We start from the raw sequence: 115343 nt of genomic DNA on the forward strand, positions 1-115343 counted from the left end.
GTGAGATGATCGAGGACTATGTCGTCTTCCACGAAATACCAGCCATCGACCGTGTTGTAGCCTGTCAGATTGCCGTCCATGGTGGAGAAATAGCTCTGATTGATCCTTGTCACACTCGCGTGTGTTTGTAAGGTCCCGTCCACATCGACATAGTTCTCGCCGACCAGGCTCACGGCGGTCAGCTGACTGCCCGATACCAATATGCGATAGCTTTTGTTGCCGGGCGGGTCGCCGGTGAACATGTTGTTCGAAAGCGACATAGTCATTGAGCTTGCATCTATCAGAACTATGGTCTGATTAGTATGTCCGATTATGTCCCCGTCCTCAAAGCTCACCGCGGCATTGCCGGTGGCCGAGCCGGTGACGGTGGAATAGATAAACGGTGAAGCCAATGAACCGGAGAAGTGAAGCTTGCCTGTATACATCCCCATGGCAAAGTTGCCGGTTATCAGGCTGCCGGCTCCGAATTCGATGTCGTTGTTGTTGGCATTGGCGAGGGTGACGCTACCTGTGACCGCATTGAAGTTTTTGAAGGTCGTAGCGCCGCTGGTGACGGTTATGCCGTTGGTGACGCCGACGATGGTTCCCGTTATTTCATTGGTGATCGTGCCGCCATTACCGAAAGAAACAGCAGCGGAGCCGGCGCCGGATAAGAAGCTCTCTATCGTGCCGAAGTTGTTGATCGTGAGAGGCGTGCCGGAGCTGATACCGTAGCCCGTACCTTTGATCGTAGCACCGGCCCGGTTGATGATCGTGGTTGTGAGATTTTGGGTTCCGTCTGCCCAGAGTCCTATCGTGGATGTTGAAGTGCCGTCGTTTGCCTCGATCATGCCGAAGTTGTCGACTTTGAAGCCAAGGCTTCCCTGTGATAAACGGACGCCGCTCAGGGTTCCTGTTATGTAACCGCTGCTGTGATTGAAGAGTTCACCTGCGCCCTCCGCGCGGATACCGCTGCTGGCGGGGCCTGTGCCCTGGATCACATTGTAGTTATTGACCGTGCCGTTACCGTGAAGGATACCATACGTCACGGCTCTGATAATTCCTGTCATCCCGACTGTGATATCGCCTCCGGCGGTGGAGTTTACGGCGTAGTAACCGCCGTACGTAGATGCGATGAGGGCTGTGTTTATGAGTTCGCTGCCGGCATTTAGAGTAACACCGTTTCTGTTGGAGCTCAGCATGCCCATGCCATCCACTATCGGTTGCGAATAGAATGAAAGGCGGCTACCCGGCTGAACTACTATGCCGGTCGCTAAGCCGGATGAATATATTGTATATCCGTCACCAATGATGATCTTGACATCACCGTTGATCGTAATAGCTTGACTGAGGGAGAAAGTATCCTTTATGAAATACCAGCCGTCAACCCCTCCGCTGCCGGTCAGCACTCCGCCTTTGGAGTCGATATAGGCCTTATCGATCGGAAGCGCCTCCACAACTTGTGTGTTTCCGTTCACGTCAACGTAAGGTACCTCCACTGCATACAGGAAGTACACAACGTGGTTGCCGCTGATGTTCGAAAGGGTCGCCTGGTTTGAAGGGTTGATGAGAGGATCGTAACGATCCGTCGGCGGGTTATTCCAAATGTGACCTTTGTTGAGATAGCCTGCTATTGCCGGAGCGGTAACATTGTAGTTGCTCCCTGTGGCAAGAATACGGATGTTTTCTGTTTGGAACTCCACGCCGCTGTCAACGTAAATGTATTTCTCGGTGACGGATGCGAAAGATGTGGTACCCGTTCCCATTTTTACGGGCAAGACCGCATCGTTGTTGCCGGTCTTATTGGGCGGAACGGGAGTGGAATCATCCCAAGCGTAAATGTTGTAACTGCTCATCGGGCTTGCCGATGATGCGTTTATTGTGGGGATTTGAGGGCTGTTGTCGATAGCGCGAAGCACATCGAACACAGTTGTGCCGCCGGCCCCTATGAACTCTGCATAGACATTATAGAACGCTGCATTTGAGCCGGGGATCTGGAAAGCAAAGGATTTCCAATTTTGGTTATCGACGCGCATCGTTGCCAGTGCATTGGTCATGTCGCCGTCTGCAAAGACGCGCAGGTTATACGGTTGATTTTGGAAGGCTTGAGGGATGAAGTTGGTGAGCTGCACGGTCGCATTCACAAAGTAACCGTCGCCTGCAATACTTCTTGCATGGATGGCGGGAAGGTTAGCATTTCCGGTTCCGCCGTGATAATACATACACCAAGATGATGCATTGACAGTCGCCGTACTGTAAATGGTGAGTGCTGTCCCCTGTCCGTTGGCGTAGTTGCTGCTGCTGCTGCTGCCGCCGCCGATGGCTGCGCCGTTTCCTGATGTTGCGGTCACAACTGCGTTGCCGCCGATCGTAATGCTGCCGCCGCCGCCGCCGACCGCGTTATTGCCGCCGCCGCCGCCGATGGCTGCGCCATAGCTGCCCGGTCCTATATTGGTAGCGGTCACTGTACCGCCCATGATGTTTATGTTACCGGTAGCCTGACCGACATTGCCTCCGATGGCTGCCGCGTTGCTCAAGTTCGGGACGGTCACATTGAGCGACCCGTCGCTACCGCCGTTATTGTCTGAATTGTTAATTGTAAGAGTGGCTGTGCTGGGCACTACGACGCTTCCTGTGATCGTGCTTGATCCGTGCAGGAGAATAGTTGCGTTGGCCCCGTTACCTAGTGTTATGCCTATCGGCGGTCCGGTTCCGATCGAGTTTCCGGTTATATTGATGCCGTCAATGACGACAGTGGTTGTTACATTGAGCCCAAAAGCAATATTCGCATTTTTGTGCGGGCCCGACTGTATGATAGTATATTTGAAATTATTTGCATCTGATGAGAAGGTTAGCGCTCCTGTGCTTGCGTTGAAGCCATAGCCTGTTCCCATTAGATTGTCAGTGGATGACAGATCAATAGTAAAATCTGTCGTTATGGTTGCAGACGTATCCTCATAGGAATCCGATGGTATGAGCTGCACGGCCGCAAAAGCGGCCACCATCACTGCCATCGCCAGCACCCCGTACATGTACTTGGGATGCTTTCCTAGCTTTCTCAGTCCTGTCTTATGTTTTGCTTTCATAGGTTTACACCATCTTTTCTTATTTCTTTTAAAATAGCCCCCGCTAAACGCGGCGAGGTACGCGTAACCCGTTTGGTAAATACTTTTACGCCGAAGCCGCGGCTTACGCCAGCGGCTCTATCCTCGGCCATGACTGTTCCGCCCTCTTTGGGGATAACGGCGGATGTATCTGTATGAGCGAACGTATAATGGCCAGATGCCTTCGGCCCGGAGACATTACGGTATGTGCACAACAATGCGAGGATCAGAAATGCCTTTATTAATAGGGAAATGACATCTCTGGATGCGGCTGGACCATACATAAAAACATTATTGCGGTATGGGGCCGACTGCCTTCTTTTTCCGTATCTTATACTCCTTTCGGACGCGGACGCTATTCTTTTTGTCATTAACGTTCACTTTCAAGCAATACTTCGGCGAGAATGTTTCCCCCAACCCGCCTCTGCAAGCGTATGGAGAGTAAGAACGCATATCGAGAATATATATTCTTCTGCTCGGAATTACAAACAACTATTTTGGTTAAACAGAAATTCTTATAAAGATATTTCCGCCGAACAGACAATAGTATTGCCACTTAAGGCACATTGAACGCGGCCGTCTCCGCCGCGCCGTCTCCTAAAACCAGACCATACCGGCGGCTTATTCGGCGCGTGCTCCGCCTTGAACGCAGGCCTTTATGACATCTTTCTTTGTCTTTTTATGAGAAAATGTTCAGCCTTTTTACGCCATCGGCGGATACGTTTCCGAGAGCTCAAAGAACAATATTTGGGGGCTAGGCGCCATAAAAAAAGCATCCGATCACTCCGGCGCGGACAGTCCGGACTTCACAGTTTTTCGCAGATTCCGACCGAATTTACGCGGCTTTCCCGCGGAGACCGGCGACCTATATTTGCAGATCGACCGCCGTCAACGGACGAATTAACTGCCGCGAAGAGGACGGGACCTGAGAAAAAAGAGGGTGATCCCGATGCGCCGCCGAAGAATATAGACGGCTTTGCGGGGCGGAGTTTCGATCGCGCGGTCCGCTAAATGCCGTTTTCGCCCGCCGTTCGGAGACGCCGGAAACGTCAAACCCGACCCGCGGTCTGCGGTTTTTTTACCGAATTGACATCAAATGACCCCCGCCGGTCAAGCGGCCGATATGATGATTTTCCATAAAAACACCCGGAAACACCTTCCGAACGGCAGGTCCCGCTGCGTGAAGCGAGCAGAAAATTCCTCGAAAAATAAGGTCCGCGGCGGCGGAAAAACTTGATAAAAGGAGCCTTTTCGCCAAAAAATAATGAGGCCCTCGGCGCAACAGGGAGATGTATATCTATTTTTTGCACGGTCGCGGCGCCGCTATGAAGAAGTACCGATAATGGATATATAGTATATAAAGTGTTCATTTGCTATACAAAGATAATAATATATAAAGTATTCTTGTGGTATGCAAATACGATACAATAAAGCTTAATTCTCTGACACAATCAAAAGGGCGTGGAAAGAAAAAACAGAACAACCGTGGTGACCCTGCGGGTTCCAGAAGGCCTGATAGAAAAGGTAGATCAGGACGTTGAAAGATTCAACGACTTCTCCAGCAGGGCGGATTTCATCATTGTTGCGATAAGGAGCTACCTTGAAGAAAGAACCGAAGCCATATCCGAACGGAACAAGGCTTTTTCAGACGAAAGAACAAGGGCCAAGGAGGAAAGCAAGATCGCCGCCCGCCGGACGGATGCCGAGGATGGCGACTGAACGATCATTTGCAAAATGTACATTCATGTCTCGATTCTTTGTTTTTTCCGAATATAGATGCGCTTTGCGAGGGCGTCCCTACGTATGAGCCTCGGTTATCCGCCGAGGCCGCCCCGCACTATCTCAAACAACCCCTCCCCGCTTATACGGTCCGCCCGCTGACATCCATATAACAAGCATATGATATGCAATTGAGATTCAGATGAGTATTGCATGGTGACCGAGGGAACTCATCGGACCCTAAGATGGTCCGATTTTTTAGCAGTCGCCTCTCTTTCGGGAAGGAAACTCTGACGGTTCTCCGACATTTTCGAGGTTGTTTTGCAGGCCGAGACGCCGACGAACCGGAGAAAATTCCGTAGCGGTGCGGTTCTTCTCCTTGCACATTTTAATGCCGAGACATCATTCTTATCGGAAAATTTCCTAAAAAGAGGCCTGCGAGCTGCGTGCTCGCAACCCGTATCTCCCCGTACTGCGCCCGTTGCAAACTCTATTTTACCTCTGCTATTAAGTTCATATTCGTTCTTCCAAAGGGCCTTATCTCTGTTTCTTTAGCGGGTTCGACCATATCCCTATGCATTAAATTTTCGGAGATAACTCCCCCTGCCGCATGTGTGCGGTCAGCTTTCAGCGCCGCCCGGCAGAGAAGCAAAGCAGAACCGGAAGGTATCTGCCCGATATGATCCCCCGTCGGCCGCAGGCATACATCTGACGTATAATCCCCATGCGACCGCGAAAAGATATTAAATGCAGTCATCCATTGAACGGCGATGAGAAACAAGCTCCTGCTGGCATCGGTCGCGGTCTCACTGCTGGTGCTGACGCTGATGCCGCTAGCACCCGCCGACGGCGACGATACCGTCACGAACTACTACATAGAAGGTTACGTCGCGGATACCGAGAAGAACGCCATGGGAGGGGTTACCGTCTCCGTGAACGACGGACGCGACCCCGTACCTTCCGGCCAGACCAGGGCCGACGGCTTCTTCAGCGTGGGCGTCGCCGTGAACACCGGCCTCACAATATCCTTCACCGTTTCGGGATATACCGTCCTGACCTGTCCGAACACGTCCTTCCTGCAGGGGTCTGATTATAGGGCCCTCGATCTTTCAAAGGCGTCATATAACAGCATGACGCGCACATATACCATCACCACAGGCCCGGTCGAGGATATGCAGTGCGCGATAATGATGATCGCGCCGAGCGGCGATTTCGAAGGCGTGGTCTCATTCAACGGAGGCGCCATAAAGAACGCGACCGTTTCCCTCACCTCCACATACGGCGGCGGAGTTTATACGGCGCACACGGACGACCGCGGGAGATATAAGATAACGTGTCCGGCCGGAACATACAGTCTGACGGTCAGCAGCCAGGGCTTCAATAGCTATTACGGCGACGAAGTGAAGGTGCCTTCGAGCAAAGAGGAGATCACCATATTGGAAAAGACCGAACTGAGGAAATACCTCGGAATGGATGCGGCCCACGTGCTTGTGCTTGTAGGCGCGATAGTAGGTATCCTGCTGGCGTTCGCCGTGTGGTTCATGAGCAAGCGCATGAACGAACCCCGTTACCGGGAGATGTTCGACGACAGCACAGAGGAAGAAGACGTCAATACCTGACGAGCTTTGACCTTATATCCTCATAAAGACAGCCGCCTTCGGAGTCCATCGCGACCACCAGCGGCCCCATCCTATCCATTCTGAAACTCCAAACCGCCTCGGCCATGCCGAGGTCCTCCCATTCGACGCCGCAGACCTCGGCCACGGACTCGGCGATGGATACCGCCGTCCCGCCCACCGCCGCAAGGTATACGCATCCGACCTCCCGCATAGCATCCCCGATCTCTTTAGACATCCCTCCTTTCCCGATGACCGCGCGGATCCCGAACCTTCTGATCATTTCCGGCCCCAAAGCATCCATCCTGGCGCTGGTGGTGGGGCCCGCTGCGATGACCTTCCATCCGTTCCCCTCTTTCTCCACGATGGGGCCGCAGTGGAACAGGACGGAGCCCTTGATCCCCTCTGGGACCGGCTTCCCGGAACGGGAATGCTCTATCGCCCGGATGTGCATCCCGTCCCTCCCCGTTATCACGCCGCCGGACAGGTACACGATCTCTCCGATCTTCAGCCTCCTGACGGCTGTTTCATCAAGCGGAGACCTCAATTCCTTCAAAGGACCGCCTCCTGACTGTACTCCACGTCCGTATCGGTAATACGCGCGGCGGCCCTCCTCGTGGCCCAGCATCCTATGCTTACCGCGACCGGAAGGCTTGCCGTATGGCAGCAGGCGGTCCTGATCCTCACTCCGAGGACGGTGGTAGAACCCCCCAACCCCATCGGGCCGAGCCCGCTGCCGTTCAGTTTGACAAAGAGCTCCTCCTCCAGCTCTCTGAGGGCAGGATCGCTGTTCTCCCGGCCTAGGGGGGACATCAATGCCTCCTTCGCCATCGCTGCGCATCCGTCCGCCGTGCCTCCGATCCCGATCCCGACCACGCCGGGGGGACAGGGCCTCCCTCCCGCATCCAGGACCGAGTCTGTGACGAACTTTTTGATACCTTCGATCCCGTCCGAAGGGTTCAGCATGGCCAGCCGGGTCATGTTCTCCGAGCCGGCGCCCTTTATCAGGACCGATATCTCGGTGAAATCGTCTTCGGTCGGGATGTAATGTATCTCGGGCATGCCTTTCCCCAGATTGTCCCCGGTGTTCTTCCTTGTCAGCGGGTCCACGGTGTTGGGCCTGAGGGGTATCGTTTCCGTCGCTCTTCTCAGCCCCTTGATTATTTCCCCGCGGATGGAGGCGTCGAACCTTCCTTTCACATAGAACGCCGGTATGCCAGTATCCTGGCACATCGGACGGCCCAGGGCCTCCGCTTTCTTCACGTTGTCCATTATCGTCCCGAGCTGCATCCTCGCCGTCGGGTCCGCTTCCCATCCGGCGGCGGCCTCCAGCGCCCAGCCGATGTCCGGCGGAAGCTTGGTGTTCGCCGCCTTCAGAAGATTGACCACGACCTGGTCTACGGGTTCAGGCAGTTTTATCATAGTACCTTTATTGCTGTTCCGATAAAAAGATGCACTAGATGCTGACCGCCGCATAAAGAGTGGGTGTGAGGAGTAAGCATTCCTTCGTAACGCCGCCTGCCGCTTTTGCATATTATATTACCTAATTATTTAGAAGAATTCAAGGCCAAGTTCCATCAGCTTTTCCCAAAGAATACGGCGAGGATGCCCCCGGCCATGCCTAACTGCCTAACTGTAGCATGATGTCTTTTTCTGCTCAGCACCAAGTCTACAGGCGGAGTTGAGTCAATGGACGATGACAAAAAAGTATGGCTTTTTGAGAAAAAGCGCATCCGAACAGTATGGGACGAAGAAAAAGAAGAGTGGCTTTTTTCAATAGTTGACGCGGTCTCAGTGCTGACCGACCAGCCCACCCAACGCAATGCGAGCACATATTGGGCTGTCATGAAGAATCGTCTGAAGAACGAAGGCGCCGATGAACTGCTTACAAACTGTAAGCAGTTGAAGCTTACCGCAGACGACGGCAAGAAACGTTCTACTGACGTCGTTAACACAGAGCAGCTTTTACGGATAATACAATCCATACCGTCACCAAAAGCGGAGCCGTTCAAATTATGGCTGGCGGTCGTAGGGAGCGAGAGGATCGATGAAACCATCGACCCTGAGCTGACCATCGGCCGCGTTGTCCTCACGGCACGTAGTAAAGAGCGTCGTCTATCTCGACCACCCTTACCGTATCCCCTATCTCGGCGTCGTCCGGAACATTAACGTCGACGGTGGAATAATCCGACGGGTCAAGGACCTGTATCTCTCCCTTCCCCCTGTTCACCACCACCGCCTCTCCCATGTCCTCCGACCTCTTGTGCACTTTGAAAGACGGCATGTCCGATCTTTTGACCGTCCTTTCCCGGAAATTCATCAGATCCGTTACTTTGGCGCCGCTGCCGGACACCCTGGTCAGTTTGAAGTACCGCCCTTCGAACAGTATCACGTCGCCGGCATGGAAGTCGGGAAGCCGCACCAGATATGTTATTCTGTACATGTTCCGGCCGTCGTCCGTCATTCCGACAAGTTTGAAGGTCTCCTTTGTTTCCGCGCAATACGTGTCGGCGAGGTCCTTCGTTACGGCTTTTCCGAGCGACATGGAGGAAAGATAGACGTCGATCCCTCCCTGCACCTCCTCCGTCTTGGTTATGAAGAGATGTCTGCTGTTAACAGCCTGCGTGTCTACGAAATTCTCCACTCTGCAGAGCGCTTCCCGCATGATCTTCCGCGATGCGTCCTTGGAGCCGGCCCTTATCTGCAGTATCGCCTCGTAATAGTTCCCGAGCTGTTTTGAGCACCTTTTACAAACGGTGTTCTTCAGTCTTACTATTGTGGAGGAGGAATCCTCCGCGGTGTGTCCGCCGACGTCGAGCACGGCGTCCACCGTGACGGCGTGCGCGTAAGGATCCTGCTCCTCCGACGACGCCCTGGCACTGACGATCTTCGCTTCTTTTATCGTGGCGAGGGAATTAACTGCCGCATCTGTTATGGCGTCCCCGATGTCCTTCGTCACCCACCTTTCCCCAATCCCGACGTCCCCGCAGTTGGTGCACACGTTCACGTCGACATGGTGCGGAAGGGAGGTCAGCTTCCTGCCGTCGAGGAAGCATTCCGCGCAGAGGCCGTTGATCGTATCGCCGGTCTCTTTCCCGCATTTCACACAGAAACTCACATTATCACCACTTGAGCGTGCTTCACCTCTCCGATGACCATCACGCTCTGTTCGGAGACCAGCCCCTCTTTTACGGCTATTTCGACGGCGCGGTTGCCGACGATGTTCATTATCGTAACGGATCTTGTCCTTTCGACGAACGCCTCTTCGGACACGGCCTCTCCGCCGTAGAAGATCTCGGACACTTTTATTTTGACGCCGTCCCCTCTGAATGTCATCCCCAGGATCTCCAGGTCGCATGCGGCCAGTATCCTTTCGTTCTCATGGACGTGAATTTTACAGCTTATCATCTTATGCCCTCTTGTATCTGCCGCCGGGAGGACAATACAAAGTTCCGTCGTCCTTCATCGCCCTCAGTCTTTTCCTGGTCTTTTCCTCTGACAACCCCTCGCTGAGGGCTTGGTTGACTATCTCTTCCTCGGACGCCCCGTCGGCCGACTCCAAGCCGTCGATTATGCCCAGTATCACGGTCAGTTCGTTGCGGTCCTTCTTTGTGAAATTCGACGATAAGTTGTCGATATCCCACTGCCCTCCGTCCGGAGCCAGTAACTTTCCGAGATAGTATTCCACAAGGTTAACCGCCCTTACGGCGTCCTCTTCTTCGACCGTACGGCTGAGCCTCATCTTTGCCGACGCCTCGGACAGCCTCACGTATGCCTCGAGCTGTCTTGCCGTAATGGGAACAGAATCGTTCTCCCCCGCCCCCATAGCCCTTATTTCAAGGTATTTTTCTTCAATTATCCCCATGGCCTTGTCGGTCATCACCGGTACGATGCGCTTCGAATAGGCCACATACTTCCTGAGTATCTCCTGCCCGTAGACCGGCCTTACGTTCTGCGTCTCATCCTTTATCTTCTTGACATCCACTCCCACGACAAGCGGCGCATCATCCGTTATCTGCCTTGCCTGTCCCCTTCTGTGAACGTTCAGGATGTGGGCGGTCAGCTCCCTGTCCATCTTTGCGTTAGGCTTGTCGGTAAGCACGAATATAAGATCAAAACGTGACATCAGCGCGGGCGGGAGATCTATCTGCTTGGTTATCGACATCCCGTCCGTCTCGAATCTCCCGAACTTCGGGTTGGCCGCGGCCAGCAACGAGCATCTGCACTGAAGGGTGGCGGTTATGCCTGCCTTTGCCACCGAGATCCTCTGGGATTCCATAGCCTCATGGAGGGATGAACGGTCCTGAGAGGTCATCTTATCCAGTTCATCAATGCATGCCAGCCCCTTGTCGGCCAGGACCAGCGCTCCCGCCTCCAGCGTCCACCTTCCGTCGCCGAATTCGTCCTTGACCGCAGCGGCGGTCAGTCCCGCCGCCGACGCCGATTTGCCAGAGGCGTATATTCCCCTGGGAGCAAGCGAGCTCATATATCTGAGAATTTGAGACTTCGCGACACCCGGATCTCCGACAAGGAGCACGTGCATGTCCCCTCTGATCACCGTCCCATCGTCCATCTCTTTGTTGCAGCCGCCGAACAGCTGCAGCGCGATCGCGCTCTTGACCTCGGCCATCCCGTGGATGGTCGGGGATATGGAAGCGATGATGTTGTCAAAGAGCATCGGATCCGCGGACATGTCCATGATCGCGAGCTCATCCTCTTCCGTTATCTGTATCTCGTCGTACTCGTGCTCCTCGAATTCTACAGACAAAACATCCATGAATATCTCGAACACCGTTGATTTATCCCTGTCGTGTTTTTCGGAGGACCTTATTATCCCGTTTATGGTCACCCTGTTGCCGGCAGTTATTATCCCGGCGATGTCGTCCTCGACGAATCCGGCTATCCTCTCCGGCTGGGCCCCGCCTCTCAGCCCCTCGGGGCTTTCCTGTATCTCTATTTTCTGAGTGTCCACGAACACCGACGCCTTTGAATCGAGGTCGAAATGCGTGGCCTGCTTATTGCAGCTGCCGTCGGGATTCGAACACATAAGTGGCTCTCTCATGATGACGCTTCTTTGGGCCTCCCATATCTCCGCCCCGCATCTGGCACACCTGAAGAGAGCGTGCGTCATCTTCGGTTTTACCGTGGTCGCTTTCCTTACGAGCCCTTCCACCGCTACCAGTTTCCCAAGGTGTTTGGCCCTTATCTTCCTCACTTCCACCTTGGCGTCGCGGGGAAGGTCGATTATCCTCAGGTTCACGGCGTCCTTGTTGTCCCATGCGGGGGGGAGCGAAGCTTTCACGACCTCTCTGCCTTTGCTCAGGCACTTGTCCGGATTATCCAAAAAATACATGGCGAGATCCGTGTTGTATGCGTCAATATCCTCATAGGGGACATAGACGCTCCTCTTCTCCGGATAGCTGGCCGCTATGTCGGCGAACATAAGGCGGTACTTGTCCTTACCCAGTATGTCCTCCCACCCGGCAATTATCTCGCTGTCCTGAAAATTCATAGCCATTCCGTCACCCGCCTTCGCATGCTTTGTTCTTCCGGCGTTCCCCATCCGCCGCGGGCACCCTCTCCGAGGGCCCCGGACCAAGCGCCGCAATGCCGTCGTGTATTATGATATTCTATATTATAGAGTAGGATAAAAAACGCACACTGTAAATGAGGGGGTCCGGGCACAGCCTTGAAGTTCTGAGCGCGGGTGCCGTGTCTCCGCAGTTTGACGGCCGGACCGCCTGTGGCGCGGCCGTGATGGTTTTGACATAATGGTCCGCAGAGTACGAAGATCATCAGAGGATATTTTCTCTCCGGCTCCGGCCGCTTGGTCTCGATCGAGCGCAGGACCTTCTCCTTCAATCCCGCTATATCATTCCTTGTCTCTGAGTAGTATGTGCATTTAATTATCCCACCGGGGCCGCAGACTGTCCGGGTCCGATCCTCCATGAACCTTAAGCCCACATCTTATTCTTTTAGTTATATTATAATATTATAATGATTAGTTTATCTTTAATATCAATAATAGAGTTTGAATTTACTTTGGTTTATGTCTTGAGGGAACCTTTGCCGAGTATCTCTTCCAGGTACTCGTTCTGTATGCGGATGACCTCCGCGCTGTCCTTCGCTTTGGAATAATCTTCAAGCAGCGGTCCGTTAAGCCGGATGAATTCCGGCGCCCAATTGAACCTTTCCATGAACGTTCCGGCCTGCTCATTCTCGCCGAGTATTATCAGGGCCGCCATGACGGCCTCCGCGCTGTTGAGCTCCATCGGCCTTCCCCAATTCACCGGATTCGACGCAAGCAGGTAGGGGAGGGCCCTCTCGCTGACCCCCTTCAATCTCGGGAATTCGTCTATATTCGTCCAGGTGAGGTCCATAACTACCAATCCCTTCTTTGCTCGGACGGCGTCGGCCGGGGACAGCGCAATATCCGAGAAGGGAGAAAGTACGACCGATCCGGAAGGTACCGCGGACAGCGTTTTCGCCTCCTTGCCCAACCCGAATTTGAGCATCCTCCTGGCAGTGCATTTCTTCGGGTCGCACTGGCATTTGTCATAGATTATTACGGGGATCATGCGCTTATCATCGACCTCAGTTTCTCAACATCGTCCATGTTCTCTCTGACCCATTTGCTCACTTTTTCAATGATGCCGGAATAACATTCCGCAAGCTCAAGGTCGTCGGTCGCGGCGAAGTCGTCGGCGGACCCCAGGTCGCAGAGCACCTGTTTTCCCTGCCACGGGGTCCTCTTCGCCCATTCGTCGAACACGTTCTTCCTCAAGAAAACAACGATGTCATAATCCTCATCGTCCCTGAGCCGGTCCCTGTCCCTGAAATCCTTCGAGACCTGCCGCCTCATGTCCTCACCTCTTTGATACATCACAGATATCAGCTCGCAGTCGATAAGGTCGCGCTGCGGGCCCGCGCTGTACGCCTCATACTTACTGCCGAAGTATTCTTTTGTGAAGTACTCCGCAAGCTGCGACGTCAGATCGTTCTTCTCGTCAATGAACAGCACGCGGACCTTTCTATCCTTCTTCCCGAACATAAGACCACTCTTGGAACATTCTCTCGTATAGATTGAAGAGATTTAGCACTTCCTTGAAATATATCCTTTCTGACAGTCTGCCTCCGGCGGGTTATAGGCCGTCCAGAATGTTCCGGCATGCTTTTTCCAGAACGGGGATCTCGTCCAACACAGTGAACCTTATCCATGAAAGATCTATATTCTCATATTGATGTGCGATCCTGTCTCTAAGGCCGGATGCACCTTTCCAATCAACCTCAGGATGAGCATCTCTCAATTCAGAAGAAAGGCGTTTGATGTGCTCGCCTATCTGCTCCAGTGCGAAAACGCTGCTGTACTGCAGAGAGATATTCTCCTGAAAGTCTGTCTCATCTGAACCATGGAGCATAACAAGATGTCCTATGTCTTCACAGTATTTGATAATGGACCGAATGCTTTCGATGTCATGCTTCGAACACGATCTTTCTCTCACGTAGCAATTCCTCCTTGAAAGACTCATTCCGAACACCTTCTTCGCTGATGATGTCCACCCCAGTCCCGAGCGCATCCTTTAGGTCATAAAGGAACGATCCGATCTTGATGAGACCATATCCCTTTGGCGCAAGAACACAGAAATCGTAGTCGCTGTCCATCGTATTGTCACCGCGTGCCCTGGACCCGAACAGATAAACACGGATAATTCCATGCTTTGCGGCGATAGGTGCGACTATTTCACATAGCTCTTCGAAGGTGAATTCGTGCGCCGCTTCTGCCTGTTCCATGATAGTCATATCAAAAAGATAGCCTATAATTGTTGCGCAAAGTGCTGAAATTGATTTGAAAGATAACCTTGTCTAAAAGACGGCCTTGCCGGGTCTGAACAGACAACCATTTATCCTCATCATGTGATTGAACCCTGCCACGATGATGAACATTTTCGAGCTGATGTCTGATGATAGACGGGCGAGCTGAGTGGCCTCCTTCTCTTTATGGGCCGCTTTCGGCTTTCGTCGAACCGCTTTTCAATAACTGTAAATAAAACCCTGCCGATAACAACGGTATGAAACCTGTCTTGCAGGTAGCACTGGACCTTATGCAGCTTAACCGCGCGGTGGCGATAGCCCATGAAGCTGTCGACGGCGGCGCGGACTGGGTGGAAGTGGGGACCCCTCTGATAAAGAGCGACGGCGCCGAAGCCGTGAGGACGATCCGCAGAGAGTTTCCGGACAGGAAGATCATCGCCGACACAAAAACTATGGACGTAGGCGGGCTGGAGGTCGAGATGATGGCCAAGGCCGGCGCGGATATCGTGACGGTGCTGGGCCTTGCGGACGACTCCACCATTGCCGAGGCGGTATCTTCCGGAAGGAAGTACGGCGCGGATGTGATGATAGATATGATCAACGTTCAGGACTGCGTCTCGAGGGCAAAAACGGCGGAGAAACTGGGAGCATCGTACATCTGCCTCCACATGGGGATCGATTCTCAAATGAGGGGGGAAGGGAACCCCGTCGAAACACTCAGAAAGGTCGTTCAGGAAGTTTCCGTACCGGTAGCCGCCGCAGGCGGCATCACTGTGGAGACCGCCCCTAAGTATGTCGAAGCGGGAGCGTCGATAATAATAGTCGGCGGCGCAGTGATCAAAGCGGCCGATATCAGAAGATCGGCGGCGGATATCATTGCCTCGATGGAGGGAAAAAAGATAGCCGCCGTTCTGTCCAAAAAGTATGGAGAGGAAGAATTATTCGAAGCGTTCTCCAAAGCATCCACCTGCAACATATCCGACGCATTCCACAAAAGAGGAGTGATCATGGGTCTGCAGCCCTTCATTAAAGAAGGGGTCAGGATGGTCGGAAGGGCGCTGACCGTGCAGACCGCCAACGGCGATTGGGCGAAGCCCGTCGAAGCAATAGACCGCGCTAAGCCCGGCGATGTGATCGTGATCGACGTCGGGAACGCGCCCGTTGCGGTCTGGGGGGAGCTTGCTTCCCATTCGGCAATGGTAATGGGCGTGGTCGGAGTCGTCATAGACGGCGCGATACGGGACATAGATGACATAAAGAAAATAGGATTCCCCGCTTTCGCAAGGTCGGTGGTCCCCTGCGCGGGAGAACCGAAAGGCTACGGCGGTATCGGCATGGAAGTGACGATCGGCGGACAGATCGTCCGTAACGGGGACTGGATAGTCGGCGACGAATGCGGGCTCATGGTCATTCCGAAGGAGGTTGCGGTGGAGGTGGCCAACAGGACCGTCGATGTCAACGAAAGAGAGAACCGTACCAGAGAAGAGATAAAGAGAGGCTCCACGCTTTCCAAGGTTAACGAGCTTGCGAAGTGGGAGCCGGTAAAGTAAGATCAGTATGTGCCTGCCTTTCCTCTTTTGAAAGGATCCGACTGTCTCGGCGTCTTTTCGATCTCCATCTTAACTGCGAGATCATTGAGCCTTGCTATCCTGTCGTCCATCGGCGGGTGGGTGCTGAACATCCTCTTGAACAGACTCTTCTTCCTGACAGGATCGGAGATCCACATGTCGGCATAGCTTGTGTTGCTGTATTCGTTGCGGGAGGAACTCACTCCTGTTTCTATGCTCCTGAGAGCGCGGGCGAGCGCGCGGGGATTGCCTGTTATCTTCGCGCCTGTCTCATCCGCCAGATACTCTCGGCTTCTTGAGACACCCAGCTGAACAAGAATTGCAGCTATTGGCACCGTTATACTGAGGGCTATCGCTATGGCATAATTGGCGAGACTCCTGTTGTTGCCGCTCAGCATGACCCCCCATATTGCATATCTTGAAAGGTATGAGAGCACCGCTGCCATCGTCGATGCGACGGACATCACCAGGATGTCCCTGTTTTTAACATGGGCCATCTCGTGTGCGATCACTCCTTCCAGCTCATCGTCCGGAAGCAGGTTCAGAAGGCCCCTCGTGGCGACCACCGCCGCATTCTTAGGATTTCTTCCCGTTGCAAACGCATTCGGCATGGGGAGCTCCGACACGCCTACTTCCGGCACGGGCACGCCGGCTTTGCCGGCGACATTCCTGACGATGCCATACAGCCGGGGCTCCTCCGCTTCGGTAACGATGCGCGCCTTGTTCGCCCTGAGTGCGCTGCGCTTAGAAAAGAAATACGCATAGAGATTGAATGCCACAGCCAAGATCAGCATGAGGATCAAACCGATCCACACATTGTCAACCAGCCACCCGAACAATAGCCCTACGGTCAGCAGTATCAGAGTCATCACTACAAACAATGATGCTGTCCTAATGCGCCATTTCATTTTATCACTCAAACATAGGTACAATTGCGGTTGTATTTGAATATATCTTTGAAAAAGGCCATGATCTCCTTTCCGAGCTGAATGCTGGGGCGAACATAGTCTGCAAGTCTGCATATTTATCATGCCAGGTGGCAACATTAGTGCGAAAGTATCCGGTGCGATGCAACGAAGATCTGTGCAGGCGCAGCTGCGTACAAATTTGCTGGTCGGCGGCGGACTGCGGATCAGCCGCGTATGGGCTCAGAAAAATGTGAAACGGTTGCTTATCCGGTCACGCTGGCTATCTCTTCAGACATCCACGGATAGGACGGAACCGGCATAGAAATCGCTGACGCCCTTGAGACCCAGTTCCACTCTGAGATACATCATGCCCCTGACGCCGGTGCAATGGTTGAGGTGCAGGTCCGTGCAGTTCTTCTCCGAGAACGAGGCCGCGATGCCGACCGCCTTCTCTTTCTCCCTCTTGCGTATGTGCACCCCTCCGACGTAAGCATGGGGATACGACCCGAACCTTTTCTTCACGGCCTCCATCACCGGATCCACACCCGCATGGGAACATGCGGAGACGACGACCGGCCCCTTCCTTGATAAAATGACCATGAACACTTCGGTGAGACCATCGCCTATGTCCATAGGGCAGGAGACGAACACCTTATCGGCCAACTCCATCCAGTTCATCACCTCGAATACGCTGGTCCTGTGCGACAGCTCTTCCGGGACGCGGACGCCTTTCGGGCCCGACAGCTTTCCGGCGCCGATCGCCGAGCGCGGGGCGTATATGTCCAGGGGAGATTCCCTGTTCCTAAGAATGTCCTCCACTCCCCCGGTGTGGCTGGCGTGCCCGTGGGATATCACCACCTTGTCCACATCCCCGGGTTTTATGTCCAGGAACATCATGTTGTTCAGAAGGTACCTTCCCCTTCTGCCGGTGTCGAAAAGTATCCTCTTGCCGCCGGATTCGATCAGGACGGCGAACCCTTTCGCTCCGATCAGATGAGTGCCCATCTGCGCACCTTCATCGTAGACGCTGGTTATTTTCACCTGCATATTCTCATCCCCGTATCTCTTTTGGATTGAATAATGTTTCAGCGGTGGTAGAGACTGTTCGGGATGTCCCCGCATATCCTGCTGATATCTTCCGGCTCAAGCCTTCCGTTCGCAAGCAGCGTCCTTACTTTGTTGGGGACTGTGGTGACGGGCATCATCATTCCCGGACGTTCCGGATCATCGATGTAATCCGTTTCCAGCATCAGCCTCGTCGACCTCTTTCCCAGCGCTTCGGAGATGTTCTTCTTAGACGCGGGTATCGACGGCATGACGCCGAATGTCTCCTCCTCGGTCACGAACGGGGGCGACGAGTGTTTCACCACCAGCCCGGGATCCAGGCCGACGCTCCTCGCCATCTCCGACAGGGACCGGTTGGTGTCCGTGGTCCCTGACTCGCTGTGTATGATGACTGGGCAGTCCAGCTCCTTTGCGTACTCCATGCCTCTTGACAGGATCCTGTTGGAGACGTCCCAGATATCCGCCATAACATCAAAATGCGGCCTTCCGATCTCTCCTATCGCGCATGCCTTGCCTTCGCCCACTATCTTCGCCGCGATCTCCATCCCTTTCATCATGATCTCTTCGGCCTTCTCTATTCCGTAGTGTTCCGAGAGCGGCAGGATCAGCACCGGATACGGGCCGACGGCGATGTTTATCTCCAGGTCCGCCGCCTCTCTCGCTTTTTCCGCAAGAGAGAGCGTGATCCCGTACGAACGTTCGAAATCCTCTCCTTTGGTTATCTGAACCTGTTTGTACGGCAGAGTGACCAGGGTCAAGCCTGTCCCGCCTGCCGCCTCGAACTCTTTGACTGCGTCCACATTCCTGCCTGACGGGTCCATGTGGATATGGTTGTCGTAAACGGGGATCCTTTCGGCCATATTGGTGAAGCGTCGGACAATATAATTATACATTACCCGATTCAAGTACGATATGGACAGCAACTCCCGTTTCCTGCTGAAATCCTTCAGGAAATATTACAAAGAAAATCGTCCGATAATGCCGGACCGTTTCACTAAGAGGGAGTTCGGCTTCATGTTCTTTGACAGGCAGATGGTCCAGAGGCATATGGGTTTCCCAGCCCCCGATGAGCTGACCAGATTCATGATTGCGCAGGTGCCGAGCCACAGCTACTACTCGACCGCATACTACCGGAAGCCGAGCGCCCCCACTATGGAAGAGAAAGAATGGCTCGGCGCGGATCTTATATTCGACCTCGACGCGGACCATCTGGAGGGCGCCGACAGGATGTCGTACTCGGAGATGCTCGACAGGATCAGGGATGAGATGATCAACCTGGCCGATTCTTTTTTGTTCGCGGACCTCGGTTTCAGCGATAAGACCGTCCACATAACGTTCTCAGGTGGGCGGGGATACCACGCGCACATCCCGTCCAAGGACGTTCTTACTCTGGGCACCCATGAGAGGAGGGAGCTCGTCGACTACATAACATGTTCGGGTCTGAACATAGACTGGGTGTTCCCTTTCCAGAGGGTTGCGACGTCTCAGATGAAGACCGCCGCCGGCAGCCGGACGAACGTCGCGAAGGACCGACTCATACCTCCTCCTGAGGCCGGAGGGTGGAAAAGAAGAATGAGGGTCGGACTCATGGACCTTGTGAACGATGTGTGTGATCTTGACCCGAAGGTCCTTAAGAGGGCCTATCCCTCCATCTCTTCCTCCGGCACCGGCACAATCATCAAGATGCAGGAAGACGTCAGATCGGGAAGGAAGAAACTTTTCGAAAAGAACAATATGGCGACCCTCGACCGCAATACCCAGGAGATGCTCGTGAAGATCATGGAGGAGGATGTGGCGCCTTCCCTTTCGGCCGAGGTAGATAAGCCCGTCACCCCAGACATCAAAAGGATAATACGTCTGCCAGGATCCGTTCACGGGAAGACCGGCCTCAGAGTGACGCCCATCACAAGGGACGAGCTGACGGGATTCGATCCCCTCCGGGATGCCGTCCCGTCGTCATATTCGGACGACCCGGTGAGGATCACTATGAAAAAGGATTATGAATTCAATATGAAGGGGGAGCACTTCTCACTGTCAGGAGAGACCGAGGTTCCGGAGTTCGCCGCCGTATTCCTTGTGGGAAGGAGGGCCGCCGACCACGGCTACCTCTCTGAAAAAAAAGATTCTATCTTCTGAATAAAGCTCCTACTTATCCGCTCGCGGCTGTAACTCTTCCTGAGATATGCGGCGAGGGCACAGTTTGAAAGGCTCCGCTTTCGCCCGCCATCTCTACCTGGGGACAATTTGTCCCTATGTAGTTTCCCAGTATAACATCGCGTTTACGCAGTTCTTTCAGATAATCTGGGGATGGGGCTGTCCGTCAGCGAGCCAACCACATCCGCAAGAGAAAAATATCAATCCTGTTTCTCTTCGTCCCGTAGCATGCGTATGTGTTTATTTTCAAACAACTGTGTCTTATTGTCGTTCATTGACTCAACTCCGTCGGCAGACTCTGCATAGAGCGGAATAAGAGGTTGCAATACAGTTAGGTGCGGCGAGTAAATCCGGAGGCGCATATCTATCCGCCGCATTCTTTGGAGAAAGCTGATGGAGCTTGGTTTTGCATGGAAGACGATGAAACCGATCTTCTGAGACGTGATTATGGTCTCGAACACCTTCGCCGGCTTACGCCCTGATGACGGTGTCTCTACCAAAGTTTTATTAATTAAATATAAATCATGAACATCATGAAAGCATTCCGTATAGTGGGTTCATACGCTGACCCGAGGAAGAGGCAACCCTTCTCCATCGAGGCCTCCGCCGAGGATGAGGAAGCGGTCAAGGAGAAAGTTCTGTCCATTCTCGGCAGCAAACACAGGCTCAAAAGATGGGAGATCGACATAACGGAGATAACCGAGCTCTCCCCGGATCAGATCACGAACCAAGTTGTGAGATATGAAGTCGGGGCATGACGATGGATGAGAATGAGCTTCATCAGGCAATGGCGGTCCTCGACGCCTACACCGCCCAGCTGGAGGCTCTGAACAGACAGGTCAGGCTGCTCCAGGTCTCCCTTGAGGATACGAACAGAGCGCGGGATTCCTTCAAAGCGCTGGCAGACGCAAAAGAAGGGGACGAGATACTTATCCCCGTGGGCGCGTCCTCGTTCATACCGGCAAAGGTCACCGGCAAGAAGAAGGCGATCGTCGGTATCGGTAACAGGCTCTCCACCGAGAAGGACCTGACCGAGGCCGCGGAATTCATGGAAGCAAGCGGAAAGGACATCTCCAATGCTCTCAGGGAGGCCATAGGCGCTCTCGATGAGATAGAGAGAATGGCCAACGAACTCTCGGCAGCCATCGAGAACGAATATCAGAACAGACGGCGATCGACACAGTGAGCTGCATGTTCGATTCTCTGAAGTCCAAGCTCAAGAACGTTTTAAACAAATCATCATCCAAATTGGACTCCGAGAGCATATTCGAAGACAGGGAGGAAAAAAGCGCCGCCGATGAGATCAAGATCGAGGAGCCCGAAGAAAAGACCGTACCCTCCGAGCCTGAGATAGAAGATAAACCCGTTTCGAGAAAAGAACAGCTTAGGGCGGGTAAACAGAAAAAACCGGCCCCCAAAGAAACCGGCCCCTCCGCCGGCAAGATGGTCGGAGACTCCGGGAAGAAGATAAAGGAAGATCCGCTGGATGACCTCCTGGATGAGCTGGAGGTCGTCCTTTTGGAATCAGATGTGGCGTATCCTGTCGTGCAGGACATAATACTGGGCGTCAGGGACAACCTTGTTAACAAGAAATACGGAAGACAGTACACACTGGAGCAGGTCGTCGAGACCGCCGTCAGAGAATCGGTCAGAAACGTTCTGAAGGTCAACGAGTTCGACTTCGACAAATGGGTCGACGGGCAGGAGAGGCCGACAGTGATGATGTTCGTCGGCATCAACGGGACCGGCAAGACGACCACCATCGCAAAGATAGCGAAAAGGCTGAAAGACAACGAAAAAAGCGTGGTGATAGCCGCATGCGATACCTTCCGGGCGGGAGCGATCGAGCAGCTGAGCATCCATGCTGAGAGGGTCGGGGTCAAGATCGTCAAACAGGGGCAGGACGCGGACCCTTCGGCGGTGGCATTCGATGCGATCGAGCACGCCAGATCAAAAGGGAAGGATATAGTCCTCCTGGACACGGCCGGCCGCATGCAGACCAATAACAATCTGATCGCAGAGATGAAGAAGATAGCCAGGATCTCAAAGCCTTCTTTAAAGATATTCGTCGGGGATGCTCTGGCGGGGAACGACGCGATCGAGCAGGCAAAGGTATTCGACGCCGCAATAGGGATAGACGCGATAGTCCTTACAAAGATAGACACGGACGCCAAAGGCGGCGCCGCGCTTTCGATCGCGCACACCATCGGCAAGCCCATAGCTTTCGTATCTGACGGCCAGGGGTACGAGGACCTTCAGGTCTTTGATTCAGAATGGATGCTTGAGCGGCTTTTTGAAGGTTACGAAGAGTGATCGCTGCCCTGCTGGCAGTTTTTTATGCGATCACACGCATAACTTATAGAACAGCGAAGCGAAAACCTTCGCATCTATCACCAGATTGTCTATGACCGCATACTCGTTCGGGCCGTGAAGGGTGCCGCCGCCGTGCTGCCACACGTATGCATCGCATCCCTCCTTTCTGAAGAAGTTCGCACACGTGGCGCCGCCCACGCCTACCGGCCTCGGCCTTTTACCTATGACGGATTCTATCGACTCCATCAGCGATTCGAAGACCTCTCCCTCTGTTGAGGATATCCCGCCGGAAACATGCCTCTGTATCTCGCGGACCTCTATCTTCGCTCCGGTCGCTTCTTCATGGGCCTTCGCAACGCGCTCTGCTACGGCCAGGACCTCATCCTGATTATATTCCGGAACGACTCTGATGTCCATGGAGAATTCGAAGTTCCCCGGTATTGTATTCACATTCATCACCGTGCCGCCGCATTTTGTCGGTTCGAATGTCGATGTTTTGGGAATGAACATCTCGTTCTCATTGGGGAATTCTTTCTTGAACTCGGCCAGCAGGTCCGTCAGGAGCTTCGCGCCGACCTTGAATGCGTTAACGCCGCTGTCTGGGGTCGAACCGTGCGTAGATTTTCCGGTAACGCTGAACTGTAGCCAGATCAGATTCTTCTCCGCTACGTCGACGAGTTCTCCTCCGGGGGTCCCCCAGTCCGGCACGATGAACACGTCGTCCTTGGAAAAATGCCCTTCTCTGATGAGGTGCTCTATGCCCATCTTGCTTGACATTTCTTCGTCGGCGACATACGCCACCCCGATGGATCTCTTTGACAGCATCTCCTTCGGAATGAACTTGGAGGCGAACATCGAAGATATCACCGCCTGACCGTTATCCTCCGTCCCGCGGCCGTATATCCTGCCATCCCTGACTACGGGCTCGAAGGGATCCGTATCCCAATCTTGGAGGTCATCCGCCGGGACGGTGTCCGTATGGGCGACGATCCAGACCGTTCCTCTGCCTTTGCCGTTCTTTTTGGCAAGTATGTTGGATCTTACCGCGCTCGGATCGTGATCGTCCTGCACGTCGACACGGACAACGCTGTCATAACCCTCCAGGCATCCGATGAGCATGTCCGCCCTCTTCCCCTCGCCCGTCCCTCCGCATACGGGAGCGATCGCAGGAATGCGTATCATCTCTGACATCACGCGTACCATGTCCTCTCTGGATCCCTCTATCTTTTCGAGGATCTGCTCCAACTCCATGAACAGGGATGGTCGGGGATTCATAATATGTTTACTGTAAAAGTGAGAAGGGGTTTGAGTGAAGAGGTTTGCGCCGTCCCGCTTATTCGCTGCGGACGATCATTGTCACCGCATTCCCTCCGCCGAGGCAGAGGGTGCACAGGCCGGTTTCCTTTTTGCGGTCCTGCAGAGCATAGATAAGCGTGGTCAGAACACGCGCGCCGGAACAGCCTATCGGGTGTCCGAGTGCTATCGCTCCGCCGTTCACGTTGAATTTCTCATCTGGAACATTCAGAGCTTTCTTTACCGCGCACGAAGCAGTGGAGAAGGCTTCGTTGTGCTCGAACAGATCGATGTCGTCGATGGTCATCCCCGCTTTCTTCAGAACATGCTGGGTCGTCGGTACCGGCGCCTCCATGATGAGCTCCGGCGCCACTCCCCTCTCTCCGTATGCGATGATGCTCGCCATCGGTTTTATTCCGCGCTCTTCCGCCCAGGACCTGGACGCGATCACCAGTGCCGCGGCTCCGTCGCTCAACTGTGAGGAGTTGCCCGCCGTCACGACCCCGTCCTTCTCGAACGCCGGCCTGAGGGATCCCAGCGACTCCATCGTCGTGTCCCCCCTTACGCCCTCGTCCGTTTCGAATACCGTGTCTCCTTTTTTGGATTTTATGACGTACGGTACGATCTCCTTCTTCAGCCTGCCCGCCGCCTGCGCGGCGGCCGCTTTAACGTTGCTGTCCACCGCCAGCTGGTCCGCGTCCTGCCTTGTGACACCGAACCTCTGTGCGACGATCTCCCCGGTGGATCCCATGTGTTTATTGTTGAAGACATCCCAAAGGCCGTCGTGGACCATTGTGTCGGTCATGATCTGGTCGTTCATCTTGAATCCCCACCTGGCGCCGTCGACATAGTAGGGGATGTTGCTCATGCTCTCCATCCCTCCCGCAACTATCACATTATATTCTTTGGCCTTTATGGCGTCTGCCGCGTTCATGGCAGCCTTCAGACCGGAGCCGCACACGTCATTCACAGTATACGAACCGATCTCAAGAGGCAGGCCGGCTCCTACGGCAGACTGTCTTGCCGGGTTCTGACCGAGGCCCGTCGAGATGACGTTGCCCATTATGCATTCCTCGATGTCCGTCGTTGCGAGACCCGCCCTCTTGACGGCCTCGCCGACGGCCGCGGCGCCCAACTCCGTTACTTTTATGCCTTTGAGCGTGCCGCCGTATTTTCCTATCGCAGTCCTGGCTGCGCTGAGTATAACAATTTCTTCCATTACATCCCTCTTTGAAATAGTAAGCCTAAGTATAAGCCGGAGTATATATTGGTGTCGGTGTTCACGTACGTCTATTGACGAAATCAACGGGCTGCTCCGCCCCCATCCTCTTAAGCGGCTTCGACAGGTGCCTGCGGGCGGAGGTGGGCGGCTCGTACCAGCCCTCCCTCACCCATCTTACCGCTTTTTTGAGATCGGGTTGCTGGGCGGACGTATGGCATTTCCTGCAGCGGTACCCTTTGCCCCTGCCAAGGGATTCCATTGTCCTGCCGCAGCCGGCGCATATCGGATTTGAGATCTTCTCATACCTTTCGGCAACGGATATCACCCGCACCTTCTCCGCATTCAGGGTCCTCGGCTCCTCTCTGAGCTCCCCCATCACTCCAATTACATCCCCCTCCGAAAGATTATCGAAGAGATATCGGAACTCCTTTGAAGGCTCGTATGCCCCGACGGTCATCCTCCCGTTCACGGTATCGATCTCGGTAAGAACGTGCCCGCCTGCTATGTGCCCGCTTTTTACTACCTTCCCTTTGACATAGTATGAACGGTTCGGAATCAATTCCGCCTGGCCGCGCATTATGTGGTCGTCCGTTCCCTGATTAGTTAGGAAGATCATCCACCGTTCCGTCTCTTCGCTCCTGACCATATCTTTTCCGATCATAAGGTCCGAGACATTGTCCCCCCGAAGCCCGTACATCACCGGACAGGGAGTCGCCGGTACCATCGCGACCTTCCGCGCCCTTTCCTCCCAGCTGTTGAATGTGGAAGGAATTGAGAGATCTACATCCCTGATGGAAAGCGAATCGAAGACGCGCTCGGTCCCCCATCTCTCCCTGGGTCTGTATGTCAGGATCTCATAGGTGCTGTCCCGAGGCCTCCACGCCATCCCGCAGACCGCACCGATCGTGCCGCGGCCGCATCCTCTCTCATATTTGAACGCGCCGATCCTCCGGATCTCATCATCGGCGGCGCTCTTGTCCAATATAGACCTGACCCCTTTCCAATACATCGACTGGGACGGCTTCTTTCTGCTCACCGCGAGTCCCGGGTCCGAATCTGGCTCGCTGTTCCTTTCTATCAGGGGGATGAGCCTTTCCAGGATCCGGTTCTCATCCGGTTCATACGCCGCGGCGCTTTTGAAACAGAAGATGTCCTCCCCCGCGACGCTGCCGGCATGTATCTTCTCGCCCCTGCCTCTTCCGAACCTCATCACAAGGGAGCCATTACCCCTGGTCTTCCAGGGGACCGCCGGATTGAGTCTGACGATGCGGGGATATCCTATCATATCCAGGTCCCCGCAGAGCTCGGATATCATCTCTGTTGCAAGGAATGTGGTGCAATTGCCGCTGACCGAATCCGTATCGTCGACCGCAATGTACATGCTTGGTCATCCTTCAATTACGATATAATTCATTCTGAGACAATCCTCATTGAGTTGACGAAAAATATGCTTCCGTCATCCGAGGCCGTTCCTTTGATGGAATATACAAAATACTCTGTCGGTTCGGTGCGGGAGAAACATTTCATCTTACCGCCCCGGCTATCTTCCAGAAAGAAAGTGAAACCGTTCTGGGTCTCTTTTATTTCATAGGCTATGCCAACTATGCTATTGTCTTCCGGCTCCCCCCGGTCGACGAACACCGCGGCCAAGATAATAAAAGAGACTGAGATGCACAGCAATGAATACCTGTCAAATATTTTCATACTGTGATTATATTCCCTGTGGATTTTAAGATTGTAATTACAGTTATATTACATTCTCCGAACGCCCCCGCCCCCCTATTTCCAGTGGAACATCTTTTGAATGTCAAAGTTAGATCAGTATATCAAAATTAAGAAGAGGTTTGTTTTCTTTTCAGAAAAATGTACCTATTGCCCAGATAAGTAATATGAATGCGGCTATGCCGAGAATGCAAGCGCCTATGACCAACCATCCTTTCATCTGAATTCTCCTTTTTTAAGTTATATTTTCACCTAATACAATCTACCTATAAATTAACATATACTAAGGTTCCGGAAACTCTCAGAAGAAACTATTATAACAGCCTTCTTTGTATGTAGTAGGGCTTTGGGGGAGAGGATGTAAATGGGGATATTCGACGATTCAAAAAACAAAAGGAACGTTCTCATAAAGGACAGAAGCATCCTTCAGACAACGTACATACCTGATCAGCTTCCCCACAGAGAGAATGAGATAAGCAATATTGTCGATATAATAACCCCTTCACTCTATAAGAACAGACCATCCAACATATTCCTTACGGGGAAGACCGGGACAGGAAAAACGGCAGTTCTGCATTATATCGGAAAAGAATTGAAGAAAGCTGATCCTGAAGAAGAAAATTGCAGTTTTGTCTATGTGAATTGTGAGATCGTTGACAATTCATATGCAATCCTTTTCAATATTTCCAATCAGATAATCAAAGACCAGAATAATAGGATACCTTTCACAGGATGGAGTTTGGATAGGGTCTATGATACAATAATACAATACGTTGATGAACGTAATAAAGTGCTGATAATTGTTTTAGATGAGATAGACAGGGTCCTTCAGAAAAGCGGGGATGATATATTCTATTTCCTGACAACAATGAATGAAGTACTAAAGAATTCAAAGATATCAATAATCGGAGTTACTAACAATACAAAATTCATGGAACTTATATCTCCGAAGATAAAAAGCAGACTTGGGGAAGAGAAAATAGTATTCTCCCCATATAATGCAGAACAGTTACAAGATATTCTTAAAGGAAGGGCCAAACTCGCGTTTGAACCGGGAGTAATGGAGGATGGAGTGATCCCGTATTGCGCAGCGTTATCGGCTCAGGATTCCGGCGACGCAAGAAAAGCATTGGATCTTCTCAGAGTCTCGGCGGAGATCGCTGAAAGAAATGGGGATATATCCATTACGGAAGCTCATGTCAAATCCGCAAGGAACAGAATAGAGATGGATGCTGTGGTGGAAGTGATAAAGACACTCCCCGCTCAGTCAAAGATAGTATTGAGAAGTATAATAGAGAATCATGAAAGAAAGGATACGGCTGTGATAACAGGCGATGTCTATTCTGTCTATAAGGAAATATGTAATATATTGAGCTTCAACACCTTAAAAGAAAAAAGGGTTGCGGATCTTATATCTGAGTTGGATATGCTTGGAATAATACACGCAAGGGTCAAGTCTTTCGGAAGGAACGGAAGGACCAGGGAGATAGAGCTCAACATCAATAAAGAAATTATTGAATTCATAATGAAAGACGAGCTTTTCGAGCCATTGCTGAAACATAAACAGATCAAACAGACCAAGCTATTGTGATGTTATTCATCATCTTCATCTTCCACTGGAAATAGGGGGGCGGGGGCGTATAGTTCTTCGTTCATTTCTTTTCTGTATTTCCAGAAAAATCTGTAATCAAAAAGGAAACTTATACCGATAATAAGGAACAATACAAGCAGAGAGGCGGCGGTGAGGTTGGGTATCGTATTGGGAACCCATCTTTCCAGAGCATCTTTATTATCATTTAAGATCATTTTGAACGCCCCCACCCAAGGCACCTCTATCCATGCGACCGATCTTATCTGTTCGTATGATATCAGGCCGTTCACCCCGCTTACGCTGGCCGGCTGGTCGAATCCCGGGTTGTTGTCCCCCATAGTAATATATCCGCTGGCTGGTTTGACGCTCACAAGCGTGTTTAGATCCAAGGCAGCATATATCGTGTTGGTGTAACCCATATTCGTCAAAGAAAGCCACCCGGACAGTTTATTGTAATCATCACCGCTTGCGCAGGACCAGAGATCCGAGGGGTAGTCTTTCAGACTGGGGGCGCTCCAGGTGCCGTCGCCGTTATAATCGAGCCAGAGGATGGCCCTATGTATTATGGGATTGCCGGTATCCCGGCCGTAGATTATGACATCGCCGTAATTGCCGAACTTCTTGTATCCTGTTTTGTAACCGTCGACGAATGTCCGGATATCGACCTTATCTTTACTCTTAAGGATGACCACGTCCCCGGTGTCAATGATACCGATCTCCGACCCTATCCCGTGCTGCATGCTTCCGGATTCGATGACCGTCTGAAAAGGGCTGACGCCCGAGGCCGTGGAGACGCCGACGAAAGCGACGGCTACGATGATGACCGCGGCGATGACCACGATTACTGCATGCTTGACATCCTTGTCCACATCTGGAGTATGTGTCTTGATTATTATTATATATTGTCTGTCGGTCCTTCCATGACAGGATAAAGCGGTCCGCTGACATCATTCCAAAATTTGCCTAGTAAAAAAGTTTTGTGAGGAGGTCATCCGCCTCTTCGATCCGGATATCTATGCGGGTAATAGATAGTTCTTTCCCGAAAGTATGCAGATGATCTCCTCTTTGGGTTTATCCTCCGGTTGCGTATTTCACTATGATCGCTTCTAGTGAGCCATTTCCTGCAATACCTGTCCAATCGCCGCTGTCAAAGGACCCCGGACTTGAAAACCCCACAGCGACAATGCCGTCGGACACGGCAGTCACCGATAAAAATTCATCCCGACTGACACCGCCGAAGTTCTCCTTCCACACGACATCGCCGTTATCATCATATTTAACGATAATTGCATTATATATGCCTCCAATGCCCGCCCAGTCGCCATTGATTAATGTTTGTGAATACCCAACGGCGACAACGCCATCAGACACTGCCGTCACTTCGTAATAATAATCGGCACCGGACCCGCCGAAGTTCTTCGCCCAAACCACGTCGCCGTTGTTGTCATACTTCACGATGAATGCATCGTAACTACCCTTCCCCGCAACGTTCGTCCAATCTCCGTTACCGAAGGACCCTGGATACGAGGACCCTGTGGCGATAACGCCGTCGGATACCGTCGTCACTGAGTAATAATAGTCATTGTCCGACCCGCCGAAGCTCTTCGCCCACACCACGTCGCCGTTGTTGTCATACTTCACGATGATCGCATCAACGCCGCCTTTTCCCGCGACGCTGGTCCAATCGCCATTGCCGAAGGAACTGTTGTCTGAATACCCCACGGCGACAAATCCGCCGGATACCGCCGTTACAGATTCATAATAATCGTAGCCGGACCCGCCGAAGTTATTCTTCCATATCACATCGCCATTGTTGTCAAACTTCACGATGAACGCATCGTAGCCGCCCTTCCACGTGAGGCCGGTCCAATCTCCGTTGCCGAATCCGTAAGAATACCCCACGGCGACAAACCCGCCGGGAACCGTTATCACGGAATTACAGTAATCACTGTCCGATCCGCCGAAGTTCTTCGCCCAAACCACGTCGCCGTTGTTGTCATACTTCACGATGATTGCATCAGTGTGGCCTTTCCCCGCGACACCCGCCCAGTCGCCGCTGCCGAATGAACCAGGATCCGAATGCCCCACGGCGATAACGCCATCAGATACCGCAGTCACTGCATAATAGGAGTCATTTCCAGGCCCGCCGAAGTTATTCTTCCACACCACATCGCCGTTGTTGTCATACTTCACGATGATCGCATCGTAACTACCATTCCCCGTGGCATCTGCCCAGTCACCGCTGCCGAATGCGCTTGAACGCCCAACGGCGACGATGCCATCGGATACAGTAGTTACTGACTCATAATAGTCCATACCATGCCCGCCAAAGTTCCATTTGCCCTCGATGGGAATCGTAACAACGCCCGCCACGCTTATGGTGAAGTCCTTTGTGAAGTTTACTCCAAGCGCGGAGCCGTTTGCGATTGTCGCCGTCACGACAACTGTGCCTGATGCGGCTGCGGATAACACATTTCCGCTGATGGAGGCACCAGTCATTCCCGCATCCTTAACAGACCATACTATGGTCTGGTTCGTAGCGTTGGATGGAACAACTGTTCCCGCTAGGGTCAATGGTGTTCCGACCGTGGCTGTCGAAGGCACCCCGGTTATGTCCGTGACAGGAACCAGAATAGTTGCACTATACTTCACGACGATTGCATCCTGGACGCCATTTCCTGCAACACCTGCCCAATCGCCGTTGCCGAAGGACCCCGGACTTGAAAACCCAACAGCGACAACGCTGTCAGGCACCGCTGTCACAGAGAAATAATGGTCCTCTGAAGATCCGCCGAAGTTCTTCGCCCACACAACGTCGCCGTTGTTGTCATACTTCACGATGATCGCATCTTTGTCGCCTTTTCCCGTAACGCTGGCCAAGTCACCGCTACCGAATGATTCAGGTTGTGAATACCCCACGGCGACAATGCCGTCAGGCACTGCCGTCACAGATTCAAAGTAATCGATGCCAGATCCGCCGAAGTTCTTCGCCCAAACCACGTCGCCGTTGTTGTCATACTTCACGATGATCGCATCTTTGTCGCCTTTTCCCGTAACGCTGGCCAAGTCACCGCTACCGAATGAATCAGGATATGCTTGTCCCACGGCGACAAAGCCGCCAGGTACTGCCGTCACAGATTCAAAAGACTCTGCACTAGCTCCGCCGAAGTTCTTCTTCCACACAACGTCGCCGTTGTTGTCATACTTCACGACGATTGCATCATTGCTACCTTTTCCGGTCACACCTGACCAATCGCCGACGCCGAAGGACCCCTGACTTGAATACCCAACAGCAACAACGCCGCCAGGTACTGCCGTCACCGAGTAATACATGTTATTCTTCATGTCGCCGGAGTTCTTCGCCCACACAACGTCGCCGTTGTTGTCATACTTCACGATGATTCCGTCAACGTTGCCCTTGCTCGCGACGCCTGCCCAATCGCCGTTGCCGAACGAATTTCCACTCGAATATCCCACGGCGACAACGCCGTCAGACACCGCTACCACAGAGTAATAGCGATCATCATGAGATCCGCCGAAGTTCTTCGCCCACACCACGTCGCCGTTGTTGTCATACTTCACGACGATCGCGTCAACGTTGCCCTTGCCGGTCACGCCCGCCCAATCGCCGTTGCCGAATGAATTTCCACTTGAGTATCCCACGGCGACAAAGCCGTCGGATACCGCGGTCACAGATTCAAAGTAATCGGTGCCAGATCCGCCGAAGTTCTTCGCCCACACAACGTCGTCGTCGTTGTCATACTTCACGATGGTCGCGTCAATGTCACCCTTGCCGGTCACGCCCGCCCAATCGCCGTTGCCGAATGCATATGTGTGTCCCACAGCGACAAACCCATCAGATGCTGCTGTTACTGATTTATAAAAATCATAACTTGACCCGCCAAAATTTTGTGCGTTTATTTCGAGATCGTTACCATCTCCATCCGCTGAAAAAGCGATGGCAGGTATGGTAACAACCACTAATGCCAATAGCACTGTAAGTGCCAAAATACCCTTTTTGTTTTTCATTTTTAACCCCCTCCTTTAGGGTCACTTTAAATATGATTCTATATAGTATATATAGCGGCACGTTCCGCTCTCCGGACGCCTCCGCCAAGCGGGGGGGGGGCGAGAGAAAATGAAAAACGGAACCCTTCATCCGACCGGTGAAGCCCCTCGGAACAAGATCGCCGGGTTATAATTATAAAAAGGTAAAGCCATACTCCAAGGCATGGACAGGCCCTCCAATGATGAGTATTTCATGAGCATGGCCGAACTTGCCGCACAGAGGTCGACATGCGTAAGGAGGAGGGTCGGGGCGGTCATCGTGAAGGATAAGCATGTTCTTTCCACAGGATACAACGGATCGCCCAAGGGCACAAGGCACTGCGAGGACCTCGGGTGCATAAGGGAGCAGCTGAACATACCGTCTGGCACAAGGCATGAATTGTGCAGGGGGGTGCACGCCGAACAGAACGCCGTTGCGCAGGCGGCGTACTTCGGAGTAAGCGTTAAAGATGCCACCATTTACACAACAACGTTCCCATGTTCCATGTGCACAAAGATACTTATCAATTCCGGAATAGTCGAAGTAGTTTACAAGACTGGGTATGTGGATGATCTGTCAAAGGATCTTCTTTCCGAGACCAAGATAAAGGTCCGCTGTTTCCCGGAAACGGCCGGATGCTCCCCATTGGGGTAAAGCCTCCCCGATCGGACAATTACGCTTAAGTATAACCACTCAATACCAATGGACGACAAATGAGTCGGGGAGTGTAAATTGAGCCGAACTGACATACTTTCGGAAATAAAGAAGGCTGAAGCGGCGGCTGACGCCAAGGTCGAAAAGGCCGAGGCAGACAAAAAAGCAGCTATCGCAGAGGCCCGCAGAGATTCTGTGAAGAGAATTCAAGATGCTGAGGCAGAGATGCGCAGCAGCCACGAATCCGCAGTCGCGGATGAGCAGAGGTCGCTTAATGAAAAGAGGGAGGAACTTCTTGCCGCCGGTGAGAACGAGGCCAAATCCATTGAGAAATCTTCTGCCAAAAAGATCAAAGAAGTGAATGAATTTCTAATCGAAAAATTCGAGAGGACCATAAATGTCACTTCCTGAGTCGATGAGTAGGATCGTGGTAGTGGGCACCAAATCCCGCTTGGAGGAGGCCATTGAGGCCTTCTACAGCGTAAAGGCGCTCCACGTGATAGATCATACCAGCGGCGCGGACGGTATGTCCATCGGGACTCCCCTGCCAACGAACGCCAAAGCATCCGAGAGGTTGCTCAGGGTGAAGGCAATGGAAAAAGAGCTCGGAATAGGAGATACCACCGAGACGGCCCGGGTTTCTGTAGGAGAAATAAGGGGCCAGATATCATCCGGCAGCATCGAGGACGTCGAAGCCGAGGTCCTGAGGGTGCTTGACGTAAGGAATGGTCTCAATCAGAGGATCACTGAATTAAACATTAAGAAAAAAAGTTTAGAACTTCTCGCGGCGTTCCCCGTGGACCTTGAACTCTTTTCGGGGTACAGGAGTCTGGCGGTCATCGCCGGAACGGTGAAAGGAGATCCCTCCGAGGCGCTCAAAGCGCTTGAGGACTCCGAGGTCTTCGTCTCTTTCAAAAAGAAAGAAGGCGGGACGGTGGCAGTGTTCGTAAGGGCTGAGGACGAAAGCAAAGCGTCGTCGATACTCTCCGAGTACGGCTTCGCGGAGATAGCCGTGCCGGAAGGAGAAGGGCCGGTGTCTGAGGCGCTCGTTGTGACCAACGAGAACCTGACGGACCTCGCCGCAAAATTGGACTCAGTAGAGAAAGAGGTCGAAGCGCTTCAGATGAAACACAAAGCATTCCTGCGTGCGTCTGACGAGGAGCTCACGATCGAGATCGAGAAGGGAGAGGTCCCGCTCAGGATCGCTACTGGGGAATACACATACATAATGGACGCATGGGTGCCTACGAAGAAACTGCAGGCGGTGTCGGCCGAACTGGAATCAAGGTTGGGCAATGACATTCACGTAGAATTCGAGGAGACCCGCGGCAGAAACCTGCACGAAGAGGAAAAAGCGGAGGAGAGATTCAAGACCGCACCCTCTAAGGGCAACAACGGAATAATCGCAAAGGAGTTCGAGTATGCCACAAGTCTGGTCTCGACCCCGAAATATCAGGAGATCGATCCTTCGATCCTGATCATGTTCTTCCTTCCGTTGTTCTTCGGATTCATGATAGGGGACTGCGGTTACGCGATCCCGTTCATAATAATCGGAGCGTACGGCCTCAAGGTCACGCACCACAAGGACTGGCGCGCGATCGCCACGGTGCTGTTCTTCGGAGGCATATGGTCATTCGTCTTCGGGTTCTTCTTCTTCGGAGAAGCGCTCGGAATGCACTTTATCGGCGAACACGGCGCATGGGCTCCGCCTGTGGGTATTACGTGGGAAGGACTGCTCGGCATAAGCCTGCCGGACTGGTTCAGCGGGATAATGGTCAACGGTCACGGGGTTTCGAAGCTCGGGGACCAGGTAGTCATGCTGCTGAAGCTCACGATCTACGTGGGAATAATCCACATCATGATAGGATACATATGCGGCTACATGAACATAAGGAGACAGCACAGCAGCAAACACGCCTTCCTTGAAAAGGGCGGATGGATCATCCAGTTCATTGGAATGGTGGTGTTATGTTATGCGCTGACCCAGTGGCTGTTCAGCAGTGTAGATATGGAGGGACTGGTCCTGTATCTCCTCATAACAGGGGTCGCGCTGCTCGTAGTGGGGGTGGCACTGAATATCAAGATGGAAGGCGCCCAGGCGATACTTGAATTGCCGGGCATCCTCGGAATGATATTGTCATATGCACGTTTAGCGGCCATTGGAATGTCCAAGGCCGGCATGGCTATGGCTTTCAACTACATCGTGTTCGGATTGCTCATGGGAATGACCCACGCAGTAGTCTGGCCAAGTGCATACATACTCATACCGTGTTTGTTATTCTTAGGTTTCCTGCATTTCGTCGTATGGACATTGGGAATACTGTCGGCGGGACTGCACGCCTTAAGGCTGCAGTTCGTGGAGCTGATGACCAAGTTCTACGAAGGAGGCGGAACGGAATACGAACCGTTGAAGATCAAACGCATTAAAACATTCTTAACAAAAGCGGAAACAAATAGAGAGGTATAAAAATGGCATTGGAAGGAGATGCAGCAGGATACGCTGCAATAGGAGCGGGACTCGCCGTCGGGCTTTCCGGTATCGGGTCAGGAATGGGAGAGAAAGACGCGGCTGCGGCGGCAATAGGAGCCATAACCGAGGACAAGGGCATGTTCGGAAGGGCAATGATCTTCGTGATCATTCCCGAGACCATCGTCATCTTCGGTCTTGTCATAGCTATCATCGCACTCTTCGCATTGTAAGCATCTGAGGCCTTAATATGGCATTAGATAACGTCATGAAGGAGATCACGGCGTCCGCCGAGCTGCGGGCAGGCGAGATAGACTCGCAGGCCAGAGCGGAAGTGAAGGCCATCCTGGCCGAGGCGGAGGCAGTTATATCTGACATGAAAGAAAAAGAGGACAAGAAGCTCAAAGAGGAAATTGAGCGTCTCAAACGCCAGGAGCTTTCAAGCGCGGAGCTGGAAAGCAAGAAGATAGTCCTGTCTAAAAAGAAGGAGATCCTGGCCGAGGCTTTCGAGACGATGCTCGCCGACCTCGAGGCTGCTCCCAGGGACGTTAAGCTGGAGCAGTACAAGAGGATGGTGGACTCAGCAAAGACCGTCATCGACAAGCCAAGGGCGGTGATATCTCCGAAGGATGACTTCACAGCAAAGGATCTCGGTGTCAAATCGGTCAAGACGGACCCGAAGGTACGTGCGGGCATGATCCTCCAGAGCGAGGACGACACCGTAGAGGTGGACATGCAGTACGAGACGATCCTTCAGACGATCTGGGACAGTGAGATAAAGGCTTTGTCCGACATCCTGTTCGGGTGAGACACATGTTCGGGCGCAACAGAAGCAAAGGCAACTATGCGTACACCTCGGCCAGAGTAAAGGCCAAGAAATCCCTCTTGATGAAAGAGGAGGATTACGACAAGATGCTGATGATGACCGTGCCGGAGATATCCCGCTACATAAGCGAGACCGGATACAGCAAAGAGATGACGGACCTGGCGGGAAGAATGTCGGGGCTCGATCTTCTTGAGCATGCAACCCATCTGAACATGGCAAAGGTGTTCAGAAGCATCCTCTCGACGTCTACGGGAGAGCTTTACAGTATGGTATCCGCATATCTTGACAAATGGGACGTATGGAACCTGAAGGTCATACTCCGCGGGAAGTCATACGGTCTGGACGCGGACGGTATCCGAGAGGACCTCGTTCCCGCGGGCCGCGTCGGCGCCGAATCATTGGAAAAGCTGATCTCTATCGACAATGTCGACGACATCGTTTCAAACTTCGGGAAGATGGCTCACGTGAACATCCCCGCGGAGGTCCTGTCCGCCTATAAGGCGAGCGGCAACCTGGGGGAGATCGAGGACTTCTTGGATATAATACACTATGAGAGACTGATACGCAGCATCGACCCGCTGTCGAGACCCTCGTACATCTTCCTCACCTATATCAGGGAGCAGGTGGACATAAAGAACTTCGAGACCATCCTGAAGCTTAAGGCCGAAGGTATCTACGGAGAACAGGTGATGAAGTACATCATCCCCAGAGGGAGAAGGATAGACGAGAGGCTACTGGCGCTTCTGGCCAACGCGGAGACCATCGATTCGATGATGTCCGAGCTGTCTCAGCTCGAATTCGGCGAGGAGATAAGAGGCGCGCTGGAAGCCAGCAATATCAGGGATGCCGTGCTGACGCTTAAGAGATACGAGATGAAGAAAGCGAAGAAGTTCTCGCACCTGTATCCGCTGTCCGTGACCCCGGTGATCGACTATATGATTAACAAAGAGAACGAGGTCAGGAACATCAGGATAATAGCCAGGGGAACGCAGAGCGGTCTGAACAGAGAGACAATCAAAGGACTGTTGGTGATCTGATGGAGATAGCAGTAGTGGGCAGCGAGGAATTCGTGCTGGGGTTCAGATTGGCTGGGCTGAGGCGCGTGTTCGTGGCGGACGAAAGCAACTACCAGAACGTAATAGGGGCGGCCATGTCAGACGCCGACATAGGCATCCTGGCGGTCGATGCGGAGGATCTGAACTACCTCCCGCATAACGTGAGGTCGAAGGTCCTTGATTCAATCCGGCCCGTGGTCGTACCGGTGGGCGGAGACGAAAGCGACCTTCGCGAGAAGGTCAAAAGAGCAATTGGCGTTGATTTATACAAAACAGAGGATGAGTAAATGAGTACAAAAGGTGTAATCTACAGGGTCGCAGGTCCTGTGGTGACGGCAACCGGGATCACCCCCAAGATGTATGATGTGGTACAGGTAGGGAACGAAGGTCTCATGGGCGAGGTCATCAAGATCGTAGGCGACTACTCTATCATCCAGGTTTATGAGGATACTTCGGGCGTAAAACCCGGAGAGCCGGTCACTAATACCGGGCTCCCTCTTGTCGCGGAACTCGGTCCGGGACTTCTGACCTCCGTTTATGACGGGATTCAGAGGCCGCTTCCCGTTCTCAGGGACAAAATGGGGGATTACATCTTCCGCGGTGTTTCCGCACCTGGACTGGAAAGAGAGAAGAAGTGGGAATTCAAGCCCACCGTAAAGAACGGCGAAGAGGTCGAGGCGGGACAGGTGATAGGTACCGTCATGGAAGGTCCGATGCTCCACAAGATCATGGTCCCTCCGACATTCAGAAAAGGAAAGGTAAGCGACATATCCGCAGGCAAATACACTGTCGAGGATGTAGTGGCGAAGGTCGACGGACAGGACGTGTGCCTGATGCAGAAATGGCCGGTCCGTGTATCGAGACCGGTGAAAGAAAAGCTGCAGCCGGACATACCGCTGGTCACCGGACTCAGGGTTCTGGACACGATGTTCCCCCTTGCGAAGGGCGGAGCGGCGGCCATTCCCGGCGCGTTCGGCACCGGAAAGACGGTCACGCAGCAGTCCTTGGCCAAATATTCCAATGCAGAGATAGTGGTATACATAGGATGCGGCGAACGCGGCAACGAGATGACCGAGGTTTTGACAGAATTCCCGGAACTGGTCGACCCGACCACCGGAGAGTCCCTGATGAACAGGACGGTCCTGATCGCGAACACATCCAACATGCCGGTGGCGGCGAGAGAAGCGTCCGTTTACACAGGCATCACGATAGCAGAATACTTCAGAGACATGGGATACGACGTCTCGCTGATGGCGGACTCCACCTCAAGGTGGGCGGAGGCCATGCGTGAGATATCGTCAAGACTGGAAGAGATGCCCGGAGAGGAAGGATATCCCGCGTACCTTGCGGGCCGCCTCTCGGAATTCTACGAGCGCGCCTGCCGTGCAAAGGCACTTGGCGGCGAGACCGGATCGATCTCCGTCATCGGAGCGGTATCCCCTCCAGGAGGGGACCTGTCCGAGCCGGTCACGCAGAACACTCTGCGTATCGTCCGTGTGTTCTGGGCGCTTGACACCAAACTGAGAGAGAGGAGGCACTTCCCAACCATCAACTGGCTGACATCATACTCAATGTACGATAAACAGCTCAGCAGCTGGTACAAACAGAATGTGGCGGAGAACTTCCCGGACCTCAAGGCGTGGGCGATGCAGGTCCTTCAGAAAGAGTCGGAGCTGCAGGAGATCGTGCAGATGGTCGGATCAGACTCTCTGCCGGACGAGCAGAAGATGACGCTGGAGGTCGCAAGGATGATCCGCGAGATATACCTGCAGCAGAACGCCTACCACCCCGTGGACGCGTACTGCCCCATAAGCAGACAGTACACTATGATGACCCTCATCAAGAAATATTCGGATCTCGCGGCCAACGCGCTCGCGTCCGGAGTGCAGGTCGACAAGATAGCGTACCTGCCGGTGAGGCAGAGGTTCAACCAGGCCAAATATGAAGAGAACGTTGACGCTGAACTCGAGGCCGTGTCCAAGGACATGGAGGAGCAGTTCGAAGGACTGAGGGCGTGAGAACAATGTCAAAAGCAAAAGTATCCAAAGAGTACAAGACGGTCTCCCAGATAGCCGGACCGCTGGTCTTTGTCAAGAAGACGGAACCGGTCGGCTACCAAGAGATGGTCAGCGTAAGACTTTCCGACGGATCGATGAAAAGAGGCCAGGTCCTCGACACATCCGACGAGATCGTAGTCGTCCAGATATTCGAGGGCACCTCAGGCATAGACAGGCAGGCGTCCGTGAGGTTCCTCGGCGACACCATGAAGATGCCCGTCTCAAAGGAAATGCTCGGAAGGGTCCTGTCCGGAGCGGGAGAGCCTCTCGACGGAGGAGCAAGGATCGTTCCCGACAAGGAACTTGACATAGTCGGAGCGGCCATCAACCCCTGGGCAAGGGACAGTCCGGCCGATTTCATTCAGACCGGCATTTCGACGATCGACGGAATGAACACCCTCGTCAGGGGACAGAAGCTGCCTATATTCTCGGGAGCCGGACTTCCTCACAATGAGATCGCCCTGCAGATCGCGAGGCAGGCGAAGGTCCTCGGAGAGAACGAGGAGTTCGCGGTGGTGTTCATCGCGCTGGGTATAACGAACGAAGAGAAGCAGATGTTCATGAAGGAGTTCGAGAGGACCGGCGCTCTGAAGAGCGCGGTGGTCTTCCTGAACCTTGCCGACGACCCGGCGGTCGAGCGTATCGTCACGCCCCGTCTCGGTCTGACAACGGCGGAATACATGGCGTTCGAACTCGGAATGCAGGTTCTTGTCATAATGACGGACATAACCAACTACTGCGAAGCACTGCGTCAGGTCGGCGCGGCGAGAGAAGAGGTTCCCGGAAGACGCGGATACCCCGGCTACATGTACACCGACCTTGCTCAGCTGTACGAGCGCGCGGGAAGAATCAAAGAGAAGAAAGGTTCGATCACCCAGATCCCCATCCTCTCGATGCCGGGCGATGACATAACCCACCCGATCCCCGATCTTTCAGGGTACATCACCGAAGGGCAGATAGTTCTTTCAAGAGAACTGCACCGCAACGGTATCTACCCGCCGGTGAACGTTTCGTCATCCCTGAGCCGTCTGATGAACTCCGGTGTCGGAAAAGGCAAGACCCGCGATGACCACAAAGCGGTATCGGACCAGCTGTACGCTTCGTATGCGGAAGGCAAGGACCTCCGCGGCCTGGTGGCCATCGTCGGAAAGGACTCGCTATCTGCAAAGGACAGAAAGTTCCTGGACTTCGCGGACATATTCGAGGACCGCGTCGTCCGCCAGGGCCTTGATGAGGACCGTTCGATAGAAAGGACCCTTGAGATCGCCTGGGAGATCATGAGAGAGCTTGACGTGGATCAGCTGACGAGGATCGACCGTAAATACATCGAGCAGTATCTGAAGAAGTGAGCACATGGGAAGCCAAGATATCACCCCGACCCGTTCGGTCCTTCTGGACCTCAAGAAAAAGATCAAGCTGTCCGAGAGCGGATACAAGATCATGAAGATGAAGAGGGACGGCCTCATCATCGAGTTCTTCGAGGTTCTGGAAAAGGCCAAGAAGATGCGTAAGGGTGTTTCCTCTGATTATGAGGCGGCGATGGAGAAGATAACCATCGCGCGCGCTGTCGAAGGGGAGATCGCCGTTAAGAGCGCGGCATACGCCCTCAAAACGGAACCGCAGGTCAAACTTGGCAGTAAGAGCATAATGGGAATGATGGTCCCTAAGGTGGAGGCCACTTCGATCCGCACCAAGATGACCGAAAAGGGATACGGTGTGGTCGAGACGTCCGCCTATATCGAAGAGGCCGCGATGGCCTTTGAGAAGCTCCTCGACACCCTGGTCCGCGCGGCCGAGGTCGAGACCACCATGAAGAAGCTGCTGGATGAGATAGAGAAGACCAAGAGGAGGGTCAACGCCCTTGAGTTCAAGATCATACCCGAGCTCAAGGAGTCGGAGAGGTTCGTCAAGTTCCGTCTCGAAGAGATGGAAAGGGAGAACACGACCCGCCTCAAACACCTGAAGAAGAAAGGAGAGGCCGCAGAGTGAGATCTTTCAAGGAGCGCGTGAACGAGATAAACGAAGACCCGAAAAAACTGAGAAGGGTCTTCACATTCATCTGGGCCACGGCGTACCTCATGCTCATCCTCGGTTTCATCCTGATCGTCCTGGTCTTCGTTTACGCCCTTTAAACCATTTAAAACAAATTCTTTTTTCTGGAAGTTTATTAAAACACAGATCCGTTCATTTAGTGAAATCCATCATCTTCACGGCGCCCGTGCCCAAGTGGACGACCGGCATTATCGCCGGATTCGGGTTAAAATTATGCGCCCTTTGGTATTCGGTCTGGTCCTGCCACGCGGATGCGTTTATGATCTTGGTGCCGCGGTAATCCATCTTTCCAGCGCCGTGCACATGGCCGGAGACGAATATGTCCGGGGCCTTCTCTATGATCAGGTAATCCTTCTTCTCCGGCGCCATGGCCGTTTTCCCTCCGTACATGGGGGAGAGGTGGCGTCTGATCAGCATCTCCTTCATTACGCTGATGGGATCGTCGTAACTCAGCTTCTGCACGCTTGCCACCCAGTCGTCGATGCTCTTGCCGTGATAAGAAAGGATGGTCCTGCCCTCTATCTCCATGCCGACCGGATTTCCTGCCAGGATCACATTGGAATCAAAACCTTTGGTGAATATTCTGTTCAGTGCCGGCTGAGGCTCAGCCAGCCTCACGGCGTCATGGTTGCCTGGCTGGATGACCACTTTGATATGATCGGGGATATCCTTGACATACTCTCCGAGCACCTCATACTGCCCATATATATCAGCTATTTTGAGCTCCTCTTCCTGCCCCGGGAATATCCCTATCCCGTCGACCACATCTCCAGGGAGTATGAGGTAATCAAGGTCCATGTCATAGGAGTTGGCTTTCAGCCAATTCATCATCCTCTTCCATTCTTTCTCCAGGAAAGTGGAGCTTCCCACATGGATGTCCGAAAGGAACGCAACCGAGGCTACCGAATCTGACGGCACCCATGTCCGTCCGGCGGGAATGTCTGGTCTGAATATCTTGTCTGCGATGAAAAGGTCCCCTCTTGTCGAGGGTTTTCCGGATATGCCTATCACTTCGTCATTGACGAACATCTCTTCGGAACAGGGGGAATCCTTGGATATCAGCACGGTACATGTTCCGGAGTCATCCTCGAGCAGCAGGGTGGTGTGGCCGTTCTTCGTTTCCTTCTTTTCGTAGATCATTCCGATTATCTGCGTCTCCCTTCCGAGGGTCAGCGCCCGGGTTATTTGGACGGACGTTCCGAAATCCCTTCTTTTTTCGATCAGCTTTTTAAGAGCGAAGAACCTGCTTTTGAAATAAGCGGCAAAATCAGTGATCTTACCCTCGCAGGTGGAATCTCCCGTGACATCCGTTCCGGGAATGACGTTAATGTCGCTGTGCTTCTTGTTCCTGGGGGTCACGGGTTTCCTGTCGGGCTCGATAGCGACGTCTCCGGCAGCGAAACCCATAATGTCCTTCTTCTCGATGAACATGGAACTCTCGGAAAGCGTAGCCAGAATAGTGTTGGTAAAGGCCATGGGATCGGTGTTTGACAGCACCATCTCTAGTGCATCAGGGGAGAAGAAAAGGTTCCTCCTCGCCGCCGCATTCAGTACCTCCGACCTCATAACATACGCTATACGGTACATCGCTAAATACCCTTTTGACACATGGTTCCGGGGAAATTTTCTGAGCAGGCATCGGTCCCAAAATGACCAAGATCTTGAACAAGACATCAAAGCAGAAGGAATGGATCAGCCGCCCACAGGCCTGGGCTTTTGCGCCGAGTATGCCAGCTATATACGTGTAACTCCCTTCTTGGTTGTATCCAGTGAGGAGGATCTATGATGGAGTTTATGAAGGGAATGCGAAAGGACAGGGCCGGGATAAGCACGATTCTGGTGATCGCGGCAGTGGTCATTGTGGTCATCGCTGCCGCGGTGGCGTACATTGTATTGTCCGCTGATAATGAAAAAGAAGAAGTGGCACCTGGAACAACGATGAAATACGAGGTTTCTATGGGCGGAGAAACACTCGGAATGTTTGAAATACACTTCATCGGACAGAATGCCGATGAGTATTTGATCATGGAAAAAGAAGTAGAAGACGCGTCAACTACCACTGCCTATCGAATGTCCCCGAAAGGAGGAACACCAGTAAAGGTTACCGGTACAGAAGAGCTTGATACGATCGACGGCAAAAAGACCCTTCAGATACAGGAGTTTACCCAGCAAGTATCTGGAATGACGGCCCAGGTTAAAGCATATGTCGACCCTTCGAACGGACTGCCGTATAAGGAGGAAATATCCTTACTGGGAATGAGCATGACACAAATATTGGTGGGATATGAGCTCAAATGGCAAACATCATACAAAGAATCCAAGTCAGTCGGCATGACTTATGACTATGTTTGTAAAGTAGAAGGACTTACACTTGATGCAAAGATAGTGTGTGTGGCCGACTGCGTTGATGATCAGTATGGTGTGATGTATGACTTCACCGCATATGGCGGCGGCACGACGTACTTCATCAGCGATTTCCCCCAGGGGCTACCGGTCGATGCTGAGCACAAAGGAGGAACAACCGCCATAACCACTATTGATGGCGACATATCTGTTGAGTTGTGGGAATACGTCGACCCCATAGATGGAACGAAACTATACTTCTACATTGAATCCGATACGCACATAATTTACAGATTTGTCGTGGACTTTTCCGTCGCCGAGTTAGTTTTCGATTTAACAAAGAAATCTGCGTAATGCAGAAAAACAGTTTCCAAACAATTTATCAGGCGGAACAGCGGCAATAAGGAGCACGTCGGTGGCGTAATGCCCCGCTGGGCAAGGGCTCGCTGTTTCCGCCCACCTGTATTTTTATTCTTGGATGCTAAGGCCAGTTTTATATCCTGGCAGTTTCTGAACATTATTCAGAATCCATTATTTTCTGTTCATGCTTGGACTTAAAACAAAAGATAGTTCTTCTCAGAAACCGCTCCGCAAAGGCAGTTAAATACGCACAATGCCTGCCCGTATTATGGTCACGGTTTCGATATCATGTCCGGTATGTCCCAGCGAGGATCCGGAAAAGGTAAGGGGGGCGATCCTGAACATTTTCCCCGACGCCTTGCTCGAAGAGACCGGCAGCGGGTTCGAAGGGAAGGCAAGCGCGGGCAGGTTCCATGATCTGATACGTAAGCAAAAGATCCTGGACAGCACAAGGTCGATGATGTTCAAAGGGATCAGAGGCGGTTCCATCACGGTGCATCTGAATAAGCAGGTCGCTTTCGTCGGGAAGGTTTCGTTCACTGATCCAAATACGGTTCTGGGGACAATGCGGGTCACCATTGAGACCGATGATCCCGAGTTAACTATAGACAGCATAGCGCCGAGAACGGTGGACGGCGAAGAGGTGAGGGCATGATAGGGATGTCGTGCACACAATTCGGCACAGAGGACCCTGAAAAGGTCATGGAAATGGTATCAAAGGATTTTGAGCTGTGGGAAATATTCTCCGAAGCAGAGAACGATGTGGCCAAGTTCTCTTCCAGGTTCAATGAGATAAAAGGATCATACAGAATGCGATACTCCATACATGCTCCGATCTGCGACATCAACATCGCATCCCTGAACGAAAGGATCAGGGAGGCGTCGGTAGAGGAGATGCTAAAGACGATGGATCACGCCAGCCGCATGGACATAAAGACAATAACGATCCATCCGGGATTATACTCGATGGTGCTGCACGATGTGAGGGACCGTTCAATAGAACTTTCAAAATGCTCGCTGAAGACGATAGAGAAAGCATCCGAAGAGTACGGAGTGACCGCCGCGGTGGAGAACATGCCGTCGTTCGCTGTGATGATGGGACAGACCCCGGATGAGCTGCTGGATCTGATAGACGGCACAGACCTGGCGATATGCTTTGACATCGGCCACGCGAACACGATGGGCATGATCGATGAGTGCATTGACGCATTTGACGGAAGGATCGCGAACATCCATATACATGACAACGTCGGTAAGAATGACGATCATATGACGATCGGCGACGGAAACATCGACTTTGTGCGCGTCCTGTCAAGGCTGAAGGATTACAAAGGCAATTACATAATCGAATCCAGGAACATGGGGTCCGCTGTTGAATCAAAGAAGCGATTGGAAGAGATCATGCGCAGATTGTGATTGTCCTTCCAAAAATATCAACGGGAATCTGCAAAACCATCAACATAATTAATTTAAATACTAATACATATTTTAGTATGTTATATCTTAGTAAATCTAACATTAGTAAAAGTGAAAAACATGTTCGTCGGCCGTGAAAAGGAACTCAGCGAGCTGAATAAGCTATATCATTCAGATGAATTCCAATTTTCCGTGATATGCGGCCGGAGGCGCGTCGGGAAGACCGCATTGATAAACGAATTCGTCAAAGGCAAGGAAACAATATTCTTTACCGGCATGGAAACAAGCTGCAAACAGAACCTGGAGAGCTTCAGCAGAGCCACGTTCAGTTGTGTCTACGGGCGCGGCCCCGCGCCTATATTCAGGAGTTTCATGGACGCGCTGGAATATGTGTTCATGTTATCAAAGGACAAACGTCTGATATTGGTGATTGATGAATACCCTTCCTTAGCGAGGTCTTACGAAGGATTCGCGTCGTTCCTGCAGATCCTGATAGACAAACACAGGAGCACATCCAAGCTGTTCCTTATTTTGTGCGGATCAGACACGCCCTTCATGGAGTATCAGGTAATGGGACACAAAAGTCCTCTGAATGGGAGGCACACGGCGCTGTTTAGGATACTGCCGTTTGATTTCTTTGAGAGCAGACAGTGTTTCAGGTATTTTTCTGACACAGACATGGCATTGATCTACGGCATCGCAGGCGGCACGCCTCAATATCTTCTGCAGATGTATGATTTCATTTCAGTGGAAGAGAACATCAAGAACACTTTTCTGAGAACATCTTCATATCTATTCGAGGAACCGAACAACCTGCTGAAACATGAGGTGCGCGAACCGGCGATCTATAATGCTATCATCACGGCGGTCGCCGGCGGCAGCACCAGAGTCTCCGAGATATCTGACAGAGTGGGCGAGGAGACCAGCGTCTGTTCGGCCTATCTGAAAAACCTCATCTCGCTGGGCATCATAAAAAAAGAGACGCCCGTCACGGAAGGAACGCAAAGAAAGACCATCTACACGGTAGCCGATAATATGTTAAGGTTCTGGTACCGCTTCGTTCCGCCCAATCTTTCAGCCATCCAGAACGGAATGGCGGATGCGGTGTACAAGAACATATCGGAGCGGCTGCCGTCCTTCATGGAGGCCGTGTTCGAAGACATATGCATACAATACCTTCAGCGCCTTCACCATGACGGCGATGTGCCGGTAGCGTTCACAGAGATCGGGAGGTGGTGGGGAAACGACCCCAGGACAAAGAGCGAGGTCGAGATAGATATCTTAGCCGCGGACAGAGAGGATTCGGCGATATTCTGTGAATGCAGATGGACGGACGAGGACGTCGACGTTTCTGTGCTTGAAAAGCTCATCAGACGAAGCGAACTGTTCCAATTTGAAAAGAAATATTTCTATCTTTTTGCAAAGAACGGATTCACTCTGGAGTGCAGGGAACGCTCTGCCAAGCTGGGTAATGTGAAGCTTGTGGCTTTTGAGGACATACTGGCATAAAGTGAATGAAGCGGTTTCGGCCAATAGAGATCAGCACATCGGGGGCGACTGGAAGGCATGGTGGTCAGACATCATTCTTTTTTTGCGTATCCGTTCCAAAATATAGGGAGCGAATCAATCGATTCCCTGGAGCCGGCCAGCTTCATAATGATATAAAGTAAAGCGGCAAACCCCGCCACAACGATAAGCAGAACCATCACTCCGCCTATCCAGCTGACCCCCATCCAATCGAAGGACGAAAGATAATTGGTCGCAAAATGCATGAGTATCGACGCATACAGTCCAAAACGGACGAACACATATCCGAGGAATGCACCCGTTATGCCGGCAGTGAGGACCTTCCATGCCTGATCGTCCCAGCCGGAATAGTGTGCAAGACCGAAGATGGCGCCCGATACTATTATGAGGATAAAGGCCGTCATACTCATTCCGAAGCCGCCGAGGAGGCACTTCAAGGACTCTTTTTTCTTGGTAATGATGAGCGAGATGACAGCCATCGGCACTCCTATGAGCAGCAGGCGGGTAACGATCTCCTCCCAGACGGCGGCATCCGCCAAAAGGAACATCTGTTCTATCTTGCTCCCGAAATCAGGGGTGGTCGCGTCGCTGCCTATCATGAATTGTACGAGCAGAACAATGAAGCTGATGGCAAACATCGCGCAAAAGAGGACAGAGACCCATAAGGCAGCGGTCCCCTCAATGATGCCCGGCTTGGTGATGCCTCCGGGACTTCTTGCAGCCTCTATTAGTTTTTGCACAGTGGTTACTACGCACGAAAGGATTATGCTGACCACTGCTGCCCAATAGATCTGCAGAGCCAGACCTCCTAAGGAGAATATCACTTTCGGTAAAGGCACTAACACAAAGAAGGAGAGGCTCTTATCCGACAGAAAACTGAAAATGTCCGGACTATGTATAAACATAGTGATCGTTTCGAAGATGACAATGAACAGAAAGAATATGCACACCATGACGAGGAAGATTTCAACGGGGCCGGGCTGTATCCTTCCGGACCCGGCAGGTTGATAGCTGCGTGCTGGGCCGCCGCTCACCGGACCCTGGTGTGGCCTTTCTGTATTGATTCCTCCAAGAGGGCTTCCGCATGCTCCGCAGAATGATTTTCCGTCAGCGGCATATTCTCCGCACCTGGGACATCCGTTGCTCATTTTATACCGTCCCCAGTATGTTCAACAGCGTTATATATTCTTATTCCAACTCGTTCTGATAAGATCATTTTTCGCCGTATCCGTTCCGGAACAGGGGAAGCGACTCAATCGATTCTTTTGATATTAGCAGTTTCCATACAATGTAGCACAAGGCAACAAAGCCGACCCCGAAGATCAGCATAGTTACCAATGCATCGATCTCAGCGCCCCCGATCCATAAGAAGGACGAAAGATAGTCCATGATGAAATGCATGAGTATCGACGCATATAATCCAAAACGTACGAAGACATATCCGAGGAATATGCCCATCATGCCGGTTGTAATGACCTTCCAGGCCTGGTCATCCCAGCCTGAATAATGTGCCAGACCAAATATGGCACCGGAAATTATTATGAAAATGACCGCAGCCGTGCTCATTCCGAATCCGCCGAGGAGACACCTCAGAGACTCTTTTTTCTTTGTAATGATGAGAGAGATGACGGCCATCGGCACCCCTATGAACAACAGGCGCGTAATGATCTCCTCCCAGACAGAGGCGTTCGCAAAAAAGAACATCTGTGCGGTTTCATCTCCAAAGAAGGGACTCGTTACTCCGCTCCCGGCCGCCAGCAATAAGTACGTGATCGTGATGGTGACGAAAACATAGGCACAAAGAAGGATGGAGACCCAAAAGACAGCGGTCCCCTCAACAGCTCCGGGCCTGGTGACGCCGCCGGAATCTCTTATTGTTTTGATGAAATTCCATATTGCAACCGCCACGCACAGAAGGATGATAATGACCAAGATTACCCAATATGCCTGCATAGCAGACCCTTGCAGGCGGAATATGATCTCAGGGGAAGGCGTGAGAATATAGAAACCGACATTAAGGTTTGACAGGAAGCTGAAAACATCTCCGCTGTGTACCGCCAGGACGATCGCTTCAAAAACGGCAATGAAGATGAAGAATGCGCACAGGACCGGGAAGAAGATGTCTATGAAATCAGGATGCGTCCTTTCCGGACCGACATCATCCGTGTCGTATAGGGGATCGTCGTCCGCCGAGTCATAAAGCCCCTCGTCGGGCATGATGTCCTCGAAAGAACGACCACATGCTCCGCAGAAGGGTCTTCCGTCGGCGGCATAATCTCTGCATTCCGGACACTCGTCGTTCATTTTCCACCGTTTCTGATATGCTCGACTATACTATATATCCTTTCCACTTCGACGACTGCCAGCAAGGAGCGTCTGTACTTCGCGATATCGATTATCTGCGACGCAATGTGTTCTTCGCGCTTCTGGCTTACTTTCTCATACCCTTTGACCTTGTTCAGGTAGCTATCCCACGAAATGGCGAACGATTCCGCTGACGACATATCGAAACTGCGCTTCATGCCTTTCTTTGCGAGCCTGTGTTCTTTCACGAACTCCAGGGTCTTCACGGTGTTAATGTACATCTCGGTGAACTCCTCGTTGTTCATATCCAGCGGTATCACGTCAATGGAGTCCTTTAAGCAGAGGTCTATCAATTCGCAGAATGCGGGAGTAGGTGATTCTATGTCCCCGAAATTTGATAAATGATAGACATAGACCATATCGATCTCGCTCAGCTCCTGCACGTCCTCGATCTCATCCCGGTGCTTTATCGCAATTATCTCCTCGATACCCAGCGCGGCTGAGTATGCTTCATACCCTCCGTAAGCCTCTCTGACCTTTTCCGCTTCCGACACAAGGCCTTTGACGATCGGAAGGATGTCCACCCTGCACCTTCCGATATCGAGGGAGATCATTTTTTAGTGCTCCTTGAAAGTACCAGATCGGTAAGGGCATCCTGATCGTCTATCTTTTTGAGTTCCTCGCTCGTCACCACTGCAGTGGAGTCGATGTTCTCGGCTGAGCGTTCCCTCTCAACGATTATTAGGGAATGCTTGCCCGCTATCTTCGATATCTCCGAGGCGATCATGGCTTTCTGGATGAGTTTCTCCTCATCGACGCCGAGCCCCGTGAGGAATATCGTCTGTCTGCTTCTGCTTATGGCCTCAAAAGGACTCTTTGTGACAGGAGTTATCGCGAACCCTATCTCAATGAGGCGGTTCAGCGCGTTCGATTCGGTCCGCTTCCCCGTGGCCACTTCATATTCCTCAGGCTTCTTTTCGTTCTTGTATTCAAAAGGATTGATCGGCTCTATTATCGGTACTTGGAGGAATTCCTCCAGTCTCATCGCGGCGTCGATCATCGCCCCCATCCCCGATTCGTACATCTGGATCGTACGTCTGGAGACCCCCGCGCTCTCGGCCAGGGTGCCGAGACTGATCCCTCCGTTTTCCCTGGCCGCTTTGAGGATGCCGCTGTCTATCTTGACATAGAGGCCGCCCGGCGCCGCGAATATGAAGGGAGGGACCTCCTCCAGCAGATGTTCGCCGAGGGTCTCGTTGGAAATGATCGGGATCTTGAATCTTGAATATACTATGCCGGCCTCGAGAGGCCCGGAGCTGGATGTCTCGCCGATGAGCAGGGGTGTCGCCCTGAGTGCATCCGCGAGGACCTTCATATCCTCCGCATTCTCTCTGGAAAATGCGTCCACGTTGCTTAGGATCTTTATGATGAGCAGCGTTTCGTCCTTTCTTCCGACTATGTCAAAGCAAATGCTGCGGAGGCTGAGGGATGAGGAAATGTCGAATCCAGCCTTTGCTAATATAGCTCGGGTGGTGTTGATGAGATCCTCTCTGCTCATAATGTAAAAGAGGTTGTTCTTCTATATAAAACGACACTTTACAAAATATATGAAAATGGTTTAATGCCCGCTCTGGCGGTCACTGGACGCTGATCCTTTTCTTGGGATCCGAGGAGACGATGGGAGCGAGGGTGACCTCCAGTATCCCGTTGTTATACTCCGCTTTCGCGGAGTCCGGATCGACCTCGCAGGGAAGTGCCAGCGTCCTGGCGAATTTCTTACTGTCTGTGTCGACTCTTACGGAAAGGGTGCTCTTTGTCCCCTCAAGCATTATGTCCTCTTTGGAGACGCCGGGGATCTCGACCACCGCCCTGACCGCGCCGTCCTCCAGACTCACGTCCGTAAGCGGCTCCCCGATGCCGTACTGCATCCTGCGGTCATCCGCCGCGTTCCCGAACTCCTTCACATGTCTGTTGCCGTCGGAGTCCTGGTACATTGTGTATCCGTAGGTCTTGACACTCGTTCCCCGAAGGTTCTCCATGTCTGAGAACATATTCTCCAGCTTCCTCGCCATTGTTTCGAAGCTTCCTCCGAAGATGCCGTTCCACACATCATCTGTATCCATCTGTGTTCCCTCCTGTGCTGTGATATCCGTACTCTTTGAGTTTCTGCGATGCCTGCGGTCCGAACTTATCGACCGCCGAGACGAAATCCCTCATCTCGACCTTGCAGTTCTTGATCTCTTCGTCCGCAGGGGTCTTTCCGGGCTTCACTATGCGTCTGACCGCCGTCATCACGGCCTCGTTGCATATGGCCGATATGTCCGCGCCGGTGCATCCCTCCGTCTTATCAGCCAGGTCGTCGATGTTCACGTCGTCGGCCAAGGGCTTCTCTCTTGTGTGTATCCCGAAGATCAATATCCTCGACTCGCGGTCCGGCGGCCCTATGTAGATACTCTTATCGAACCTTCCCGGCCTCAGCAGGGCCGGGTCCATTATGTCCGGGCGGTTGGTCGCCGCTATGACCACAACATCGTTCAGCGATTCCAGCCCGTCGAGTTCGGTCAGCATCTGGGATATCACCCTCTCCGTGACATTGCTGTCGCCGCCCGTTCCTCTTTCCGGCGCTATGGAGTCTATCTCGTCCATGAAGATCACGCAGGGCGACGCTTGTCTCGCCTTTCTGAAAGTTTCCCTCACGGCCTTTTCGGACTCCCCGACCCATTTGTTCAGGAACTCCGGGCCTTTCACAGCAATGAAGTTCGCTTCGGATTCCGTCGCAACGGCCTTTGCGAGCATGGTCTTGCCGGTGCCGGGCGGACCGTACAGCAGTATCCCTTTCGGAGGCTTGGCGTTCATGTGTTCGAACACTTTTCCAAACTTCAGCGGCCATTCTACGGCTTCTTTCAGATCCTGCTTTGCGGATTCGAGCGCGCCGATATCCTCCCACTTTACGTTGGGCTTCTCTATCAGCACCTCTCTCATGGTCGAAGGCTGAAGATCCTTCAGCGCTTCTTTGAAGTCGTCCTTCGTCACCGAGATCTTATCCAATATGTCCACCGGTATCTCTTCCGTATCGAGATCGACCTGCGGGAGTATGCGCCTAAGGGCGGCCATCGCCGCCTCTTTGCACAAGGCTGAGATATCCGCTCCGGCATAACCGTGGGTGCGGTCTGCGAGTCTCTTCAGGTCGACATCGTCCGAAAGGGGCATTCCCCTTGTGTGGATCTGCAGGATCTCGAACCTTCCGTCCCTGTCCGGTATCCCTATCTCGATCTCCCTGTCGAACCTTCCGGGCCTTCTGAGGGCCTCGTCAATGGAATTGGGGCGGTTCGTTGCTCCTATGACAACGACCTTCCCTCTGGAGTTCAGGCCGTCCATCAGGGACAGGAGCTGCGCGACTATGCGCCGCTCGGCCTCTCCTGTGACCTCGTTCCTCTTTGGCGCTATCGAATCGATCTCGTCGATAAAGATGATGCTTGGCGCGTTCTCCTCGGCCTCTTTGAAGATCTCTCTGAGCTTGCCTTCGGATTCGCCGTAGAACTTGCTCATTATCTCCGGCCCGCCAATTGATATGAAATTGCTGCTTGTCTCTCCGGCTACGGCTTTGGCCAGCATGGTCTTGCCCGTTCCCGGGGGGCCGTGCAGGAGGACTCCCTTCGGGGCCTCCACGCCCAGTCTTTTGAACAGTTCCGGGTGCCTGAGGGGCAGTTCTATCATTTCCCTGATCTTCGCCACTTCGTTGCCGAGTCCGCCGAGATCGTCATACGAGACCTGCGGGACGTCCAGATTGGCCGCCGACGCCGGCTTATCGGATACCTTTACGTCGGTCCCAGACATCATGATCACGGCGTCGCCGGAAGGCGAGAATGAGGTCACGACCAGGTCTATCTTGTTACCCATCACGTTGAGCGTCAGCACGTCGCCTTTTGCGAATACTCTTCCCTCCATCACCTTACTGAGGTATTCCTCCCCGCCCTGAAGCCTCAGTTCCTCGGTCGGCGAGAATGTGATCTTCTCTGCGTTCTTTGCGGCTATCTTCTTTATTCCGACGCGCTCGTCTATCGAAGTGCCAGCGTTGCGCCTGGTGGAGCCGTCTATTCTTATTATCCCGCGGTTGGCGTCCTCGGGAGCGCCCCTCAGCACTTTGATGACCGTCTTCTTCGTACCGTCGATCTGTATTATGTCGCCGGCTTTGAGCTCGAATATGTCCATGAGCTCCGGGTCAAGCCTTGCGATGCCTTTCCCGGTCTCCCCCGGTTTCAATTCCGCGACCTTTATTGCTTTATCATTACTCATCTTTCATCCCTTCTCTAAAATCCCTGCATCTGCATTCAATGTCATTCATTATCTTCGTCATCCTGTCCTCCCTGACGCCCATGTCACGGGAGACCTCCATTATGTCGTGGCCGGGTGAGTTCAGCATTTCGTAGAGCATGCTTCTCTCCAGATAGTCGAGGCCGCCGGCGACGGGACCGCTCATGAATGAGCGGATCATCACGTTGCGTCTTTCGATCATCTCTTCCCTCAGTTTATCGAACTCGCTTATCCTCTTGTCTATTTCCGACAGGCTCTCTCTGATCTCTTCAAGCTCCATGTCGTCGTTCCTTTGGGCCGCCTCCACGCGATCCGGCTCAGAGAGCGTGGCCCTGAACATGCCGTTGCGCAGGTCAACAGTGAGCGTGAACTCTGATGTGGGGCGGTAGACGGTCTTGAACGGACCCTTATCGCTGCTTTCTCTCCGGCTCTCCACCAACCCGCTCCTTTCCATGATGTCCAGATTCTTCATTATCGCCTGCTGGCTCACTCCCAACTCCCTCGAAAGCTGTAAAGGATAATGGGGTTCCCTGACGAGCGCCGTAAGTATCCTCCGTCTTGTGGGGTTCTCTATGACCGACAGGATCGTATCGATGTTGTTCATATTATCACTTGGTTGTTAACTTATGGTTACTAACTAGTAGTTAATGTACATGTTGTATTTAAACAGTGCGTGACAATGGCTGCTTTTTTGAAACAACTGTAAATGAGACACTGTGTCCGCGAGTTGTTTTATTATTAGATATGATGTATAATAATATACATCAATGTACACATTATTAAATAGATGGATATAATCATCCGAACATGGCAATCCCAAAGGACATAAGGATAGATCTGCCGCCGGAAGGGATACCCAAAAAGTGGTATAATCTTGCAGCAGACATAGGGCAGTTGGAGCCTCCGCTCAACCCCGGAACAAAGAAACCCGCCTCGCCGGAGGATTTCGAAGCGATCTTCTGCAAAGAGATCATAAGACAGGAAGGCTCGACCGAACGCTATATCAACATCCCTGAGGAAGTGAGGGACAATCTGGTCTACCTCAACCGCCCGGCACCGCTCCAGAGGGCATACAGGCTTGAGAGACATCTCAAAACACCTGCAAAGATATACTTCAAAAGAGAGGATATGAGCCCCCTCGGAAGCCACAAGGGCAACACCGCCCTCGCGCAGGCATATTTCAACGCGGAGGCGGGGATACACACGCTCACCACGGAGACCGGCGCGGGCCAATGGGGAACCGCCTTGTCGATGGTGTCGAACCTGTTCGATATCGACTGCACAGTGTTCATGGTCAGGGGCAGCTACCAACAGAAACCGACGAGGAAGGCCCTCATGCGCACATACGGCGCGACGGTTCATGCTTCGCCGAGCCCACAGACCGAATTCGGGAAGAAGGTCCTGAAGGAGCATCCAGAGACGACCGGATCTTTGGGGATAGCGATATCCGAAGCCTGCGAGATGGCGGCGAAGGACCCGAATATCTGTTATTCGCTGGGAAGCGTGCTCAACCATGTTATGCTCCATCAGACCGTGATCGGTCAGGAGACGATCGAGCAGATGAAGATAGGCGAGATAGATCCGGACTACATGATAGCATGCGCCGGCGGAGGGTCCAACTTCGGAGGGTTTGCATTCCCTATGCTCGGAGAGAGGATCAAAGGCAAGACAGACTGTCAGTTCATTGCAGCGGAGTCGAAGGCCGCCCCGTCCCTTACGGAAGGGGAGTTCAAGTACGACTTCGGGGACACGGCGGGATTCACCCCTCTGCTGATGATGTACACCCTCGGACAGGAATTCATTCCCAAAGGGATACACGCCGGAGGGCTGAGGTACCATGGGATGGCCCCGCTTGTGTCCGCCGCTATGGACAAAGGGCTGATAACCGCCAGGGCCTATGAACAGCTGGAGACGTTCGAAGCTGGGATGACCTTCTCAAGGACGGAAGGTATGGTCCCGGCGCCGGAGTCATGCCATGCGGTGAAAGCGGCCATCGATATCGCCCTCGAGTGCAAGAAGACCAAAGAGGAGAAGACGATCGTGTTCTGCATGTCGGGACACGGGATGCTGGACCTATACGGATACGAGCAGTACCTGGATGGGACGATGCAGGATTCGTCTTTCTGATCAAAAGTGAACGAACAACAAAAACAAGGCGGAAACCGCCTGCCTTTATTTTTAATACCCAGACTGTTCGATTTTTATTACATTGTCATTATTTCTTTAAATTCCAATCATATTTTAAACACATTTAATAAAAAGGAAAGATGCGATGCGACCCACTGCAACACAGACTCAAAACGGCGGTGCGCAAAAGTCACTTTCGGAAGATTCGGAGACCCCCTATAAAGACATATATAACCGCGCAGGGGTTTGTTTCTTTGCCGTTGGATGGGAAGCCCGGTTCGGAGTCTTCCTAGAGACGGCGAACCGGGACCATCAGGCAGGAGGTGTTTTTATAACAACCGAAAAGCGCAATGGCTCCGTCATTGTTCGTATTCGGGTTGGCGAAGTGATCGTTACGGTCACTATCAAAGACCCTTAAACGGACCTTTTCGCCTGGTCCGCGTTAAGGACCCGGTCCCCTTGGGGATCGTTATTCCTCTGCCAATGGATTAATCGCCCTACGCAAATAAATATTCTTTGTATGCAATTTCAGGCGAAACCTACAAACAAAATGTGTTTCTTTTGATAAAAGATGCAGAACAATAAAATATGAACAGATTTCTGTTGATGCATATGCCCGGGGAACTGCGCGAAGACACAGTGGTCATTGAGGATCAGAAGGAGGGGACCCAACTTTACAACAAGGGAAACTTCGGTTATCCGATGAGAGGAGGCGGTCTGGAGCTGGATCTTATCGAAGCGACGTTCCTGGTGGAATGCGAAAGGCTCCAGGTGATGAAAGATGGCTCGCCGATGCCATTCGGGGAGATATTCAGGCATTCTTCGACACAGTTCGACAAGTTCGACATATCTTATCTGGTATACCGCGATATGAGGAACCGCGGTTTCGTCGTAAAGGCGGAAAGCGGCCTTTTCGACCTTTCGGTCTTCCCCAGGGGTTCCACGATGAGCAACTCCCGTCCGCTTTATCTCGTAAGGGCGGTCTCCGAAAGAGAGACCCTGGATCTGGAAACTTTCTCGGAAGAGGTGTCGCATACCGAAAGCAAGGGGAAGAAGCTTCTCTATGGGGTCGTGGACGAGGAAGGCGACATAACATACTATCACATGTCCACAAAGAATCTGAGCGGCAGCGCTTTCCACACATCGTCAAAGTATGCCGCAAAAGGCGTTCAGATGGGAGAAAGGGTGCTGGTGTTCGAAGAAGGTCAGATCGAGCATCTGAGGGGAAAAGGATTCTACGGGAAAATGATGGGCAGCGTTCTTCAGCTGTCGCTCATCGAATGCTGCTTCCTTATGGAGATGGGGGACATCGAGGTAACGTCCCAGTCAGGAGACAGGATGTCCGCGGAGGAGATAGCGGAACTCGGAGCAAGGACCCAGGAGGAGTTCGGGCTCAGGCTCGATGCGTTCGGGGACCTCAAGAGGAGAGGAATGGTCGTAAAGACCGGATTCAAGTACGGCGCGCATTTCAGAGTGTACGAGGGGTCGCCCGACGAGGGCCACGCAAAATACCTGGTGCATTCCGTTCCCAGAGACAAAGTTATGATGTGGCCGGAGATATCCAGGACCGTCAGACTGTCCGGTGGAGTGAAAAAAGAGATACTCTTTTGCCGGACAGGGGACCCGATGGAATATTTGGAATTCAAATGGTTCAGGCCGTGAAAGGAGGAACACCCTCTCCTAATGCGGGGACGGATTCCGTGTTTTCTGGAACGGGTAACGGATCAAATGATTCATTTGTTGTGTGGTTCATTCGAGGTGCTTAATGACAATACATGGGTATTGTCAGCGCGACATAGCATTCTGTCACAGGGAGGCTCTAAAGGAAATTATAAAGAGTGCGCGGCAGATATAATATCATGTCCCCGGCAACCAAAAAAAGACACTCCATCGATGAGCTGAGGTCCATAGTTACTCCAGTGGCAGAGAGGTACGGTGTGGGAAAAGTATATCTTTTCGGTTCGGTCGCCAGAGGGGACTATGGGGAAAGCAGCGATTATGATTTCTGTATCGAGCTTGGCAAGATAAGGGACCTATTTGTCTTATCTGAATTCTTCCTAGACCTCCAGGATGCAGTGGGGTCGGAAATAGACCTTGTGGACATTAAAGCAGCAAATCCCGATCTTCTCAGCAGCATACTATCCGAAGGCGTGGTTGTCTATGAAGAATGATGCGGCCTTGATAAAAATGATATTGGCCTACTGCAATAAAATAGATGACTGTGTCACCTTCTTTGGTGGAGATGAAGAGGACTTCCTCGCAAGCGACATATATCAAAGCAGTTGCGCTTTTTATATTCTGCAGATAGGGGAGTTAGTAAAGTCCATATCGCCGGAGACAAGGAGCAGCAATGACAACATACGCTGGAAAGGAATAATAGGATTCAGGAACGTCATCGTTCATAATTATGGCGGCGTGCGGCCAGACGCCCTATGGAACACAATAGTGGAGAAGATTCCCGAATTAAGAAGTGCCTGCGAGGAAATAATGGCCGAGATCGAATAAAAGCAGAGTCCTTTTAGATTGAATACATAATCAAAAAAGCAGAAAAGTGTTTTTCGAAGGTGTTTGGGTCAGAGTGCGATCTCGATGCCGAGCTTCTCCGTGAGTTCCTTGTACCTGTTGCGGATGGTTACCTCGGTGACCCCCGCGACGTCGGCGACCTCTCTCTGGGTCCTGCGCTCGTTGCAGAGGATGGATGAGATGTAGATGGCCGCAGCGGCGACACCCGTGGGCCCCCTTCCAGAGGTGAGCTCTTTTTCGGATGCGTCCTTCAGTATCTCGGCGGCTTTGCTCTGGACCTCTCCGCTCAGTTTCAGTTCGGAGCAGAACCTCTGGACGTAGTCCTGGGGTTTGGTGGGCATGAGCTTCAGCTTCAATTCGCGGGTCATGAACCTGTAGGTGCGGCCGATCTCCTTCCTTCCGACGCGGCTCGAACCGGCGACCTCGTCGAGTGTCCTCGGGACGCCGCACTGCCTGCACGCTGCATATAGAGATGCTGCGACCACTCCTTCGATGGACCTCCCTCTGATCAGGTTCTTGTTGACCGCTTTCCGGTATATCATGGCCGCCGTTTCCCTGACGTTCCTCGGAAGTCCCATTGCGGACGCCATCCTGTCAAGTTCGGAAAGCGCAAAAGCGAGGTTCCTTTCCGTGGCATTGGAAACGCGGATCCTCCTCTGCCATTTCCTGAGCCTGTACAGCTGGGCCCTGTTCCTGGTGGGGATGCTCTTACCGTAGCTGTCCTTGTTCTTCCAGGAGATCTCGGTCGATAGACCCTTATCATGAATGGTATACGTCATCGGGGCGCCGGTGCGCGCTCTCTTCTCTCCCTGCTCGACGTCAAAGGCTCTCCATTCCGGCCCTTGATCTATGAATTGGTCATCCAAAACCAATCCGCAGTCCTCGCACAGGAGCTCCCCTCTCTCATAGTCGCGAACAAGATGGTGGCTTCCGCATTCGGGGCAAGCCTCAATCTCTTCTGTTCCTTCTTTTGTCTTTGCCATTTCGAGCTCTCCTTGTTATGTACAGTTCCTTACCTTTCAGCCCGCTCAGGACAACGGCGTCGTCGGCCGCCACCGTGATGAACGGTTCTTCGATCGGTCCGAATATGCGTTTGACAGTCCCTATCTTATTTTTTTTGGAATCAAAAACAGGATTTCCTATATCGGGGATGTCTTTCGTGCCTATTACGATGACAATGCCATTGTCTGCGGCCCCATCAGCGATCCCTAAAAATTCCATTTATTATTCCTCTAAGAAAGGTCCTACCTTATATAGAAAGGTAGATACATATTATATTTAAATGTTAGGGTTTGATTTAATTAGGATAACTGTTTCATATATAACACATTATCTTATTTATCTGGCGTATGCCTCACATTGGGGGATATGCTGCCCTTCCGTGCCGGGATCAGGCCGGCAAAGCATACGGGCGGCGGGAACGGCACATCTGTGGCTGGGTTTCGGTGCGGGACCGCGCGGCCCGGGCCGACAGGGAATCAAGTCCGTTGTAATATATTTAAGTATACAAATGAAATACACATGTAGACGTGCTAACAGCCGGTGCTGAAACATATTATAGTGAAAATGAGGAGGGACCGTCGCAGTGAATGGGAACATGCTGAAATCGGGAATGCCCCGCAATCTGATGTTGGCGGTGTTGCTGGTCGCGGCAGTATTGGTCGTTGCAGGAGCGGTATTTTTGCAGCAGAGGGATAAATCGCCTCAGACGTTATCCGCAGAAGGCATCCCCTACATTAACACAGACGGTACAGTCGGATACCAGCTGAATGCGACGGATATCGATCAGGCCTATTTTGCACTCACGCCGTATTTGCTGGACAGTTCAGGCCCGAGCGAAGGCTGGTACTTCGTAAAGGGTAACATCACTCTTACAAATCCTCTCACAATATCCGGCGATGTCCATCTGATCATAGGGGACGGTTTCACGCTGACTGTCACAAGAGCGACCAACAACGTTATCGTCACGTCAGGCAGCCTGTCGTTCTATGCCCAATCAGAGAGAGCGATGGGTAGGATAGTGGTCACCGACGACAACGGCATATCCCTGGCCAGCGGTTGCGGCCTTGTCAACACAGCTTCGATCACATCCGCATCGCCGAACGGCCACGGCGTACATGCATCCGGCACCGCCGCAATAACAAACGGCGTCACCGGCATCATCAGGGGCGGCTCGGATACGATCATGCTTGAAGCCGGCGGCACCGTTAATAATCTCGGCTTGATCACCACCACGGGGGCCTTTGCCTACGGCATTCAGACCCTTGCATATGCCGATGTCACGAACTCCGGCAGGATCCAAAGCAACTATAGAGGCATACTCCTGGATGCCGGCGGTGTTATCGAAAACTCCGGCACGATCATCGGTACGGATCATGGCGTAGAGGTCGAAAACCATACTGCCGACATAACCAACAAAGCCGCGGGCACCATAGAGGGCGGCGGTGGCGGCATCTCTCTCGGCCGCGGAGGTACTGTCAACAACTCCGGCATGATCCGCTGTACGGACCTCTACAGCGACGGCATATATGCCAGCAACAATGTCATGATCATAAATTCCGGTATCATCCAAGGCACTTGGAGCGGCGTAGATCTCACCGGCGGCGGCACTGTTGAAAACTTTGGCACAATAAGAAGCGCGGACATCAATGGCAATGGTATCGCCGCCTCCGGCACCGCCGTCACCATTTTCAACACCGGCCTCATCCAAGGCGGAGCATGCAGCATCAGGCTGGACGCAGGCGGCGCTGTTGACAATTTCGGCAGGATCGTCTCCGCCGATGCAAACGGCAATGCCGTCGAGGCGGGACATGGCACGGCCCCGGTCACCCTCATAAACACCGGTACGATCACCGGCAGCGTATCCCTTCCCGACCTGGCGAACGACATAACTTTTATGGCCGGTAGCAAAATAGACGGTGACTTCCGCATGGGCACAAACGCGGGTTCCAAACTCACGTTCGCCGGCGTGTTGGACTCGTCGCTGCAATATTCGGTCATAGTCGGCAATGCGGACATCGGCAACGCTGTGATAGATATTGACGGCACAGGTCTGCCGTCTTCTTTGGTAGGAGGGGACACTGTCATTCTGATCAACGCCAGCGCAGGGTCGGTCACCGATCCGGCGAACATCAACATCAGCGTAGGCGTGTATGATTTCACATTGTCGGTGGAAGACAAACAACTGGTAGCAATGAGCCCCCCTAATAGGGTAACGCCCAGGTGATCGAACGCGCATATCCAAAGGCCCCGATCACTGAGGTCCATTATTTAAGCAGTTTCGGTCTCAATATAGAAATTGTTTCAGTTACATATTTATGTATACAAATGAAATACCATTATATAGAGCGGTTATGAAACAGCCGATACGGCTGACACATACGGATTGATGAAGGAGGAGATACCATCGTCATAAAGACAAAAATATCGGAACACGTGACGCCCGGCAAAGCGGCGTTCTCGGTGTTGGCGGTCGCGGCGGTACTCATCGTGGGGGCGATAGTGTTCTTACAGCCGGAAGAGAATTTACAGTCGGAAGAGAAAATACCTCAGACGCCGGCATTGGGGGACAGCGTGCCCTACCTGGATGTGAACGGCGCCGTGGAGTATCGGTCGAGTGCGGCGGAGATCGATCAGGCATATTTCGAGACCGCACCTTATGCGCTGGACGATACGGGCCCTAGCGAAGGATGGTACTTCATTAACGGCGATATCGCCCTTACCGGCCCCCTGGTAACATCAGGGAATATCAATCTGATCTTAGGGAACGGCATCACGCTGACCGTCACGGGAGAGGCCAACAGCATCACCGTCAAAAGCGGCGGCCTGTCGGTCTACGCTCAGTCAGCGGGCGCAGCCGGTAAGGTAGTGGTGATCAGCGGCAGCGGCATATCTCTTGCAGCAGGCTGCAGTTTCGTCAACACTGCCTCGATAACCTCCCTGTCGCCGGGCGGATACGGCGTATATGCATCCGGCAGCGCCGCGATAACCAATGGCGTTACTGGAATCATCAGGGGCGGCTCGGACGGTATCCTGCTAGCCGCCGGAGGAACAGTCGACAATTATGGCGCGATTATAGTCACGGGGCCCATTGCCTGCGGCATAAGCTCCGCAGCCTATGCTGAGATCACAAATGCCGGCAACATCCAAAGCAGCAGCATAGGCGTCAGCCTCCCGGCCGGCACTATCTACAACACCGGCACCATCGCCGCAGACATCGACAGCAGCGCCGTCGATGCGGGAAATGGTACGGGTGCCGTTGTCCTCTTCAACGGCGGCACGATCACCGGCAGCGTATTCCTGCCCAATGCGCCGAATGATGTCGTGCTTAGAGCAGGCAGTAAGATATACGGCGACTTCAGTATCGGCACAGACGTAAAGTCCACGATCGTTTTCTCCGGCGAATTGAGCCAGTCTATGCAGTATTCGATCATAACCGGCGACGTGGACATCGGCAATGCCTTTGTGTTCATCGACAGCGCCGGCATTCCATCCTCCTTCAGTCAGGGGGATTCTGTTATTCTGATCAACGCCGGCACAGGGTCGGTCACCAGCCCGGTGAACAATGCGGTCAACTCCACATGGTACGACTTCACATTATTGGTGGTGAACAAACAACTGATAGCGAAGACCTCCGCCTTCGTGATGCCTCCGGAAGGCTTCCATTACATAAACATGAGCGGCCTCATGAGACTCCAGGCGGATGCGGAGGAGATCAACCAGGCTTATTTCACAGCCGCGCCGTATACTCTGGACGATACGGGTCCGAGCGAAGGCTGGTACTTCATGAGCGAGGACATCACCCTTACAAGTTCCCTTGTCATATCGGGCGACGTCAATCTGGTCTTAGGCGACGGCCTTACACTGACCGTCACCGGAGCGGCCAACAGCATCACCGTCAAAACGGGCAGCCTGTCTGTCTTTGCTCTGTCGGAAGATGAGGCCGGCAAGATAGCGGTCACCGACAGCGCCGGCATATCACTCGCCGAAGGATGCGTCCTAGTAAACACGGCTTCGATAACAGCCGCATCCTCAAGCGGCATATATGCATCCGGCGCCGCAGTGATAACCAACGGCGTCACAGGCACGATCCAAGGCGGTTCGGACGGTATTCTGCTTGAAGCCGGCGGCATAATTGATAACTATGGCACTATAACCACCACCGGGGCCTACACATACGGCATCAACTCCTTTGCCTATGCCGAGATCACAAATGCAGGCATCATCCAGAGCGGCTACACGGGCATCAGCCTTTGCGCCGGAGGCGTCATCGATAACTCCGGCAGGATAATCGGCACGGACCGCGGCGTCGAAGCCGACGTCGTTGCCGCCAACATCACCAACCGCGCCACAGGCGTCATAGAGGGCGGCAGTTACGGCATCTATATCGGTTACGGCGGCACGATCGATAACTCCGGCATGATCCGCTGCATAGATGACTATTGCGACGGCATTTACGCCAGCATCGAGGTTGTGGTCATAAATTCCGGTACCATTCAAGGGACATGGAGCGGCGTAGACTTCAATAAAGGCGGTACGGTTACCAATACTGGTACAATAATCGGGACGGACCCCTTCGGCAACGGTATCGTTGCCTTTGGAGATGCTCCTGTAATTTCCAACGCAGGCACGATCGAAGGCGGATCCCGCGGCATCAGGCTGTATGCCGGCGGCGTTGTTGACAACTCCGGCATGATCGCCGCCGATATGAACGGCATAGCCATTGATGCGGGAAACGGTACGGAATCTGTCACGGTCATCAACGGCGGCATGATCTTCGGCAGTGTGCTCCTCTTTGATGTTCAGAACAGCATTATCTTTATGGCTGGCAGTATGATCAACGGCGACTTCAGCATCGGCACAAGCACGGAGTCCGTGATCGTTTTCTCCGGCACATTGGATCAGTCGATGCAGTATTCCGTCATAACCGGCAATGCGAACCTGGGCAATGCCACGGTACTCATTGACGGCGCCGACCTGCCTCCTCTGGAACCTGGGGACATCATCGTTCTGATCGACGCCGGCACGGGGTCGGTGACCCATCCGGTATACACGGCGGCCAGCGCCGGGGGATATGACTTCATACTGACGGTAGAAAACGAACAGCTGATCGCGACCGTCCTTTGAAACATCGGCCAGGCGGTCAAGATCGCACATCCTTCCCCGCAGACCCAGCCCCGCTTCCGGCGGCGGGCGCCACCGCCGAACCCGGCGGCTATCCGCTGACCGGACGGAAATCCAGCACACCTCTGGCGGCGCCGGCAGATGATGTAAAAAGTTTAATAATAACAACCGTCTATCACCGCCAGTAATGTTCGTGATCGCGAATCGAAACGGAGGTTTAGAAAATGGAATTTGAGATCTGGAATTTCCTGACGGTCATCATTCTTGTGTTTGCGTTGGTAATGGTGATAGCGGGTATTTTCTCGGCGTATTTCGGAGCCGGAAAGAACAGGGCCTACGGCGGGATAATATGCGCCGTTGGATTGATCGTCGGCGTCGTATGGGCATATCTGGTGGCGTTCAGCGACATAGAGCCGTTCTGCAGCGTCCCCGCATGGGATGTCTTGTACGATGCGCTCATCAACCTGATAGCCGTCCTGATCGGAGCCCTCATCGCCATAGGCATATTCCTGGTAGTAGTGCTCAAAAGCTGAGACGGCGGAAATCTCATCTAAACCCATTCCCCCGATATTCTTTTCGGTGGGTTTTTATTCTTTAATTGAGTGGTCCCTTCAATGCGAAAGGTTCTCATCATTATGGGCAGCAAAAGCGACCTGCCGGTGGCGGAGAAGGCTACGGCCCTTCTTAAGAGATTTGATATAGATCATGAGGTGGTGGTGGCGTCCGCGCACAGGACGCCGGGGAGGGTCCAGACCATTGTGGAATCATCCGACGCCGGCGTGTTCATCGCGATCGCCGGGTTATCCGCCGCCCTGCCGGGGGTAGTTGCGGCGCATACCTGCAGGCCGGTCATCGGTGTCCCGGTCAGCGGAAGCGTGAACCTCGACGCTCTGCTTTCGGTGGTACAGATGCCTCCGGGGATACCGGTTGCCGCAGTCGGTCTCGACAGAGGCGACAACGCGGCGATCCTTGCCGCAGAGATATTGGGCCTTTCTGACACGGAGCTTTCACAAAAAATGAAGGAATACAGGAAAGAGATGGCGGAGAAAGTAGAAGCAGATTCAGAGCAGGCGGTTTCAGATGTCAGGCGTTGATATTTTTATAGTAAGGGCGGTCGAAGGACTCAAAGAGAAGATACAAGGTAAAGCGATAATAGCATGCTCAGGCGGAGTTGACAGTACGGTATCCGCCGTACTGGCAAGCAGGGCCGTAGGCGACAGGCTGCTTGCGATCTATGTCGACACGGGGCTGATGAGGAAAGGAGAGACCGAAGAGGTCCGGATCATGCTTGAGGAGATGAAGATAAATTATAAGATAATCGATGCGTCGGAGGAGTTCTTCAGCGCTCTGAGCGGCATCAGAGATCCGGAAACTAAAAGGAAGACCATCGGCTGGCTGTTCATCAAGGTATTCGAGCGGGAAGCGAAGAAGTTCGGCGCAGAGTATCTCGTTCAGGGAACGATCGCGCCCGATGTAATAGAATCGGGGGAGGATGGGAAAGATACGATAAAATCCCATCACAACGTAGGCGGCCTTCCGAAAGATATGGGGATGACCGTCGTCGAACCGCTGAGGGAGCTGTTCAAAGAGGATGTCAGAGAGATCGCGAGAGAATTAGGAATAAGGTCCTCAGAAAGGCAGCCGTTCCCGGGCCCAGCCCTTTCCGTCAGGTGCCTGGACGAGGTCAACCCGAGGAACATCGCCATAGTAAGGGAAGCATGCTTCATCGTCGAGGATGAGATCAATAAGGCCGCGGCCGAAGGGAAGATGACGCTCCCCTGGCAGTATTTCGCGGTCCTCCTGCCGATAAGATCGGTTGGGGTACAAGGAGACAAAAGAGTATACGGCAGGACCATCGCGATCAGAGCTATCTCTTCCAGGGACGGCATGACCGCAACCCATTCAAAGATCCCTCTGGATGTGCTTGACACCATATCGACAAGGATCACAGACACCATGGAGGACCAGGTCAACCGTGTCGTATATGACATAACGAACAAGCCCCCGTCGACGATAGAGTGGGAGTGAATCCTGCTGCCTGCCGCATTGAGTAATCCGGGCGGGATATGTTCCTTATTGAGAAGTCCTTCCGCAGCCAGCAGTGCGGTCTGCACAGCAGAGTGTGAATGAGCCTCCCGCAAAGGAGACGAAATTTGGAAGGACCTTAAAAGTCCTCGAGATCATCTGAGATTATAACTTCAGCCTTGAGCGTTCAGGACCTCAAGCTGGCTTATGACGTTCCAGATGAGCGTCCTTCCGTGGAGCGGGATGTTCGGGTCGTTCGCAAGGTCGTCGAGTATGATTATGGCGCTTGTAGCGCGTACGTCCATCGCGTCCTTCGTGTCCATGAGCCTGATCTTAGCGTCGGCAGCGCCTTTCCTTATATTACGCGGGACCGAAGTATCTTCGGCCAGATTGTCCAAAATGTCTATTACTTGTTTGATATGGTCAGCCACTGCATCCACCTCTTTCAGAGCGACTCGAACTCTTCCTGCAGATCGATCATAAGCTGTTCCAGTACCTCTTCGAAACTTGATGACTTGTATTCTCTCATACCGCCGAGGTCGCTTTGTATCCTAGCTACGAAATCGTTGTTGTCCTTTACTAATTCAACGTTGCACAAAATCTCTTCCATCTTATATCACCTGTGCAAGAATTTGAGGAACCAACATATAAGGTGTATATAAGCGTTGGGCATGCCGATTCGTCGGCCGCACACGGATAGAGGGCCCGGCGGGCCCCACGGCACGGTTTTTACATAGTTTAATTAATACTTCCAAGGCTTAGTGGTACGTATGAGGACGGCGGACAACGGGGTCAGGAGATATCAGCTGATCCTCGGGTCACTCTTCGCGGCGGTTTCGGCCATATACCTTTTAGCGGTACACCAGACAGGGATGGAGACCGAGGTGATGAGTGTCTATTTCCCCTATGCGGATGAGCTGATGCACGGAGGCGTCCCGGAAACGGAGTATCCGCCGCTCACGCTGGTGTTCATCGCGGCGCCGAGGCTTTTCGCCGAGACCCCGTTTTGCTACAACATAGCATTCGTTGCGGAGGTTTGCATCTTCTTTATGGTAGGTCTCCTGATAATGGGGAAGCTTGCCAAAAGATACAACCAGAGCCAGCATAAGGCCATACTGGCATATACGGGGCTCATGCTGCTGCTGGTCGAATTTGCGGTCGACAGGTATGACATGTTCCCCGCGATATTGACTCTGCTGTCGTTCTATTGCCTGGTCACAAAGAGATATGCTCTCGCATTTGTGTTGCTTTCGATGGCCACCATGACCAAGCTGTATCCGGCAGTGCTGTTCCCGATATACCTTATCCCATTCTTAATGAATAAGGACTGGCGGAATGCGCTCAAAGGCACAGGCTTGTTCTTTGCCGTCGCCGTTCTTATCGCTTTGCCATTCGCATTGCTCGGGCCGGACTCGGCGCTTAATTTCTTCGATTATCAAATGGGCCGCCCGCTGCACATCGAGTCTGTGGCCGCGTCCTTTATCCACATCGTCTCCGTCTTGGGTATGACGGACGCATTTGTGCTGCCGGGGTACGGCTCAGAGTTCCTGGCCGGGCCGTGGCCGGATGCGGCCGCGCAATATCTGATGCCGATGATGTTCGCAGTGCTGATCGCGATATACGCGTTGTACGCGTACATGCTATTCGGGTTGCGGAAGGACAGACAGGACAACGAGAATGACAGGATGATACTTCTGGGAGGGTCGGTGCTTCTTTCGTTGCTCGCATTCATCCTGATCGGGAAGATATTCTCGCCTCAGTACATCATATGGATCGTTCCCTTCATCATTTTCATGCTGATGACGTCCATCGACCATGTTTCCAAGAAACGCATTCTGATGCTGTCGATAGCGGCCATCGCTCTGACGCAGCTGAAGTTTGTTATGAACACATTCGTCGACGGAGCGGACATCGCCGACATAAACATGCTGATAATATTGGCAAGGAACGTAGTGGTGCTGGTCCTGTTCGCATACGTTCTTTGGACCTGCAAAAAGAACATAGGAAGAAGATGGCGGCGCGCTCAACAGCCCGATGCCTGACACAAAGCTTTAAAATAGAGGTTTTTCTATGGGATGTTTATTCAATTGTTACCTTCAGTGGTAACGAAAGAGCATACAGGCTTATCCGGACCACGATCTGGGTATGTTAAGGATGTAGGAAAAATGAAAATAGAGGCAAAGGCAGAGGAGTTTCAGGACAGCTTCGAGTCCAAGATAAAGAATCTGGGAAGGGGCAAATACGGAAGGATTCTCAAAATGGCCCATACGCCGACCCGTGAGGAGTACAAAAGGACGTGTTACATCGCGGCGATCGGAATGATCCTTATAGGCGCGGTAGGCTTTGCCATATTGTGGATAATGACCTACCTCCCGAGCCATTTCTGATGAATGCAAGGTGTGATGATGTCTGATCTTGGAAAAGGGGACGCCCGCGCGGCCGGGGAAGAAACCATCAAGGATGTCCGCGCAGGAACGGTCGCGGAATGGAGGTTCAAGCTCGCTTCGAGCTCATCGTCGGCGCTCATGAAGTTCGACGTGTCCACGGGACCGGATGAGGACAACGCTCCGGAATGGAACGTCACGCTTTATGATGCGACCGGGAGCGAACTTTGGAACAACTACCGTTCAGTACAGGAAAAGAAGATCGATCTTCCGGACAACAAACCCAAGGAGTTCAAGCTGGAGGTCATCTGCCCCAAGGGCGCCAGGTACGGCGACGAAGTGAATGTCAGGATAACGGCCACCACTCAAGAGGGGGCGTCCGCGTTCAGATTCGGCGCTGTAGCAAAACAGTCCATAATGGTCCTCAAGACGCAGATGGACCAGGAAAAGAGCGTCGTCGACAGCTTGATGTCCAAAGCCCAGCTGGGAGAGAAGGACATATATGCGATATTCAGCCCCCCCGGACTCAGAGGATATGTGTTCGTGGAAGGCATGAACACCGACCGCCTGAGGGAAAAGACCAGAGATATAAAGAAAGCCCGTTCCTTTGTCGGAGGTGAGACCGATATAGACGAGATAAGCCATTATCTGGTCCCGGTCTCCGCGGTCATAGGGATAGTGGAAGGAGACCTGGTCGAACTTATAAACGGCCCGTTCAAGGGCGAAATAGCCAGAGTGCAGCAGATAGATCAAAGCAAGGAAGAGATAACTGTGGAACTCATAGAGGCTATGGTACCGATCCCCGTCACCGTCAAAGGAGACAGCGTCAGAGTTATTGAAAAGGAGAAATAAGCAATGGTAACCACTGTTGAGGCATTAATAGATGGAGGCAAGGCCACCGCCGGCCCGCCTCTCGGTCCGGCCCTCGGCCCCACCGGCGTGAACACCGGTCAGGTCATCGCCAAGATCAACGAGAAGACAAACGCATTCGCCGGGATGAAGGTTCCCGTAAAAGTAGTGATAAACGACGACAAGACCTTTGATATAAAGGTCGGAACGCCGCCGATGTCCGCACTTGTTAAGTCGGAGATGGGGCTTGCAAGCGGTTCAAGCAACACAAGGACCACCAAAGTGGCGGACATGACCGTCGAGCAGGCAAAGAAGATAGCCACTATGAAAGAGGACAGCCTTCTCGGAGCGACGCTCAAAGCCCGCGTCCTGGAGGTCGCAGGTAACTGCGTCTCGCTCGGCGTTACCATCGACGGAAAAGATCCGAAGGTCTTCCAGAAGGATGTCAAAGCCGGTCAGTACGACGATCAGTTCTGATACCCAGATCTTAAAACATTTTCAATCTCATTCCATTGCTTTTTTCATATTTCTTATATAATCGGCGATAACGCTTCCCGCGTCCCGTCCGTGTTCTTCCACAAGTCTGACGATCGCGCTGCCGACGATGATGCCGTCCGCCTGTTCGGAGAGCGACGCCGCCTGTTCGGGGCTGTGGATCCCGAATCCCACCGCTATAGGAACGTCCGTATGCCGCCTGATCTCTGCCACTATCTTTCCTATATCGGTCCGAATGCTGCTCCGCATGCCTGTAACGCCAAGGGAGGAGACCAGGTAGATGAAGCCCCCCGCCCCCTTTGCCGCCTGCTCAATCCGGACCTGAGAGGTGGGCGCGATGAGCGTTATGATATCGATCCGATGCTTTTCCGCGAACGGCAGCAGCTCACCCTGTTCCTCAAAAGGCATGTCCGGGACGATCACTCCGCTGATCCCGCACCGTCCGCATCTTTCGAAGAAACGGTCGTACCCGTATCTGAAGACAGGGTTCAGGTATGTCATGAACAGCAGCGGCACTTTGACGACGCCTTTCAGCGGCCGCAAAGTTTCAAAAAGTTTGTCGATGTCCGTGGCCGAGGCCAAAGCGCGCAGGTTGGCTCGCTGAATGACCTCTCCTTCGGCGATGGGATCGGAAAACGGTATGCCTATCTCGATGATATCTGCTCCGGCCTGCTCCATCGCAAGGATGTATTCTTTTGTCATATCCGGGTCAGGATCTCCGCCCATTATGTATGCGACGAATGCCTTTTTACCGGCGGACCTTTTGTCAGCGAATGCTTTGGATATGTTACTCGTACAGACTCCCCCCTTTGTATCTGGCAATGGACGCAACATCTTTGTCGCCGCGCCCCGAAAGGCAGATAATGATGTTTTCATCTTTGTCAAAGTCCCCTGCGATCTTTCTTGCGTATGCCACCGCATGAGCTGACTCTATTGCAGGGATGATACCCTCGGTGACCGACAGGTACTCGAATGCTTCCACGGCCTCTCTGTCGGTTATGCTCTCGTAAACGGCCCTGCCGGAATCAAAAAGATACGCGTGCTCCGGACCGATGCCGGGGTAATCCAGCCCAGCGGAGACAGAATGAACGGGCGCTATCTGCCCGCACTCATCCTGGCAGAAGTACGATTTCATTCCGTGGAATATTCCTACCTCTCCTTTGGCGATGGTGGCGGCATGCCGGCAGGTATCAAGCCCCTCGCCGGCCGCCTCGCAGCCGATAAGTCTGACATCTTTATCGCCGATAAAACGGTGGAACGTGCCCAATGCATTTGAGCCGCCGCCCACGCAGGCGATCACGGCGGCCGGGAGGCGCCCTTCTTTTTCCAATATTTGCTGTCTTGCCTCAATGCCGATGACGCTTTGGAAATCACGGACTATCATCGGGAACGGATGAGGCCCCATCACCGAACCGAGAACATAATGGGTATCATCCACTCTCGATGTCCATTCCCGCAGGGTCTCGTTGATCGCGTCCTTCAGGGTCTGGGTGCCGGACGTGACCTGATGCACCTTCGCGCCCAACAGCTCCATGCGATATACGTTGAGCGCCTGGCGTTCGGTATCCTCTTTTCCCATGAAGATCTCGCATTCCATTCCCAGCAGCGCCGCGCCTGTGGCGGTGGCGACGCCGTGCTGTCCCGCGCCCGTTTCCGCGATCACACGGGTCTTTCCCATCTTTTTTGCAAGGAGGACCTGTCCCAGAACGTTGTTGATCTTATGGGAGCCGGTGTGGTTCAGATCCTCGCGCTTCAGATACACCTTCGCGCCGCCCAGGTCGGCGGTCATGTTCTTCGCGTAGTAAAGCCTGGAGGGTCTCCCGGCGTATTCCTCCAGAAGGGAGTTCAGCTCCCCGCGGAAGAGTTCGTCGTTCTTATAGAGTTCATACGCCCGCTCCAACTCGTTAAGTGCATGCATCAGTGTTTCCGGCACATATTGGCCGCCGTAATCCCCGTACCGTCCTTTTTTATTATCGCCCATTACTTCACGCCCCTTACCCTTCGAACAATTTCCGACATTTTGTCAAGATCCTTTTTACCATCCGTCTCAACCCCGCTGCTCACATCCACGCAGAATGGATCCAGCATACGTATCGCAGCTTCCACATTGCCGCAGTTTATGCCTCCGGCCAGAAAATAGTCGCGGGGATACCCCTTCACCGCATCCCAGCGGAAGGTCTTTCCGCCACCGCCCCGCAAATCCTCTGAAAAAGCATCGAACATGAAATAATCAGGTTCGGAGTCAGGCAGGACCAGTTCCTCCCCCACCCGAACGGCTTTTATCACGGGGGCGTCGGCCATGCTCCGCAGCGTCCGGATATATTCCGCATCTTCGTCGCCGTGGAGCTGGACAATGTCTATTATCCCCGCCTTGAAAACTTCGGCAACTTTGTGAACATTCTCGTTCACGAACACGCCCACGCATTCGATCCCGGGGTCCAGCAGCCTTCTCAGTTCCGCGGCCCTCTCGATACCGATCCGGCGTTTGCTCGGCGCGAACACAAAGCCCGCATAGTCGGGGAGGCAGACGTTCGCATACATGATATCCTCTGCCCGTGACAATCCGCATATCTTAATTCTGGCCGCGGCAACCACCTCTCAAATGATCCAAGAAAGCTTTTTTGTCGGCGCTTCTCATAAGCGATTCTCCTATCAGCACGGCATCCACTCTGTTCTCGGCAAGAAGCCGTATTTCCTCAGGGGAGGAGATACCGCTCTCCGAAACGAACAGCACATCGTCCGGAACAAGTTTCCTGAGGCGTACGCTGTTCCGCAGGTCCACTTGAAAGGTCTTAAGGTCCCGGTTGTTAACTCCTATGATCCTCGCCCCCGCGCGAACGGCGGTTTCGATCTCTCTTTCATCGTGCGCTTCGACCAGACAGGATAGTCCCAGGCCGTCGGCCGTCTCCAAATATTTGCGGATCTTTGTCTGATCCAACAAGGCGCATATCAGGAGGATCGCATCCGCGCCCATCGCTCTCGCCTGGTATAGCTGGTACTCGTCAACGGTGAAGTCCTTGCGAAGTATCGGCACTGAGACCCGTTCCTTTATCCGGACCAAATGTTCGTCTCTTCCCAGGAAGCGGTCCGGTTCCGTCAGGACCGAGATGCAGGACGCGCCGGCGGCCTCGTATTCTTCCGCTATCTGTATGAAAGGGAAGTCCTCCGCGATGACCCCTTTCGAAGGAGACGCTTTTTTCACTTCGCATATGAAAGACATTCCTTCCGATCTCAGCGCATTCTCAAAGGCGAAAGGCACAGCTTCAGGAAAATGCTCAAAAACAGGCGTTCTTTGCCTGTCGGCCGTCACCCTCGCCGCAGCGGCCTCCGCCAGTTCATTCAGGATGTTCATTGTCTGCCTCATTTACAGAATACGCCGCCCGATACCTTCAGATTTTTCCTACTTCGTTCGTCACCCTGACGAATTCGTTCAGTTTGTCAAGGGCCTTGCCGCTGTCTATGAGATCCTCCGCCGCTTTGACGCATTGGCGCATGGTCATGTTGCCGTATGCCATGTAAAGGCATACAGCTGAATTCAGGACCACAGTGTCACGTTTCGGACCCCGGGTACCGTTCAGTATGTCCAGGGCGATACGCGCGTTCTCTTCCGGGTATCCGCCGGTCAGGTCCTCCATTCCGCACCGCTTGAAGCCGAACTGTTCAGGTGTGATGAAATAGCTGTTCAGCCGCCCCTCCGCGACCTCGCAAATGGTCGTAGTGTGGGTCATGGTGATCTCGTCCAGCCCGTCGCGCCCGTGCACGACCATCGCACGTTTCATGCCCAAGTTCAAAAGGACATTGGCGAGGGGTTCCACCAGGTTCTCGTCGTAAACACCCAGGAGCTGCATCGTCGCTCCCGCCGGATTGGCCAGCGGCCCCAGTATATTGAAGATCGTTCGAACGCCGAGCTCCTTCCGCACCGGGGCCACGTGCTTCACCGCCGAATGGTACAACTGTGCCAGCATGAAACACATACCCGTCCGTTCGAGTACGATCTCGTTCTCACGGGCGGAGAGGCCGATGTTCGCGCCGAGCGCCTCCAGAACATCCGCGCTGCCGCACTTGCTGGAAACGCTCCGGTTACCGTGCTTTGCCACCGGAACGCCGCCCGCCGCGGCCACGAAAGCGGATATGGTGGAGATATTGAAGGTGGAGAGTTCGTCCCCGCCTGTTCCCACGATGTCCAGCACGTCGGTCCCCGGCCTCAGCCTCTCGCACCTTTCCCGCATTACGGCCGCGCAGGCAGTAATCTCATCAATGGTCTCGCCTTTTTGACGTATCGCGGTAAGGAAAGCGCCCATCTGCGACTGTGTCGCCGTGCCGTCCATCATCTCCTGCATCACATCCCTGGTGACCTCAAGGGACAGGTCCCTCCCGTTAAGCATATCATAGATCGCTTCACGTATCATTTCACTCCGCCCCCTGTCCTTAAGAAATTCCGGATCACGATATCTCCGTTGTCTGTCAGTATGGATTCGGGGTGGAACTGCACGCCGTAGATATCCCGGCCCCGGTGCTTCACGCCCATGACCTCGCCGTCAGGGTCCTCTGCTATGATCAGCAGTTCGTCGGGCAGACTTTCTCTTTCTATAGCGAGGGAGTGGTATCTCGCCGCCCGCAATATCGGCGGCAGGCCCTTGAAAATGGGATTGCCGTTGGCGATGTGGACCGTCCCCTTCTTTCCGTGGATAAGCTCCTTGGCATATGTGACCCGCGCGCCGAAAGCCTCACATATCGCCTGATGTCCCAGACAGACGCCCAGAACAGGCACCTCGGAGGATCGGACCAATTCTTCGCATACGCCTGCGTCCGCAGGTCTGCCCGGCCCGGGCGAGATCACGATATGAGAAGGATTCAGCTCTTTTATTTTGGGGATATCCATCTCGTCGTTCCTGATGACCCTGACGTCGGGATCGGCGGCACCGATCAACTGATACAGGTTATATGTGAAACTGTCGTAATTGTCTATCAGCAGGATCATTCCGCTACCCCCCTGATCGCTTTTAGCATCGCTTCAGCTTTGTTCCGGCACTCTTTGTATTCGTTCAGAGGTATGCTGTCGGCTACGATCCCGGCGCCAGCCTGGACGTGGACGGAACCGTCCTTGAGCACCGCCATGCGGATGCCTATGCAGAGATCCATGTCCCCGGTGAAATCAATATATCCCACCGCCCCTCCGTACACTCCCCGTTTTTCACCCTCCAGCTCATCAATGAGCTCCATTGCCCTTTTCTTCGGGGCGCCCGAAAGGGTCCCGGCCGGCAGCACCGCCGCCATTGCATCAAAGGCGTCATATTCCGGCCTTATATCGCCGACAACCCTGGATTCGATATGGCAGACATGGGAGCATATTTTGATCCCTCTGTATTCGTTAACGTTCACGCTGCCGAACTCGCACACTTTGCCGAGATCGTTCCTGCTCAGGTCCACAAGCATATCGTGTTCGGAAAGTTCCTTTTCGTCGTCCAGAAGTTCGACTATAAGCCTCTGCGTCTCTCTGTCGTCGTCCGCCCGTTTGCATGTCCCGGCCAGGGGATATGTGCTTATCACACCGTCCTTGAGGGATACCAGCGTCTCCGGCGACGCCCCGGCGATCTGCATATCGTCAAACTCCATGTAGAACATGTATGACGAAGGATTTATCGTGCGCAATGCCCGATACGCCTGCAGAAGGTCACCTTCGTAATCTGCCGAGAGTTCTATGGACGGCACGCACTGGAAGATATCTCCCTCTCGGATATGGTGCTTAAGCCTCTCCACAATGCCGACGAATTCCGCCTCGGTGAAACGCGGCGTGAATTCAGACCTGATCCGTCCGATGGGAAAATCATCCTTCCTGTCGCCCGTCACAAGTTTTTCCATATCCTTGAGGTCGGTGACCCCTTTGATATATTCCTGTTCAAGATCCTGGGTCTTTATGTTCGTGATCAAAAATATCTTCTGCCTGAAGTGGTCTACCGCGATCACTCTGTTGAAAAGCATCAGGCAGAAATCGTTGTAGCTGCAGGGGTTCTTTGCTTTAAGCTCCAGGCCGTACTCTACGTATTTGGCATATTCGTATGAAAAGTACCCGACAAACCCTCCCGTGAAGGTGGGGAGATAAAGTATTCTCGGGCTTTTGTACGCGCTTATGATATCTTTCAGAATGATGTGCGAATTTCCTTTTTTCTCGGTCTCGCCTGCGGCGGTCTTGATGACCACGACCCCGTCGTTGCCCGTGATGGTCATCGACGGATCATAACCCAGGAAGGTGTACCTGCCCCAGCTTTCGCCGTTCTCCACGCTCTCCAGGATATAGGCGTTCTTCCCCTTTTTCCTGATCAGGTTCAAGATCTCCATCGGCGTGCGTATGTCGGAAAAAAGCTCTATGCTTATCGGGATGACTGAATTCTCTCCGTCTGTTTCGTTCCCCTTTGCGAGGCGCCGTGCCTCTTCCAGCGTCGGTCTGATCATAATACTCCCTCTTTTTGCGGACGGGCGCCGGCGGATCCGCCATCAGGCCCTGTGGCCAAGCAGTACTGCTCAATGAACAGCCCTTCTTGGGGCAGCCCGGCTGCGGTGTCCTCAGTTATCGTCACACATGGACTATTATATTCACTTATATAACTATATGTACATTAATGTATGTTATTATACATTATACTTTAGTGGATTAAAAAATGAATTACGGCGCCTTTTTTTGCACAGGCCTCAATGGCAGACGGCGGAGTCAGCAAGCCGTCTCCGACCTTGTGCGAGACCTTAAGAATTATGACGGCTTCCCAAAGATTGCGTTTGAAGAGGCGTTTAACACGACGGAGGCGGATCAATTTTGAAGCACGTATATGAAGGAAAGACAAAATCGGTTTATGAGCTGGACGACGGCAACTATCTGCTCAAATTCAAAGATGACGTAACGGGGGAGGACGGCAAATTCGACCCCGGCTCGAACACCATCGGGCTTTCCATCGAGGGTATGGGCAGAGGCGGGGTCCGCATGACGAAATTCTTTTTCGACAAGGTCAAAGATGCCGGGATCCCGACGCATTACATAAGCGCGGACGTCGAGAACGCCACGATGACGGTCAGGCCGGCAAAGGTCGTGGGCAAGGGGCTTGAGGTCATATGCCGGTTCAGGGCGGTCGGCAGCTTCAGGAAGAGGTACGGTGACTACTGCACCGAAGGCCAGCCCCTGGATGCTTTTGTCGAGGTCACCCTTAAGGATGATGACCGCGGAGATCCGCCGATCACAAAGGACGCGCTGGAGATGCTGGGTCTGCTGAGCGGCGAGGAATACGAGCACCTCAAAGACCTGACACAGAGGATCGCCAGGATCGTCAGGGATGAGATAGCAAAGAAAGGCATGGAACTGTACGACATCAAGTTCGAGTTCGGGAGATCGAAGGAAGGGGAAGTGATCCTGATAGACGAGATCTCCGGCGGGAACATGCGCGTCTATAAAGACGGCAAACCCGTCCAGCCTCTGGACCTGGTCTGTCTGATGCTGGATCAGGCATGAGACGTCAGAGGATCAGTGTCTCGCGCGGGACACGCCGCTCTGCTGGAACCCATGTGTTTTTAATCCCCGATATAGCTATATCAGGAACAGGGATCCGAACATGAAAAAGAGCATAGCGGCGGCCGCAGTGTTGGTATGTATCGTGGTTGCAGCAGCGGCAGCGGCGGCGATCTTTCTCAACAAGGGTGAGGGCGATGACGCCACCATAGACCTCGACAATATGCCCGAAGGTCTCAGAGAGATCGAAGTGAAGGTGAACGAAGGGGGCAAGTGGGAGCTTAACGGATTGATAACGACCAACGCAGTCGGTCGAAACGACACGGCGGCCGTCATAGTCCACGGTTCGGGGCCGGTTGATATGGATTGCAGCGTGTACGGACAGAAGCCGTACAGAGACCTGGCATGGGGGCTGGCCCTCTTTGATATCGATGTTCTAAGGTATGACAAGAGAACAAGTGTCTATGGAAATTCAAGTTTTGTTGATCGGGCAAGGGCCACCGTAATGGAAGAGACCGTCGACGACGCGGTAGCGGCCGCCGGATTGCTGAGAGGCCTGGGCTATGAGAGGATATTCCTGATCGGACACAGTCTGGGAGGAATGCTCGGGCCGATAATAGTTAGCGAAAGTAAAGGGCTGTTCGACGGATTCATCTCATTGGCGGGAAGCCCGAGGATATTGCCTGAGATATCGGCCGATCAGTGCCTTGCGCTTACCACCCCTCAGAACAGTGCTTCAATGGAAATATATGTGAAAGCAGAACAGGCCAAGCTGGACCGGTTGAGCTCAATGACGGAATCCGAACTCCAGAGCACAACGATATTCGGTTTGCGGGCATATTATATCAAAGACATGATCGGCAGGGATGCGGCAGGGACAGCAGTTTCATTGGATGTCCCGATGCTGTTCCTGCAGGGGAGCGCCGACTTCCAGGTGTATGCGGATAGGGACTTTGTCATGTGGAAGGAGATCCTGGACGGCAAGGAAGGGGTCGAGTTCAAGCTTTACAACGGGCTTAATCATTTTTTCATGGTGTCAAAGGGACCTAATGCCGGGACCATAGAGGAATATTATCTGAAAGGACATGTAAGTCTGGATGTGATCGGGGACATAGCCGAATTCATAAACAGATGACGTCGCCCGCCAAGCAAGGGGAGAGGGCGGTCTTTACGTCATACCTGAAGAATGTTTAAACAGTTCACAAGCCGCTTCCTCAGGTAATAATGACGGCAAACGGCGAGGGGCACCCTTAAACCTTATATAGGGTAATAGAATAGCAGGCCTGCTTGTAGGAGAGCCTTACGGCTCGCATGCACTACGAGGAGGAATTGAATTGGCAGAAAAACCAACCGTAATTGCTGTGCAGAAAGCACTGGAAAGTGCAAAGAAGCGCAATTTTGTTGAAACGGTTGAGTTGGCCATCAATCTCAAGGATGTTGACCTTGCAATACCGAAGAACCGTATCCAGGAAGATATAATCCTCCCGAACGGCCGCGGTAAGACGGTCAAGATCTGCGTGATTGGTGGTGGCGAACTAGCCTTGAAAGCCAAGGACGTAGCCGATCTTGTGATCACTCCCGAAGAGCTCGGGACGATCGCAGACGATAAGAAACAGGCAAAGAAGATCGCGAACAGCACCGATTACTTCATCGCCGAGGCCCCATTGATGGCGGTCGTCGGTAAAAGGCTCGGTATCGTTCTCGGTCCCCGCGGAAAGATGCCTAAACCCATACCTCCGGGAGCCGATCCCTCAGGAATGGTGGACAACCTCCGCAAGTCTGTGACCGTCAGAACGAAAGACAGGAAGACCTTCCATGTGCCCGTGGGGACAGTTAACATGTCTCCGGAGGATATCGCCGATAACATCGACATCGTCTTGAAACGTGTGTCGCTGAAGTTGGAGAAAGGCATGGCGAACGTAGCGTCCGCTTATGTCAAGACATCCATGGGGCCGGCGGAGAGGATATTGTAAGGAGGTCTAAGATGGCACACGTCGCAACTTGGAAGAAGGACATGGTGAGCGAGATCGTCAAGGACATCGTGGATAACCCTGTTGTCGCAGTGGTCGACATGCATGGTATCCCGGGGCAGCAGATCCAGGCCATGAGGGCCGGGCTCCGCGAGCACGCCAAACTCAAGATGACCAAGAACAACCTTATGCTCTTGGCCCTTGATGAGGCCGCAAAGCAGAGGCCGGGCGTCGAGGCGCTGAAGGACTCTGTGCACGGCCAGTGCGCCATAGTCGCGACGGACATGAATCCGTTCAAGCTTTACAAGAAGCTCGAAGCGACGATGACGCCCGCCCCCGCCAAACCGGGGCAGCTGGCGCCCATGGACATAGTTGTTCCTAAGGGACCGACCCCGTTCGGCCCCGGTCCGATCATCGGTGAACTTCAGAAGATAGGCCTACCGGCCGCCGTAGAGGCCGGAAAGATAGCGATTAGAAAGGAAACGACACTGGTTAAGAAGGGAGAACCCGTTCCAGCCGGCGTCGCCGCGATGCTTCCCAAGCTGAACATCCTTCCCATGGTAGTGGGAATGGATCTGAGGTCGGCCTTCGAGGCCGGCACCCTTTATGGGAAAGACGTACTCGCGATACCTGATGATTACTACTCGACAATGTTCGCTACGGCCGTATACAACGCTCGCGCGCTGGCGATAGAGATCGTATATACAACAAAGGAAACGATTGTACCGCTCGTCACGAAAGCGTTCAGAGAGGCAATGGGCCTTTCGATATCGGCCGCGATACCGACCAAAGAGAATATCGAGATACTTCTTGCGAAGGCAGACAGTCAGATGCTTGCCGTGGCTTCCGTGTCAGGATACAGCAACGACGCCATCGCCGCCAGGTTGAACACCGCGGCGGCAGCCGTTGCGGTCAAACCTGCGGCGGAACCCGCGAAACCGGAGCAGAAAGTTGAAGATGAAGAAGAAGAACAGGTCAGCGAAGAAGACGCAGCAGCTGGCCTGAGCGCATTATTCGGCTAAAAGGAGTTGAAATAAATGGAGTATATTTACAGTGCAATGGTGCTTTACTCTGCTGGCAAAAACATAACCGAGGACGGCATAACCGCGATCCTCAAGGCAGCCGGAGTAGAGTCGGACGCAGCAAAGGTCAAAGCACTGATCGCTTCACTCGAGGGAGTTGACATAAAGGGGGCCATCGCATCGGCCGCCGTCGCAGCAGCCGCGCCCGCGGCCGCAGCAGCAGCACCCGCAGCAGCCAAAGGAGCACCCGCAGCGGCACCCGCAGCGGCGGAGGAGCCTGAGGAAGAAGCAGTCAGCGAAGAGGACGCAGCAGCTGGTCTGAGCGCTCTGTTCGGATGAACGGGAAGTTTATCTTGACAAGATCAAAACCTCTTACACAACATCTTTATTTTTGTTCCTGTATGTTGCAGCGGTCATATGGATCCGACTGAAAAGGTCATTGTAAGGCTTCCGCAGGATACTGTGATAGTTCTCCAGGCGCTTGTAGACAGAGGAGAGTATGACAGTTTATCCGAGAGCGTGTCGGATGCGATAAGGAAGATGATCGAATCCAAATTCACTCCGAAGGAGATATCTAAGATCGTGAACGAGCATGCCAGAGAGAAACCCATTAACATGGAATCGCTGCTCACGGATGGTGAACAGGTCTCGACGGACGACGCCATCAGAAAAGCGGTCAGGGATTATATCAAGTCGATGATGGAGCCGGAGGAATGATTTGGCCGGAAGGACCCTGGTCATAGGCTCAGGAGGCGCAGGCCAGAACACGGTATCCAAGATACCGGAGGATCTGGGGACCCCCGTGGTCACCATCAACACCGGCGATCACGGCTCCACCATATCCATGGCCGACGGCAGCGTGGACGGGTGCAGAGGGGACCACGATCTCGGCTGGGCTCTTGCATATGATTATAAAGAGGACATACTCAAAGCCGTCTCAGGGTACAAGAACGTCATCGTGACCGCGGGGCTGGGAGGAGGGACCGGATCTGGCACGATCCCCGTCATCGAGGAATGCGTCAGAGAAACGAAAGGAAAGATGATCTCCGTCGTAAGCATACCGATGCCGTTCGAGGCCCGGCGCAGGGAGACCGCGCTGAAACAAATGAAGAAAGTGATCCAGATATCGGACAGAACGATCCTGTTCGATATCGGCAAGATGCCGTCCAGAGGCGGCGGGTCGCTGCCGATAAGCAAGGCGGTATCCCTGGCGGATGAGATGATGAAAGAGGCGGTCGTCAGGATCCATGATATGTTGGAGGGCCCGTTCTTCAGCACCCTGAGCGAGAAGGTGTATACGATCGCGTACAGATCGTCAAGCGACCCGGTGGATGCCGTCGTGTCAGCAATGGACGAATACCTCTTCGACGCGGACCCGCGTTACGGAAAGATCATCGCGACCTCCGACTCAGAGATAGGAAAAGCGGACAGCGAGGCGATAACCAAGGCGATAGGCAACGCGACCGGGATACTCCCGGAGATAGTACCTGGCAGGGGGAAGGAAGGTCACGGGATACTGTTGTTCATTCCCATTTCTTACCGTTCCTTATTATCTTCGAAGCATCGCCGAATATCCCCATGATCGTGTTGTACTCATATTTCGTGGGGATGGAGCGTCCCATCATGCGCCTGAACATCACCGAGGTATCCGCCCTTCTGTGTTCAGGGTAGTCGATGGCGTCCATCAGGTCGTCGAAGAAACCGAACATATAGTCCTTCTCCTTCCTTTCGGCGGGCTCCGGCCGTTTTATCACGTTCCCTATCTGGAACAGTTCGTACATCACCAATGCGGCGGCGTGCGACAGGTTGAGCACAGGATAAGCGTCACTCGCCGGGATATTGATCAGGAGGTCGCATTTGTTCAGCTCCTCCTGGAACAGGCCGATGTCCTCTCTTCCGAAAACGACGGCGACCCTTTCTTCATATCCGGAAAGGGCCTGAGCGAATTCCCTTACCGGAACCGGGACCCGGGTGTAGTTCCTGTCCCCTTTTGTGGTTATTCCGCTTGTGCCGACCACGAGGAAACAGTCCTCGACCGCTTCTTCCATCGTCCCTACTCTCACCGCCCCGTCCAGGATGTCCGAGCCGTGCTTCGCCCTGCGGTAAGCGTCCTCGCCTATCTCGCACGGTTCCACGAGATAAAGATCCCTGAGATCGAAATTTGCCATTGACCTGGCGACAGCGCCTACATTCCCCTCGAACTTAGGGCCTACTAGAACTATCCTTATTTCAGGCATGCTGCCGTTGCTAGAACATAAATCTATATCAACTGTACGCTTACACAGGAAGGTGAACATACCCACGGACCACCCCCGCTACAGATCCCTCATGGTACGGGAAAGATTGTCGGAGATGGTCGACAAAGGTCTCGTGACCCGGACTGGTCTGATCTCCCACGGCAGAGGAGAGGCCTTCGACTACCTGATGGGAGAAAGGAGTCCGGAACCTTCTTTGAGAGCAGAACGGGCCGCCGCAGCCTACCTTCTGAGGGCTAAGAATCCGGTCGTATGCGTAAACGGTAACGCGGCCGCTCTGGACCCGGGGAACCTGATAGCATTGGCGAGAGAGATCCCGGCAAAGATCGAGGTGAACATCTTCCACAGAACCGAGGAGAGGATGGAACTCCTAATATCACACCTTGAGAAGAACGGCGCCGGCGAGGTTCTCGGAAGGGACCCTGACACAAGGATACCAGGGCTGAGTTCGGACCGCGCCATGTGCACTAAAGAAGGGATATACGACTCGGACGTGATCCTCGTTCCGATAGAGGACGGCGACCGGGCAAAGGCGCTGGCGGATATGGGGAAGATCGTCATCTCGATAGATCTGAACCCTTTGTCGAGGACGTCGAGGACGGCCGCCGTCTCGATATCGGATGAGATGACCCGGGCGCTGGAGAACATCATAGGTGCGGTAAAGGAGATGAGGGGGAAACACGACGTGATCGAGGAAACGATAAGGACGTTCTCCAACGAACGCAACAGAAAAGAAATTGTAGAGGAGATATGTTCTTTTCTCAGATCGGAATTTGATAGGGGTGGTTGAGTGGATGAGCTTTTGAAAAAGGGCAGTTTGAGGCTTAAGTGGGCGTACGAGCACATGCCGGTGATGAAGGAGATAGACCAAAGGTTCCGCGAGGAGAGGCCGTTCGAGGGCGTGAAGATAGGAATGGCGCTGCACACGGAGGCTAAGACCGGCGTGCTGGCGGTAACGCTGGCGAACGGCGGCGCAAAGATAAGGCTGGCAAGCTGCAATCCGCTTTCGACGGATGACTCAGTGTCATTGGCATTAAAGGAAGAATACGGTCTTGAGGTACATGCGAAGAAAGGAGAGACCCAGGATGAATATTATTCCAATCTCAACAAGGTCCTGGACCTTAGACCGGATATGATCATAGACGACGGCGCGGATCTGATCGCGATGGTCCACACCGTCCGCAGGGACGCGATCGGCGGCGTAAAAGGAGCAAACGAGGAGACGACCACCGGCGCCGCAAGGCTGAGGTCCATGGCGGCGGAAGGAAAGCTTGAGTTCCCTGTGATATCGGTGAACGACGCGAAGATGAAGTTCCTTTTCGACAACAGATACGGGACCGGCCAGTCCGCATTCGACGGATGGATGAACGCCACGAATCTGGTGGTCGCCGGCAAGCGCCTTGTGGTGGCCGGTTACGGCTGGTGCGGAAAGGGAGTGGCCATGAGGGCGAAAGGCCTCGGAGCCTCCGTGACGGTATGCGAGGTGGATCCGGTCAAAGCGATAGAGGCCAGAATGGACGGTTATGAAGTGATGAGGATGACCGACGCCGTAAGTACAGCGGACATAGTCATGACAGTCACAGGCTGCAGGGACATCCTCAGAGAGGAACACTTCCGCGCCATGAAAGACGGCTGCGTCATGGGCAATGTCGGGCATTTCGATAATGAGATAAACAAAGGCGATCTGGAAAAATTATCCGCATCAGTCAACAAGGTAAGGGACTTCATCGACGAATACAGAACAAAGGACGGAAGGAAGCTGTACCTCATCGCGGACGGCAGACTGATGAATTTAGCGGCGGGACAGGGGCACCCCGTGGAGATAATGGACACGAGCTTTGCCGCTCAGGCATTGTGCATGGAACACATCCTCGGGAACAGCGCGGAAATGAAGAACATAGTACATGACGTTCCGGGGCCCATAGACACCGAGATAGCGAACATAAAACTGCGCTCGATGGGCATAACGATAGATTCGCTCACGGACGCTCAGAAAAAGTACATGTCTGGATGGGAAGAAGGAACGTGAGGGATAAAATGAGAATAGCAATAATGACAGACAGCTATCTTCCGACGAGGGACGGCGTCGTTACCGCTGTTATGACCCTAAGCAAGTCGCTGAGGGATCTGGGCCACACTGTTTTCATCATCGCTCCAGACCCGGGGAAGGATCAGAGGGAACCCGGGGTCTATTATTTCCCGGCTATGAGGTTCAACAAATATCCGGATTATTTCCTCCCGGTGTTCCCTTCCGGGAAAAAGGAGCTCATCGAATCCCTGAATGTGGACATAATCCACATACACGGAATAGCGTTCATGGCCCTCAAGGGGCTCATCGTCTCAAGGTCGACGGGCGTGCCGGCGGTCACCACATACTGCACGAACGTTGTCGACACGCTTGAATTCTATTCCCCCGTCCCGATACCTATGGACATCCTGTCCAAACTTGCCTGGATATACATAAGGAACTTCATGAAGAGGCCGAGCTGCATAATCGGGTCCACTCCCGCTACGCTGACGGAATTCGAGGAGAACGCGGTCCGTACGAAACGCACGGCGGTCATTCCCGTGGGCATAGACGTCAGCAGGTTCAGGACAGGACTGGACGGCTCCGAGATAAGGAAGAGACACGGGTTCACGGATGAGAGGGTGGTGATACACGTCGGAAGGGTATCCTATGAAAAGAACATAGGGGTGGCTGTAAAGGCATTCAAGCACCTTCCGGACGACGTCAAACTTATGATAGTGGGAAAAGGCCCGGCCCTCCAGGATATGAAGGATCTGGTGAAGAACGAGGGACTGGAGGACAGAGTGATATTCACGGGGTTCGTTCCGGATGACGAACTTGCCCTATATTATTCGGCATCGGACGTTGTTGTTTCCGCATCGAGGTTCGAAACCCAGGGGCTCACGATCACGGAGGCTATGGCATGCGGCCTTCCCGCCGCATGCTCCGACGGAAGGGCGTTCCTGGATGTCGTGGTGGACGGAGTGAACGGGTTCCTTTTCAAAGACACGCCCGAAGAGTGCGCCGAAGCGATAATGAAATGCCTGGAAAGCAAAGAAGGCATGTCCGCGAACGCGAGAAAGACCGCCGAGGAATATTCGATGGAAGCCACCGGGAAGAAGATGATATCTCTGTACGAAAGCGTGGTAAGCAGCAGGAAGTCCTCGTAAAATCATTATAACCGCAATCAATACTTGATGCATGGCCGGCGAAAGACCATTCCTGTCCGTTTACGGACATGTCACGATCGATCAGATAATCTCCATCGACAGATTCCCGGAGATAAACGAGACGGTCGACGTACTGTCAAAAAGCACCACCCTCGGAGGGACCGGAACGAACATCGCGATGGCCGCCGCAAAGCTCGGCGTCCCCACGGCAATATGTACGTTCGTAGGTGAGGACTTTCCAGGCAGATATGAGGATGAGATGAGAGCGTCCGGACTGATAATGGACGAGATGGTCCGGATAGAAGGTCACGAGTCGTCGCAGGCGATCGTCGTGAACGACTCGAAGATGAGACAGAAGGTCATTTTCAACCAGGGGCCGCAGGGAAGTGCCAGCAGCCTGAACAATCTGCTTACGAAGAACGCCTCGGCATCCCCGTATGTACACTTCTGCACCGGAGAGCCGGATTATTACATCTCAGTGATGAAAGCGATAAGAGGGGCCGGCCCCCGCATAGCGCTGGACCCCGCTCAGGAAACATATAAGATGTGGGACACAGAAAAGATGCGGAATGCCCTTTGCTTTTCGGACGCGCTCTTCTGCAATAACTACGAAGCGAGGGTGATCGAAAGATATCTCGGGATAGAGAATGTTCTGGACATAGAGAAGGGTCTCGTGGTCTGCACCGAAGGCGAGAAGGGAAGCGCCGCCAAGATAGACGGAGAGAGGATAAGGATCCCGGCGGTAAAGGGAAAGACTATCAGGGATGCGACCGGAGCAGGGGACGCTTACCGCGCTGGCTTCTACTGCGGACTGTATAACGGGTTTGATAAACGCGAATCCCTGATCCTCGCGTCGGCGACGGCGTCCTTTGTGATCGAGGAGGTCGGGGCGCTGACCAACATACCTGAGTGGGAAGAGGTGCTGGAACGCGCCGACGGATACCTGTGATAGAATGATGATAGCGATAACTGGAACGCCCGGCACCGGGAAGACGCATCTCGCCGAAGAGCTCAGACTCAGAGGATATGACGTACTGGATCTGAATGAGCACATCAAGAACAATGGGCTGCTTGAAGAGAAGGATGAAGCGAGGGACACATACTGCGTCGATACGGACGCTCTCGACCTTTCTCTCGAAGCATACAGGGCCGGAGGGATGATCATCGTCGAGGGGCACATCTCCCATTGCGTGGGTTGCGACATGGTGATCGTGATCAGGTGCCGCCCCGATACCCTCGCAAAAAGGCTGAGGGAACGCGGATATTCCGAGGACAAAGTGAGGGAGAACGTCCAGGCGGAGATACTGGACGTGATACTCTGCGAATCGGCCGAGACCGGCGTCCCGGTGTTCGAGCTGGATTCTTCCGACCACTCCACAGAGGAAATGGCGGACATGGCCGAAGGGATCATCAAAGGGAATACCGATAAATACGGACCTGGCAATATTGACTGGACAGGGGAGTTGGAGAAATGGTTCTAGACGGGCAGAGGGGAAAGGCGGACTTCGCTTTGGCCCCGGTCGCCAAAAAGCTGATAAACGTCAATCCGAACATCATATCCTGGATAGGCCTGATACTGGCGTTCGTCTCCGGACTGTTGCTGTTTCTCAGCTTTGAATACCATTATCTGCTCCTGCTCGGTGCGGCAGCGGTCCTGGCGTCCGGATACTTCGACGCTTTGGACGGAAAGGTCGCCAAACTTGCGGGGAAAGCCTGCGATAAGGGGGATTATCTCGATCACGTTTTTGACAGGTACGCGGATGTTTTCATGATAGGCGGAGTCGCGGTGAGCGCCTGGTGCAACCCATACATCGGGCTGCTGGCTCTCGTCGGCGTCCTGTTGACGTCATACATGGGAACGCAGGCCCAGGCGATAGGAGCTCCGAGGCTGTATGCGGGATTGCTCGGAAGGGCGGACAGGGTGGTGCTGAGCACGCTCTTCCCGATAATACAGTTCATAATGCTCTGCCTGGGATATCCCTCGATAGAGATCGCCGATTATTCAATAACGTGGCTGGAGATCATGATGATCTGGTTCGCGGTCGTCGGCAACCTGACCGCCGTTCAGAGAGGCATAATCACATGGAAGAATCTCTCTAAAAGAGACTGACTCAGGCATTCTCCTCTTTCTTCAGGGTATTGCCGGATTTTATTCTGTAATAGGAAAGAGGGTGGTTGATCTTCTCGCACAGGGGCTCGGGGTCGAAGCATATGCCATTGGTCTTCATCGTGGCGCATTCCGGCGGAGTATAGCCTTCCCTGCCCCTTTCCTCACCGGTTATGTGTTTTATCTGATAGCTGGATTTTGACTCGTCGAAATCGGGGGATTGCGCAAAGAGGCCTATTATCTGCTCATATGTGAGGCCGAGCGCGTTGAGAAAAGAGACAAGCGCAAACCTGGCGCTGTGAGGAAGGTTCACTCCGTTCTGCGCGCTTGCCAATATGGCCTTTATGCAGGGCGGGAGGAAATCGGGATTCATACCCTCGCCGCCGGTGGGACTCAGTTTCTTCTTTGTGTCGGCAAGCACGATGGCGACATGGTCTATGTTGCTTTTCATCGATTTCCTGAATTCGGCCGGGACGTTCAAAGGCAGTTCCGACTCGATCCGCTCCTGGAGCGCATTCTGCAGAAGCCTGTTGAATTTATCCGGCTCCAGATGCACGTATCCGTTCCTGAGGTCGGTGTTGATGAGTTTCCACTCCGTCGCTTTCATGATATGGGAGAATCTCAGATAGTCGCTGAAGTGCATGCTTATCTTTCCCTCCGTATCGACGGCGGAAACAACCTCGAGCTCTTCCGCAACGATTATCTCTGATATGTGGTCGTCCGAAAGAAGGTCGTTCATTCTCGACGCTTCTGCGAGAGCGTACCTTTTCGTAAGGAATCGGTCGTTGATACAGGAGACGAGCATCCTCGCGTATGGGTAAGAAAGGACCTCCATCAGCTGGTCGTATTCCTGAAGCAGGGGGACATCGCTCACTTTGTACTGAGATATGGCGCTGAGCACTCGCTCTAAACCTCTCTTCCTGGCACTTTCAAAAGAAGGCGAACTGATAAGCGACTCTATGTCGGCGGAGTTCTCTTCGGCAAACTGAGCCGCCCCTTTGAGAAAGGGATATCTCGAGACCTGAAGGGAGTCCATGCGCCTTCCTATGCGGTAGACAGTAATTTAGGTTTTGCATCCTCCCCGCAGTATGCGCTTCCGGCAAACATGGCAGTTCAATGTCCAATCACTACCAAGAGTGGTGTTTCCACTGTCGGCTATTTTTCCTAGGAATGCATTATAAATCTGCCTACGCGGTGGGAAGCTTTGGACGCTATGCTGACCACCGCCGCGGCACGGGACCTTCGTCGTGCTGTGCAACCCCCCCTTTCAAATGTCATGTACGGACAACGAGATCATTTTTCGAAGGTCCCCAAACACTGCCGGATCATCGATGACCTCTTTCAGATCGTCCATTGAATCGTATGGTCTTTTCAGGACTATCTTCGCGGCCCTCTTCTTACCGATCCCGGGAAGCCCCTCTATTGCGGACATAGGCATTGTGTTAATGTTGAAAGGAGTGGTTATTCCGGTTATTGACCTGAATCCCCAATCAGTGATGGTAACATCATGTGAGGTTCCCAACTCTACTTTGTAAGGGATGCCTATCAGAATGGGGTACGTGCCGATCTGTCTTCCGAAAGTAGTGTTCCCGTCATGGATCTCCATATAGACATCCTTCATGACCGTTCCTTTGGGCACAACCCGTTCCAGCATCTTCCGGTCTATTTCTTCTCTCACGGTCTCTTTGAACCTTTTGAATTTCTGTTTGTCTACTTTGGTGTGAAAATCCTTCCTGAGCGGCATCACCTGGCGTATATTGATGCGCCTGACCATGAGCCCCTCGCCGGCTATCCTTTTCAAGAGTTCCATATCGTGTACGTAGGTGGAGGCCGTCTCTCCGTCAAGGCCGCAGACCAGATTGATCCCGGGCAGCAGTTTCGGCAGACCGGTGGGCCCCGGTTCTGCGCCGATCTCGTTGATCATCCTGACGGCGCCCATAAGCTGCTCCGGCGTACAGTTCAGATTATTCTCCCTGAAGACCGCCGGATCCGCAGACTCCAGCCCAAGTGCCAGCACATTACCGGATGTGCAGCATTCCGTCAATATCCCAATGATCTTTTTCGACTCGTCCGGATAAGAGGATATGACGGCAGGGTTCGCGTTGTCCACATGCAGTACGTTAAGATCAAGGGCCTTCAGGCCCGTGAACAATTCCTTTACCGCGTCGGGGTTCGGTCTCGGAGGGTCGGAATCATCCTCCGTTCCATAGGATATGATGCAGGTCTGCCCTCCGATCCTGATGTTCCTTATCCCCAAAGAAACGAGCTTCTCCGCCTCGGCTATAACGTCTTTGGGGGAACGCATCAGGGGCTTTCCCTTTAGAGGCTCTATACAGTAGGAGCAGCCCCCGCTCCTGTATCTGTGACATCCTCTGTATGTTTCCATCTCGGCGATCAGAGGATGCGGGAAATCCTGATGCTGGGTCACTATCTCCGCGCCAAAGAGCATCCATCTGTTCCATTCGTCAAGGGTGCGGTACCGCTCGCCGACCTCCTTTCCGGTCATACCGTCATAAAGCGACGCCGCCGGATCGTTCCTCATCGAAAAATCGAACTTGTCGGCAACGGAAGAGAAAGCGGCTGAACCGCCTATGAGCTTCCATCCTTTGAGTTTCGGGACCAGCCCCTCCAGTTCTTTTACGGACAAAGGCATGGACCTCAGATACTTCCCGGGTACGGTATTTCCGGAAAGGACCACGCTGACGTCGGCGTCAGGCAGCTTCTTACCTCTCCTCAGCATGTCCGCGGAAATGTATTCGACATCCGCCCCGGCGTCGATCGATGCTCCGGCTATTGCCCTTATCATGGGGGAGATGTAAGGCGGAACGCCCAATGCGGCAGGGTCGTCGATGTATCCGTCGATCAAGACCACTCTGATATCCTTAGTCATTTATGAGTTTTGAAAGTGTGAATTAGATATAAATACGGACCGCGGCACCCCGGCGGGAACGCCGGGTGCACTCGGCCGTTTCAGGCTTTACGTCTGGGTCCTGCGGATAATTAGCCAGACCCGGCGTTTTCAGGAACAGCACCAATTGTCGAAGTCTGGCCGCAAATATATGCGGAATGTCGAACACAGTTAAATATTATAAGCGTAATCATGGTGTTTGTAATTCGAAGGGATATTACGAAATTCGTAAAAACAAGGAGGATAATACATGGGAAACGAGAAAGAGTTGACGATTGAGGAGCGTCTGGAAAGGGCGAAGAAACCCGGACAGGACGCAATGATACTCCACAAGTACTATGGTGGCAAAATAGAGATAACGCCCAAAGCATGCGTAAGGTCATTCAATGACTTTGCCATCTGGTATTCGCCGGGCGTCGCAGAACCATGCAGGGATATCCAGAAAAACCCGGAGATGGTATACGAACATACCTGCAAATGGAATACGGTAGCAGTGGTATCGGACGGCACCCGCGTGCTGGGTCTGGGAGACATCGGGCCGGAGGCCGCGATGCCGGTCATGGAGGGGAAATCCATGCTGTTCAAGTACCTCGGCGGCGTAGACAGCGTTCCGATATGCCTCGACACTAAAAATCCCGAGAAGATAATCGAGACGGTAAGGCTGATTGCGCCGTCATTCGGAGGTATAAACCTTGAGGACATCTCAAATCCGAAATGCTTTGACATCCTGGATGAGCTCAGAAGAGACTGCAAGGTACCGGTCTGGCACGATGACCAACAGGGGACGGCGTGCGTCACCGTCGCGGCCGCCATCAACGCTATGAAACTTGTCGGAAAGAAATTCTCCGATGCGAATCTGGCCGTCGTCGGCGCCGGTGCGGCATGCATCGCGATAGCGAGACTCCTGCTCGCGACGGGGTTCGACCCGAAGAAACTCTGCATGTGCGATTCGAAAGGAATATTGAACCTCAGCAGAGAGGAAGTGCAGGGTGAGTTCAGACAAAAATGGGAGATATGTAAGAAGACCAACGGCGCGGGAAAGACCGGCGGCATAAAGGAAGCGATGGAGGGCGCAGACATACTCATAGCGGCGTCCAAGCCTGGCCCCGGAACGATTCCTGCGGAATACTGCAAGAACATGGCGGACAACCCGGTCGTGTTCGCTACCGCGAACCCGATCCCGGAGATGTGGCCCTGGGAGGCTAAAGAGCACGGCGTCAAGATATTCGCGACAGGACGTTCGGACTTCCCGAATCAGGTTAACAACTCCATGGGATTCCCCGCGATATTCCGCGGCGTGCTTGACGTAAGGGCGAAGACGATCACCGACGAGATGTGCATAGCCGCGGCGGAAGAGCTTGCGAAATGCGCGGAGGAGAAAGGCATCCACGAAGAATACATTATCCCGACGATGAGCGAGATCGATCCGTTCCCGAGAGAAGCGGTGGCGGTCGGTCTCAAAGCGCAGGAACAGGGCATCGCCCGCCTGAAGCTCAGCCGTCAGGAACTCTTCGACAGAGCGGACTTCATAATAAGGAGGTCCAGAGCGGTGACCGACCAGATGATGAAGAGCGGATATATAGCGGACCCGCTCCCGGCATTTAAGTAAACAGAAGGGAAACCTTCTTTTTTCCATTTTTCATACCCGCGCGGCGGCGTTCCGCCGCGTGGTCTTTTATTCTCTCCCGCTTCTAAGGCGGATGAAGGATCAAAATCGTACTAAAAAACGTACGATTATATATGACAAACGTATCTTTATGTTATGACCACGGTAAACGCTTCGGAAGCAAGAGCCAACTTGTATAATCTGATCGAAAGCGCGATCGATGAGCCGGTAAGAATAACATCGAAGAGGGGTACCGTTGTAATGATCTCCGAAGAGGAATGGGAAGGGATCATGGAAACACTGTACCTTCTAGGGGTCCCCGGGCTACTGGAAGATGTCAAAAAGGGACGCGAAACACCAAGATCGAAAATGATAAGGGTGAAAAGCAGTGACCTATGAGGTGATCTTCACACGTAAGGCCGAAGAAGACCTAAAGGAATTGACGAAGCAGGGCTATGGGAAAAAGATAAAAGAATTGGTGGAGATTTTGGAGAACGACCCTTTTCAAACCCCTCCGAAATATAAGAGTTTAACAGGAGAGATGAAAGGAATGTTCTCCCGCCGCATAAACATAGAACATAGGCTGGTGTATGAGATCATACCTGCGGAAGACGATGCTTTTGAAGGAACGGTAAAAGTATACAGGCTGAGAACACACTATGAAGGAATAATTCCGCTGTTCTTTCTCATCAGCCCCTGATACAGTTGGTAAACACGATCCTCTTTTAACTGATCCCATTACCAGTTTTACATGGGTCCGCCGTCAGGAAACGACAGCATCCCGCCTCATAGAGCCATTTTTGTATAATGGGGGAGCCGGCATTACGCCGGCTCAGAAATAAGAAAATGACACTCTCTCAGAGGAGAGTGCTAGATACGCACTCGATGTTCTCTATACCGGAGATAGAGGACAACGCCTTCTCGAGGTCCCCGCCGACAGATTCATCCGTGTCGTCTATTGAGAAGCCCACGTTGATCTTCATGAGGCCGAAGGCCACAGGCATTATCTTTGATTCCAGCACCTGGACGCCTTTCGGAACTACGCCGGCGATGGTGCCGATTATTGACTCAAGGTCAACTTCCGTGCTCTCAGGCATAAGGTCATACACGGCCACTATCTGTCCCATCGTTATCCCTCAGGGTCCCGCGAAACCGCATTTTTTGCATTCGTACAATACGCTCTGATCGCGGCACCGGTCACACCTTCCGATATCGGAAATTCCGCACTTTGGGCATTTGAAAGTGGTGTTTCCATGACCGATAAGCCTCTTTCCGCATGAGGAACATATCTTGTCCTTTACCATACTTTCGGCGATGTGTTCCCCATATATAAAAGAAATGTCTGATTCTTTTTTAAGAAAGATCCTCTTGGGTTCCATGCCAAACCCGCGTTCAGAGCGTCACGGCCGAATCGCGTTCAAAACCGCCGCATATGCTTTTCAGTGGACGATCAAACAGGGCTAGGTTGGGAAAAGATTTATCTGTACAGGTGCTAACCGCGACCGATGAAAGAACATGCCGGCAACATACCCTATGTGAAGGGATACCTGAGCGAACTGACGTCGTCGCTCGAGAAGATAGACCTTTCCGCGGTGGACGCTGTGATAGAACTCCTTATCGAGGCTCATAAGAGAGGATCGAGGATATTCACGGCCGGGAACGGCGGAAGTTCCGCAACGGCCTCGCATATCGTATGCGATTTCAATAAAGGCATTTCAGCCAACACGAAAGAGAAGTTCGAGATGACATGTCTTAGCGACAGCATACCCACGATCACCGCCATAGCCAATGACTACGGTTACGAGCACGTGTTCGTCTTCCAGCTTGAGGGAAGGATGAAAAAAGGGGACATACTTATAGCCATATCGGGCAGCGGCAATTCAAAGAACATAATCCTGGCGGCGGAGTACGCGAAGAGCCTCGGCAACAAGGTCATCGCTCTCACGGGGTTCAAAGGCGGAGAGCTCTACAAGATCGCGGATGTCAACATACACTTCCCCCTTGAGGACATGCAGAAAGCGGAGGACGCACATATGATAATGCTGCACCTCATCGCAAGGGCGGTCGCGGATAGATATGGGGTTAAGATGTGCTGACCGACCGCCTCGAAACAGCAGACCTGTGCATTATTTATATCCAGAATCATCTGTGACAGGCAATGGCCAAGGGTAAAGCGGTTATTTCCGGTGGCGCAGGATTTATCGGAAGCCATCTTGCGGACTCCCTGCTGAGGAGAGGATGGGAGGTTCTGGCAATAGACAGGATCCGGCCGGAACAGGCATCCAACATAGGCCATCTGGCAGGAGATGATAGGTTCTCCTATGCCGCGAACGATCTGAAGGATCAGAGGTCCGTTGAGAGACTAACGGAAAGCTCGGACATGATATTCCATCTTGCCGCCAATTCGGACATCAGGAAAGGGCAGAAAGATCCGGGCATAGACCTGAAAGATACGTTCCTGACTACCGTGTCTATGCTGGAAGCGGCCAGAACGAATGAGGTAAAGAAGTTCTTCTTCGCCTCCACCTCAGCCGTGTACGGCGACCTAAGAGGCGTCAAGCTGAGAGAAGATACCGGATGCCTGGCACCGATATCCTACTATGGCGCATACAAGCTGGCCTCGGAGGCAGCGATCTCATCGTATTCATACATGAACGGCATGGGTTCGCTGGTGTTCAGGTTCCCGAATGTAGTAGGACCTAGGCTCACGCATGGAGTGATCTTCGACTTTATTGAAAAATTGAGGACAGACCCTAAAAGACTTGAGATCCTGGGCGACGGCAGGCAGTCCAAACAGTATGTGTATGTCAAGGATCTTACAGAAGCCATCGCCGATTTCTCCTCCGCAATGGAAAGCGGTCACGAAGTGTACAACATATCCACGGAGTCGTTCACCACAGTAAACGAGATCGCTGACATGGTGTGCGAAAAGCTGGGCCTGACCGATGTGGCATACGAGCACACAGGAGGGGACCGAGGATGGAAAGGGGACGTACCGTCTTTCGATTATGATGTAGAGAAGGCCAAAAGAATAGGCTGGAGATACAATTATGATTCGTCCGGGGCGGTAAAGAAGACCTTGGAGGATCTGGATATCAGCTTTGGTCGTTGAAAACGATCTTGGAACCTTCGTTCTCCATTTTGAAAGGTATCTCTCTGCATCCTCTGAGGGCCGTCTTCAGGCCCGCCTGGTCTTCTTCATGGGCATAGAAGAGCATGAACCCCGCTCCTCCCGCGCCGAGAAGTTTTCCTCCGACGGCGCCGTTGTCCATGCCGAGAGCATAGATATCATCGATCTCGTCGTTCGATATGCCCGATGTCAGCCCCCTCTTGAGTTTCCAGCTCTCGTCAAGGATCTTCCCGAGAGAATCGGCGTTCCCGGAGAGGAGATCGTCCTTCAATCTGACGGCGAGCGAACAGATCTTACTCTGGTCGGCATCCCGCTTTTTGCTGCTCCGATTCTGCTTTTTCAGTATGTCGGACGAATTTCTCTGTCCTCCAATGTAGAACAGAACGAGCCTCCTGCCCAGGGTATCCGTGACATATTTTGAAAGAGCCAGATGTTCCACTTCTACGCTTCCGTCTTTTTGGAACCGATAGTAGTTCAAACCGCCGTAGGCAGCCGCATACTGGTCCTGTTTGCCTATAGGTTCTTTCAGGACCTCCATCTCCATCTCGCAGGCCTTCTTCGCAAGCAGCTCTTTATCGGACGCTTTGCCCTGATACGCTCTAAGCAGGTTGACCAGACCCACAGTGAATGAGCTGGAGGAACCCATCCCTGTTCCGCTGGGTATGTCGGCCGTGCTGTTTATTTCCACTCCGTGCACATCATGCATCTTCAGGCATTCTCTGAAGATCGGATGCTCGATCTCGTCAAGGTCCTGTACCTTCTCCACTGTTGAATATTTGAGGGAGGTGACGTCAGCGTGGAACGACCGCTCCAGCGTAAGGTACACATATTTATCGATCGTGGTGCTGACGGCATGTCCTCCGTATCTTTCATAATAAGAAGGCAGGTCGCTCCCACCTCCGCAGAAACTGATCCTGAGGGGGGTCCTTGTGACTATCATTTATTTTCCGCCTTTGGCAGTTATCCATGGGGCTGTTAATATTTATCGTCAGCGCATTGCCGGCCGCATCTAAAGCTAAAATGACCGCATGGCTGCAGACAACCAAACAGTTATCTTCTATATCGTACTTGATAGAATCATGAAACACGCGCCGGAATGCATCCCGTGTCTGCTGGGAAGGGTGCTTTTTCAGTCCAGACTTCCCGACAACGGAAAGGAGTCGGAATCGATGCGGGCCGCATTGAGAACATGTGCCAGAGTGATCTCCGAAGAGCCAAACTCGGCAAGGATGGCGACGCATGTTCACCGGAGTTCCTATGATGCTTTGGGGGTCAGGGACCCTTATCACGACCTCAAACTGCGGGCGGACGAGACCGCCGCCCGGTATGCGGAGAGAGTAAGAGAGTTCATCGGCGCCTCCGACGATAAGTTCAGGGCGGCGGTTAAGATCGCCATATTAGGCAACATCATGGACTTCGGGGCCGGCCTGGCGATAGACAGCCCCGAGGAGTTCGACGGTGTGTTCGAATCCCTGCTTGAGATGGAATTGGCGATAGACGATACGGAAAGGATGACGGACATCCTGAGGTCAGGGTGTTCGGTGGTCTATTTCTTTGACAACTGCGGGGAATCCATACTCGACGTGCCGCTGATAGAGCAGATACGGAGCATGGGGAACAGGGTCGTGGGAGTGGTCAGAGGAGAACCGATACTCAACGATGTCACCATGGAGGACGCACTGCGGACAGGGTTGGACGAACATTTGGACCGCATCCTTACTACAGGCGGCTTTGCGATAGGGGTGGACATGAGGAACATTAGCAACGAACTCAAAGAGGAGATGGAGACGGCGGGGTTGATAATAGCGAAAGGCATGGCGAACTTCGAGTCTTTGGGCGAAGAGGACATCGGAACGCCGGTGGCATATCTCCTGAAAGCCAAATGCGCCCCGGTCGCGTCCGAGTTCGGCGTTAAGGCGGGGTCCAATATAGCGAAGGTCGTACCGTGAGATTTATTATATAAGGGGAAATACACAGACAACAAGGGATTACGAATGGCGGAGGTCAGACAGGCAGTCATAATGGTGGGGGGGCAGGGCACCAGGCTCATGCCGCTTACGAAATACCGTCCAAAGCCTATTCTCCCGGTATTGGATAAACCATGTCTCAAATATCTGATAGAATCAATGGCCGGTTCCGGGATAGAAGAGGTGATCCTGGCCTGCGGATACAGGTCCTCGCAGCTTGCGGAGGCCATCGGCGACGGCTCCGACATAGGGATTTCGATCGATTTTTCATATGAAGATGCTCCGCTCGGGACAGGCGGGGCGATGAAGAATGTGGAGCACAGGCTGGATGATGTTTTCGTAGCGGCAAACGGCGACGTCTTTGCGGATATATCGCTGGAAGAGCAGATACGCACGCACTTCTCACGCAACGCAGAGGCGACCATAGCGCTGACGGCGGTGGAAGACGTCACCCAATACGGGATCGCCGATCTTGACGAAGAGGACAGGATAATCAGTTTCGTTGAGAAACCGGAGAAACTGGAGTACGTGTCATCAAACCTTGCGAACGCTGGAGTTTATGTGATCAACAGAACGGCGCTTTCCCGTATTCCTGAAAACACATTCTTCGATTTTTCCAAGAACCTTCTGCCTATACTGATGAACGAGCAGAAAAGGATACAGGGATTCTTCCTCAAGGGTATGTGGAGGGACGTGGGCCGTCCCGCCGATCTTCTGGGCGCAAATCTTAACATGGCATCCAAGCTATACGATCAGATGAGTTGGGGAGGAAGCAGAGTGGAATCCACCGCCGTAAGGAAGCCGTTCTATTTGGGCAAAGATGCGAGCATCACCGGTTCGGAAGCGTCCGCCGCCGTCATCATGGAAGATGCGGAAGTAACCGACAGCAAGCTCATAAACACAGTAGTAATGAGAGGATGCAGAATAAGCTCCGCCAGGATCGAGAACAGCATAATAGGCGCCAACTGCAGGATCTGTCCCGGGGCGGAGATAATAAGCTCCGTCATCGAGGATGGCCTGACCATAGAGGCCGGCAGAAAGATAGAGGATGGGACGGTGTGACAATGACCGAATATTACAGAGCAAGAGCCCCTTTGAGGATAGGGATCGCCGGCGGCGGGACCGATGTGGACCCGTACGCATCGCAAAAAGGAGGATGCGTCCTGAATACGACCATAAACAAGTACGCATACTGCACAATAACTCCCAGATGCGACTGCACCATGCGCGTCCGTTCGTCGTATTACGGGATATACGAAGCGCCGCTGGACGGCGGGCCTCTCAAGCTGGACGGGAACAACGATCTCATCAAAGCCGTCACCAACTATTTTGAGGTCAGGGGCGGTTTCGACATCCTGATACAGTCGGACGCGCCGGCGGGATCCGGACTCGGCGGATCGTCAACAATGATGGTGGCCATGATCTCGGCCGTATCGAAATGGCTCGGGACCGATATGGGTCCCGGCGAGACCGCAGATCTGGCATATCGGCTGGAAAGGGAGGACATCGGCCTGAAAGGAGGGAAGCAGGACCAGTATGCGGCGGCATACGGGGGGTTCAATCTCATGGATATCGACGCGGACGGCGTTAAAGTGAGGAAGCTGGACATCGACGACGACGTAGCGAACGAGCTGCAGTACAGGTCGCTCCTCTGCTATACGGGGATGTCAAGGGAATCCGCCGAAATAATCTCCTCACAGATAGATTCCTTCAACAGAGGGGAGAACGAAAAGGCGCTGGACGAATCCAAGAGGCTTGCGAGGGAGATCGGAAAGGCTCTGACCGAGGGAGACATAGAAAAGGCCGGCGGTCTTCTACATGAGTCCTGGGGGTACAAGAAGCAGTTCTCCGAGAAGATATCCAATAAAACGATAAATAATCTGTACGACATTGCCATAGACAATGGGGCCATCGGAGGAAAGGTATCCGGGGCCGGAGGAGGGGGGTTCATGTATTTCATCTGCGAGTACGATAAGAGCGCGGATGTGGCGCAGGAACTCCAGAAGCACGGCGTGAAAGTGACGGATTTCATGTTCGACCCCAAAGGAGTGACCTCCTGGAGAAACAGAAATGAGTGACTTTATAGAAGCAGAGCTGAGAAGAAGCGCCAGAGCGATTTTGGGAATTGACACACAGCAGATCAGGGAGGTCGCGGACCTGATCATAAGATCGGTGAAGAACGGCGGTCAGGTGATATTCATGGGCAACGGCGGGTCGTCTGCCGACGCGCAGCACATAGCCGCCGAATTCTCCGGCAAATATATGTTCGACAGGCCCGCGATGGCGGGGGTATCGTTATCCAACATCGCTCCGGTCACGGCCATCGGCAACGACTACTCTTACGACCTTGTTTTCCAGAGGCAGATAGAGGCCATATGCAGAAAGGGGGATGTAGTAGTAGGATTAAGCACGTCCGGCAATTCGAGGAACGTGATACTTGCCATCGAAGCCGCGAAAAGGATCGGCGCTGACACGGTCTCATTCTCCGGCGAGGGAGGAGTGCTCAAGGACATGACCGACGTAGGCGTGATCATACCCACGAAAGAGACGCCCAGGATACAGGAGGGCTACTTCGTGGCGTGCCACACTATATGCGGGATCGTTGAGAGGGAGGTGTACGGCAGGAAGGCGGTCCTGGTGGACAGGGACGACACCCTTGCCAAGGATGTTCCTTACTGCGACGATCCGAACAAGTTCCACCTGCTGCCGGGAGTCCCGAAAGCGATATCGAAACTCAACGAGGCCGGATACATCGTGATCGTGGTGACCAACCAGTCGGGGGTCGCCAGAGGCAAACTCGACGAGGATACGCTGGAAGCAATCCACGATAAGATGATCAGGGAGATCGAGGCGGGAGGCGGTCGCATAGAGGACGTGTTCTACTGCCCCCACCATCCGGACGACCTCTGCAATTGCAGGAAGCCCGAGACCGGCATGGGGGTCGAGGCGATCGTCAGGCACAACATCAACCCGAAAACATCGTTCATGATAGGCGACAGCGAGGAGAGGGACATCGAATTCGGGAAAAGGCTCGGGCTGAGGACGTACCTGGTCACCGAGAAAAGGCGGTTCACGGATATTGTCGACGAAATAGTGAACAACTTCAGCTGAACATTGCCTTATAGATTCTGGCGAAGAACCTTCCGACAATGCCGCACTGGTGGAATGAAAGGTAAACTATCTTCGGATTCACTTTGGACTTTCCGCCGGTCCTCTTTCCGAACTCATAGGTTATCTCTCCCACTTTTACGTCAGACGGACCGTTCCGCAGGAAGTCGAAGAGCAGCTTGAACCCTCTCATCTCAAACTTGTCGCCCTGCTCCTCTATGACCTTTGAGAACAATCCCACGTCGCCGCCGAAGAGGCCGCTGGCGATATCCTTCGTCTTACCTTTTCCGTGGACGAACAGCACGGACAGGGCGAGGACATGGAACATCCAGGATCCCATGCTCCGCTTGAAGCCGAGCGCTCTCCTGTTGACCCTGACGCCCACCACCAGATCGTAATCCTTATTCATTTCGTCGTACAGCCTGCCGGCCGCTTCGAGGGGGTGCTGGAAATCGGAATCCATACACATGAAGAGGTCCGTTCCGGCGATCAGGATACCGTCGCAGACGCTGGCGGTCACACCGCGGACATCCGAATCCCTCACGACAAACCTCACGTTCTCAAAGTTCAGGGCATCAACGATCTCTTTCGTCCGGTCTGTGGAGCCGTCGTCCATTATCAGAATATGGAAATCAGGATACATGTCCCGGAGCGACACGACCATCTTTTCGATGTTCTCCTCCTCGTTGTATGTGGGCAATATTACCGTGAAAGTTTTTCCCCCGGCCATAATTTATGTTATCCAGAAACCACTATTTCATATATACGCAGAATAATCTGCGTCCGAGTGTGATAACAATGCACGTAATATCCTTGATCGTCAAGAATGAGTTCGGCGTTATGCAGAGAGTGATGGGTGAGTTCACCCGCAACAAGATAAACGTTGAGACTATCGTAGTAGGGAAATGCGAGATCCCCAAAAGGTCAAGAATGGTACTCTCTGTGATCGACAAAGAGGCCGCGGAGACCGCGATGGGAAGGCTTCAGAAATTACAGGATGTTTACGATGCAGAGATGATACCCTATGAAGGTCAGTCAGCCTATGCTTTGATATCTACATCCAGCGGAAACGTCGGTCTGGTCGGAGGAGCGGCTCAGGTCGAGGAGATAATAGAGCGCAGCCGATCCGAAAAATATGTGATGGCCCTAAATGCGCTCTGAACTACGCCCGGGAGGGACTGATATGGAAAAAGGGGAAAAGATATGGTTAGATGGTAAGCTGATCAACTGGGAGGACGCGAAGGTCCATGTGATGTCACACGCCATGAACTACGGTACGGGTGTGTTCGAAGGTATAAGGGTATACCAGACTCCGAAGGGGCCGGCGGTCTTCAGACTGAGGGAGCACGTTGTAAGGCTCTTCGACGGCTGCAAGGTCATGGGAATAGATCCCGTGTTCGGAGACAGGGCGTACACAGTCGAAGAGGTGATCGGCGCGATAAAAACGGCCATAAGAGCGAACAAGAAGGTCGATTACATCAAACCCTGCGTATTCCTGAACGGCGAAAGGGTCGGTCTTAATCCGATCGGCGTCCCGGCAAGCCTGGTCATATCGTGCATGTTCATGGGAGCGTATCTAGGGAGCGCGTCCGCCGAAGGTGCGAAAGTGATAACGTCATCCTGGCACAGGCCCGATAACCTGTGCGGGCCGGCCGGTGCGAAGGTCAACGGAACGTACGTAACGTCCTGTATGGCGAAAATGGAAGCGGTCCGCCAGGGCGCCACCGAAGCGATCATGCTCAACTCAACGGGGCATGTCGCCGAGTGCACGGGAGAGAACATCTTCATCTGCAAGAAGGGGAAGATATACACACCTCTGGTGTCAGAGTGCATACTGGACGGCATAACCAGGAATTCCGTTATCGAGATCGCACGGGACATGGGCTATGACGTCACCGAAACGCAGCTGACAAGGACGCAGGTCGTGACCGCGGATGAGGTCTGGATGACAGGGACGGCCGCAGAGTTCTCGCCGGTCACCATCATCGACGGAAGGGCCGTCGGTTCCGGGAAGATCGGCGAGATATCAAAGAAGCTGCAGGGAAAGTTCCTGGAGATCGTCACCGGAAAGGACCCGGCGTACGACAGATGGCTGGAATACGTCGACTGAAGCTAAGACAATATAAAACAATGCCTTTCAGGCATTTTCTTTATTTTTTCTGAACACCACGAACTTGCTTGCGAAATAATTCAGAAGGATCTCTATCATGCTGACGGTGATCTTCGCGACCAGGCCGTCGATATCGAAGAGCGACTGGTTCATACCAAGGTTGTACAGTATCGGGAACGCCACAATCGCGACCACCCCCGTCACTATCCGCAGGAAGAAGAAGGAACTGATCTCTTTAGCGAGCACAGATCTTTCGACGGAACGGCTCAGGAAGACGACCCATTTGTTCAGAACGAAGGCGAAGGACACGCCGCAGACCCACGAGAGGACGTTGCTGATGTTGATATCAATGCCGAGCCAGACAAAAAGGGCATATGTTCCCCAGCTTACAAACACAGTGCCGGCTCCGCAGATAAGATAGAGCAATCCTTCCCTGTGTTTTCCAAAAAGGTCTGCGGTGAGGCCCATGTGTTCCCAGGTCGCATAAGCGCTGCATTATAATATCTTTTGTCTCAGCCGCTTCCTTTAGGAAAAGTAAAGAAGGGTTTCATGAATGAGGATTGCGAGCAGACCACCATAGCGTTCAGCACGCTGATGGTCATCGGCAATACAAGGAAGGGGATCTGTGCCGAAAACCTTGTAAACAGAATCAACAATTGAGGTCAGGATGTGTGATTATATGATCATGTGCCGATCAGGCTTTTATTTTTGAGGCCAACTCATAGTATTCCAGTGCCTTGTCGTGGTCTCCTTTATCAGAGTACGTATAGCCTATGTTGTTGTATGTTCTAGCGGTGTCGGGGTGATCCGGCCCGAGGACTTTCTCTCTTATTTTTAATGCCAATTCATAGTATTCCAGTGCCTTGTCGTGGTCTCCTTTGCCAGAGTATGTACAGCCTATGTTGTTGTATATTCTAGCGGTGTTGGGGTGATCCGGCCCGAGGACTTTCTCTCTTATTTTTAATGCCAATTCATAGTATTCCCGCGCCTTGTCGTGGTCTCCTTTATCAGAGTACGTACAGCCTATGTTGTAGTATGTTCTAGCGATATCGGGGTGATCCGGCCCGAGGACTTTCTCTCGTATATCCAGTGCTTTGAGGTGGTATTCAAGCGCCTTGTCGTAGTCTCCTTTATCAGAGTATGCTTTGCCTATGTTGTTGTATGATGCAGCGACATCGGGGTGATTTGGCCCAAGGACTTTCTCCTTTATTCCCAGCGCCTTAAAGTAGTAATTAAATGCCGCATCGTAATCTTCCCTTTCATCGTAGACGCCTGCTATGTTGTTGTATGTTCTAGCGGTGTCGGGGTGATCCGGCCCAAGGACTTTCTCTGCTATTTCAAGGGCCAATTCATAATATTCCTGCGCCTTGTCACACTTTCCTATGTTTTCGTAGACGACTGCTATGTTGTTGTATGATGCTGCGGTGATGGGATGGTCTGGTCCGAGGACTTTCTCCCTTATCTTCAATGCCAACTCCTGGTATTCCAGTGCTTCATCGCACTTTCCTTTGACATAGTAAATCTTTCCTAATTCATCATATGATGCGGCTGTGTCGGGGTGATTCGGCCCAAGGACTTTCTCCCTTATCTTCAATGCCAACTCCTGGTATTCCAGTGCTTCATCATAATTTCCCTTGATAAAGTAAGCATGTCCTAATTCATCATATGATGCGGCTGTGTCGGGGTGATTCGGCCCAAGGACTTTCTCCCTTATCTTCAATGCCAACTCCTGGTATTCCAGTGCTTCTTCATACTTTCCTTGATGCCCAAAAGTTTCCGCAATGCCGTTATATGTAACTGCATTATTTAAGTGATTACGGCCATGTGCCCTCTTTTTTATTTTTAGAGCTTCATCATAGCGTTCCAGTGCCTTGTTATATTTTCCAAGTCGACAGTATATGTTTGCAATATTGTCATACGTAATTGCTACTGTGATATGATTGCTACCAAATACTTTCTCATAAACTTCCAACGCTTTTTTATGGTGCTCAACAGAACCAGAGTAGTCTCCCATTAACATACATAATGTTCCCAGATCGTTGTAGGTCTTGGCCGTATCGGCATGACCAGTTCCTAATATTTTCTCCCTTATGATCTTTGCATACGTGTGGAATTCTTTTGCGAGTTCATATTCCGCCATATCTGCATACAGCACCGCCATGTTGTTGTACGTCGCCGCAACACTTGGATGATAACTGCCAAATTTTTTTTGTCTTATTTCCAGCGATTTGCTATAATACTCGATAGCATGACTTAACATGATCATTTTCCCATATGCGATCGCAATCCCATCATACGCCTCTGCCACATATATGCTGCACACATCCACTTTGCAGAATTCATCCAGCTTTTTCATAAAATACTTTAAAACCAAGGAATATCTCCTTTTTTTAAGATATCTGTCAATTTTAAACTTTTGTACACGATTCTTTAAACGGGTTTTTTGCTTGGATTCAAGTTGAAACTCGCTGAAGGTATCGGTTCCCATTCTGTTTCCGTATCCAAGTTCATAGTGGACCAGATGAAGATGACGTAGCGTTTCATCTTGTTTACTGCTACTTTTTTTGTAAAAATAAACTGCGGCCGAAGCTGCAATAGCGGTAATGATAAACGAAATAATGGCTACGAATTGTAAATACTCCGGATCCATATTACTATCTTAATTAATCGAATATTTACTATATAGTAGTTATTTTGAAGCCAGCTTCAGGAGGCCAGGTTGGGAACCGATGCTTGAGCAAAATTGTCTCTCATGCCGACTCATTTCACCCCATCGAGGGGTTTGCCTGAATAAAAAAGCCCCATCTTTGATAAGGTGGTGTGGATGTTTAATGGAAGCATGGTCTCTTGAAAGCCATTAGTCGTGCGCGTCCTTTGCGGAATACTCTCCGGACATCACTCTCTCATATACGGATTCTATCTTCGGTATCAATCCGTCCCACTTGTAAGTCCGCGCCTGCCCGGCCGCATTCCTCCCGAGTTCCTCGGTACGGTCGCGGTCGCCGATAAGGGCGTTCATCGCTTTCGACAGTGCGCCGGGGTCCTTCGGAGGGACGGATATCCCCCCGTCGCCGATCGTGTCCGGAAGGCCGTTGACGTCGGTGTGAACAATAGGTCTGCCGTATGCCATCTGCTCTATCGCGGCAAGACCCAGCGATTCGAACAGCGACGGCATTACAAAGAATCTGCAGGAACCCATCAGCCTCTCTTTTTCGTCTTCCTCGACCCAGCCCTTCATCTCCACCTTGTCTTCCAGTCCGAACTTGACGATCAGCTTCGCCAGTCGCTTCTGGTCCGGTCCCTTTCCGCAGATGATCAGTTTGAAGTCAACGTCCTTCATTGCTTCCATGAGATAGTCGAGGCCTTTGGTCCTGACCAGTCTGCCTAAGGATAATATGAAATCACCGTCCCCTTTACCGGCTTCCGGAAATTTCGAGAGGCCGGTGGGAATCGTCGTAACATATCTCTGAGAGTATCCTCTTCTGATGAGGTCGTTCCTCACGTAATCGCTGACGGCGATGATGTGATCGAATGTCTCCAGGCAGTTTCTGAAACGGCCGTCGTTGATCTCGGACAGCTTTCTCTGGAAGCCGACGCCCTCTCCCCACATGTTGTGGTATGTGAAGACCTTCCTTCCGTCGTATTTTTTGAGGTCCCTGCTGTAGCTGGGAGCCCATCTGTAGTTGAAGTTCACTATGTCTGGGTCGATGCCGGCTATATTCTCAAGGACATCCTTGGATGAGATGAAAGGCGGGTTGTATATGTTGATGAACTTCGAATCCAGACGTACGATGCGGTATCCTTCGGGGGCGGTCTCTTCTTCCTCCGTGCCAGGGAGCCTTCCGGTGACGACCGTCACCTCGTGCCCCCTTTCGACCAGCAGTCTGCTGGTATCATGCATCCTGTGCTCTATTCCGCCTCTGAGGGGATAGAAGAATGGGTTAACGTCAACGATCCTCATCAAACGGCATATTGAAGATTACAGTTAATTGCGTTTCGCAGTATGTGCTCATTTCCATAGATCAACGAAAGGCCCCATGCGTTCAGCGGGAGGGTGGCTGTGCCCGCCGCTTTCCCATCAAACTCTGAACAAGAAAAATATAAAGTATCAATTGGGTATAGGCCGCTATGGAATTCTCATGCGGCGGGAATGAGAGGAACTGCGCTTTCAGCTCTGTATTGGCAATACTGAAAAGGCCGGTCGTGATCGTTCTCATCGTAGGGCTGCTTATCAGGTTCGCCCTAGCGCCGCTTTTGACATATACTTACGACATTGCCCACTGGGCCATGGTCATGGAGCACATGCAGGCTGGGTTCGGCCTCTATGAGGTGCCTGGCTATTATTACTCTCCCGTCTGGGGGTATATGCTGGGTTCGTTCTCCCTGATCAGCAGCTTTTTGGTCGATGTTCATCCCATGGTCTCATTCTTTGAGACACTGCTGCCAGTGGAGGATCTGTGGTGGTATTATTTCACGCCGGAAGTGACGACCATAGGGTTCAATGTGTTCATGAAGACTCCTTTTATTCTATGCGACGTCGTCGTCGGAGCACTTGTGTATTATCTGATAAAAGAGAAGACGAATGACGAGAAGAAGGCGACGTACGGTTTCGCTCTGTGGTTCCTGTGCCCCATCGTGATATACATGTCATCGATCCAGGCGATGTTCGATACCTTCGCGGTCCTGTTTCTGTTCCTTTCCGCGATTTTGGTGTACAAAGGAAAATACTTCACGGGAGGCGCGATGTTATCCATCGCCGTATTCGCGAAGTTCTTCCCCTTCTATGTGGTGTTCGCTATGATAGCGTACATAATTCTTAAGAACCGCGGGGATAAGGAGGCGACCAGGAAGAACATGCTGCTTGGGGCAGGGGGACTGATAATCATGACCGTGATACTCCACATCCCCATGATAATGGAAGGTTCGCTAACGGATTCCCTGTTCTTCATGCTGAGCCGCGCCGAAACTGCGGGGGTGTCCGGGAACGGGATAAAGGAGATCACAGCCTCGCTGGGTTATCTGGGATTACTCCTCCTGCAGCCACTGATATTCGCCTTCATAATCTATCTCGCATACAGGCTTACAAAGTCCAGCCAGGAGGATGCGGATAAGAACTTCTTCTACTGTCTTATGATAACAACAGCGGCGGTCTTCATATGGATACCGGCGCCGCAATACCTAATGATAATAATCCCGTTCCTTGTGTATTATGTAGCTGTACACGATAAACGGTATTTCTGGCCGTGGCTGATAATGACGGCGGGCGCGACCATCTTCGCGTTCGTGATGAACAATTTCTCTTTGTTCACATCGCTGGCGGCATATACGAACCTTCTTGATCTGGAATGGGTGCTGGGCATTATGCAGTGGATACAGCAGCCCATCTTCGGCACATCCGCGCTTTATCTGATCATATCTGTGACAGGATTCATCGAAGCGGCAGGCATATGGTACATTCTCTGGATATGGCTCCAGGATAAGCGGAAAGGGAGGGCGCCGTTATGAACGCCAAGTGGCTGATGGGATTATCCGTTTTCATAATAGCATTCGTGCTGGTAGGCCAGGTGGTCGCTTATTGGGTGAACCCTCACCATTACAGCGCCGATGCGGAGGTAACGGGCGGCGAGATAGTGTTCACAGTATCCGCGCCGTCATCCGACTACTCGGTCCTCGCATATGACAACAAAGGGTTCGAGTCGGTGACCGTCCTGTATGTGTTCATGGATGACGGCTATTCCGGCGGGCAGTCCATGTCCGACGTGAGGACCTTCCTCGGACAGCTCAAAAGAGAGCTGGATATACGCGGATTCTCCGATATAATCGAGGTCGATGCTGCCGAACTCAGCGATCTGATGTCCGAATCCGGAAGCGGAAAAGGGATCCTGATGCTGACGGGGGCGTTCCCCGATACCGTTTATTCAGGGAACGCGGCCGATCCGGTATTCACCTGGCTGGATAATATGGGATCCATATTCTGGCTCAATGGGAAGATAGGCCATTTCGTATCCCACGGGGATGGCACGAAGACAAAGCTGGAAGGAACGGATGTGTTATTCTTCGGAACGGACGGAGCAGTGAGGGCGTCGGACAGCGACCCCATAGGAAAAGAGAGGGGAGCTGACAGAACGATAGGAGAGATGCTGTACGTCAACACCGGCGTCAGGGCCGGGGATGTCACGAACGGTCTGAACCGCAGTATCGGGGGAAATACGCTCTCGATAGGCTTCTCCGACGGGGATGGGTACGGCAGCACGACGCTCACCGACCGCGGAGAGGGTAAAGGGATGATCGCCGTGTTCGGCGGAGGTCTGATCGCGGATGTGAGGGTAACGGCGGCGCAGGTGATCGCTTCAGGCATTTCTTACAATGTCGACGCGGACGAGATCGTGTTCCTGACCGGCGGGCTGAACGGTACGCATCACGGAACGATCGGCCCGGTTGATGATTTCACCGACGTCTACATATTCATAGGCAAGCTGAACACCGTGTACGGCAAACTTTCAAGGTTTGGGGCATGACGGAGATCGTATACTCCGCATGGTCCGGCAGCAATTTCACGGTACGGCTTTACATCGTTTCGGCGATGCTGATGGCGGCCTCCCTAGTTGTGTCCGCCATAGTTAATGATTGGATGTGGGTGATCATCTCCGCCGCCGGGATATTGGTTTTGTGCATCCCAAGTCTGGCAAAAAGAAAGGTCAGGACATACCACAGGTCGCTCCTTATCCTATCGCTGGTGCCGTTCTCGCTGTATCTGGCACTGTTTGCGGCCAATGTTCTTGCGGGAATAGACGTATACCGTTATCTTTCACTGATCATACAGCCTCTGGCATCCATGGCGTGCGCTTACATGCTGCTTGCGTCGGTGGATGCGAACTCCGATGCGGTCATTTCGAAAAGATGGCTGTTCGCGTTCTCAATAACCTTCGCCTGCGCTTTTGCGGTTCTGCATCTGTTCTTCCTCTTCTTTGCGATGGGTGATATGGGATATCCCCTTTACAATTTCGAGTTCGAAGGGCCCGGCGCTCTCGACAACACGGATTCCAATCGCTACATAATGCTGCCGATAAATCTGGCGGTCGTGTTCTCTCTGCTGTATGGGCTCCTGATAGATCGGTATCTTAGGAGCGTAGACGCAAAAGATCTGACCAGGTATTACGGAGGGGAGGAGGAATGAACGGCAGGACGGCGTCCGATCTGGTTTGCGTGATAGCATCCGGCATCCTCTTAGCGATGACCGCCGCCGCGATACTGCAGGCACAACGCGCGTCATACGAGGTCAACACAGGGTTCTTCTGCGCGTTCATGTGTCTTGTCCCTCTGATCTTCCGCAGGGCGAAGATACTCGAACTCCCACTCACGCTGGTCATTATGACGGAGATTGCGATATTCCTCCACGCTTACGGCGTGCTGCTGATGAGGTACGATGATGTCCAGGTCTGGGACACGGTCACCCACAGCATATCGTCGATAACGGTCTCCCTCTGTGCTTTCTACACTCTGATGGCGGTCAGCGTGATAGATCCCATGATAAAGATAACGAGGAAATGGATGCCTATGCTGATCGTCCTCGTGGTGATCGCGTTCGGCGCTTACTGGGAGTCATTCGAGTTCGCTGTGGATGAGTTGTTCGGAACGAACATGCAGTACAGCCCCTGGGACACGTTAAGGGATCTGCTCTGCGATGTCTTCGGCGGGACGGTCGTTGCGGTGTATTCCTTCTTCTATCTCAAGAACAGGAGCCAGAAGGATTTCATCGAGGCCCTCAAGATACATCCGAAACTGAGGAAGATAGCGAAGAGCAGAGGCTGACCACTCAGCTTTTCTGGCTCATTCCTTTTTTCTTCTTCACGATCACGGAAAGCACGAAGCTCACCGCGATCACCGCTATTATGAATATCAGCGTGAATGTCTGTGCATCCCCGCTGCTGTAGTAGCTTTGGAAGAAATTGCTCATCATAAGGATGGCGCCGTATTTCAGCACGCAGCCTACGAACACGTAAAAAACGGACTTTTTGATATCCCATCCAGCGATCCTGACGAAAGCGCCGCTGAAAGGTATCATCGGCGCTATGCGGTTGAGCAGCAGCAGACGCTCGTCGCCGAGTATCAGGAATCCTATGTACTTATTCACCACAGTGTCAATGCGTTTCGGCACTCTCACCCTTCCGACGATGAGGTATAATATCACAAGGCCCAGGGTCTCCGCCGCAATGGCCACGGCCAACAGGCAGAGGCCGAAGGACAGGCTCGGGTCGTAGAAGAATGCCGAGACGTAGAAGAACTCCGGGATGGTGGGGAAGAACACGGCGTCCACCAGGAATATGAGGAATATGCAGAGGACCAGCGCAGGTCCGCCGCTTTCTCCGAAAAATCCGTAGAGCCATTCCCCGATGTTGATCATGCCGTTCCCCTGTGTCCGCGTTGCAAAAAGATAGGACGGCATCTATTAATGATTTTGCTAAACCTCTCCGGCAGGCGGCGGCGCGGAGAAGGCAGCAGTTCTGTATTATGCTGTGGATCAGATCTTGCGGGATATCTTATGTCCGGATTCCGCCGGCGCCCGTAAAGGCGCGCCTGTTTAAGGGAACCGTGCCAATATTGTTCCAAAGGTCTGAAAATGTGCCTGAGACACTGTTCATTAGGTCCAAAAACATGCATAATTTTTTTATTCTATACGTTGTCGCAGACGGCGGGACTGTTTCATCAGATGTCTGAACACTTCCGCATGGGATCCGCACACCTCAGAATAAGCAGAAAGACGGTTAATATTTATACTATAAAAGGATAGCGCGGATGCTCTTAGGAGCCGATGAATGATGACGGTGCTTGCACCGGAAAGAGGTATCTAAATGTCCGTATTTGTAAAGTTTGAGACGCCAAGGGAGCTTTCTGACAAAGCTTACTCTCTCGCCGAGATCGTAAGGGAGAGCGGAAAGATAAAGAAAGGAACGAATGAAGTCACAAAAGCAGTTGAGCGCGGGAGCACGGCCCTGGTCATAATGGCGACCGACGTCAGCCCCCCGGAGATACTCGCGCACATCCCCGCACTATGCGACGAAAGGAATGTTGCCTATGTGTATGTTCCCAGCAAGGCGGAGCTCGGTAACGCGATCGGTCTCGAGAAGCCCACCGCGTCCATAGCGATCGTCGATGTGGGAAAGGGAAAGCCGATCTGCGATGAGATAATCCAGGCGTTCAAATCGCTGAAGAAATGAAGGTGAACTGAATGGTAGACACAGACAGCATCCCCTCAGAGGTTGTGGAGATAATCGGCCGCACAGGGATGACTGGTGAGGCCACTCAGGTCAAGGTCCGTGTATTGGACGGACGCGATAAGGGAAGGATCATCACCAGGAACATCATGGGCCCCGTAAGGATGGGCGACATACTCATGCTGAGAGAGACCTCGAGAGAGGCAAGGAAGCTCGGAATGGGCAGGTGATCTTATGGTAGAGATAAGGAAGTGCTCGTTCTGCGGAAGCGACATCGAACCCGGGACAGGGAAGATGTACGTCAAGAAGGACGGGACAGTATACAATTTCGACACGAACAAGTGTTACAAGAATATGGTCCAGCTCAAGAGAGTGGCGAGGACCACAGAGTGGACCGAGAAGGCGGCGGTCGAGAAGGCGGCCCGTCTCAAAGCGGCAGAGAAGAAGGAATGATAACATGACCATTGAGCAAACATACCTCATGGTCAAGCCTGACGGCGTTCAGAGAGGACTCTGCGGCGAGATATTATCCCGCTTCGAGAAGAAAGGGCTGAAGATCGTCGCGATGAAGTTCATGGTCATCAAAAAAGAGACGGCCGAGAACCATTACGGCGAACACAAGGGAAAAGGGTTCTACGACTCGCTGATATCCTATATCACGTCCGGCCCCGTTCTCGCGATGGTTCTGGAAGGTGAGAACGCCGTTGCCGTGTGCAGGAACATGATGGGGAAAACGAACCCTCAGGAATCCGCCCCTGGGACAATACGAGGCGATTTCGGTATGGTCACCGGCATGAATCTGATACACGGCTCCGACTCACCGCAATCGGCCGCAAGGGAGATATCGATCTTCTTCAAGCCGGAAGAGCTGATGACCTACAGAAGGACCGCAGACGACTGGATATACGAGTAAACATCTTTCAACCATTTTTGTGAGCGTGATCAGATGGCGATAAGGCAACCGGTGGTCAGCGTACTCGGCCATGTGGACCATGGCAAGACCAAACTTCTCGACAGGATCAGGGGCACTTCGGTGCAGGCGCGCGAGGCCGGTCTCATTACTCAGCACATAGGGGCGACAGAGGTCCCCATCGAACACATATACAAAGTGTGCGCCCAGCTGATCGGAAAGAAGAAGTTCGACGTGCCGGGGCTGCTTTTCATTGATACTCCCGGCCACCACTCGTTTGTGACGCTGCGCGCCAGGGGAGGATCCCTCGCCGACCTCGCCGTCCTTGTGATAGACGTCAGGGAAGGGATCAAACCTCAGACCGTCGAATCGATCCGCATTCTGAGGCAGTACAAGACGCCGTTCGTCATAGCGCTGAACAAGATAGACACGATCCAGGGTTGGATGCCGGAGGACGGGAGGCCGTTCATCCTCTCGGAGAGGGCGCAGCAGCAGCACACCCTCGACATGCTCAATGAGAAGATGTACAATGTCATCTCGCAGCTGTCCGCAGAGAACATATTCGCGGACAGGTACGACAGGATAGACGATTTCACAAAGACGGTGGCGCTCGTTCCCATAAGCGCAAAGGAGGGCGAGGGCATACCGGACCTCCTGCTGGTACTGATAGGTCTGGCCCAGCGTTTCCTGGAGCAGCAGCTGGAAAAAGGGGAAGGCCCCGGCAAGGGAACGATCCTGGAGATAAAAGAGGAAAAAGGACTCGGGAAGACGATGGACGTGATCCTCTATTCCGGCACGATCTCAAAAGGAGATACCGTCGCTCTGGGAACGAACGGCGCGCCGCACGTGACCAAAGTGAAGGCCATACTTAAGCCGAAGCCGCTGGATGAGATAAGGGACCCGAGGGACAGGTTCGACTCTGTCAGGGAACTGCATGCGGCCGCCGGCGTGAAGATCGCCACTCAGAGTATGGAGGGAGTCATAGCGGGCGCGCCTTTCGCGGTGGTCAAAGGGCCTAACGACCCGGCGATCAAGGACCTGAAAGAAGATTCGTCCATCAGGATAGAGACGGCGGAGAAGGGCATAACTATCAAAGCCGACGCGATAGGTTCGCTGGAGGCCCTCGCGTTTGAAACGAAGGCGGCCGAGATACCCATAAGGAAGTTCGGCATAGGCGACATCACGAGGAGGGATGTGGTGGAGGCCGCATACGGGGACAAAGCGAACCACGTGGTCCTCGGATTCAATGTCTCGATCACGAAGGACGCGGAAGCGGAAATTGAGAACCAGGACATAAAGGTCCTGACCGACCAGATCGTGTACAAACTCATCGAGGAGTACCAGGAATGGCTGGAAGAGACAAAGAGGAAGACCGACACCGACAAAAGATCGGAGTTCGCGTTCCCGGCAAAATTCCGGATACTGCCCAACTGCATTTTCAGGGCGAACAAGCCCGCGATCGTCGGGGTCAGAGTGCTGGCCGGAAGGATAAGGATCGGCGAACGTCTCATAGGGGCGGACGGGCGGGACGCCGGAAGGATAAAGAGCATACACTCGGGAGAGGACACCCTCAAGGAAGCGAAACAGGGCGACGAGGTCGCCGTCGGGATAGAGGGGGTGACCGCTGGCAGGCAGATAAACGAAGAGGATATTATCTATGTGGACCTGATCGAATCGGCGGTCAAGGAGCTTGCGAACCTTGACATCAATGAAGATGAGAAGGCGGCCCTGGAAGAGACCATCATCATAAAAAGAAAAGAAGACCCCTTTTGGGGAATGTGACGGGACTGCGCCGCACACCTCTCCGGATCCTCTGAAAGTACGGTTCGGGCAAGGCACAAGATGAGATACCCAGGGAGCCCAGGCTCACGATCTGGCAGCGTTTTTTCAGACGCCCGCATCATGTTAAAACTTACCAAAGTTGACGATGGAGAACAAACTCTTTTTACTACGACGCGCATGGTGATGTTATGGGATTGGGAATTCTGGATCCTACTATGGCCACTGCATTAGGCTACGTAATGCTGGTACTGTGGTTGGTGTCGGTAGTGATAATCCTCTTCCTGATCTTCTTCGAACGCTCCGACCCCTATACTATCGCTCTTTGGGCGGCGGTCATGCTGCTGCTGCCGGCGATAGGGTTCTTCATCTATTTGTGCTTCGGGCAGACATTCTACAGACGCAGACATTTTGCCATAAAGAATCTGACCGATGAGAATCTCGTCAGGATAAAAGAGGAATCTCTGAAAGAACTGAGCAAGAAGACCGCCCCCGAGAATGAGGAGGAGATGAGGTTCGCAAGGTCTCTGATGGACACCGGCGGTGCCTTCTACAGCGCGGAGAACAAG

At 52.9% G+C, this 115343-nt stretch carries 121 protein-coding genes (1 of these 121 running past the window's edge); 71 read left to right on the forward strand and 50 right to left on the reverse strand.

The genetic code is table 11. The features are described 5' to 3' along the window. The coding region (locus FWG96_02880) for a hypothetical protein (protein MCL2032195.1) at positions 1-3065 on the reverse strand (3065 nt) is incomplete at its 3' end. Next, positions 3062-3454, reverse strand: a complete 393-nt coding sequence (locus FWG96_02885) for a hypothetical protein (GenBank protein MCL2032196.1) — start codon at positions 3452-3454, stop codon at positions 3062-3064. The genes FWG96_02880 and FWG96_02885, both read right to left, overlap by 4 nt. 1090 nt (positions 3455-4544) lie before the next feature. Here FWG96_02885 and FWG96_02890 point away from each other — a divergent pair. Together FWG96_02890 and FWG96_02895 are read left to right on the forward strand one after the other, a co-directional pair. Beyond that, the gene (locus FWG96_02890) at positions 4545-4802 is read left to right on the forward strand and encodes a ribbon-helix-helix domain-containing protein (GenBank protein ID MCL2032197.1); all 258 of its coding nucleotides are present in this window, start codon (positions 4545-4547) and stop codon (positions 4800-4802) included. A gap of 770 nt (positions 4803-5572) precedes the next feature. Beyond that, complete coding sequence (locus tag FWG96_02895) at positions 5573-6421, forward strand: carboxypeptidase-like regulatory domain-containing protein (protein ID MCL2032198.1); 849 nt, start codon at positions 5573-5575, stop codon at positions 6419-6421. Here FWG96_02895 and FWG96_02900 read toward each other — a convergent pair. Together FWG96_02900 and FWG96_02905 are read right to left on the reverse strand one after the other, a co-directional pair. After that, positions 6411-6974, reverse strand: a complete 564-nt coding sequence (locus FWG96_02900; GenBank protein MCL2032199.1) for a FumA C-terminus/TtdB family hydratase beta subunit — start codon at positions 6972-6974, stop codon at positions 6411-6413. The two genes, FWG96_02895 and FWG96_02900, sit on opposite strands and share 11 nt — an antisense overlap. Continuing rightward, entirely contained in the window at positions 6971-7840 is an 870-nt protein-coding gene (locus FWG96_02905; protein MCL2032200.1) for a fumarate hydratase, read from the reverse strand. The genes FWG96_02900 and FWG96_02905 overlap by 4 nt, the downstream gene beginning before the upstream one ends. A gap of 267 nt (positions 7841-8107) precedes the next feature. On the opposite strand from FWG96_02905, the gene FWG96_02910 reads away from it, so the two are divergent. Continuing rightward, complete coding sequence (locus FWG96_02910) at positions 8108-8587, forward strand: Bro-N domain-containing protein (protein ID MCL2032201.1); 480 nt, start codon at positions 8108-8110, stop codon at positions 8585-8587. Here the strand turns inward: FWG96_02910 and FWG96_02915 are convergent. From FWG96_02915 to FWG96_02945, 7 genes are all read right to left on the reverse strand, one after another. After that, positions 8508-9536 (reverse strand): NMD3-related protein, encoded by a 1029-nt coding sequence (locus FWG96_02915; GenBank protein ID MCL2032202.1) that lies wholly within the window; start codon positions 9534-9536, stop codon positions 8508-8510. The two genes, FWG96_02910 and FWG96_02915, sit on opposite strands and share 80 nt — an antisense overlap. Continuing rightward, positions 9533-9826, reverse strand: a complete 294-nt coding sequence (locus tag FWG96_02920; protein ID MCL2032203.1) for a DUF424 family protein — start codon at positions 9824-9826, stop codon at positions 9533-9535. The genes FWG96_02915 and FWG96_02920 overlap by 4 nt, the downstream gene beginning before the upstream one ends. 1 nt (position 9827) lies before the next feature. Then, positions 9828-11981, reverse strand: a complete 2154-nt coding sequence (locus tag FWG96_02925) for a minichromosome maintenance protein MCM (GenBank protein MCL2032204.1) — start codon at positions 11979-11981, stop codon at positions 9828-9830. 484 nt (positions 11982-12465) lie between these two features. After that, positions 12466-12996, reverse strand: a complete 531-nt coding sequence (locus FWG96_02930; protein ID MCL2032205.1) for a DUF367 family protein — start codon at positions 12994-12996, stop codon at positions 12466-12468. Next, the gene (locus FWG96_02935; protein MCL2032206.1) at positions 12993-13469 is read right to left on the reverse strand and encodes a hypothetical protein; all 477 of its coding nucleotides are present in this window, start codon (positions 13467-13469) and stop codon (positions 12993-12995) included. Before FWG96_02935 ends, FWG96_02930 begins: the two co-directional genes overlap by 4 nt. A gap of 91 nt (positions 13470-13560) precedes the next feature. Continuing rightward, the gene (locus FWG96_02940) at positions 13561-13947 is read right to left on the reverse strand and encodes a DUF86 domain-containing protein (GenBank protein ID MCL2032207.1); all 387 of its coding nucleotides are present in this window, start codon (positions 13945-13947) and stop codon (positions 13561-13563) included. Then, complete coding sequence (locus FWG96_02945) at positions 13892-14209, reverse strand: nucleotidyltransferase domain-containing protein (GenBank protein ID MCL2032208.1); 318 nt, start codon at positions 14207-14209, stop codon at positions 13892-13894. Before FWG96_02945 ends, FWG96_02940 begins: the two co-directional genes overlap by 56 nt. A 278-nt stretch (positions 14210-14487) precedes the next feature. On the opposite strand from FWG96_02945, the gene FWG96_02950 reads away from it, so the two are divergent. Then, positions 14488-15780, forward strand: a complete 1293-nt coding sequence (locus FWG96_02950; GenBank protein MCL2032209.1) for an orotidine 5'-phosphate decarboxylase — start codon at positions 14488-14490, stop codon at positions 15778-15780. Positions 15781-15782: 2 nt separating this feature from the next. Here the strand turns inward: FWG96_02950 and FWG96_02955 are convergent, their stop codons facing one another. The 3 genes from FWG96_02955 to FWG96_02965 form a co-directional block, all read right to left on the reverse strand. After that, the gene (locus FWG96_02955) at positions 15783-16706 is read right to left on the reverse strand and encodes a zinc metalloprotease HtpX (protein MCL2032210.1); all 924 of its coding nucleotides are present in this window, start codon (positions 16704-16706) and stop codon (positions 15783-15785) included. Positions 16707-16994: 288 nt separating this feature from the next. After that, positions 16995-17753: an MBL fold metallo-hydrolase gene (locus FWG96_02960; protein ID MCL2032211.1), complete on the reverse strand. Its 759-nt coding sequence runs from the start codon at positions 17751-17753 to the stop codon at positions 16995-16997. A 38-nt stretch (positions 17754-17791) separates the two neighbouring features. Continuing rightward, positions 17792-18631, reverse strand: a complete 840-nt coding sequence (locus FWG96_02965) for a TatD family hydrolase (GenBank protein ID MCL2032212.1) — start codon at positions 18629-18631, stop codon at positions 17792-17794. Positions 18632-18683: 52 nt separating this feature from the next. Here FWG96_02965 and FWG96_02970 point away from each other — a divergent pair, with 52 nt between their 5' ends. The 4 genes from FWG96_02970 to ftsY all read left to right on the forward strand — a co-directional run bounded on the left by FWG96_02970 (position 18684) and on the right by ftsY (position 22238). After that, positions 18684-19907, forward strand: a complete 1224-nt coding sequence (locus FWG96_02970) for a DNA primase small subunit PriS (GenBank protein ID MCL2032213.1) — start codon at positions 18684-18686, stop codon at positions 19905-19907. Between the two features lie 551 nt (positions 19908-20458). Beyond that, positions 20459-20683 carry a 50S ribosomal protein L18Ae gene (gene rpl18a, locus FWG96_02975; GenBank protein ID MCL2032214.1) on the forward strand — a complete coding sequence of 75 codons (225 nt, stop codon included), beginning with the start codon at positions 20459-20461 and terminating at the stop codon, positions 20681-20683. Then, complete coding sequence (pfdA, locus tag FWG96_02980) at positions 20680-21111, forward strand: prefoldin subunit alpha (GenBank protein ID MCL2032215.1); 432 nt, start codon at positions 20680-20682, stop codon at positions 21109-21111. The genes rpl18a and pfdA overlap by 4 nt, the downstream gene beginning before the upstream one ends. Before the next feature lie 5 nt (positions 21112-21116). After that, entirely contained in the window at positions 21117-22238 is a 1122-nt protein-coding gene (ftsY, locus tag FWG96_02985; GenBank protein MCL2032216.1) for a signal recognition particle-docking protein FtsY, read from the forward strand. Between the two features lie 30 nt (positions 22239-22268). Here the strand turns inward: ftsY and FWG96_02990 are convergent, their stop codons facing one another. The 4 genes from FWG96_02990 to FWG96_03005 all read right to left on the reverse strand — a co-directional run bounded on the left by FWG96_02990 (position 22269) and on the right by FWG96_03005 (position 26457). Next, entirely contained in the window at positions 22269-23489 is a 1221-nt protein-coding gene (locus FWG96_02990) for a M20 family metallo-hydrolase (protein ID MCL2032217.1), read from the reverse strand. Between the two features lie 82 nt (positions 23490-23571). Next, positions 23572-24750 (reverse strand): acetyl-CoA C-acetyltransferase, encoded by a 1179-nt coding sequence (locus tag FWG96_02995; protein MCL2032218.1) that lies wholly within the window; start codon positions 24748-24750, stop codon positions 23572-23574. Between the two features lie 61 nt (positions 24751-24811). Then, positions 24812-26134 (reverse strand): tRNA(Ile)(2)-agmatinylcytidine synthase, encoded by a 1323-nt coding sequence (locus FWG96_03000; GenBank protein ID MCL2032219.1) that lies wholly within the window; start codon positions 26132-26134, stop codon positions 24812-24814. A gap of 29 nt (positions 26135-26163) precedes the next feature. Next, complete coding sequence (locus FWG96_03005; GenBank protein ID MCL2032220.1) at positions 26164-26457, reverse strand: hypothetical protein; 294 nt, start codon at positions 26455-26457, stop codon at positions 26164-26166. A gap of 382 nt (positions 26458-26839) precedes the next feature. Here FWG96_03005 and FWG96_03010 point away from each other — a divergent pair, with 382 nt between their 5' ends. Then, positions 26840-28066 (forward strand): ORC1-type DNA replication protein, encoded by a 1227-nt coding sequence (locus tag FWG96_03010; protein ID MCL2032221.1) that lies wholly within the window; start codon positions 26840-26842, stop codon positions 28064-28066. Positions 28067-28068: 2 nt separating this feature from the next. Here the strand turns inward: FWG96_03010 and FWG96_03015 are convergent, their stop codons facing one another. After that, positions 28069-28935 carry a S26 family signal peptidase gene (locus tag FWG96_03015; GenBank protein ID MCL2032222.1) on the reverse strand — a complete coding sequence of 289 codons (867 nt, stop codon included), beginning with the start codon at positions 28933-28935 and terminating at the stop codon, positions 28069-28071. Positions 28936-29137: 202 nt separating this feature from the next. Beyond that, positions 29138-32095, reverse strand: a complete 2958-nt coding sequence (locus FWG96_03020) for a hypothetical protein (GenBank protein MCL2032223.1) — start codon at positions 32093-32095, stop codon at positions 29138-29140. A 202-nt stretch (positions 32096-32297) separates the two neighbouring features. Between FWG96_03020 and FWG96_03025 the strand changes: the two genes are divergently transcribed. The 11 genes from FWG96_03025 (at position 32298) to FWG96_03075 (ending at position 41305) form a co-directional block, all read left to right on the forward strand. Next, complete coding sequence (locus tag FWG96_03025; protein MCL2032224.1) at positions 32298-32768, forward strand: cytidine/deoxycytidylate deaminase family protein; 471 nt, start codon at positions 32298-32300, stop codon at positions 32766-32768. 78 nt (positions 32769-32846) lie between these two features. Next, entirely contained in the window at positions 32847-33179 is a 333-nt protein-coding gene (locus tag FWG96_03030) for a hypothetical protein (protein ID MCL2032225.1), read from the forward strand. Then, positions 33166-35235: a V-type ATP synthase subunit I gene (locus FWG96_03035; GenBank protein MCL2032226.1), complete on the forward strand. Its 2070-nt coding sequence runs from the start codon at positions 33166-33168 to the stop codon at positions 35233-35235. Before FWG96_03030 ends, FWG96_03035 begins: the two co-directional genes overlap by 14 nt. Before the next feature lie 2 nt (positions 35236-35237). Continuing rightward, complete coding sequence (locus FWG96_03040) at positions 35238-35468, forward strand: ATPase (protein ID MCL2032227.1); 231 nt, start codon at positions 35238-35240, stop codon at positions 35466-35468. A 17-nt stretch (positions 35469-35485) separates the two neighbouring features. Continuing rightward, on the forward strand, positions 35486-36043 hold the full coding sequence (locus tag FWG96_03045) for a V-type ATP synthase subunit E family protein (GenBank protein ID MCL2032228.1): 558 nt from the start codon (positions 35486-35488) through the stop codon (positions 36041-36043). Positions 36044-36048: 5 nt separating this feature from the next. Then, positions 36049-37098: an ATP synthase A1 subunit C gene (gene ahaC, locus FWG96_03050; GenBank protein ID MCL2032229.1), complete on the forward strand. Its 1050-nt coding sequence runs from the start codon at positions 36049-36051 to the stop codon at positions 37096-37098. After that, positions 37098-37403: a V-type ATP synthase subunit F gene (locus FWG96_03055; protein ID MCL2032230.1), complete on the forward strand. Its 306-nt coding sequence runs from the start codon at positions 37098-37100 to the stop codon at positions 37401-37403. Before ahaC ends, FWG96_03055 begins: the two co-directional genes overlap by 1 nt. After that, the gene (locus FWG96_03060; protein MCL2032231.1) at positions 37404-39134 is read left to right on the forward strand and encodes a V-type ATP synthase subunit A; all 1731 of its coding nucleotides are present in this window, start codon (positions 37404-37406) and stop codon (positions 39132-39134) included. 5 nt (positions 39135-39139) lie between these two features. Further along, entirely contained in the window at positions 39140-40522 is a 1383-nt protein-coding gene (locus tag FWG96_03065; GenBank protein MCL2032232.1) for a V-type ATP synthase subunit B, read from the forward strand. 4 nt (positions 40523-40526) lie between these two features. Next, the gene (locus FWG96_03070) at positions 40527-41162 is read left to right on the forward strand and encodes a V-type ATP synthase subunit D (protein ID MCL2032233.1); all 636 of its coding nucleotides are present in this window, start codon (positions 40527-40529) and stop codon (positions 41160-41162) included. Then, a complete protein-coding gene (locus FWG96_03075; protein ID MCL2032234.1) occupies positions 41159-41305 on the forward strand; it encodes a hypothetical protein in 147 nt (48 codons plus the stop codon). Before FWG96_03070 ends, FWG96_03075 begins: the two co-directional genes overlap by 4 nt. A gap of 52 nt (positions 41306-41357) precedes the next feature. On the opposite strand, the gene FWG96_03080 is transcribed toward FWG96_03075, so the two are convergent. Continuing rightward, a complete protein-coding gene (locus FWG96_03080; GenBank protein MCL2032235.1) occupies positions 41358-42791 on the reverse strand; it encodes a DNA-directed DNA polymerase II small subunit in 1434 nt (477 codons plus the stop codon). Positions 42792-43007: 216 nt separating this feature from the next. On the opposite strand from FWG96_03080, the gene FWG96_03085 reads away from it, so the two are divergent. The 4 genes from FWG96_03085 (at position 43008) to FWG96_03100 (ending at position 46853) form a co-directional block, all read left to right on the forward strand. Then, a complete protein-coding gene (locus FWG96_03085; protein MCL2032236.1) occupies positions 43008-43922 on the forward strand; it encodes a hypothetical protein in 915 nt (304 codons plus the stop codon). Between the two features lie 274 nt (positions 43923-44196). Next, positions 44197-44583, forward strand: a complete 387-nt coding sequence (locus tag FWG96_03090) for a hypothetical protein (GenBank protein MCL2032237.1) — start codon at positions 44197-44199, stop codon at positions 44581-44583. Further along, positions 44580-45344, forward strand: a complete 765-nt coding sequence (locus FWG96_03095) for a sugar phosphate isomerase/epimerase (protein MCL2032238.1) — start codon at positions 44580-44582, stop codon at positions 45342-45344. Before FWG96_03090 ends, FWG96_03095 begins: the two co-directional genes overlap by 4 nt. Positions 45345-45464: 120 nt before the next feature. Continuing rightward, the gene (locus FWG96_03100) at positions 45465-46853 is read left to right on the forward strand and encodes an ATP-binding protein (GenBank protein MCL2032239.1); all 1389 of its coding nucleotides are present in this window, start codon (positions 45465-45467) and stop codon (positions 46851-46853) included. Between the two features lie 71 nt (positions 46854-46924). Here FWG96_03100 and FWG96_03105 read toward each other — a convergent pair whose 3' ends face one another. The 7 genes from FWG96_03105 to FWG96_03135 form a co-directional block, all read right to left on the reverse strand. After that, positions 46925-48019: a CPBP family glutamic-type intramembrane protease gene (locus FWG96_03105; protein ID MCL2032240.1), complete on the reverse strand. Its 1095-nt coding sequence runs from the start codon at positions 48017-48019 to the stop codon at positions 46925-46927. A 64-nt stretch (positions 48020-48083) separates the two neighbouring features. After that, positions 48084-49175, reverse strand: a complete 1092-nt coding sequence (locus FWG96_03110; protein ID MCL2032241.1) for a CPBP family intramembrane metalloprotease — start codon at positions 49173-49175, stop codon at positions 48084-48086. Further along, positions 49172-49789 (reverse strand): hypothetical protein, encoded by a 618-nt coding sequence (locus FWG96_03115; protein ID MCL2032242.1) that lies wholly within the window; start codon positions 49787-49789, stop codon positions 49172-49174. Before FWG96_03115 ends, FWG96_03110 begins: the two co-directional genes overlap by 4 nt. Next, complete coding sequence (locus tag FWG96_03120; GenBank protein MCL2032243.1) at positions 49786-50733, reverse strand: transcriptional regulator; 948 nt, start codon at positions 50731-50733, stop codon at positions 49786-49788. Before FWG96_03120 ends, FWG96_03115 begins: the two co-directional genes overlap by 4 nt. Before the next feature lie 79 nt (positions 50734-50812). Further along, positions 50813-51298, reverse strand: a complete 486-nt coding sequence (locus FWG96_03125) for an Hsp20/alpha crystallin family protein (protein ID MCL2032244.1) — start codon at positions 51296-51298, stop codon at positions 50813-50815. Then, on the reverse strand, positions 51285-53471 hold the full coding sequence (locus FWG96_03130) for a CDC48 family AAA ATPase (GenBank protein ID MCL2032245.1): 2187 nt from the start codon (positions 53469-53471) through the stop codon (positions 51285-51287). Before FWG96_03130 ends, FWG96_03125 begins: the two co-directional genes overlap by 14 nt. Beyond that, complete coding sequence (locus tag FWG96_03135; protein ID MCL2032246.1) at positions 53464-54093, reverse strand: helix-turn-helix domain-containing protein; 630 nt, start codon at positions 54091-54093, stop codon at positions 53464-53466. Before FWG96_03135 ends, FWG96_03130 begins: the two co-directional genes overlap by 8 nt. A 203-nt stretch (positions 54094-54296) precedes the next feature. Between FWG96_03135 and FWG96_03140 the strand changes: the two genes are divergently transcribed. The 4 genes from FWG96_03140 to FWG96_03155 all read left to right on the forward strand — a co-directional run bounded on the left by FWG96_03140 (position 54297) and on the right by FWG96_03155 (position 58121). After that, positions 54297-55616, forward strand: a complete 1320-nt coding sequence (locus FWG96_03140; protein MCL2032247.1) for a TrpB-like pyridoxal phosphate-dependent enzyme — start codon at positions 54297-54299, stop codon at positions 55614-55616. 612 nt (positions 55617-56228) lie between these two features. Further along, the gene (gene endA, locus FWG96_03145; protein ID MCL2032248.1) at positions 56229-57278 is read left to right on the forward strand and encodes a tRNA-intron lyase; all 1050 of its coding nucleotides are present in this window, start codon (positions 56229-56231) and stop codon (positions 57276-57278) included. Between the two features lie 197 nt (positions 57279-57475). Then, positions 57476-57787 carry a nucleotidyltransferase domain-containing protein gene (locus tag FWG96_03150; protein ID MCL2032249.1) on the forward strand — a complete coding sequence of 104 codons (312 nt, stop codon included), beginning with the start codon at positions 57476-57478 and terminating at the stop codon, positions 57785-57787. Next, entirely contained in the window at positions 57777-58121 is a 345-nt protein-coding gene (locus FWG96_03155; GenBank protein ID MCL2032250.1) for a DUF86 domain-containing protein, read from the forward strand. Before FWG96_03150 ends, FWG96_03155 begins: the two co-directional genes overlap by 11 nt. A gap of 68 nt (positions 58122-58189) precedes the next feature. Here FWG96_03155 and FWG96_03160 read toward each other — a convergent pair whose 3' ends face one another. Together FWG96_03160 and FWG96_03165 are read right to left on the reverse strand one after the other, a co-directional pair. Next, a complete protein-coding gene (locus tag FWG96_03160) occupies positions 58190-59122 on the reverse strand; it encodes a transcription initiation factor IIB (protein ID MCL2032251.1) in 933 nt (310 codons plus the stop codon). Further along, positions 59088-59360, reverse strand: a complete 273-nt coding sequence (locus tag FWG96_03165) for a hypothetical protein (GenBank protein ID MCL2032252.1) — start codon at positions 59358-59360, stop codon at positions 59088-59090. The genes FWG96_03160 and FWG96_03165 overlap by 35 nt, the downstream gene beginning before the upstream one ends. A gap of 364 nt (positions 59361-59724) precedes the next feature. On the opposite strand from FWG96_03165, the gene FWG96_03170 reads away from it, so the two are divergent. The 5 genes from FWG96_03170 to guaA all read left to right on the forward strand — a co-directional run bounded on the left by FWG96_03170 (position 59725) and on the right by guaA (position 66290). After that, positions 59725-61365, forward strand: a complete 1641-nt coding sequence (locus FWG96_03170; GenBank protein MCL2032253.1) for a hypothetical protein — start codon at positions 59725-59727, stop codon at positions 61363-61365. A gap of 209 nt (positions 61366-61574) precedes the next feature. Next, positions 61575-64265 (forward strand): hypothetical protein, encoded by a 2691-nt coding sequence (locus FWG96_03175; GenBank protein MCL2032254.1) that lies wholly within the window; start codon positions 61575-61577, stop codon positions 64263-64265. Positions 64266-64486: 221 nt separating this feature from the next. Then, positions 64487-64795, forward strand: a complete 309-nt coding sequence (locus FWG96_03180; protein MCL2032255.1) for a hypothetical protein — start codon at positions 64487-64489, stop codon at positions 64793-64795. An 81-nt stretch (positions 64796-64876) separates the two neighbouring features. Then, entirely contained in the window at positions 64877-65356 is a 480-nt protein-coding gene (gene purE / locus FWG96_03185; GenBank protein MCL2032256.1) for a 5-(carboxyamino)imidazole ribonucleotide mutase, read from the forward strand. Further along, the gene (gene guaA, locus FWG96_03190; protein ID MCL2032257.1) at positions 65343-66290 is read left to right on the forward strand and encodes a glutamine-hydrolyzing GMP synthase; all 948 of its coding nucleotides are present in this window, start codon (positions 65343-65345) and stop codon (positions 66288-66290) included. Before purE ends, guaA begins: the two co-directional genes overlap by 14 nt. Positions 66291-66460: 170 nt before the next feature. On the opposite strand, the gene FWG96_03195 is transcribed toward guaA, so the two are convergent. Continuing rightward, positions 66461-66718 (reverse strand): UPF0147 family protein, encoded by a 258-nt coding sequence (locus tag FWG96_03195; GenBank protein ID MCL2032258.1) that lies wholly within the window; start codon positions 66716-66718, stop codon positions 66461-66463. Positions 66719-66732: 14 nt separating this feature from the next. Next, entirely contained in the window at positions 66733-66897 is a 165-nt protein-coding gene (locus FWG96_03200) for a hypothetical protein (protein MCL2032259.1), read from the reverse strand. A 160-nt stretch (positions 66898-67057) separates the two neighbouring features. Between FWG96_03200 and FWG96_03205 the strand changes: the two genes are divergently transcribed. From FWG96_03205 to FWG96_03220, 4 genes are all read left to right on the forward strand, one after another. Next, entirely contained in the window at positions 67058-68329 is a 1272-nt protein-coding gene (locus FWG96_03205; GenBank protein ID MCL2032260.1) for a DUF2029 domain-containing protein, read from the forward strand. A 123-nt stretch (positions 68330-68452) separates the two neighbouring features. Then, positions 68453-68674 carry a protein translocase SEC61 complex subunit gamma gene (locus tag FWG96_03210; protein MCL2032261.1) on the forward strand — a complete coding sequence of 74 codons (222 nt, stop codon included), beginning with the start codon at positions 68453-68455 and terminating at the stop codon, positions 68672-68674. Between the two features lie 18 nt (positions 68675-68692). After that, positions 68693-69523 carry a transcription elongation factor Spt5 gene (locus FWG96_03215; GenBank protein MCL2032262.1) on the forward strand — a complete coding sequence of 277 codons (831 nt, stop codon included), beginning with the start codon at positions 68693-68695 and terminating at the stop codon, positions 69521-69523. Positions 69524-69526: 3 nt separating this feature from the next. Further along, positions 69527-69997, forward strand: a complete 471-nt coding sequence (locus FWG96_03220) for a 50S ribosomal protein L11 (protein MCL2032263.1) — start codon at positions 69527-69529, stop codon at positions 69995-69997. Between the two features lie 27 nt (positions 69998-70024). Here the strand turns inward: FWG96_03220 and trpA are convergent, their stop codons facing one another. The 7 genes from trpA to FWG96_03255 are packed head-to-tail and all read right to left on the reverse strand — an operon-like array spanning position 70025 to position 76468. After that, a complete protein-coding gene (gene trpA / locus FWG96_03225) occupies positions 70025-70849 on the reverse strand; it encodes a tryptophan synthase subunit alpha (protein ID MCL2032264.1) in 825 nt (274 codons plus the stop codon). After that, the gene (gene trpB / locus FWG96_03230; GenBank protein MCL2032265.1) at positions 70803-71996 is read right to left on the reverse strand and encodes a tryptophan synthase subunit beta; all 1194 of its coding nucleotides are present in this window, start codon (positions 71994-71996) and stop codon (positions 70803-70805) included. Before trpB ends, trpA begins: the two co-directional genes overlap by 47 nt. Beyond that, a complete protein-coding gene (locus FWG96_03235) occupies positions 71996-72556 on the reverse strand; it encodes a phosphoribosylanthranilate isomerase (GenBank protein ID MCL2032266.1) in 561 nt (186 codons plus the stop codon). Before FWG96_03235 ends, trpB begins: the two co-directional genes overlap by 1 nt. Before the next feature lie 31 nt (positions 72557-72587). After that, positions 72588-73379 carry an indole-3-glycerol phosphate synthase TrpC gene (gene trpC / locus FWG96_03240; GenBank protein ID MCL2032267.1) on the reverse strand — a complete coding sequence of 264 codons (792 nt, stop codon included), beginning with the start codon at positions 73377-73379 and terminating at the stop codon, positions 72588-72590. 25 nt (positions 73380-73404) lie between these two features. After that, a complete protein-coding gene (gene trpD, locus FWG96_03245) occupies positions 73405-74424 on the reverse strand; it encodes an anthranilate phosphoribosyltransferase (GenBank protein ID MCL2032268.1) in 1020 nt (339 codons plus the stop codon). After that, positions 74421-74996, reverse strand: coding sequence for an aminodeoxychorismate/anthranilate synthase component II (locus FWG96_03250; GenBank protein MCL2032269.1), 576 nt, complete (start codon positions 74994-74996; stop codon positions 74421-74423). Before FWG96_03250 ends, trpD begins: the two co-directional genes overlap by 4 nt. Further along, positions 74993-76468 carry an anthranilate synthase component I family protein gene (locus FWG96_03255; GenBank protein MCL2032270.1) on the reverse strand — a complete coding sequence of 492 codons (1476 nt, stop codon included), beginning with the start codon at positions 76466-76468 and terminating at the stop codon, positions 74993-74995. Before FWG96_03255 ends, FWG96_03250 begins: the two co-directional genes overlap by 4 nt. Positions 76469-76826: 358 nt before the next feature. On the opposite strand from FWG96_03255, the gene FWG96_03260 reads away from it, so the two are divergent. The 7 genes from FWG96_03260 (at position 76827) to FWG96_03290 (ending at position 82084) form a co-directional block, all read left to right on the forward strand. Continuing rightward, a complete protein-coding gene (locus FWG96_03260; GenBank protein MCL2032271.1) occupies positions 76827-77513 on the forward strand; it encodes a hypothetical protein in 687 nt (228 codons plus the stop codon). Positions 77514-77613: 100 nt separating this feature from the next. Next, positions 77614-78645: an alpha/beta hydrolase gene (locus FWG96_03265; protein ID MCL2032272.1), complete on the forward strand. Its 1032-nt coding sequence runs from the start codon at positions 77614-77616 to the stop codon at positions 78643-78645. Positions 78646-78844: 199 nt separating this feature from the next. After that, positions 78845-79483, forward strand: coding sequence for a 50S ribosomal protein L1 (locus FWG96_03270; GenBank protein MCL2032273.1), 639 nt, complete (start codon positions 78845-78847; stop codon positions 79481-79483). Between the two features lie 11 nt (positions 79484-79494). Beyond that, positions 79495-80502 carry a 50S ribosomal protein L10 gene (locus FWG96_03275; protein MCL2032274.1) on the forward strand — a complete coding sequence of 336 codons (1008 nt, stop codon included), beginning with the start codon at positions 79495-79497 and terminating at the stop codon, positions 80500-80502. 15 nt (positions 80503-80517) lie between these two features. Beyond that, positions 80518-80841, forward strand: coding sequence for a 50S ribosomal protein P1 (gene rpl12p, locus FWG96_03280; GenBank protein ID MCL2032275.1), 324 nt, complete (start codon positions 80518-80520; stop codon positions 80839-80841). Positions 80842-80919: 78 nt separating this feature from the next. Beyond that, positions 80920-81219: a hypothetical protein gene (locus FWG96_03285; protein ID MCL2032276.1), complete on the forward strand. Its 300-nt coding sequence runs from the start codon at positions 80920-80922 to the stop codon at positions 81217-81219. 1 nt (position 81220) lies between these two features. Beyond that, entirely contained in the window at positions 81221-82084 is an 864-nt protein-coding gene (locus tag FWG96_03290; protein ID MCL2032277.1) for a hypothetical protein, read from the forward strand. Here the strand turns inward: FWG96_03290 and FWG96_03295 are convergent. Further along, positions 82026-82739 (reverse strand): RNA methyltransferase, encoded by a 714-nt coding sequence (locus FWG96_03295; protein ID MCL2032278.1) that lies wholly within the window; start codon positions 82737-82739, stop codon positions 82026-82028. The genes FWG96_03290 and FWG96_03295 overlap by 59 nt on opposite strands. 52 nt (positions 82740-82791) lie before the next feature. Between FWG96_03295 and FWG96_03300 the strand changes: the two genes are divergently transcribed. From FWG96_03300 to FWG96_03325, 6 genes are read left to right on the forward strand one after another with little or no spacing between them, the layout of a single operon-like run. Beyond that, a complete protein-coding gene (locus FWG96_03300; protein ID MCL2032279.1) occupies positions 82792-83547 on the forward strand; it encodes a phosphopantothenate/pantothenate synthetase in 756 nt (251 codons plus the stop codon). Next, positions 83548-84786 (forward strand): adenosylhomocysteinase, encoded by a 1239-nt coding sequence (locus FWG96_03305; GenBank protein MCL2032280.1) that lies wholly within the window; start codon positions 83548-83550, stop codon positions 84784-84786. Positions 84787-84794: 8 nt separating this feature from the next. Then, a complete protein-coding gene (locus tag FWG96_03310) occupies positions 84795-85934 on the forward strand; it encodes a glycosyltransferase (protein MCL2032281.1) in 1140 nt (379 codons plus the stop codon). A 31-nt stretch (positions 85935-85965) separates the two neighbouring features. Continuing rightward, positions 85966-86883 carry a PfkB family carbohydrate kinase gene (locus FWG96_03315; protein MCL2032282.1) on the forward strand — a complete coding sequence of 306 codons (918 nt, stop codon included), beginning with the start codon at positions 85966-85968 and terminating at the stop codon, positions 86881-86883. A gap of 4 nt (positions 86884-86887) precedes the next feature. Then, positions 86888-87415 (forward strand): adenylate kinase family protein, encoded by a 528-nt coding sequence (locus tag FWG96_03320; protein MCL2032283.1) that lies wholly within the window; start codon positions 86888-86890, stop codon positions 87413-87415. Next, the gene (locus tag FWG96_03325; GenBank protein ID MCL2032284.1) at positions 87406-88044 is read left to right on the forward strand and encodes a CDP-alcohol phosphatidyltransferase family protein; all 639 of its coding nucleotides are present in this window, start codon (positions 87406-87408) and stop codon (positions 88042-88044) included. The genes FWG96_03320 and FWG96_03325 overlap by 10 nt, the downstream gene beginning before the upstream one ends. 1 nt (position 88045) lies before the next feature. On the opposite strand, the gene FWG96_03330 is transcribed toward FWG96_03325, so the two are convergent. Then, on the reverse strand, positions 88046-89077 hold the full coding sequence (locus FWG96_03330) for a DNA primase large subunit PriL (GenBank protein ID MCL2032285.1): 1032 nt from the start codon (positions 89075-89077) through the stop codon (positions 88046-88048). A 231-nt stretch (positions 89078-89308) separates the two neighbouring features. After that, positions 89309-90931, reverse strand: a complete 1623-nt coding sequence (locus tag FWG96_03335; GenBank protein MCL2032286.1) for a radical SAM protein — start codon at positions 90929-90931, stop codon at positions 89309-89311. A gap of 268 nt (positions 90932-91199) precedes the next feature. Between FWG96_03335 and FWG96_03340 the strand changes: the two genes are divergently transcribed. The 3 genes from FWG96_03340 to FWG96_03350 all read left to right on the forward strand — a co-directional run bounded on the left by FWG96_03340 (position 91200) and on the right by FWG96_03350 (position 93255). Beyond that, on the forward strand, positions 91200-92558 hold the full coding sequence (locus tag FWG96_03340; GenBank protein ID MCL2032287.1) for an NADP-dependent malic enzyme: 1359 nt from the start codon (positions 91200-91202) through the stop codon (positions 92556-92558). 153 nt (positions 92559-92711) lie between these two features. Continuing rightward, positions 92712-92954: a type II toxin-antitoxin system Phd/YefM family antitoxin gene (locus FWG96_03345; protein MCL2032288.1), complete on the forward strand. Its 243-nt coding sequence runs from the start codon at positions 92712-92714 to the stop codon at positions 92952-92954. Further along, positions 92944-93255 (forward strand): Txe/YoeB family addiction module toxin, encoded by a 312-nt coding sequence (locus tag FWG96_03350; GenBank protein ID MCL2032289.1) that lies wholly within the window; start codon positions 92944-92946, stop codon positions 93253-93255. The genes FWG96_03345 and FWG96_03350 overlap by 11 nt, the downstream gene beginning before the upstream one ends. A 157-nt stretch (positions 93256-93412) precedes the next feature. Here FWG96_03350 and FWG96_03355 read toward each other — a convergent pair whose 3' ends face one another. Together FWG96_03355 and FWG96_03360 are read right to left on the reverse strand one after the other, a co-directional pair. Further along, positions 93413-93682, reverse strand: coding sequence for a translation elongation factor EF-1beta (locus FWG96_03355; GenBank protein MCL2032290.1), 270 nt, complete (start codon positions 93680-93682; stop codon positions 93413-93415). 9 nt (positions 93683-93691) lie between these two features. Then, a complete protein-coding gene (locus FWG96_03360; protein MCL2032291.1) occupies positions 93692-93859 on the reverse strand; it encodes a zinc finger domain-containing protein in 168 nt (55 codons plus the stop codon). A 201-nt stretch (positions 93860-94060) separates the two neighbouring features. Between FWG96_03360 and FWG96_03365 the strand changes: the two genes are divergently transcribed. Next, positions 94061-94651, forward strand: coding sequence for an SIS domain-containing protein (locus tag FWG96_03365; GenBank protein ID MCL2032292.1), 591 nt, complete (start codon positions 94061-94063; stop codon positions 94649-94651). Between the two features lie 62 nt (positions 94652-94713). Next, positions 94714-95667 carry a GDP-mannose 4,6-dehydratase gene (locus tag FWG96_03370; protein MCL2032293.1) on the forward strand — a complete coding sequence of 318 codons (954 nt, stop codon included), beginning with the start codon at positions 94714-94716 and terminating at the stop codon, positions 95665-95667. On the opposite strand, the gene FWG96_03375 is transcribed toward FWG96_03370, so the two are convergent. Next, entirely contained in the window at positions 95651-96625 is a 975-nt protein-coding gene (locus FWG96_03375; protein ID MCL2032294.1) for a hypothetical protein, read from the reverse strand. The two genes, FWG96_03370 and FWG96_03375, sit on opposite strands and share 17 nt — an antisense overlap. A gap of 139 nt (positions 96626-96764) precedes the next feature. Here FWG96_03375 and FWG96_03380 point away from each other — a divergent pair, with 139 nt between their 5' ends. Genes FWG96_03380 through FWG96_03395 form a run of 4 tightly spaced genes read left to right on the forward strand, consistent with a single transcriptional unit; the run spans position 96765 to position 100763 of the window. After that, complete coding sequence (locus FWG96_03380) at positions 96765-97634, forward strand: ARMT1-like domain-containing protein (GenBank protein MCL2032295.1); 870 nt, start codon at positions 96765-96767, stop codon at positions 97632-97634. A 45-nt stretch (positions 97635-97679) separates the two neighbouring features. Further along, the gene (locus tag FWG96_03385) at positions 97680-98714 is read left to right on the forward strand and encodes an NDP-sugar synthase (protein MCL2032296.1); all 1035 of its coding nucleotides are present in this window, start codon (positions 97680-97682) and stop codon (positions 98712-98714) included. A gap of 2 nt (positions 98715-98716) precedes the next feature. Then, positions 98717-99730, forward strand: a complete 1014-nt coding sequence (locus FWG96_03390) for a kinase (GenBank protein MCL2032297.1) — start codon at positions 98717-98719, stop codon at positions 99728-99730. A gap of 40 nt (positions 99731-99770) precedes the next feature. Continuing rightward, complete coding sequence (locus tag FWG96_03395; protein ID MCL2032298.1) at positions 99771-100763, forward strand: HAD-IIIA family hydrolase; 993 nt, start codon at positions 99771-99773, stop codon at positions 100761-100763. Here FWG96_03395 and FWG96_03400 read toward each other — a convergent pair. Then, complete coding sequence (locus FWG96_03400) at positions 100756-101490, reverse strand: glycosyltransferase (GenBank protein MCL2032299.1); 735 nt, start codon at positions 101488-101490, stop codon at positions 100756-100758. The genes FWG96_03395 and FWG96_03400 overlap by 8 nt on opposite strands. A gap of 68 nt (positions 101491-101558) precedes the next feature. On the opposite strand from FWG96_03400, the gene FWG96_03405 reads away from it, so the two are divergent. Together FWG96_03405 and FWG96_03410 are read left to right on the forward strand one after the other, a co-directional pair. After that, on the forward strand, positions 101559-101921 hold the full coding sequence (locus tag FWG96_03405; protein MCL2032300.1) for an acetolactate synthase: 363 nt from the start codon (positions 101559-101561) through the stop codon (positions 101919-101921). A gap of 22 nt (positions 101922-101943) precedes the next feature. After that, positions 101944-102870: a branched-chain amino acid transaminase gene (locus FWG96_03410; GenBank protein MCL2032301.1), complete on the forward strand. Its 927-nt coding sequence runs from the start codon at positions 101944-101946 to the stop codon at positions 102868-102870. Between the two features lie 27 nt (positions 102871-102897). Here FWG96_03410 and FWG96_03415 read toward each other — a convergent pair whose 3' ends face one another. The 3 genes from FWG96_03415 to FWG96_03425 form a co-directional block, all read right to left on the reverse strand. Beyond that, entirely contained in the window at positions 102898-103338 is a 441-nt protein-coding gene (locus tag FWG96_03415; GenBank protein MCL2032302.1) for a GtrA family protein, read from the reverse strand. 226 nt (positions 103339-103564) lie between these two features. After that, a complete protein-coding gene (locus FWG96_03420) occupies positions 103565-105520 on the reverse strand; it encodes a tetratricopeptide repeat protein (GenBank protein ID MCL2032303.1) in 1956 nt (651 codons plus the stop codon). 207 nt (positions 105521-105727) lie between these two features. After that, on the reverse strand, positions 105728-106831 hold the full coding sequence (locus FWG96_03425) for a glycosyltransferase family 4 protein (GenBank protein ID MCL2032304.1): 1104 nt from the start codon (positions 106829-106831) through the stop codon (positions 105728-105730). A gap of 167 nt (positions 106832-106998) precedes the next feature. On the opposite strand from FWG96_03425, the gene FWG96_03430 reads away from it, so the two are divergent. Genes FWG96_03430 through FWG96_03445 form a run of 4 tightly spaced genes read left to right on the forward strand, consistent with a single transcriptional unit; the run spans position 106999 to position 110682 of the window. Continuing rightward, positions 106999-108375: a glycosyltransferase family 39 protein gene (locus tag FWG96_03430; protein MCL2032305.1), complete on the forward strand. Its 1377-nt coding sequence runs from the start codon at positions 106999-107001 to the stop codon at positions 108373-108375. Further along, positions 108372-109388, forward strand: coding sequence for a hypothetical protein (locus tag FWG96_03435; GenBank protein ID MCL2032306.1), 1017 nt, complete (start codon positions 108372-108374; stop codon positions 109386-109388). The genes FWG96_03430 and FWG96_03435 overlap by 4 nt, the downstream gene beginning before the upstream one ends. Further along, complete coding sequence (locus tag FWG96_03440) at positions 109385-110047, forward strand: hypothetical protein (GenBank protein ID MCL2032307.1); 663 nt, start codon at positions 109385-109387, stop codon at positions 110045-110047. The genes FWG96_03435 and FWG96_03440 overlap by 4 nt, the downstream gene beginning before the upstream one ends. Beyond that, positions 110044-110682, forward strand: coding sequence for a hypothetical protein (locus FWG96_03445; protein MCL2032308.1), 639 nt, complete (start codon positions 110044-110046; stop codon positions 110680-110682). Before FWG96_03440 ends, FWG96_03445 begins: the two co-directional genes overlap by 4 nt. Positions 110683-110686: 4 nt before the next feature. Here FWG96_03445 and FWG96_03450 read toward each other — a convergent pair whose 3' ends face one another. Continuing rightward, positions 110687-111274 carry a hypothetical protein gene (locus FWG96_03450; protein MCL2032309.1) on the reverse strand — a complete coding sequence of 196 codons (588 nt, stop codon included), beginning with the start codon at positions 111272-111274 and terminating at the stop codon, positions 110687-110689. A 448-nt stretch (positions 111275-111722) separates the two neighbouring features. Here FWG96_03450 and rpl7ae point away from each other — a divergent pair, with 448 nt between their 5' ends. The 6 genes from rpl7ae to cls all read left to right on the forward strand — a co-directional run. After that, positions 111723-112088 carry a 50S ribosomal protein L7Ae gene (gene rpl7ae, locus FWG96_03455; GenBank protein ID MCL2032310.1) on the forward strand — a complete coding sequence of 122 codons (366 nt, stop codon included), beginning with the start codon at positions 111723-111725 and terminating at the stop codon, positions 112086-112088. A gap of 11 nt (positions 112089-112099) precedes the next feature. After that, positions 112100-112315 (forward strand): 30S ribosomal protein S28e, encoded by a 216-nt coding sequence (locus FWG96_03460; GenBank protein MCL2032311.1) that lies wholly within the window; start codon positions 112100-112102, stop codon positions 112313-112315. A 4-nt stretch (positions 112316-112319) separates the two neighbouring features. Continuing rightward, on the forward strand, positions 112320-112538 hold the full coding sequence (locus FWG96_03465) for a 50S ribosomal protein L24e (GenBank protein MCL2032312.1): 219 nt from the start codon (positions 112320-112322) through the stop codon (positions 112536-112538). Positions 112539-112542: 4 nt separating this feature from the next. After that, positions 112543-112998, forward strand: coding sequence for a nucleoside-diphosphate kinase (gene ndk / locus FWG96_03470; GenBank protein ID MCL2032313.1), 456 nt, complete (start codon positions 112543-112545; stop codon positions 112996-112998). A gap of 33 nt (positions 112999-113031) precedes the next feature. Then, complete coding sequence (gene infB / locus FWG96_03475) at positions 113032-114777, forward strand: translation initiation factor IF-2 (GenBank protein MCL2032314.1); 1746 nt, start codon at positions 113032-113034, stop codon at positions 114775-114777. Positions 114778-114965: 188 nt separating this feature from the next. After that, a protein-coding gene (gene cls, locus FWG96_03480; GenBank protein ID MCL2032315.1) for a cardiolipin synthase crosses the window boundary here: on the forward strand, positions 114966-115343 show its 5' portion. The gene runs 1101 nt beyond the window's last position; 378 of the gene's 1479 nt are visible here — the first part of the coding sequence; the start codon lies at positions 114966-114968; the stop codon falls past the right edge of the window.

Source organism: Candidatus Methanoplasma cognatum, from assembly GCA_009777615.1.
Classification (GTDB): Archaea; Thermoplasmatota; Thermoplasmata; order Methanomassiliicoccales; family Methanomethylophilaceae; genus Methanoplasma; species Methanoplasma cognatum.

Coding starts and splice junctions, on each gene's coding strand:
- FWG96_02885 (MCL2032196.1), bottom strand. CDS start 3,454: ATGACAAAAAGAATAGCGTCCGCGTCCGAAAGGAGTATAAGATACGGA.
- FWG96_02895 (MCL2032198.1), top strand. CDS start 5,573: ATGAGAAACAAGCTCCTGCTGGCATCGGTCGCGGTCTCACTGCTGGTG.
- FWG96_02905 (MCL2032200.1), bottom strand. CDS start 7,840: ATGATAAAACTGCCTGAACCCGTAGACCAGGTCGTGGTCAATCTTCTG.
- FWG96_02910 (MCL2032201.1), top strand. CDS start 8,108: ATGGACGATGACAAAAAAGTATGGCTTTTTGAGAAAAAGCGCATCCGA.
- FWG96_02920 (MCL2032203.1), bottom strand. CDS start 9,826: ATGATAAGCTGTAAAATTCACGTCCATGAGAACGAAAGGATACTGGCC.
- FWG96_02925 (MCL2032204.1), bottom strand. CDS start 11,981: ATGGGGAACGCCGGAAGAACAAAGCATGCGAAGGCGGGTGACGGAATG.
- FWG96_02930 (MCL2032205.1), bottom strand. CDS start 12,996: ATGATCCCCGTAATAATCTATGACAAATGCCAGTGCGACCCGAAGAAA.
- FWG96_02935 (MCL2032206.1), bottom strand. CDS start 13,469: ATGTTCGGGAAGAAGGATAGAAAGGTCCGCGTGCTGTTCATTGACGAG.
- FWG96_02940 (MCL2032207.1), bottom strand. CDS start 13,947: ATGAGTCTTTCAAGGAGGAATTGCTACGTGAGAGAAAGATCGTGTTCG.
- FWG96_02945 (MCL2032208.1), bottom strand. CDS start 14,209: ATGGAACAGGCAGAAGCGGCGCACGAATTCACCTTCGAAGAGCTATGT.
- FWG96_02950 (MCL2032209.1), top strand. CDS start 14,488: ATGAAACCTGTCTTGCAGGTAGCACTGGACCTTATGCAGCTTAACCGC.
- FWG96_02955 (MCL2032210.1), bottom strand. CDS start 16,706: ATGAAATGGCGCATTAGGACAGCATCATTGTTTGTAGTGATGACTCTG.
- FWG96_02960 (MCL2032211.1), bottom strand. CDS start 17,753: ATGCAGGTGAAAATAACCAGCGTCTACGATGAAGGTGCGCAGATGGGC.
- FWG96_02965 (MCL2032212.1), bottom strand. CDS start 18,631: ATGGCCGAAAGGATCCCCGTTTACGACAACCATATCCACATGGACCCG.
- FWG96_02970 (MCL2032213.1), top strand. CDS start 18,684: ATGGACAGCAACTCCCGTTTCCTGCTGAAATCCTTCAGGAAATATTAC.
- rpl18a (MCL2032214.1), top strand. CDS start 20,459: ATGAAAGCATTCCGTATAGTGGGTTCATACGCTGACCCGAGGAAGAGG.
- pfdA (MCL2032215.1), top strand. CDS start 20,680: ATGACGATGGATGAGAATGAGCTTCATCAGGCAATGGCGGTCCTCGAC.
- ftsY (MCL2032216.1), top strand. CDS start 21,117: ATGTTCGATTCTCTGAAGTCCAAGCTCAAGAACGTTTTAAACAAATCA.
- FWG96_02990 (MCL2032217.1), bottom strand. CDS start 23,489: ATGGAGTTGGAGCAGATCCTCGAAAAGATAGAGGGATCCAGAGAGGAC.
- FWG96_02995 (MCL2032218.1), bottom strand. CDS start 24,750: ATGGAAGAAATTGTTATACTCAGCGCAGCCAGGACTGCGATAGGAAAA.
- FWG96_03000 (MCL2032219.1), bottom strand. CDS start 26,134: ATGTACATTGCGGTCGACGATACGGATTCGGTCAGCGGCAATTGCACC.
- FWG96_03005 (MCL2032220.1), bottom strand. CDS start 26,457: ATGAAAATATTTGACAGGTATTCATTGCTGTGCATCTCAGTCTCTTTT.
- FWG96_03010 (MCL2032221.1), top strand. CDS start 26,840: ATGGGGATATTCGACGATTCAAAAAACAAAAGGAACGTTCTCATAAAG.
- FWG96_03020 (MCL2032223.1), bottom strand. CDS start 32,095: ATGAAAAACAAAAAGGGTATTTTGGCACTTACAGTGCTATTGGCATTA.
- FWG96_03025 (MCL2032224.1), top strand. CDS start 32,298: ATGGACAGGCCCTCCAATGATGAGTATTTCATGAGCATGGCCGAACTT.
- FWG96_03035 (MCL2032226.1), top strand. CDS start 33,166: ATGTCACTTCCTGAGTCGATGAGTAGGATCGTGGTAGTGGGCACCAAA.
- FWG96_03040 (MCL2032227.1), top strand. CDS start 35,238: ATGGCATTGGAAGGAGATGCAGCAGGATACGCTGCAATAGGAGCGGGA.
- FWG96_03045 (MCL2032228.1), top strand. CDS start 35,486: ATGGCATTAGATAACGTCATGAAGGAGATCACGGCGTCCGCCGAGCTG.
- ahaC (MCL2032229.1), top strand. CDS start 36,049: ATGTTCGGGCGCAACAGAAGCAAAGGCAACTATGCGTACACCTCGGCC.
- FWG96_03055 (MCL2032230.1), top strand. CDS start 37,098: ATGGAGATAGCAGTAGTGGGCAGCGAGGAATTCGTGCTGGGGTTCAGA.
- FWG96_03060 (MCL2032231.1), top strand. CDS start 37,404: ATGAGTACAAAAGGTGTAATCTACAGGGTCGCAGGTCCTGTGGTGACG.
- FWG96_03065 (MCL2032232.1), top strand. CDS start 39,140: ATGTCAAAAGCAAAAGTATCCAAAGAGTACAAGACGGTCTCCCAGATA.
- FWG96_03070 (MCL2032233.1), top strand. CDS start 40,527: ATGGGAAGCCAAGATATCACCCCGACCCGTTCGGTCCTTCTGGACCTC.
- FWG96_03080 (MCL2032235.1), bottom strand. CDS start 42,791: ATGAGGTCGGAGGTACTGAATGCGGCGGCGAGGAGGAACCTTTTCTTC.
- FWG96_03085 (MCL2032236.1), top strand. CDS start 43,008: ATGATGGAGTTTATGAAGGGAATGCGAAAGGACAGGGCCGGGATAAGC.
- FWG96_03090 (MCL2032237.1), top strand. CDS start 44,197: ATGGTCACGGTTTCGATATCATGTCCGGTATGTCCCAGCGAGGATCCG.
- FWG96_03095 (MCL2032238.1), top strand. CDS start 44,580: ATGATAGGGATGTCGTGCACACAATTCGGCACAGAGGACCCTGAAAAG.
- FWG96_03100 (MCL2032239.1), top strand. CDS start 45,465: ATGTTCGTCGGCCGTGAAAAGGAACTCAGCGAGCTGAATAAGCTATAT.
- FWG96_03105 (MCL2032240.1), bottom strand. CDS start 48,019: ATGAGCAACGGATGTCCCAGGTGCGGAGAATATGCCGCTGACGGAAAA.
- FWG96_03110 (MCL2032241.1), bottom strand. CDS start 49,175: ATGAACGACGAGTGTCCGGAATGCAGAGATTATGCCGCCGACGGAAGA.
- FWG96_03115 (MCL2032242.1), bottom strand. CDS start 49,789: ATGATCTCCCTCGATATCGGAAGGTGCAGGGTGGACATCCTTCCGATC.
- FWG96_03120 (MCL2032243.1), bottom strand. CDS start 50,733: ATGAGCAGAGAGGATCTCATCAACACCACCCGAGCTATATTAGCAAAG.
- FWG96_03125 (MCL2032244.1), bottom strand. CDS start 51,298: ATGGATACAGATGATGTGTGGAACGGCATCTTCGGAGGAAGCTTCGAA.
- FWG96_03130 (MCL2032245.1), bottom strand. CDS start 53,471: ATGAGTAATGATAAAGCAATAAAGGTCGCGGAATTGAAACCGGGGGAG.
- FWG96_03135 (MCL2032246.1), bottom strand. CDS start 54,093: ATGAACAACATCGATACGATCCTGTCGGTCATAGAGAACCCCACAAGA.
- FWG96_03140 (MCL2032247.1), top strand. CDS start 54,297: ATGGCAATCCCAAAGGACATAAGGATAGATCTGCCGCCGGAAGGGATA.
- endA (MCL2032248.1), top strand. CDS start 56,229: ATGCCCGGGGAACTGCGCGAAGACACAGTGGTCATTGAGGATCAGAAG.
- FWG96_03150 (MCL2032249.1), top strand. CDS start 57,476: ATGTCCCCGGCAACCAAAAAAAGACACTCCATCGATGAGCTGAGGTCC.
- FWG96_03155 (MCL2032250.1), top strand. CDS start 57,777: ATGAAGAATGATGCGGCCTTGATAAAAATGATATTGGCCTACTGCAAT.
- FWG96_03160 (MCL2032251.1), bottom strand. CDS start 59,122: ATGGCAAAGACAAAAGAAGGAACAGAAGAGATTGAGGCTTGCCCCGAA.
- FWG96_03165 (MCL2032252.1), bottom strand. CDS start 59,360: ATGGAATTTTTAGGGATCGCTGATGGGGCCGCAGACAATGGCATTGTC.
- FWG96_03180 (MCL2032255.1), top strand. CDS start 64,487: ATGGAATTTGAGATCTGGAATTTCCTGACGGTCATCATTCTTGTGTTT.
- purE (MCL2032256.1), top strand. CDS start 64,877: ATGCGAAAGGTTCTCATCATTATGGGCAGCAAAAGCGACCTGCCGGTG.
- guaA (MCL2032257.1), top strand. CDS start 65,343: ATGTCAGGCGTTGATATTTTTATAGTAAGGGCGGTCGAAGGACTCAAA.
- FWG96_03200 (MCL2032259.1), bottom strand. CDS start 66,897: ATGGAAGAGATTTTGTGCAACGTTGAATTAGTAAAGGACAACAACGAT.
- FWG96_03205 (MCL2032260.1), top strand. CDS start 67,058: ATGAGGACGGCGGACAACGGGGTCAGGAGATATCAGCTGATCCTCGGG.
- FWG96_03210 (MCL2032261.1), top strand. CDS start 68,453: ATGAAAATAGAGGCAAAGGCAGAGGAGTTTCAGGACAGCTTCGAGTCC.
- FWG96_03215 (MCL2032262.1), top strand. CDS start 68,693: ATGTCTGATCTTGGAAAAGGGGACGCCCGCGCGGCCGGGGAAGAAACC.
- FWG96_03220 (MCL2032263.1), top strand. CDS start 69,527: ATGGTAACCACTGTTGAGGCATTAATAGATGGAGGCAAGGCCACCGCC.
- trpA (MCL2032264.1), bottom strand. CDS start 70,849: ATGTTGCGTCCATTGCCAGATACAAAGGGGGGAGTCTGTACGAGTAAC.
- trpB (MCL2032265.1), bottom strand. CDS start 71,996: ATGGGCGATAATAAAAAAGGACGGTACGGGGATTACGGCGGCCAATAT.
- FWG96_03235 (MCL2032266.1), bottom strand. CDS start 72,556: ATGTATGCGAACGTCTGCCTCCCCGACTATGCGGGCTTTGTGTTCGCG.
- trpC (MCL2032267.1), bottom strand. CDS start 73,379: ATGAGGCAGACAATGAACATCCTGAATGAACTGGCGGAGGCCGCTGCG.
- trpD (MCL2032268.1), bottom strand. CDS start 74,424: ATGATACGTGAAGCGATCTATGATATGCTTAACGGGAGGGACCTGTCC.
- FWG96_03250 (MCL2032269.1), bottom strand. CDS start 74,996: ATGATCCTGCTGATAGACAATTACGACAGTTTCACATATAACCTGTAT.
- FWG96_03255 (MCL2032270.1), bottom strand. CDS start 76,468: ATGATCAGACCGACGCTGGAAGAGGCACGGCGCCTCGCAAAGGGGAAC.
- FWG96_03265 (MCL2032272.1), top strand. CDS start 77,614: ATGAAAAAGAGCATAGCGGCGGCCGCAGTGTTGGTATGTATCGTGGTT.
- FWG96_03275 (MCL2032274.1), top strand. CDS start 79,495: ATGGCACACGTCGCAACTTGGAAGAAGGACATGGTGAGCGAGATCGTC.
- rpl12p (MCL2032275.1), top strand. CDS start 80,518: ATGGAGTATATTTACAGTGCAATGGTGCTTTACTCTGCTGGCAAAAAC.
- FWG96_03285 (MCL2032276.1), top strand. CDS start 80,920: ATGGATCCGACTGAAAAGGTCATTGTAAGGCTTCCGCAGGATACTGTG.
- FWG96_03295 (MCL2032278.1), bottom strand. CDS start 82,739: ATGCCTGAAATAAGGATAGTTCTAGTAGGCCCTAAGTTCGAGGGGAAT.
- FWG96_03310 (MCL2032281.1), top strand. CDS start 84,795: ATGAGAATAGCAATAATGACAGACAGCTATCTTCCGACGAGGGACGGC.
- FWG96_03315 (MCL2032282.1), top strand. CDS start 85,966: ATGGCCGGCGAAAGACCATTCCTGTCCGTTTACGGACATGTCACGATC.
- FWG96_03320 (MCL2032283.1), top strand. CDS start 86,888: ATGATGATAGCGATAACTGGAACGCCCGGCACCGGGAAGACGCATCTC.
- FWG96_03325 (MCL2032284.1), top strand. CDS start 87,406: ATGGTTCTAGACGGGCAGAGGGGAAAGGCGGACTTCGCTTTGGCCCCG.
- FWG96_03330 (MCL2032285.1), bottom strand. CDS start 89,077: ATGGACTCCCTTCAGGTCTCGAGATATCCCTTTCTCAAAGGGGCGGCT.
- FWG96_03335 (MCL2032286.1), bottom strand. CDS start 90,931: ATGACTAAGGATATCAGAGTGGTCTTGATCGACGGATACATCGACGAC.
- FWG96_03340 (MCL2032287.1), top strand. CDS start 91,200: ATGGGAAACGAGAAAGAGTTGACGATTGAGGAGCGTCTGGAAAGGGCG.
- FWG96_03345 (MCL2032288.1), top strand. CDS start 92,712: ATGACCACGGTAAACGCTTCGGAAGCAAGAGCCAACTTGTATAATCTG.
- FWG96_03355 (MCL2032290.1), bottom strand. CDS start 93,682: ATGGGACAGATAGTGGCCGTGTATGACCTTATGCCTGAGAGCACGGAA.
- FWG96_03360 (MCL2032291.1), bottom strand. CDS start 93,859: ATGGTAAAGGACAAGATATGTTCCTCATGCGGAAAGAGGCTTATCGGT.
- FWG96_03365 (MCL2032292.1), top strand. CDS start 94,061: ATGAAAGAACATGCCGGCAACATACCCTATGTGAAGGGATACCTGAGC.
- FWG96_03370 (MCL2032293.1), top strand. CDS start 94,714: ATGGCCAAGGGTAAAGCGGTTATTTCCGGTGGCGCAGGATTTATCGGA.
- FWG96_03375 (MCL2032294.1), bottom strand. CDS start 96,625: ATGATAGTCACAAGGACCCCCCTCAGGATCAGTTTCTGCGGAGGTGGG.
- FWG96_03380 (MCL2032295.1), top strand. CDS start 96,765: ATGAAACACGCGCCGGAATGCATCCCGTGTCTGCTGGGAAGGGTGCTT.
- FWG96_03385 (MCL2032296.1), top strand. CDS start 97,680: ATGGCGGAGGTCAGACAGGCAGTCATAATGGTGGGGGGGCAGGGCACC.
- FWG96_03390 (MCL2032297.1), top strand. CDS start 98,717: ATGACCGAATATTACAGAGCAAGAGCCCCTTTGAGGATAGGGATCGCC.
- FWG96_03400 (MCL2032299.1), bottom strand. CDS start 101,490: ATGGCCGGGGGAAAAACTTTCACGGTAATATTGCCCACATACAACGAG.
- FWG96_03405 (MCL2032300.1), top strand. CDS start 101,559: ATGCACGTAATATCCTTGATCGTCAAGAATGAGTTCGGCGTTATGCAG.
- FWG96_03410 (MCL2032301.1), top strand. CDS start 101,944: ATGGAAAAAGGGGAAAAGATATGGTTAGATGGTAAGCTGATCAACTGG.
- FWG96_03415 (MCL2032302.1), bottom strand. CDS start 103,338: ATGGGCCTCACCGCAGACCTTTTTGGAAAACACAGGGAAGGATTGCTC.
- FWG96_03420 (MCL2032303.1), bottom strand. CDS start 105,520: ATGGATCCGGAGTATTTACAATTCGTAGCCATTATTTCGTTTATCATT.
- FWG96_03425 (MCL2032304.1), bottom strand. CDS start 106,831: ATGAGGATCGTTGACGTTAACCCATTCTTCTATCCCCTCAGAGGCGGA.
- FWG96_03430 (MCL2032305.1), top strand. CDS start 106,999: ATGGAATTCTCATGCGGCGGGAATGAGAGGAACTGCGCTTTCAGCTCT.
- FWG96_03435 (MCL2032306.1), top strand. CDS start 108,372: ATGAACGCCAAGTGGCTGATGGGATTATCCGTTTTCATAATAGCATTC.
- FWG96_03440 (MCL2032307.1), top strand. CDS start 109,385: ATGACGGAGATCGTATACTCCGCATGGTCCGGCAGCAATTTCACGGTA.
- FWG96_03445 (MCL2032308.1), top strand. CDS start 110,044: ATGAACGGCAGGACGGCGTCCGATCTGGTTTGCGTGATAGCATCCGGC.
- FWG96_03450 (MCL2032309.1), bottom strand. CDS start 111,274: ATGATCAACATCGGGGAATGGCTCTACGGATTTTTCGGAGAAAGCGGC.
- rpl7ae (MCL2032310.1), top strand. CDS start 111,723: ATGTCCGTATTTGTAAAGTTTGAGACGCCAAGGGAGCTTTCTGACAAA.
- FWG96_03460 (MCL2032311.1), top strand. CDS start 112,100: ATGGTAGACACAGACAGCATCCCCTCAGAGGTTGTGGAGATAATCGGC.
- FWG96_03465 (MCL2032312.1), top strand. CDS start 112,320: ATGGTAGAGATAAGGAAGTGCTCGTTCTGCGGAAGCGACATCGAACCC.
- ndk (MCL2032313.1), top strand. CDS start 112,543: ATGACCATTGAGCAAACATACCTCATGGTCAAGCCTGACGGCGTTCAG.
- infB (MCL2032314.1), top strand. CDS start 113,032: ATGGCGATAAGGCAACCGGTGGTCAGCGTACTCGGCCATGTGGACCAT.